108 protein-coding genes and 3 tRNA genes (1 of these 111 only partly in view) are annotated in these 115,343 nt (G+C 32.2%); 49 read left to right on the plus strand and 62 right to left on the minus strand.

Translation table 11 applies throughout. From position 1 onward, the window contains the following. From DK441_RS18380 to DK441_RS18390, 3 genes are all read right to left on the minus strand, one after another. Positions 1 to 1,361, minus strand: partial view of an NAD(P)/FAD-dependent oxidoreductase gene (locus DK441_RS18380; protein WP_109851979.1) — the 5' portion only. Its footprint begins 136 nt before the window's first position; 1,361 of the gene's 1,497 nt are visible here — the first part of the coding sequence; its start codon is at positions 1,359 to 1,361; the stop codon falls past the left edge of the window. 19 nt (positions 1,362 to 1,380) lie between these two features. Next, entirely contained in the window at positions 1,381 to 2,277 is an 897-nt protein-coding gene (locus tag DK441_RS18385; RefSeq protein ID WP_109851980.1) for a MerR family transcriptional regulator, read from the minus strand. 215 nt (positions 2,278 to 2,492) lie between these two features. Next, the gene (locus DK441_RS18390) at positions 2,493 to 3,050 is read right to left on the minus strand and encodes an RNA polymerase sigma factor (protein ID WP_109851981.1); all 558 of its coding nucleotides are present in this window, start codon (positions 3,048 to 3,050) and stop codon (positions 2,493 to 2,495) included. A gap of 88 nt (positions 3,051 to 3,138) precedes the next feature. Between DK441_RS18390 and DK441_RS18395 the strand changes: the two genes are divergently transcribed. Both DK441_RS18395 and DK441_RS18400 read left to right on the plus strand, forming a co-directional pair. Then, complete coding sequence (locus DK441_RS18395) at positions 3,139 to 4,305, plus strand: FecR domain-containing protein (RefSeq protein WP_109851982.1); 1,167 nt, start codon at positions 3,139 to 3,141, stop codon at positions 4,303 to 4,305. A gap of 145 nt (positions 4,306 to 4,450) precedes the next feature. Next, entirely contained in the window at positions 4,451 to 7,630 is a 3,180-nt protein-coding gene (locus tag DK441_RS18400; protein WP_160112169.1) for a TonB-dependent receptor, read from the plus strand. 88 nt (positions 7,631 to 7,718) lie between these two features. On the opposite strand, the gene DK441_RS27210 is transcribed toward DK441_RS18400, so the two are convergent. The 5 genes from DK441_RS27210 to DK441_RS18425 all read right to left on the minus strand — a co-directional run bounded on the left by DK441_RS27210 (position 7,719) and on the right by DK441_RS18425 (position 10,776). After that, positions 7,719 to 8,912, minus strand: a complete 1,194-nt coding sequence (locus DK441_RS27210) for a M23/M56 family metallopeptidase (protein WP_370444329.1) — start codon at positions 8,910 to 8,912, stop codon at positions 7,719 to 7,721. Positions 8,913 to 9,057: 145 nt separating this feature from the next. Continuing rightward, a complete protein-coding gene (locus DK441_RS18410; RefSeq protein WP_074408070.1) occupies positions 9,058 to 9,441 on the minus strand; it encodes a BlaI/MecI/CopY family transcriptional regulator in 384 nt (127 codons plus the stop codon). An 865-nt stretch (positions 9,442 to 10,306) separates the two neighbouring features. Continuing rightward, positions 10,307 to 10,390: transfer RNA gene (locus DK441_RS18415), tRNA-Leu, on the minus strand. Positions 10,391 to 10,454: 64 nt separating this feature from the next. Further along, a tRNA-Lys gene (locus DK441_RS18420) sits at positions 10,455 to 10,527 on the minus strand. Between the two features lie 176 nt (positions 10,528 to 10,703). Continuing rightward, positions 10,704 to 10,776, minus strand: a tRNA-Lys gene (locus DK441_RS18425). A 134-nt stretch (positions 10,777 to 10,910) separates the two neighbouring features. Between DK441_RS18425 and DK441_RS18430 the strand changes: the two genes are divergently transcribed. Beyond that, a complete protein-coding gene (locus tag DK441_RS18430) occupies positions 10,911 to 11,432 on the plus strand; it encodes a shikimate kinase (protein ID WP_109851984.1) in 522 nt (173 codons plus the stop codon). Here DK441_RS18430 and DK441_RS18435 read toward each other — a convergent pair. The 3 genes from DK441_RS18435 to DK441_RS18445 all read right to left on the minus strand — a co-directional run bounded on the left by DK441_RS18435 (position 11,424) and on the right by DK441_RS18445 (position 12,983). Beyond that, positions 11,424 to 11,924 carry a phosphoribosyltransferase family protein gene (locus DK441_RS18435; RefSeq protein ID WP_109851985.1) on the minus strand — a complete coding sequence of 167 codons (501 nt, stop codon included), beginning with the start codon at positions 11,922 to 11,924 and terminating at the stop codon, positions 11,424 to 11,426. The genes DK441_RS18430 and DK441_RS18435 overlap by 9 nt on opposite strands. An 88-nt stretch (positions 11,925 to 12,012) precedes the next feature. Then, on the minus strand, positions 12,013 to 12,597 hold the full coding sequence (locus DK441_RS18440) for a methyltransferase domain-containing protein (RefSeq protein ID WP_109851986.1): 585 nt from the start codon (positions 12,595 to 12,597) through the stop codon (positions 12,013 to 12,015). Next, positions 12,594 to 12,983 (minus strand): RNA-binding S4 domain-containing protein, encoded by a 390-nt coding sequence (locus DK441_RS18445; RefSeq protein ID WP_109851987.1) that lies wholly within the window; start codon positions 12,981 to 12,983, stop codon positions 12,594 to 12,596. Before DK441_RS18445 ends, DK441_RS18440 begins: the two co-directional genes overlap by 4 nt. Before the next feature lie 90 nt (positions 12,984 to 13,073). Between DK441_RS18445 and DK441_RS18450 the strand changes: the two genes are divergently transcribed. Further along, the gene (locus tag DK441_RS18450; RefSeq protein WP_109851988.1) at positions 13,074 to 14,036 is read left to right on the plus strand and encodes an FKBP-type peptidyl-prolyl cis-trans isomerase; all 963 of its coding nucleotides are present in this window, start codon (positions 13,074 to 13,076) and stop codon (positions 14,034 to 14,036) included. Between the two features lie 67 nt (positions 14,037 to 14,103). On the opposite strand, the gene DK441_RS18455 is transcribed toward DK441_RS18450, so the two are convergent. From DK441_RS18455 to DK441_RS18470, 4 genes are all read right to left on the minus strand, one after another. Next, positions 14,104 to 14,688 (minus strand): porin family protein, encoded by a 585-nt coding sequence (locus DK441_RS18455; RefSeq protein ID WP_109851989.1) that lies wholly within the window; start codon positions 14,686 to 14,688, stop codon positions 14,104 to 14,106. Between the two features lie 335 nt (positions 14,689 to 15,023). Next, positions 15,024 to 15,977 carry a transketolase family protein gene (locus tag DK441_RS18460; protein WP_109851990.1) on the minus strand — a complete coding sequence of 318 codons (954 nt, stop codon included), beginning with the start codon at positions 15,975 to 15,977 and terminating at the stop codon, positions 15,024 to 15,026. Continuing rightward, the gene (locus tag DK441_RS18465) at positions 15,974 to 16,678 is read right to left on the minus strand and encodes a hypothetical protein (RefSeq protein WP_109851991.1); all 705 of its coding nucleotides are present in this window, start codon (positions 16,676 to 16,678) and stop codon (positions 15,974 to 15,976) included. The genes DK441_RS18460 and DK441_RS18465 overlap by 4 nt, the downstream gene beginning before the upstream one ends. A 10-nt stretch (positions 16,679 to 16,688) precedes the next feature. Beyond that, positions 16,689 to 17,534 carry a transketolase gene (locus tag DK441_RS18470; RefSeq protein WP_109851992.1) on the minus strand — a complete coding sequence of 282 codons (846 nt, stop codon included), beginning with the start codon at positions 17,532 to 17,534 and terminating at the stop codon, positions 16,689 to 16,691. A 176-nt stretch (positions 17,535 to 17,710) separates the two neighbouring features. On the opposite strand from DK441_RS18470, the gene tgt reads away from it, so the two are divergent. From tgt to DK441_RS18515, 9 genes are all read left to right on the plus strand, one after another. Then, positions 17,711 to 18,841, plus strand: coding sequence for a tRNA guanosine(34) transglycosylase Tgt (tgt, locus tag DK441_RS18475; protein WP_109851993.1), 1,131 nt, complete (start codon positions 17,711 to 17,713; stop codon positions 18,839 to 18,841). Position 18,842: 1 nt separating this feature from the next. Then, the gene (locus tag DK441_RS18480) at positions 18,843 to 19,913 is read left to right on the plus strand and encodes an LptF/LptG family permease (RefSeq protein ID WP_074408059.1); all 1,071 of its coding nucleotides are present in this window, start codon (positions 18,843 to 18,845) and stop codon (positions 19,911 to 19,913) included. After that, positions 19,900 to 20,832, plus strand: a complete 933-nt coding sequence (locus DK441_RS18485; protein ID WP_109851994.1) for a DMT family transporter — start codon at positions 19,900 to 19,902, stop codon at positions 20,830 to 20,832. The genes DK441_RS18480 and DK441_RS18485 overlap by 14 nt, the downstream gene beginning before the upstream one ends. Positions 20,833 to 20,883: 51 nt before the next feature. Continuing rightward, the gene (locus tag DK441_RS18490; protein ID WP_074408057.1) at positions 20,884 to 21,837 is read left to right on the plus strand and encodes an acetyl-CoA carboxylase carboxyltransferase subunit alpha; all 954 of its coding nucleotides are present in this window, start codon (positions 20,884 to 20,886) and stop codon (positions 21,835 to 21,837) included. Between the two features lie 169 nt (positions 21,838 to 22,006). Then, the gene (dnaB, locus tag DK441_RS18495) at positions 22,007 to 23,551 is read left to right on the plus strand and encodes a replicative DNA helicase (RefSeq protein WP_109851995.1); all 1,545 of its coding nucleotides are present in this window, start codon (positions 22,007 to 22,009) and stop codon (positions 23,549 to 23,551) included. 115 nt (positions 23,552 to 23,666) lie between these two features. Then, a complete protein-coding gene (locus DK441_RS18500; RefSeq protein WP_109853565.1) occupies positions 23,667 to 24,851 on the plus strand; it encodes an asparagine synthetase B in 1,185 nt (394 codons plus the stop codon). Between the two features lie 104 nt (positions 24,852 to 24,955). Next, the gene (locus DK441_RS18505; protein ID WP_109851996.1) at positions 24,956 to 25,963 is read left to right on the plus strand and encodes a DKNYY domain-containing protein; all 1,008 of its coding nucleotides are present in this window, start codon (positions 24,956 to 24,958) and stop codon (positions 25,961 to 25,963) included. A gap of 72 nt (positions 25,964 to 26,035) precedes the next feature. After that, positions 26,036 to 26,845 carry a DUF6503 family protein gene (locus DK441_RS18510; RefSeq protein ID WP_109851997.1) on the plus strand — a complete coding sequence of 270 codons (810 nt, stop codon included), beginning with the start codon at positions 26,036 to 26,038 and terminating at the stop codon, positions 26,843 to 26,845. A 71-nt stretch (positions 26,846 to 26,916) separates the two neighbouring features. Then, positions 26,917 to 27,735, plus strand: coding sequence for a tetratricopeptide repeat protein (locus tag DK441_RS18515; RefSeq protein ID WP_109851998.1), 819 nt, complete (start codon positions 26,917 to 26,919; stop codon positions 27,733 to 27,735). A gap of 127 nt (positions 27,736 to 27,862) precedes the next feature. On the opposite strand, the gene DK441_RS18520 is transcribed toward DK441_RS18515, so the two are convergent. Then, positions 27,863 to 29,155, minus strand: a complete 1,293-nt coding sequence (locus DK441_RS18520; protein ID WP_109851999.1) for an amidohydrolase family protein — start codon at positions 29,153 to 29,155, stop codon at positions 27,863 to 27,865. Between the two features lie 50 nt (positions 29,156 to 29,205). Further along, on the minus strand, positions 29,206 to 32,190 hold the full coding sequence (locus tag DK441_RS18525) for an amidohydrolase family protein (protein ID WP_109852000.1): 2,985 nt from the start codon (positions 32,188 to 32,190) through the stop codon (positions 29,206 to 29,208). 155 nt (positions 32,191 to 32,345) lie between these two features. Between DK441_RS18525 and DK441_RS18530 the strand changes: the two genes are divergently transcribed. Both DK441_RS18530 and DK441_RS18535 read left to right on the plus strand, forming a co-directional pair. Further along, positions 32,346 to 33,041, plus strand: a complete 696-nt coding sequence (locus tag DK441_RS18530; protein ID WP_109852001.1) for a hypothetical protein — start codon at positions 32,346 to 32,348, stop codon at positions 33,039 to 33,041. Positions 33,042 to 33,288: 247 nt separating this feature from the next. Then, complete coding sequence (locus DK441_RS18535) at positions 33,289 to 33,972, plus strand: hypothetical protein (RefSeq protein ID WP_160112171.1); 684 nt, start codon at positions 33,289 to 33,291, stop codon at positions 33,970 to 33,972. Here the strand turns inward: DK441_RS18535 and DK441_RS18540 are convergent, their stop codons facing one another. Continuing rightward, positions 33,973 to 35,037 carry a DUF3810 domain-containing protein gene (locus DK441_RS18540; protein ID WP_109852003.1) on the minus strand — a complete coding sequence of 355 codons (1,065 nt, stop codon included), beginning with the start codon at positions 35,035 to 35,037 and terminating at the stop codon, positions 33,973 to 33,975. A gap of 179 nt (positions 35,038 to 35,216) precedes the next feature. Between DK441_RS18540 and DK441_RS18545 the strand changes: the two genes are divergently transcribed. From DK441_RS18545 to DK441_RS18570, 6 genes are all read left to right on the plus strand, one after another. After that, the gene (locus tag DK441_RS18545; protein ID WP_109852004.1) at positions 35,217 to 36,677 is read left to right on the plus strand and encodes an aminoacyl-histidine dipeptidase; all 1,461 of its coding nucleotides are present in this window, start codon (positions 35,217 to 35,219) and stop codon (positions 36,675 to 36,677) included. Positions 36,678 to 36,958: 281 nt separating this feature from the next. Further along, positions 36,959 to 37,669, plus strand: coding sequence for a hypothetical protein (locus tag DK441_RS18550; RefSeq protein ID WP_109852005.1), 711 nt, complete (start codon positions 36,959 to 36,961; stop codon positions 37,667 to 37,669). A gap of 99 nt (positions 37,670 to 37,768) precedes the next feature. Further along, positions 37,769 to 38,278 (plus strand): hypothetical protein, encoded by a 510-nt coding sequence (locus DK441_RS18555; protein WP_074408045.1) that lies wholly within the window; start codon positions 37,769 to 37,771, stop codon positions 38,276 to 38,278. A 96-nt stretch (positions 38,279 to 38,374) separates the two neighbouring features. Continuing rightward, on the plus strand, positions 38,375 to 38,815 hold the full coding sequence (locus DK441_RS18560) for an SRPBCC domain-containing protein (protein ID WP_109852006.1): 441 nt from the start codon (positions 38,375 to 38,377) through the stop codon (positions 38,813 to 38,815). A 70-nt stretch (positions 38,816 to 38,885) separates the two neighbouring features. Then, positions 38,886 to 39,401: a GNAT family N-acetyltransferase gene (locus tag DK441_RS18565; protein WP_109852007.1), complete on the plus strand. Its 516-nt coding sequence runs from the start codon at positions 38,886 to 38,888 to the stop codon at positions 39,399 to 39,401. Between the two features lie 55 nt (positions 39,402 to 39,456). After that, complete coding sequence (locus tag DK441_RS18570) at positions 39,457 to 40,023, plus strand: DUF2867 domain-containing protein (protein WP_109852008.1); 567 nt, start codon at positions 39,457 to 39,459, stop codon at positions 40,021 to 40,023. Between the two features lie 8 nt (positions 40,024 to 40,031). On the opposite strand, the gene DK441_RS18575 is transcribed toward DK441_RS18570, so the two are convergent. Then, positions 40,032 to 41,240 (minus strand): multidrug effflux MFS transporter, encoded by a 1,209-nt coding sequence (locus DK441_RS18575; RefSeq protein ID WP_109852009.1) that lies wholly within the window; start codon positions 41,238 to 41,240, stop codon positions 40,032 to 40,034. A 69-nt stretch (positions 41,241 to 41,309) separates the two neighbouring features. Beyond that, positions 41,310 to 42,164 (minus strand): AraC family transcriptional regulator, encoded by an 855-nt coding sequence (locus tag DK441_RS18580; RefSeq protein ID WP_109852010.1) that lies wholly within the window; start codon positions 42,162 to 42,164, stop codon positions 41,310 to 41,312. 328 nt (positions 42,165 to 42,492) lie between these two features. Here DK441_RS18580 and DK441_RS18585 point away from each other — a divergent pair, with 328 nt between their 5' ends. The 13 genes from DK441_RS18585 to DK441_RS18645 all read left to right on the plus strand — a co-directional run bounded on the left by DK441_RS18585 (position 42,493) and on the right by DK441_RS18645 (position 52,701). Further along, a complete protein-coding gene (locus DK441_RS18585; RefSeq protein ID WP_109852011.1) occupies positions 42,493 to 43,341 on the plus strand; it encodes an ATP-binding cassette domain-containing protein in 849 nt (282 codons plus the stop codon). After that, positions 43,325 to 44,077, plus strand: coding sequence for a hypothetical protein (locus tag DK441_RS18590; RefSeq protein WP_160112172.1), 753 nt, complete (start codon positions 43,325 to 43,327; stop codon positions 44,075 to 44,077). The genes DK441_RS18585 and DK441_RS18590 overlap by 17 nt, the downstream gene beginning before the upstream one ends. A gap of 2 nt (positions 44,078 to 44,079) precedes the next feature. Further along, positions 44,080 to 44,460: a GntR family transcriptional regulator gene (locus DK441_RS18595; RefSeq protein ID WP_025666259.1), complete on the plus strand. Its 381-nt coding sequence runs from the start codon at positions 44,080 to 44,082 to the stop codon at positions 44,458 to 44,460. Beyond that, positions 44,447 to 45,004: a GIN domain-containing protein gene (locus tag DK441_RS18600; protein ID WP_109852013.1), complete on the plus strand. Its 558-nt coding sequence runs from the start codon at positions 44,447 to 44,449 to the stop codon at positions 45,002 to 45,004. Before DK441_RS18595 ends, DK441_RS18600 begins: the two co-directional genes overlap by 14 nt. A 48-nt stretch (positions 45,005 to 45,052) precedes the next feature. Next, a complete protein-coding gene (locus tag DK441_RS18605; protein WP_109852014.1) occupies positions 45,053 to 45,763 on the plus strand; it encodes a DUF4386 domain-containing protein in 711 nt (236 codons plus the stop codon). Between the two features lie 111 nt (positions 45,764 to 45,874). After that, entirely contained in the window at positions 45,875 to 46,561 is a 687-nt protein-coding gene (locus DK441_RS18610) for a DUF4386 domain-containing protein (RefSeq protein WP_109852015.1), read from the plus strand. A 97-nt stretch (positions 46,562 to 46,658) separates the two neighbouring features. Further along, positions 46,659 to 47,111, plus strand: a complete 453-nt coding sequence (locus DK441_RS18615; protein ID WP_109852016.1) for a hypothetical protein — start codon at positions 46,659 to 46,661, stop codon at positions 47,109 to 47,111. 117 nt (positions 47,112 to 47,228) lie between these two features. After that, complete coding sequence (locus DK441_RS18620; protein WP_109852017.1) at positions 47,229 to 48,059, plus strand: DUF2306 domain-containing protein; 831 nt, start codon at positions 47,229 to 47,231, stop codon at positions 48,057 to 48,059. A 33-nt stretch (positions 48,060 to 48,092) separates the two neighbouring features. Then, positions 48,093 to 49,253 (plus strand): hypothetical protein, encoded by a 1,161-nt coding sequence (locus tag DK441_RS18625; protein WP_160112173.1) that lies wholly within the window; start codon positions 48,093 to 48,095, stop codon positions 49,251 to 49,253. 101 nt (positions 49,254 to 49,354) lie between these two features. After that, complete coding sequence (locus tag DK441_RS18630; protein ID WP_109852019.1) at positions 49,355 to 49,951, plus strand: RNA polymerase sigma factor; 597 nt, start codon at positions 49,355 to 49,357, stop codon at positions 49,949 to 49,951. Continuing rightward, positions 49,948 to 50,391 carry a hypothetical protein gene (locus DK441_RS18635; protein WP_109852020.1) on the plus strand — a complete coding sequence of 148 codons (444 nt, stop codon included), beginning with the start codon at positions 49,948 to 49,950 and terminating at the stop codon, positions 50,389 to 50,391. Before DK441_RS18630 ends, DK441_RS18635 begins: the two co-directional genes overlap by 4 nt. A gap of 68 nt (positions 50,392 to 50,459) precedes the next feature. Continuing rightward, the gene (locus DK441_RS18640; RefSeq protein WP_109852021.1) at positions 50,460 to 50,834 is read left to right on the plus strand and encodes a DUF6249 domain-containing protein; all 375 of its coding nucleotides are present in this window, start codon (positions 50,460 to 50,462) and stop codon (positions 50,832 to 50,834) included. A 109-nt stretch (positions 50,835 to 50,943) separates the two neighbouring features. Next, positions 50,944 to 52,701, plus strand: a complete 1,758-nt coding sequence (locus DK441_RS18645) for a serine hydrolase (RefSeq protein ID WP_160112174.1) — start codon at positions 50,944 to 50,946, stop codon at positions 52,699 to 52,701. A 76-nt stretch (positions 52,702 to 52,777) separates the two neighbouring features. On the opposite strand, the gene DK441_RS18650 is transcribed toward DK441_RS18645, so the two are convergent. From DK441_RS18650 to DK441_RS18660, 3 genes are read right to left on the minus strand one after another with little or no spacing between them, the layout of a single operon-like run. Further along, positions 52,778 to 53,920 (minus strand): peptidylprolyl isomerase, encoded by a 1,143-nt coding sequence (locus DK441_RS18650; RefSeq protein ID WP_109852022.1) that lies wholly within the window; start codon positions 53,918 to 53,920, stop codon positions 52,778 to 52,780. Between the two features lie 12 nt (positions 53,921 to 53,932). Further along, positions 53,933 to 54,484 (minus strand): gliding motility-associated peptidyl-prolyl isomerase GldI, encoded by a 552-nt coding sequence (gene gldI, locus DK441_RS18655; RefSeq protein ID WP_109852023.1) that lies wholly within the window; start codon positions 54,482 to 54,484, stop codon positions 53,933 to 53,935. Next, positions 54,481 to 55,497 carry a bifunctional oligoribonuclease/PAP phosphatase NrnA gene (locus DK441_RS18660; RefSeq protein ID WP_109852024.1) on the minus strand — a complete coding sequence of 339 codons (1,017 nt, stop codon included), beginning with the start codon at positions 55,495 to 55,497 and terminating at the stop codon, positions 54,481 to 54,483. Before DK441_RS18660 ends, gldI begins: the two co-directional genes overlap by 4 nt. 79 nt (positions 55,498 to 55,576) lie before the next feature. On the opposite strand from DK441_RS18660, the gene DK441_RS18665 reads away from it, so the two are divergent. Beyond that, positions 55,577 to 56,605 carry an alkaline phosphatase D family protein gene (locus DK441_RS18665; RefSeq protein WP_109852025.1) on the plus strand — a complete coding sequence of 343 codons (1,029 nt, stop codon included), beginning with the start codon at positions 55,577 to 55,579 and terminating at the stop codon, positions 56,603 to 56,605. Between the two features lie 303 nt (positions 56,606 to 56,908). On the opposite strand, the gene DK441_RS18670 is transcribed toward DK441_RS18665, so the two are convergent. Next, a complete protein-coding gene (locus DK441_RS18670; RefSeq protein WP_109852026.1) occupies positions 56,909 to 57,460 on the minus strand; it encodes a hypothetical protein in 552 nt (183 codons plus the stop codon). Between the two features lie 517 nt (positions 57,461 to 57,977). Between DK441_RS18670 and DK441_RS18675 the strand changes: the two genes are divergently transcribed. Beyond that, complete coding sequence (locus DK441_RS18675) at positions 57,978 to 58,397, plus strand: nucleoside-diphosphate kinase (protein ID WP_025666274.1); 420 nt, start codon at positions 57,978 to 57,980, stop codon at positions 58,395 to 58,397. A gap of 67 nt (positions 58,398 to 58,464) precedes the next feature. Here DK441_RS18675 and DK441_RS18680 read toward each other — a convergent pair whose 3' ends face one another. The 4 genes from DK441_RS18680 to DK441_RS18695 form a co-directional block, all read right to left on the minus strand. Continuing rightward, the gene (locus DK441_RS18680; protein ID WP_109852027.1) at positions 58,465 to 59,574 is read right to left on the minus strand and encodes a C1 family peptidase; all 1,110 of its coding nucleotides are present in this window, start codon (positions 59,572 to 59,574) and stop codon (positions 58,465 to 58,467) included. An 83-nt stretch (positions 59,575 to 59,657) separates the two neighbouring features. Next, a complete protein-coding gene (locus DK441_RS18685; RefSeq protein WP_109852028.1) occupies positions 59,658 to 62,210 on the minus strand; it encodes a TonB-dependent receptor plug domain-containing protein in 2,553 nt (850 codons plus the stop codon). Between the two features lie 4 nt (positions 62,211 to 62,214). Then, a complete protein-coding gene (locus DK441_RS18690; RefSeq protein WP_109852029.1) occupies positions 62,215 to 63,129 on the minus strand; it encodes a FecR family protein in 915 nt (304 codons plus the stop codon). Positions 63,130 to 63,217: 88 nt separating this feature from the next. Continuing rightward, the gene (locus tag DK441_RS18695) at positions 63,218 to 63,667 is read right to left on the minus strand and encodes an RNA polymerase sigma factor (protein ID WP_370444330.1); all 450 of its coding nucleotides are present in this window, start codon (positions 63,665 to 63,667) and stop codon (positions 63,218 to 63,220) included. Between the two features lie 238 nt (positions 63,668 to 63,905). Here DK441_RS18695 and DK441_RS18700 point away from each other — a divergent pair, with 238 nt between their 5' ends. Further along, complete coding sequence (locus DK441_RS18700; RefSeq protein WP_109852031.1) at positions 63,906 to 65,066, plus strand: hypothetical protein; 1,161 nt, start codon at positions 63,906 to 63,908, stop codon at positions 65,064 to 65,066. Between the two features lie 491 nt (positions 65,067 to 65,557). Here the strand turns inward: DK441_RS18700 and DK441_RS18705 are convergent, their stop codons facing one another. Further along, positions 65,558 to 67,012, minus strand: coding sequence for a SusD/RagB family nutrient-binding outer membrane lipoprotein (locus DK441_RS18705; RefSeq protein WP_109852032.1), 1,455 nt, complete (start codon positions 67,010 to 67,012; stop codon positions 65,558 to 65,560). A 10-nt stretch (positions 67,013 to 67,022) separates the two neighbouring features. Continuing rightward, entirely contained in the window at positions 67,023 to 70,271 is a 3,249-nt protein-coding gene (locus tag DK441_RS18710) for a SusC/RagA family TonB-linked outer membrane protein (RefSeq protein WP_109852033.1), read from the minus strand. A 411-nt stretch (positions 70,272 to 70,682) separates the two neighbouring features. On the opposite strand from DK441_RS18710, the gene DK441_RS18715 reads away from it, so the two are divergent. Then, on the plus strand, positions 70,683 to 71,855 hold the full coding sequence (locus DK441_RS18715) for a hypothetical protein (protein WP_160112175.1): 1,173 nt from the start codon (positions 70,683 to 70,685) through the stop codon (positions 71,853 to 71,855). Between the two features lie 124 nt (positions 71,856 to 71,979). Beyond that, positions 71,980 to 72,372 (plus strand): acyl-CoA thioesterase, encoded by a 393-nt coding sequence (locus DK441_RS18720; protein ID WP_109852035.1) that lies wholly within the window; start codon positions 71,980 to 71,982, stop codon positions 72,370 to 72,372. On the opposite strand, the gene DK441_RS18725 is transcribed toward DK441_RS18720, so the two are convergent. The 3 genes from DK441_RS18725 to DK441_RS18735 are packed head-to-tail and all read right to left on the minus strand — an operon-like array spanning position 72,358 to position 74,223. Beyond that, positions 72,358 to 72,654: a DUF721 domain-containing protein gene (locus tag DK441_RS18725; protein WP_074408016.1), complete on the minus strand. Its 297-nt coding sequence runs from the start codon at positions 72,652 to 72,654 to the stop codon at positions 72,358 to 72,360. The two genes, DK441_RS18720 and DK441_RS18725, sit on opposite strands and share 15 nt — an antisense overlap. Beyond that, the gene (locus tag DK441_RS18730; protein ID WP_109852036.1) at positions 72,654 to 73,067 is read right to left on the minus strand and encodes a hypothetical protein; all 414 of its coding nucleotides are present in this window, start codon (positions 73,065 to 73,067) and stop codon (positions 72,654 to 72,656) included. Before DK441_RS18730 ends, DK441_RS18725 begins: the two co-directional genes overlap by 1 nt. Positions 73,068 to 73,122: 55 nt before the next feature. Beyond that, positions 73,123 to 74,223, minus strand: a complete 1,101-nt coding sequence (locus DK441_RS18735; RefSeq protein ID WP_109852037.1) for a DNA replication/repair protein RecF — start codon at positions 74,221 to 74,223, stop codon at positions 73,123 to 73,125. 136 nt (positions 74,224 to 74,359) lie between these two features. Here DK441_RS18735 and DK441_RS18740 point away from each other — a divergent pair, with 136 nt between their 5' ends. The 7 genes from DK441_RS18740 (at position 74,360) to DK441_RS18770 (ending at position 80,663) form a co-directional block, all read left to right on the plus strand. Continuing rightward, positions 74,360 to 75,130, plus strand: coding sequence for a tetratricopeptide repeat protein (locus DK441_RS18740; protein WP_109852038.1), 771 nt, complete (start codon positions 74,360 to 74,362; stop codon positions 75,128 to 75,130). Between the two features lie 64 nt (positions 75,131 to 75,194). Continuing rightward, the gene (ribH, locus tag DK441_RS18745) at positions 75,195 to 75,698 is read left to right on the plus strand and encodes a 6,7-dimethyl-8-ribityllumazine synthase (protein WP_109852039.1); all 504 of its coding nucleotides are present in this window, start codon (positions 75,195 to 75,197) and stop codon (positions 75,696 to 75,698) included. 126 nt (positions 75,699 to 75,824) lie between these two features. Continuing rightward, on the plus strand, positions 75,825 to 76,121 hold the full coding sequence (locus tag DK441_RS18750) for a hypothetical protein (RefSeq protein ID WP_109853566.1): 297 nt from the start codon (positions 75,825 to 75,827) through the stop codon (positions 76,119 to 76,121). Further along, entirely contained in the window at positions 76,122 to 78,002 is a 1,881-nt protein-coding gene (gene mutL / locus DK441_RS18755; RefSeq protein WP_109852040.1) for a DNA mismatch repair endonuclease MutL, read from the plus strand. Positions 78,003 to 78,009: 7 nt separating this feature from the next. After that, on the plus strand, positions 78,010 to 78,762 hold the full coding sequence (locus DK441_RS18760; protein WP_109852041.1) for a rhomboid family intramembrane serine protease: 753 nt from the start codon (positions 78,010 to 78,012) through the stop codon (positions 78,760 to 78,762). A gap of 3 nt (positions 78,763 to 78,765) precedes the next feature. Continuing rightward, entirely contained in the window at positions 78,766 to 79,644 is an 879-nt protein-coding gene (locus tag DK441_RS18765; protein WP_109852042.1) for a rhomboid family intramembrane serine protease, read from the plus strand. 2 nt (positions 79,645 to 79,646) lie between these two features. Further along, a complete protein-coding gene (locus DK441_RS18770; protein WP_109852043.1) occupies positions 79,647 to 80,663 on the plus strand; it encodes an endonuclease/exonuclease/phosphatase family protein in 1,017 nt (338 codons plus the stop codon). A 24-nt stretch (positions 80,664 to 80,687) separates the two neighbouring features. Here DK441_RS18770 and DK441_RS18775 read toward each other — a convergent pair whose 3' ends face one another. From DK441_RS18775 to DK441_RS18800, 6 genes are all read right to left on the minus strand, one after another. After that, positions 80,688 to 81,464 carry a M949_RS01915 family surface polysaccharide biosynthesis protein gene (locus tag DK441_RS18775; RefSeq protein ID WP_109852044.1) on the minus strand — a complete coding sequence of 259 codons (777 nt, stop codon included), beginning with the start codon at positions 81,462 to 81,464 and terminating at the stop codon, positions 80,688 to 80,690. A 90-nt stretch (positions 81,465 to 81,554) separates the two neighbouring features. Beyond that, complete coding sequence (locus DK441_RS18780; protein ID WP_109852045.1) at positions 81,555 to 81,863, minus strand: DUF6122 family protein; 309 nt, start codon at positions 81,861 to 81,863, stop codon at positions 81,555 to 81,557. A gap of 83 nt (positions 81,864 to 81,946) precedes the next feature. Continuing rightward, positions 81,947 to 82,900, minus strand: coding sequence for a hypothetical protein (locus tag DK441_RS18785; protein ID WP_109852046.1), 954 nt, complete (start codon positions 82,898 to 82,900; stop codon positions 81,947 to 81,949). Positions 82,901 to 82,910: 10 nt separating this feature from the next. Further along, on the minus strand, positions 82,911 to 84,296 hold the full coding sequence (locus DK441_RS18790; protein ID WP_109852047.1) for an MBOAT family O-acyltransferase: 1,386 nt from the start codon (positions 84,294 to 84,296) through the stop codon (positions 82,911 to 82,913). Between the two features lie 78 nt (positions 84,297 to 84,374). Continuing rightward, positions 84,375 to 85,568: a cytochrome P450 gene (locus DK441_RS18795; protein ID WP_109852048.1), complete on the minus strand. Its 1,194-nt coding sequence runs from the start codon at positions 85,566 to 85,568 to the stop codon at positions 84,375 to 84,377. After that, positions 85,547 to 85,777: an acyl carrier protein gene (locus tag DK441_RS18800; RefSeq protein WP_109852049.1), complete on the minus strand. Its 231-nt coding sequence runs from the start codon at positions 85,775 to 85,777 to the stop codon at positions 85,547 to 85,549. The genes DK441_RS18795 and DK441_RS18800 overlap by 22 nt, the downstream gene beginning before the upstream one ends. Positions 85,778 to 86,409: 632 nt before the next feature. Here DK441_RS18800 and DK441_RS18805 point away from each other — a divergent pair. Further along, positions 86,410 to 87,324 carry a hypothetical protein gene (locus tag DK441_RS18805; protein WP_160112176.1) on the plus strand — a complete coding sequence of 305 codons (915 nt, stop codon included), beginning with the start codon at positions 86,410 to 86,412 and terminating at the stop codon, positions 87,322 to 87,324. 216 nt (positions 87,325 to 87,540) lie between these two features. On the opposite strand, the gene DK441_RS18810 is transcribed toward DK441_RS18805, so the two are convergent. From DK441_RS18810 to DK441_RS18840, 7 genes are all read right to left on the minus strand, one after another. Continuing rightward, the gene (locus DK441_RS18810; RefSeq protein ID WP_109852051.1) at positions 87,541 to 88,170 is read right to left on the minus strand and encodes a WbqC family protein; all 630 of its coding nucleotides are present in this window, start codon (positions 88,168 to 88,170) and stop codon (positions 87,541 to 87,543) included. A gap of 17 nt (positions 88,171 to 88,187) precedes the next feature. After that, the gene (lepB, locus tag DK441_RS18815; RefSeq protein WP_109852052.1) at positions 88,188 to 89,753 is read right to left on the minus strand and encodes a signal peptidase I; all 1,566 of its coding nucleotides are present in this window, start codon (positions 89,751 to 89,753) and stop codon (positions 88,188 to 88,190) included. A 54-nt stretch (positions 89,754 to 89,807) separates the two neighbouring features. Beyond that, a complete protein-coding gene (dapB, locus tag DK441_RS18820) occupies positions 89,808 to 90,506 on the minus strand; it encodes a 4-hydroxy-tetrahydrodipicolinate reductase (protein ID WP_109852053.1) in 699 nt (232 codons plus the stop codon). A 46-nt stretch (positions 90,507 to 90,552) separates the two neighbouring features. Next, positions 90,553 to 91,137, minus strand: a complete 585-nt coding sequence (locus DK441_RS18825) for a DUF5683 domain-containing protein (RefSeq protein ID WP_235015789.1) — start codon at positions 91,135 to 91,137, stop codon at positions 90,553 to 90,555. Continuing rightward, on the minus strand, positions 91,127 to 92,041 hold the full coding sequence (locus tag DK441_RS18830; protein ID WP_109852054.1) for a ParB/RepB/Spo0J family partition protein: 915 nt from the start codon (positions 92,039 to 92,041) through the stop codon (positions 91,127 to 91,129). The genes DK441_RS18825 and DK441_RS18830 overlap by 11 nt, the downstream gene beginning before the upstream one ends. A 6-nt stretch (positions 92,042 to 92,047) precedes the next feature. After that, positions 92,048 to 92,812 (minus strand): ParA family protein, encoded by a 765-nt coding sequence (locus DK441_RS18835; protein WP_109852055.1) that lies wholly within the window; start codon positions 92,810 to 92,812, stop codon positions 92,048 to 92,050. 140 nt (positions 92,813 to 92,952) lie between these two features. Continuing rightward, positions 92,953 to 93,834, minus strand: a complete 882-nt coding sequence (locus tag DK441_RS18840) for an SDR family oxidoreductase (RefSeq protein WP_025666302.1) — start codon at positions 93,832 to 93,834, stop codon at positions 92,953 to 92,955. Positions 93,835 to 94,045: 211 nt separating this feature from the next. Between DK441_RS18840 and DK441_RS18845 the strand changes: the two genes are divergently transcribed. Further along, entirely contained in the window at positions 94,046 to 95,767 is a 1,722-nt protein-coding gene (locus DK441_RS18845) for a carboxypeptidase-like regulatory domain-containing protein (RefSeq protein ID WP_109852056.1), read from the plus strand. Positions 95,768 to 95,936: 169 nt separating this feature from the next. On the opposite strand, the gene scpA is transcribed toward DK441_RS18845, so the two are convergent. The 12 genes from scpA to DK441_RS18905 all read right to left on the minus strand — a co-directional run bounded on the left by scpA (position 95,937) and on the right by DK441_RS18905 (position 108,667). Beyond that, complete coding sequence (gene scpA / locus DK441_RS18850) at positions 95,937 to 98,066, minus strand: methylmalonyl-CoA mutase (protein WP_109852057.1); 2,130 nt, start codon at positions 98,064 to 98,066, stop codon at positions 95,937 to 95,939. 121 nt (positions 98,067 to 98,187) lie between these two features. Further along, complete coding sequence (locus DK441_RS18855; RefSeq protein ID WP_035096365.1) at positions 98,188 to 98,814, minus strand: hypothetical protein; 627 nt, start codon at positions 98,812 to 98,814, stop codon at positions 98,188 to 98,190. Between the two features lie 214 nt (positions 98,815 to 99,028). After that, entirely contained in the window at positions 99,029 to 99,646 is a 618-nt protein-coding gene (locus DK441_RS18860) for a hypothetical protein (protein ID WP_160112177.1), read from the minus strand. An 86-nt stretch (positions 99,647 to 99,732) separates the two neighbouring features. Next, positions 99,733 to 101,100, minus strand: coding sequence for a methylmalonyl-CoA mutase subunit beta (locus tag DK441_RS18865; RefSeq protein ID WP_109853568.1), 1,368 nt, complete (start codon positions 101,098 to 101,100; stop codon positions 99,733 to 99,735). Then, positions 101,093 to 101,452, minus strand: coding sequence for a septum formation initiator family protein (locus DK441_RS18870; protein ID WP_024768655.1), 360 nt, complete (start codon positions 101,450 to 101,452; stop codon positions 101,093 to 101,095). The genes DK441_RS18865 and DK441_RS18870 overlap by 8 nt, the downstream gene beginning before the upstream one ends. Before the next feature lie 38 nt (positions 101,453 to 101,490). Beyond that, on the minus strand, positions 101,491 to 102,099 hold the full coding sequence (gene udk / locus DK441_RS18875) for a uridine kinase (protein ID WP_109852059.1): 609 nt from the start codon (positions 102,097 to 102,099) through the stop codon (positions 101,491 to 101,493). Positions 102,100 to 102,216: 117 nt separating this feature from the next. Further along, positions 102,217 to 103,302: an anhydro-N-acetylmuramic acid kinase gene (locus DK441_RS18880; RefSeq protein WP_109852060.1), complete on the minus strand. Its 1,086-nt coding sequence runs from the start codon at positions 103,300 to 103,302 to the stop codon at positions 102,217 to 102,219. Between the two features lie 6 nt (positions 103,303 to 103,308). Beyond that, positions 103,309 to 104,874: a glycoside hydrolase family 3 protein gene (locus tag DK441_RS18885; protein ID WP_109852061.1), complete on the minus strand. Its 1,566-nt coding sequence runs from the start codon at positions 104,872 to 104,874 to the stop codon at positions 103,309 to 103,311. Positions 104,875 to 104,887: 13 nt separating this feature from the next. Further along, positions 104,888 to 106,159: an MFS transporter gene (locus DK441_RS18890; RefSeq protein WP_109852062.1), complete on the minus strand. Its 1,272-nt coding sequence runs from the start codon at positions 106,157 to 106,159 to the stop codon at positions 104,888 to 104,890. A gap of 52 nt (positions 106,160 to 106,211) precedes the next feature. Further along, a complete protein-coding gene (locus DK441_RS18895; protein ID WP_160112178.1) occupies positions 106,212 to 106,961 on the minus strand; it encodes a hypothetical protein in 750 nt (249 codons plus the stop codon). A 106-nt stretch (positions 106,962 to 107,067) separates the two neighbouring features. Further along, positions 107,068 to 107,532 carry a cytochrome c gene (locus DK441_RS18900; protein WP_109852064.1) on the minus strand — a complete coding sequence of 155 codons (465 nt, stop codon included), beginning with the start codon at positions 107,530 to 107,532 and terminating at the stop codon, positions 107,068 to 107,070. 19 nt (positions 107,533 to 107,551) lie between these two features. Next, a complete protein-coding gene (locus DK441_RS18905) occupies positions 107,552 to 108,667 on the minus strand; it encodes a PQQ-dependent sugar dehydrogenase (RefSeq protein ID WP_109852065.1) in 1,116 nt (371 codons plus the stop codon). Positions 108,668 to 109,085: 418 nt separating this feature from the next. On the opposite strand from DK441_RS18905, the gene DK441_RS18910 reads away from it, so the two are divergent. Further along, positions 109,086 to 110,549: a CARDB domain-containing protein gene (locus tag DK441_RS18910; protein WP_109852066.1), complete on the plus strand. Its 1,464-nt coding sequence runs from the start codon at positions 109,086 to 109,088 to the stop codon at positions 110,547 to 110,549. Between the two features lie 94 nt (positions 110,550 to 110,643). Here the strand turns inward: DK441_RS18910 and DK441_RS18915 are convergent, their stop codons facing one another. The 4 genes from DK441_RS18915 to DK441_RS18930 form a co-directional block, all read right to left on the minus strand. Next, entirely contained in the window at positions 110,644 to 112,950 is a 2,307-nt protein-coding gene (locus DK441_RS18915) for a TonB-dependent receptor domain-containing protein (protein WP_235015790.1), read from the minus strand. Between the two features lie 647 nt (positions 112,951 to 113,597). Continuing rightward, positions 113,598 to 114,413: a mechanosensitive ion channel gene (locus tag DK441_RS18920; RefSeq protein WP_109852067.1), complete on the minus strand. Its 816-nt coding sequence runs from the start codon at positions 114,411 to 114,413 to the stop codon at positions 113,598 to 113,600. A 21-nt stretch (positions 114,414 to 114,434) separates the two neighbouring features. Continuing rightward, positions 114,435 to 114,617: a hypothetical protein gene (locus tag DK441_RS18925; RefSeq protein WP_034243360.1), complete on the minus strand. Its 183-nt coding sequence runs from the start codon at positions 114,615 to 114,617 to the stop codon at positions 114,435 to 114,437. Positions 114,618 to 114,646: 29 nt separating this feature from the next. After that, positions 114,647 to 115,216, minus strand: coding sequence for an RNA polymerase sigma factor (locus tag DK441_RS18930; RefSeq protein WP_109852068.1), 570 nt, complete (start codon positions 115,214 to 115,216; stop codon positions 114,647 to 114,649). Positions 115,217 to 115,343 lie beyond the last annotated feature (127 nt).

The raw sequence follows: 115,343 nt of genomic DNA on the forward strand, positions 1-115,343 counted from the left end.
TTCTGTACTTTTTTACTTTTTAATTTAGGTCTAAGGAAAGCAGTTTGTAAAAGTGTATTGGCCATCCCGTATGCATTTCCTTTGTAGGAATTATACTTCTTTATAAAATCTTTAATACAAAAGGACTCTTTAAAGATAATGTTATTCCTAACATTTTGATTTGTAAGTGCTTCAAAACGAGTTATAATTTTATCAAAATAACGTTCTCTTAATTCATTGGTATCTTCTATTCCTGGAGCCAATGGGATAAGGAAAAATCCATTCTCTTTACCTTCAGGAGCAGATTTTGGATCTGTTAAAGAAGTAAAATTGGCATAAAACAAAGGGTCTTCAGTCCATTTGGGAGTGTCATAAATATCTTTGGTATGTTGCTCAAAATCGGTATCAAAAAATAAATTATGATGGTTAATATTTTGTAGTTTTTTATCAAACCCTACATAAAAGAGTAGAGAAGAAGGAGCAAAAGTTTTACGCTCCCAATATTTTTCAGAATATTGTCGATATTTTGGTGCTAATAATGTTTCTCCGTGATGATAATCTGCTCCGCATAATACAATATCAGCACCTATTTTTTCGGCATTTACAATAATACCTTTAGCACAATTGTTTTCGGTTACTATTTTTTCGACAGATGCATTGGTCCGAATGGTCACACCGAGCGATCTGGCTAATTCTTCCATCCCTGCTATTACACTATACATTCCTCCTCTGGGATGCCAGGTTCCCAATCCAAAATCAGCATAGTTCATAAAACTATAAAAAGCTGGAGTATCACTGGGTTTGGCACCTAAGAACAATACAGGGAACTCAAGAATTTGGATTAACTTTTTACTCTTAAAATCTTTACGAATCTCTTTAGAAATAGTACTAAAAAATTGACCTACCTTTAAAAGTGTTTCTTTTGTAACAAGTTCTAATAAAGAGACTCCTGGCCGATACACCAAATCTTTAATTGCAATCTCATAATTATTCTGTGCAGTTTTTATGAATTTTTGTAGTTTAACCGAACTTCCTTTTTCTTCAGTTTCAAAGGTTTCGTATATTTTTTCTAAAGAATCACCAATCGCAATGCTTTCATTATTCTCAAAAAAAACTTTGTAGGCAGGATGTAATTTATCCAACGTATAATAATCAGATGCAGATTTATCAAAATCCCTAAAAAAACGTTCAAATACATCAGGCATCCAATACCAGGAGGGGCCAGTATCGAATGTAAACCCTTCTTTTTTTAATTGCCCGGCTCTACCACCGATCGTTGCATTTTTTTCAAAAACAGTAACATCATATCCTGATTTAGCTAGATAGCACGATGCAGAAAGCGATGAAAACCCAGAACCGATGATTACTATCTTTTTAGACATAACTGAAATAATTATAAAATTAAAGCTCAGAAATTAATGAGCTAATCGATTCAAAATAGCGATGGTTGTGCCCCGTATGGTTAGAAATATGCATGATTTGTTTGCCTAACATCCATAGCTCATTGACTCTATTGGCGCATACAATTGTATTAAAATCTTCAAGGTATTTTTTGATATTGTCTTTTTCTGGTCTAATAGTAAAATAGGATATAAATACAACATCAGCATGAAGAGAAAGCATATTTGGTAAACTATCTAAAGGAATGCTCGGACCCAGGTAGATAGCCTTATACCCATGTAACAGTATTTCGTAATTAATATATAATAAGCCTAATTCATGTATTTCATTTTCTGGAAGAAACAAAATAAAAGCCCTATCGGTTCTGGTAGGTTTAGAATATTGAAGCTTTTCAATGTTTAGTAATAGTTTTTGTTTTATTAAATTAGAAACAAAATGCTCATGTGCAGGACTAATGGTATTTGTCTGCCATAATAATCCTATTTCTTTTAATAAAGGAATAAAAATATCAACAAAAATTTCTTTAAAATTTCTTTTGCTTTCTAGTTGAGAATATGTCTCTAAAAATAACCCGAGATCATAATTCAACATTGCAATTTTAAAGGAGTTTATAGCTTGATTTTTAATGCTATTGTCAGATACAATACTTCTTACATATTCATTAATTTCTTCTGTATCTAATTTAGAAATTCTGGATATTTTGTACCCACTGTTTACCAAATAAGTAACATTAAGTAATTTTTGTAGGTTTTTTAAATTGTATGTCCTTATGTTGGTATCAGTACGATCAGGAGAAAGTAGATTATACCTTTTTTCCCATATTCTTATAGTGTGTGCTTTTACACCACATAGATTTTCTAAATCTTTAATACTGAATGTTTGTTTAATATTGTTCACTTTTTTATTAAAATTGTTAAACAAAACTAAGCAAAAGAAAATACTTTTTTTTTCAAAATTTGTTAAAATAGTATCTTTAATTGTTAAAAAACTAACGATTTTTAGTAATGTGTTAATAATAACTAAGAACTAATAGTATAGTATTACCATAGTTTTGTGGTATTTAATTCATTGTAAATCTTACATATACTACTTCTATTCTACGATAAGAAGGTTTAAAAGAAAAAAATAGAAACATTAGTTTTTAAGAAACGTAAAGCCTTGCTAATATGAATTTCGACAGTTTTAGTAGAGATACCTAGAATATCAGCTATTTCCTTGTGTTTTTTTTGCTCTAAACGGCTGAGTTTAAATACTTCTCTACATTTTTTAGGAAGTTGTTCGATAGCTTTTTCGAGTTTTAACCAATCAGAATCTAATTGATTTTCTTCTTCACTGTTATACATCTCAAATATAGCTTCCCATCTTAGAGAATCTAAAGCATCGTATTCTTTTTTTTGTTGCCGTAAATGCATTAGAAATTCATTATGACAAGCTCTGAAAAGATAATTCTTTAAGGATGAAGTAATTCGTAAAGTTGATTTTTTTTCCCAAAGTCTAAGTAAAACATTTTGTACCAGATCCTCGGATAACGACGAATTATTAGAAAGTTTATAAACGTAATTATACAACCAGGAATAATATTGATCAAATATTATTTTGTAGCTGTCTTGATTTCCGTCTGTAAGCCCCTGAATCAGTAATTTTTCTATGTTTTGACTATCTTTTTTCATTATAAAAATCACGGACTAAATTAAAAAAAATAAAATAAAGTAGGGGATTTATAGTTTTTCTGCATCTTTTAAATAGAAAAAATGAAGAATGGATAATTATTTAACAGTAATTAAGAAATACCTGGAAGGAGATATTTCGTCATCAGATAGACAGGCATTACAACAATGGTTGGCCGAAGATCCTGATCATGAAATCCTTTTTAAGCAAGAAATAAAGAATTGGTATGCGACAAACGAAGAGCTGCCGGCAGATCCAAGTTTTGCATATAATCGTTTCTTACATGCTATTGATAAAAAAGAAGCTAAAGTAATTAAACCAAAATCATGGTTTAGGATAGTAAAATATGCAGCAGTTTTAGGAGGAGTACTTCTTGGAGGGTATTATTATACTACACAGAATGTTTCTACCGTTACAACAAGCCTCGATGTTGTCGAAGCTAATTCTTTACCTGTAGATAAAATTAAAATTGTTCAGGCAGATGGTACAGTCACGTATACTGATTTTGATGATAAAGCAGATATTATAAATGCAAATGGTAATTTGATTGGTAAAAAAGATCAGGATCAATTTATTGTCCAGCCAGAGAGCGAGATAACCGAAACCAGATATATAGAAATCTCTATCCCCAAAGGAAAATTGTTTCAACTCACATTATCCGACGGAACCAAAGTATGGTTAAATGCGGCTAGTAGTCTAAAATTTCCACAACATTTTACATCTACAAAAGAAAACAGAATGGTATATCTAAAAGGAGAAGCTTTTTTTGATGTTACCAAAAATAAAGCACAACCGTTTATCGTAAAAACAGAAACTATAGATGTAGAAGTTTTAGGAACCCAGTTTAATGTATCGTCTTATGCCGAAGATACCACCGTAAAAACAACTTTGGTAGAAGGTGCTGTAGTTGTTAATGATCAAAATGAGAATACAAACTCATTACAGCTAGTACCTAAAGATCAGGCAATTTTTAGCAAGGATAAAATGGTTATGCATAAACAAAAGGTAAATACATCATTATATACTTCCTGGATGGATAAAAAGATTATACTGCAAAACGAACCTTTTATAGATGCATTTAAAAGGATAGAACGCAGCTATGATGTTTCGATAACAAGCCATAACAACAAATTAAACAATACACGTTTTACAGGAGAATTTGATGTAGAGAATATCGAAGAAATCCTGAAAACATTTTCAGAAACTTTAAAATTTACATATGAAATAAAAGGTAAGGACATTATAATCAATCCGTAAAAAAAAGGAAGTGCTGCTACACTTCCCTTACTGATTCGATTATTATTTAACTGAGTACTTAACAATCAAACTTTTCAAAAATATGAAAAAAATGGGTAACCGTGCGCTATTTTCACACCTAGCGTGCCAATCAATTGTATTAAAAATGAAACTTACACTAGTTCTGTTTAGTTTTTCCATCTTTCAGATGATGGCAACTTCTGGCTTTTCACAAGGCAAAATAGAACTTGATTTCGAGGAAACACCATTATTAGAGGTTCTCGAAGAAATTAAAAGTCAAACATCATATAAGTTTTTTTACATTAATGATGAGGTAAATTTAAATCAAAGGGCTACAATTCAGGTTAATAAAGAAACTCTGGATAAAGTTCTTGAACTTTTGTTTGACAATACAGATATCTCATATTCTATTATCGGAAAACAAGTAATACTGAAAAAAACTCATCTACTCAATGAGCAGATAAAGCTACAACGTGAAATTAAGGGAAATGTCAAAGATTCTAATGGCAATCCATTACCAGGAGCAAATGTATTGGTAAAAGGAACCACGATCGGGGCCCAAACAGATTTTGACGGTAATTTTGCAATTAATGTATCAGGAGAAAACAATACTTTGATTGTTTCTTATATTGGTTTTGAAACTACAGAAGTAGATGTAACAGCTAAAGATTTTATAGAGATCGTATTAAAAGATGCAGCGGCACAATTAGATGATGTAATTCTTGTAGGGTCTAGGAATCCTAGTCGTACCGCTACAGAGACTGCCGTGCCAATTGATGTTATTGATATCACTCAGATGGCTACTCAGGGACCACAAACAACGATCAATGAAATTTTAAATTATGCAGCCCCTTCGTTTACATCACAAACCCAAACCGTTTCTGATGGGACAGATCATATCGATCCGGCTTCTTTACGTGGTTTAGGACCTGATCAGGTTTTGGTATTAATTAACGGAAAAAGAAGACATAATACTTCATTGGTTAATGTAAATGGTACAGTAGGAGCAGGTAGTGTAGGTACAGATATGAACGCAATTCCTACTGCTGCTATTCAAAGAATTGAAGTCTTACGAGATGGGGCTGCAGCTCAATATGGTTCTGATGCGATTGCTGGCGTGATTAATATTGTACTGAAAAAAGCAACCGGAAAATTAGATGTAACCCTTACCACCGGAGCTAATTTTAGTGAAAACTCTAATCAGTTTGATGGAGGCAGTGATGGCGAGAAAGTAAAACTGGAAGCAAATTACGGATTGGCATTAGGAGAAAATGGAGGATTTATCAATTTTACAGGATCACTCTCTACCAGAGAACCGGCATTACGTAATCGTGACTATCAAGGAGATATTTTTAAAGGATTTCATGGCGCAGAACGTGTTTTTGCTGCAGGAGGAGGAAATGTAGCAGAAATGACACTGGCAGATTATCAAACTGCTGCTCAAGGAATCACATACCTGGATCAGAGTGTTAAGGATCAGATTGCTGCTTTAGATGTAAATAATCCTGCAGATGTAGATACCTTCAGAGGATTATTGGATATCGATGTTGATGAGGCAGAATTGACAGCTCGTGGATTAACACGTTCAGATTTTAGATTTAAAGTAGGTACAGCTAAATTAAGAGAAGGAAAATTCTTTGCCAATATGTCTATCCCTCTAAGTGATGATGCCGAAATTTATAGTTTTGGTGGGATTAGCTACCGACAAGGGTTGGCATCTGGATTTTACAGAAGACCAGCACAAGGAGATGGTAGAGCTAATACACCAGCATTTCCCAATGGATTCTTACCTAATATAGGAACAGATATTGTTGATAAATCTATCGCCTTGGGAATTAAAGGTAAAATTAAAGATTGGAGTGTAGATTTCTCGAATACATATGGGATCAATACTTTTGACATCACTGTTGGTAATTCTAGTAATGGAACTTTGGGCGTTGCAACACCCAGAACCTTTGATGCAGGAGCATTAAGTTTTATGCAGAATACGACTAATCTGGATATTAGTAAGTTTCATGAAGATGTTTTTGAAGGATTTAATGTGGCAATGGGAGCAGAGTACAAAGTAGAAAACTACTCGATTACAGCAGGAGAAGAAGCTTCATATACCAGCTATGATATTAACGGAAACCCCGTAACCAGTACTACTCCCGATAATCAATTAGTTCGAAATAATTTTACGGGAGCTGTACTTGGTGGAGGTTCACAAGTATTTAGAGGATATGACCCGAATAACGAAACCGATAAATATAGAAATAGTATTGCCGGTTATATTGATCTCGAAGTTGATTTTACAAAGCAATGGTTAGTTAGTTTAGCAGGAAGATATGAGAATTACTCTGATTTTGGAGATACGTTTAACTATAAGCTAGCCACCCGATACAAGATATCGAATAATTTTTCGGTTCGAGGAGCCAATAGTACAGGATTTAGAGCACCATCATTACATCAGCAATTTTTTAGTAGAACCAGTACAGTATTTGTAGATAATCAACCTTTCGAACAAGGTACGTTTACCAATGATAGTAGAGCAGCAACTTTAATTGGGATTGCAAAATTAAAAGAAGAAACCTCTGATAGCTATAGTATTGGACTTACGGCAAAAATCCAGAATTTTACCATTACTGCAGATGCCTATCTAATTAATATAGACGATAGGATTGTATATAGCGGTAGTTTCGGGAATGGAGGAGATGCAGAGCTTACCCAGATATTTGAAGATGCAGGAGCTACCAGCGCACGTTTTTTTGTGAATGCAATTGATACCAAATCTCAAGGTATAGATGTTGTGGTTTCTCACAAAGCTAATTTTGGCGAAAATGCAACGCTAAAAAATGATTTGTCAGCAACCTTTGCCGAAACCGAAGTAGAGGAGATTAGAGTCCCTGCTAGAATCGCTAATGCGGGTCAGGGAGGAAACTTCTTTGATGCACAGGAAGAAGCTTTTTTAACGTTGGCGCAACCCAGAGCAAAGGTAAGTCTTACCAATGCATTATCTATCGGAAGATATAATGTGTTATTAAGGAACGTATTCTTTGGAGAAGTAACCGACCCAGATGATTTTAACGGAGACCCAAGAGTTGAAGGAACTGTGGTTAGTGATGATGCTGTTTATGGAGGAAAAATCGTAACCGATCTTTCCGTTTCTGCAAAGATTTTTGAAAATCTTAATGTCACCATAGGAGCCAATAATTTATTAGATATATATCCAGATGAAAATAGAGCAGGAGGAACTGCAGGGGATCAGTTTGTGTATTCCCGAAGAACATCACAATTTGGATATTCAGGAAGATTCTTATTTGCAAGAATTAATTTTAGCCTATAGTTGAGTTTGTATTATTAGTTTAATACAATAATAGACAGGGATACATGTATCCCTGTCTATCTTTTAAACAATCTAGTATAGTAGTATCTTATTTTTTAAAGTAATCCATAGGGTTTACTCTTTCTTTGTTTAATCGTACTTCGTAATGAAGATGAAATCCTGTTGATTTACCGGTACTTCCTACATACCCAATAACCTGACCTTTTTTAACTCTTTCACCATTTTTAATGTTGAAACCTTGTAAGTGCGCATACCAGGTTTCGTAACCATTTGCATGAGATATTACTATTAAATTGCCCCAGTCATCTTCTGAAGAAGTATTTGCAATCATACCGTCTGCTGTTGCTAAAACATGAACACCTTCTTTTGCTCTAATGTCAATACCTCCGTGAACTATTTTTTTCTTCTCAATAGGATGTGGAAAACTTTTGCCAAAAGATGCTGTGATATCATTAGTAGAACCATTTTTTACAGGAAAAATGGAAGGAGGATCTTTTTTGTGTATTTCAGTATTTATAGACGGTATACTAGTATAATCAAATTTAGCTTCTGGTTCATGTGCAGGTTTTGTAAAAGCCATTAGAAGAAAAAGAAGAACAGGAATTAGTACTGCATATCGTATAATGTTTGTTTTGGTAGAATGGTTTTTTGTGATCATGTCTATTCGTTTTTTGATAATTGATTGATTGAAATAACTATATAATTTGATAGATTGCTTTGCTGTTATGTTTTTAAATAAGAGTTCTAGATAATATGATTTTTTAATTTGTGTATTGATTACAGCCTGATCTGCCTGAAATTCGTGGACAGCTATAATTGATTTTTTGAAAAAATATACAAAAGGATTAAACCAGTGTAAAGCGATATAAATTTCAGTGAGAATTAAATCTATAGTATGTAGAGATTTACTATGAACTTTTTCATGATCAATGATGGGTTGTTCGTAATCATTTATTTTACTCTCCGGAATAAAAATCCAATTAAAAAAAGAAAATATTGCGGGTACATCTGCAATGATAAAATGGTAACCTTCTTTGATATAGGTTCTAGACTTTCTCTTTATAGCATATAATTGTATTATAGGTACCAACAATCGAATTATATATATTACAAAACCAATACAGTAAAATATCGATATATAATCAATGATATTCATGTTGCTCCCGGGAGCTATGATTTTGTCTTTATGATTCGTTGCCGTAAGATGATCAATTGATATGAATTCATCAAATCCAGAAATATTAATAGGATCTTTTTTAAACGGTAGCTCTACTTCACTCAAAACTGGAAGAATTAATGAAAGAGGTATTAAAATTAATAGTATAACCCTATTAACTTTATGAAAAGTTAGTTTTCGTAAAAACAAATAAAATACAATGTATAAAACCGAAAAACAGAAGCTTACTTCTAGTAAGTGTATTAAGTAATTATTCATTTTCTTTTTTTAGTTTGTCTATTTTTTCTTCAATTAATGACTTCATTTTTTCTAGTTCAGATAAGTTTAAATCTTCATCATTAGCAAAATGAAGTGCAAATTTGCTTATAGAGCCACTAAAAAAGTTACCAACTACGTGCTTAAAATGATTCTTAAAATATACCTCTTTCGACACCAAAGGGAAATATTCACGAACTCTGCCATATGAATTAAAGTTTATAAATTTTTTTGTGACCAAAGTTCTTATAACAGTTGATATCGTTGTATAGGCTGGTTTAGGTTCAGGAAACTCCTCAACTATATCTTTTAGGAATGCTTTTTCCAGTTTCCAGAGGTATTGCATTATTTGCTCTTCTGCTTTTGTTAAATCTCTCATATAGCAAATGTAACTATAATTTTAGTAATATTACTAAAATTATAGTTTTATTACTATTTTTATAGTAATAAAGTCCTGAAAACTACATGTAACAAGGGAAAAACTAGGAGTTATAAGATGTTTAGAATACTTATTACACTAATATTAAGATAGAAATTCGTAATTACCAGAAATTAATTGGCGTGTTTCAGAAGAACATCACAATTTGAATGTACCATAAGATTCTTACTTTACAAGGATCGATTTTAGCGTATAGTTGAGTTTGTATTATGATCTAATTTAAAATTGATAAAAATCTATTTATCCTTGCCTGTTTTTTTTAAATCATCATTATAACTGCAATAAGTGAGGCTGCACTAAATAATAAACAGAGTTTTGCGAAAAAATAATCATTGATCTTTATATTAGTTCTCATGGTTGGTCGGTTTTAAGGGTTGTACAAATGAAATGTGGAAAAACTATTTTTTTATAAGTGTAGCACATCTTTATCTATGAATGGCGTGACTACAGGCTCCGGGAAGACTTGATAAAAAATTAAGAACTACTCTAATGTTAAATCTGATTTTGGTTTTAAAAGGATTCATAATATATTTTTTTAGTGTTGAATATTTAATTGGTTATTGTTATGAGTTTAAATCATAACTTTATGATTCAAAGGTAATTAGAGTTATTATCTTTCCAAATACGTGGAAATACGTAATTTTTTATTGAAGTGTGTAAACTAAAAAGAAAGATTTTCTTGGGATTGGATATTTTGATCAGTTGAAAAAAAGAGTATGGGTAATTTTGAAGAATGTGATTTTCTAAGAAAGGAAGAATATCGTGTGTGTGCCATCTTTACAGACACACGTTATACAATTAATTGTGCCCAGAGCGGGAGTCGAACCCGCACGCCCTAATGGACACATGGCCCTCAACCATGCCTGTCTACCAGTTCCAGCACCTGGGCAGTATGAATACTACAATATAACATAAAACTAAAAAAGTATCGTAAAAATTACGATACTTTTTAGTGACCGGGCTGGGGCTCGAACCCAGGACCCTCTCCTTAAAAGGGAGATGCTCTACCAACTGAGCTACCAGGTCATTGATAATTTTATTATCAAATATTTTTAAGAACTGAATAAATAATAATTTACTATTTATTTACTGTGACCGGGCTGGGGCTTCCTTCGACTAGGCTCAGGATATACTTCTCGCCAACATCACTTCTAATTTTTTAAATAAACAATAGCTATTCTATAATTACTATTTATTTATTGTGACCGGGCTGGGGCTCGAACCCAGGACCCTCTCCTTAAAAGGGAGATGCTCTACCAACTGAGCTACCAGGTCATACATTCTTTTTTCCTTGAATGCGGGTGCAAATATACTATCATTAATTTATTTTTCAAGAAGAAATTCATATAAATTTGCGTTTTATTTAAAATGATGTTTTTTTTGAGCAATATCTATTTAATTTTTACGGTATGAATATAGTTTTAATAGGATATATGGGAAGCGGAAAATCCCTGGTAGGCAGAGATTTGGCGGCTAAAATGAAATTGAATTATCTGGATTTGGATGACTTTATAGAAAATCAAGAAAAAAAATCAATTAGAAAGATTTTTGACGATCAGGGGGAAATATATTTTAGAAAAAAAGAATCTTTATACCTTAAAGAGGTGTTAGAGACTTATAAAAACACCATTATTTCTCTTGGAGGAGGTACGCCTTGTTTTGCAGGTAATCTGGAAACTATAGCAAATAATGAAAATACAAAAAGTATATATCTACAAACTTCATTAGATGAATTAACAAAAAGGTTATTTGCAGAACGAGACAAACGACCATTGATTTCTCATATTACTTCATCAAACGAACTTAAAGATTTTGTTCGTAAACATTTGTTTGAGCGATCGTTTTACTATAATCAAGCTGATTACAAAGTAATCACTGATCAAAAAAGTGAGAATCAAATAAGTAAAGAAATTAAAACTTTTTTATTTTAGAATAGCGAGATCCTCATCCCCAAATTTAACAATGATATGCTCATGTAAAGAGGTAGATAAAGAGATTCCTTTAAAATCAGCCTTAATTGGGTATTTCTTATGATTTCGATTAACCAAAACTGCAGTCTTAAATCTGGTAAGAGGAACATCAAGAAAATGTTTTACACCATAAATAAGAGCAGTACCCGAATTAAGTACATCATCTGCAAGAATTATAGGCTTGTTTTGATACTCAGTCGCTTCTATCGAAGTTTTAACGGTATTGTGAGGGGATTTTTTATTCATGGTAACCTCACATAACGTCACTTTTAGGTTAGAGATGCTTTCTAATATAACTTTTAACCGTTGGGCAAATATATATCCGTTTTCTGCTATTCCTGCAATTACAATCTCTTTTTCATCAACATTAGATTCATAAATCTGATAAGCAATACGTTTTATTTTGTGTTGTATTTGTTCGTGAGTAAGAATTATATTGTTGTCGGTTTGCATACTTCAGAATTGTTGATTGCTATTTATAATGGTATAAATAAACTATTACTAATGATTTTCTTAATTATAAATAGAGTTTTATAAAAATTTATAATGGGTTTTCAAATATAAAAAAGAGTTCGTTACCCATACGTGGTTCTATAGAATTATAACAGTTTTCTAATGTTTTTATAGTAAAAGATTGAGAAAATAAGAGTTCATACTCTTTTTTATTCCCTCCGAAGGGAGGTCCATCATGTTCAAATTCTTTATCAAATAGGAGTCCTACAAGTTTTCCTTTTTTAGAAAGAAGGCTTGAGACCTTATTAATATAGTCCTGGCGTCGTTTAGGTGGTAATGCGCAAAAAAAAGTTTGTTCTATAATCAAATCAAATTTGTCCTGATAACTGAAAAAATCGCCACATATTAATTTTTCTGAAGGAAACTTGGGTAGTCGTCGTTTAAAACTTTGTAGTACATCTTCAACAAGATCTAATATATAAATATTCTTAAACCCTTGATTAAATAAGTATTCTGCTTCGTAGGCATTGCCACAACCTGGAATAAGTATTTTAAGATCACGATCGGTTAACTGATCAAAATAATTGATGATAGGAGGAGATGCAAAACCAATATCCCATCCTGTTTGTTTATTTTGATAGCGATATTTCCAATATTCTTTATCCGAGATCATTCTTCACTATCATTTACTTCACCATCAGAATACCAATTATCGATATCTCTTCGATCTTTTTTGGTAGGTCTTCCGGCACCTTTTTTTCGGTAATAATCTTTAGAATATTTTAAAAGATCTAATTTTTGCAACGATTCCTTTGGAGTGGTGTCTTTACGATAGATATCGACGAGTTTGGCTCCAATTCGATTATCTGGTGTATCGAGTACCACAAGTTCATAATTAATTTGATTTTTACGAACAGTTATTTTATCCATAGGATAGACATCTCTAGAAGGTTTGATGATATCTCCGTTAACACGAATTTTACCATCTTTGCACGCTTTTGTAGCAATACTTCGAGTTTTAAAGTATCGAATACACCATAAATATTTGTCAACTCGCATAAAAAATAATTAAAATGCGTTTTTATATTAAATAATTGTGAAACAAAAGTACAAGAAAATCGTATCTTGCGCCTTCAAAAAAGTAAATACATGAATGTAATAAAATATAGTTGTGCCATTGTGCTGGCTTTGGTGGTTTTATATGCTTGTAAAAAAGACGATGATGATAATGGTGGCACTGTCACTCCTCCTAAGGATAGAGGGGAGCAACAAATAATAGATGATGCTGCGCTTCAGGATTATTTAAGAACACATTTTTATACTATGGAGGATGTGCTTATAAATGATGATACTACTGTCGAGTATCAAGTAGTAAACTTTGATACCATAGCTACACCTAATGAGAATGAACAATCAATTTTGGATTCTCCTCTTTTAGCAACTAAAAAAATTACGAGAAACGATGTTGAATATACATTGTATATTTTAAACTTTAACAAAGGAGAGGGTACACATCAGCCAACTTTTGCAGATTCTACTCTGGTAACCTATAGAGTGAAATTATTAGATACCGATGATAAAGTATTTGATAGTGCACTAAATCCTGTATGGTTTGATTTAGTGTCTGTTGTAGAGGGTTTTAGAGAATCATTGGTGGATTATAAAGGAGCCTCGAGTTTTGTTGAGAATAGTGATGGTACAGTTACGTATACAGGTTATGGAGACCTGGTTGTGTTCATGCCCTCTGGTTTAGCTTATTTTAATGAAAAAAGGGGTGATATTCCTGCATATTCTCCATTAATTTTTAATATTCAATTGTATAAGGTAAATCAAGCTGATCATGATAGAGATGGTTTGCCATCTTATTTAGAAGATATAGATGGTGATCGCTTGGTATTAGATGCAGATGATAATACAGATGGAAATAATGCACCAAATTATGTAGATAATGATGATGATGGAGACGGTACATTAACTAAAGATGAGATAACTGTTAATGATAGTAATAATGATGGGTTTATTACCTTGGATGAAATTACATTTTATGATGATGATGGTGATGGCATAAAAAATCATTTGGATGCCGATGATAGGGATTTAAAAAACGAATAAAAAAAACTCCGATTTTTCAATCGGAGTTTTTTTATAACAAAGTTCTACCGCATATCTGGGTTTAAATCTATAAGTCCAGAGAAAGACCTATAATGAGCTGATTCGGTCTAGAATCTACTCGTATACTCTTATCTATAGATTCTGCAGTGTTTTTACTAAGCCCACGTTCATAGCGTATATCTGCTGTAAGTCTGCCAAATTGTATGCCTGCTCCAAATTGTATCCCAACAGTAAACTCATTTTTAACATCACCAAGTCGTACATCCTCTAGGTCTGTTTCTACAATGTACTGCAATGCCGGGCCTCCAAAAACATGTATTGGTCCCAAAACAGAAATCCCCAAAAGAATAGGTAAATCTAATTTTTTTATCGTGTAATCAAGCTCTGTATTTGTAAGCTTGTAGGAACTGTTGTTCACGGTGTATTGTAATTCTGGTTTGAGATAAATATTATCAGTTAGTTTTCCTCTTAAAAACACCCCTAGATGATACCCAACCCGATCATCTGCTGTTGTTCTTGTAACATCGGTAATTTCAATTTTGCCATTATCTCCATAATTAAGCCCTCCTTTTACTCCAAAAGTTACTCTTTTTTCCTGGGCAAGTATGGCACAAGAAGTAAATAGCATAAAAAAAATAAACACATTTTTCATTATAAAATAATTTTTGCTTCAATCAGGATATTTAATAGAGTTTCATTACCAAGGTTCAAAATGCAATACAACCTGATGTTTTTATAGTTTTTGCAAGGTACTCACTACGTTTACACTAAAAAACATAGCATAATGTCATCAGGATTTAAAGCTACTTCAAACTGTAATAGATGATCTATTATATAATCCAGATTTAAAGATTAATAAATAATTTGAGTGATTTTGGTATAAAGGCTAGTCTATAAAGAACGAATGTCTTTATGTTTTATTTTTTGTAGAAACAAAAAACCTTCTGAAATAAATCAGAAGGTTTTCTTAATATTTAAAAAATACTATTATTTTCTTTTTATGACTTTTAACACGGCTTTGTTTATAGCTTCTGCATTTAAGCCATATTTTTCCATTAACTGATCTGGTGTTCCACTTTCTCCAAAAGTATCATTTGTTGCAATAAATTCTTGAGGAACAGGATTGTGTTGTGTTAAAACTCTTGAAACGCTTTCTCCTAAACCACCTAAAAAATTATGTTCTTCAGCAGTAACAAGACACCCTGTTTTCTTTACCGAATTTAGGATTGCTTCGTCATCAAGAGGTTTTATCGTATGTATATTAATGACTTCTGCGCTGATTCCTTGTTGGTGTAGTGATTCTGCTGCTTGTAAAGCTTCCCATACCAAATGGCCGGTAGCAACTATGGTAACATCAGTTCCTTCTTGTAGTAACACTGCTTTTCCGATTTCGAAGTTTTGATCTTCTGGGGTGAAATTGGCAACTTTTGGTCTTCCAAATCTTAAATAAACAGGGCCTTGGTAATCTGCAATTGCTATGGTAGCAGCTTTAGTTTGATTGTAATCACATGTATTGATTACTGTCATTCCTGGTAGCATTTTCATAAGACCAATATCTTCCAGAATTTGGTGTGTTGCTCCATCTTCTCCTAGTGTTAAACCAGCATGTGAAGCACAAATTTTCACATTTTTATCACTATACGCTATAGATTGACGAATTTGATCATAAACACGTCCTGTAGAGAAATTCGCAAACGTTCCTGTAAAAGGGATTTTACCGCCGATAGTTAATCCTGCAGCGATTCCCATCATATTTGCTTCAGCAATACCAATCTGGAAAAAACGCTCTGGATGATTCGCAATAAAAGCATCCATTTTTAAAGAACCGATCAAATCAGCACATAATGCCACTACATTTTCATTAGTCTTACCTAATTCTTCTAAACCGGCTCCAAAACCAGAACGAGTATCTTTTTTTCCTGTGTCTATATATTTTTTCATTCTGTTATTTTATAACTAAAGTTAATATCTAAAGTTTTGGGATTATTATCTGTTTTTACTGCCTTAATCAAAGTTTTATTTTTATTGGCAAGATATAATATAACCCCATTTATTTTTGGTGTTTTAATATCTTCTGATATGTTAGAACCCGACATCATTTTGTAAATTGAATTCAAAAGTATAGAATTGTTAAATTTCATATCTTTTGAACAGACAATTTTAATTTTTTCCTCTGGTTCATTATCAGGATACAATTGGTGAATATTGTAATCTTTATTTTCAATTTGAATGTAATCTTCTGTTTTTTCAAAAATAAATTGTGTTGTACCATCAAATGGAGATTTATCTTTTACAGAAGGGATAAAATCATTAACATTCATTTTCATAAAGAATTCATTTTTATCAAAAGTCATTAGAAAATAGACAAACTGTTTTTGGGTATCAAAAACAATATGCATTTCAGAATTTTTAATATCGGTATTTCGATTTCTAAATACTGACCTTTGAAAACTTTCTACCAGAGCATCAGAGTCGGTGTACAAATAATCACCATTTTTACTAAATCCTATAGTAATAGTATCTTTCTTATTTTTAGTTTCAATTTCATAATCAACAAAATAATCGATTACTATTTTTTGGCTAAAAGAAGAAACAGATGTTGATACAAAGAATACAAAGAATGCTAGTTTAACTATTTTCATTTTATGATCTTTAATAATCTCCCAGAGTCTCAGGATTTTGTGCTAATCCAATTTCTAGTTGTTCATCGTTAGGAGCTTTACCGTGCCATGCATGTGTATGCATCATAAAATCGACTCCATTACCCATTACAGTATGCATTAGTATACATACGGGTTTTCCTTTACCTGTTCTGCTTTTTGCTTCTTTTAAGCCTTCAATAACTGCAGAAATATTGTTGCCGTCCTTAATTTCCATAACATCCCAGCCAAAAGCTTCAAATTTTGCTTTTAGGTCTCCTAGTGGAAGAACATCATCTGTAGCACCATCTATTTGTTTACCATTATAATCGATGGTAGCAATAAGATTATCTACTTTTTTTCCGGAAGCATACATAGCTGCTTCCCAAATTTGTCCTTCCTGAAGCTCTCCATCACCATGAAGACTGTATACCAGGTGAGAATCATTATTTAACTTTTTTGCTTGTGCAGCACCCAAGGCTACAGACATCCCTTGTCCCAATGATCCAGAAGCAATACGAATACCAGGAAGCCCTTCATGAGTTGTTGGGTGTCCTTGCAATCTACTGTTAATTAGCCTAAAGGTGTTTAGCTCTTCTACAGGGAAATACCCACTTCGCGCTAATACACTATAATAGACTGGCGAAATATGACCATTAGATAAGAAGAAGATATCTTCATCGATACCATCCATATCAAAATCATCTTTTCGATCTAAAACTTCTTGAAACAGGGCAACAAAAAATTCTGTACAGCCCAAAGATCCTCCTGGATGACCAGAATTTACTTTGTGTACTTGTCGTAAAATATCTCTACGTACTTGTGTTGCAAAATCCTCTAATTGTTTTGTTTTTGGCATTATATTGCTGATTTCTTGATAATAAAGCTTCAAAAGTACTGGTTTTGTATGCGGTGACAAAATGTATAGACTGCTTTTAATTAAGAAACTAATGTTAATAACAAAAAGTTTTAGAAAACCTAAATTGATCAATGTGATTTTAGTTAGCTATCTTTGCGCTCCACCAAACAGGAATTATGCAATTTGACCTTTTGTCCAAAGACTCTCTAAGTAAAGCGAGAGCAGGTAAAATAAGTACAGATCACGGTGTTATAAAAACTCCGATTTTTATGCCGGTAGGAACAGTTGCTACCGTAAAAGGAGTACACCAAAGAGAATTAAAAAATGATATTAATCCCGATATTATTTTAGGAAATACATACCATTTATATCTAAGGCCTCAGACTCCTATTTTAGAAAAAGCAGGAGGGTTACATAAATTTATGAACTGGGACCGAAATATCCTTACCGATAGTGGAGGTTACCAGGTGTATTCTTTATCTGCTAATCGTAAAATAAAAGAAGAAGGCGTAAAGTTTAAATCTCATATCGATGGATCATATCATGTGTTTACCCCAGAGAATGTGATGGAGATCCAACGAACCATTGGAGCCGATATCATAATGGCATTTGATGAGTGTACACCTTATCCTTGTGATTATCGATATGCAAAAAGAAGTATGCATATGACTCACAGATGGTTAGATCGTTGTATGCAACATTTAGAAAAAATTCCGGTTAAATATGGATATGATCAGGCTTTTTTTCCAATAGTACAAGGAAGTACCTATAAGGATCTTAGAAAACAATCGGCAGAATATATTGCGAATGCTGGAGCTGTTGGTAATGCAATTGGAGGATTGTCTGTAGGAGAACCGGCAGAAGAAATGTATGCGATGACAGAAGTAGTAACAGATATTTTGCCAGAAGATAAACCAAGATATTTAATGGGAGTAGGAACACCTATTAATATTTTAGAAAATATTGCCCTTGGTGTAGATATGTTTGATTGTGTAATGCCTACACGTAATGCACGTAATGGGATGTTGTTTACAGCACATGGAACTATTAATATAAAAAATAAGAAATGGGAAGATGATTTTTCACCAATAGATGAAATGGCTATCACTTTTGTAGATACCGAGTATTCTAAGGCGTATTTAAGACATCTTTTTTCGGTAAATGAATTATTAGGAAAACAAATAGCAACAATACATAATTTAGGTTTTTATTTGTGGTTGGTTCGCGAAGCTAGAAAACATATCTTAGCCGGTGATTTTAATTCCTGGAAAAATATAATGGTTAAACAAATGGATAAAAGATTATAGATTGAAAATACTAGACTGGTACATACTTAAAAGATATCTGGGGACATTTTTTACAATGATTCTGCTTTTTATCCCTATAGGAATAATAGTAGATCTTTCAGAAAAAATTGATAATATGCTAGAACATCAGGTTCCTCTTGATGCTGTTGTTGGATATTACCTCGACTTTACTGTTTATTTTGCCAATTTACTATTTCCTCTTTTTGTATTCTTATCTGTGATTTGGTTTACCTCTAAGCTTGCTAATAAAACAGAAATTATAGCTTTTTTAAGCTCTGGGGTTTCATTCTGGAGATTTCTTAGACCCTATATGATAGGTGCGGTTATCATTTGTTTCGGTGCATTAGCTATGGGATTGTTTTTGGCTCCAAAAGCTAGTCAAGGATTTAATGAATTTAAATACTCTTACCTTAAAAAAGGTAAAAAAGTACAAGAAACTAAAAACGTATACCGACAACTTAATGATAGTATGTTTTTGTACGCAAATAACTTTAAACCTTTAGAGAAATCTGCTACTAATTTTACAATAGAATATTTTGACGGTAATAGATTAAAGATAAAAATATCTGCAAGAAGAATTGTATTTAAAGATAGTATTTATGAATTGAGAGATTATGTAAAACGAACTGTATTAGAAAATAAAGATATCATTGAAAAAGCTACAACTAAGGATACTGTCTTGCCTTTTAATATAGATGAATTTACCCCGGTTACGTATGTGGCAGAAACTCTTAACTATACAGAGTTAAGTAAGTTTATCAAAAAAGAAAGTAAAAGAGGGTCATCTGATATCAATAGATATAAAGTTGTAGCGTATAAAAGGTGGAGTATACCAGTATCTGCATTTATTCTTACCATTATTGGCGTAGCCGTTTCTTCTATGAAAAGAAGAGGAGGGATGGGGGTTAATCTGGCTGTTGGTATTTCATTAGCATTTGTTTTTATCTTTTTTGATAAAGTATTAGGTACATTGGCCAATCAATCTGATTTTCCACCAATTGTTGCTGTATGGTTTCCTAATATATCTTTTGGAATCTTAGCCATTTATCTTTTATATAATGCCAAACGCTAAACTTTTTAATTACCTTCATTTACATTTTATAGTATTTATATGGGGGTTTACAGCTATTCTTGGAGAATTGATATCTATCGAAGCACTACCACTGGTTTGGTATAGGATGCTTCTGGCTTCGGTGTTTATTTATGTTTACATTTATTTCAAAAAATTACCATTAACGGTTTCCAGAAAATTATTTTTTACACTTTTTTTAGCGGGAATTGTCATAGCATTACACTGGATTACTTTTTTTGCAGCAATCAAAGTTTCTAACGTATCTATAACACTATCCATGATGTCTACAGGAGCTTTTTTTACTTCAATTTTAGAGCCTATTTTTTATAAAAGAAAGGTAATATGGTATGAAATTCTTTTCGGACTTTTAGTCATTACAGGATTGTATATTATTTTTAAAGTTGAAGGAGATTACTTTATAGGTATTGTTTATGCATTGTGTTCTGCTTTTTTATCTTCGGTTTTTTCTCTAATAAATGGAAAAGTAGCACAGCAATACAACCCATCGGTAATTTCTTTTTATGAACTATTAAGTGGTGTGGGGGTTGTAACTGTATATTTATTAGGAATAACAATATTTGGTGCAACAACCGAAGGATTTACAGTTTCGTTTTTTCAATTATCAACCTCGGATTGGATGTTTATGTTGTTATTAGCGTCGGTGTGTACAGCTTATGCTTTTATAGGCTCTGTACAGGTAATGAAATATTTAACTCCGTATACAGTAATGTTAACAACAAACTTAGAACCTGTATATGGGATACTATTAGCGTTCTTAATTTTTGGAGAAGCAGAAAAGATGAATCCCCAATTCTACTACGGTGCGGCGATTATTCTGGGTACAGTTGTTTTAAATGGAATATTTAAAAATGCTAAAAAAAGAAAAAGAGAGGGAACTTTGCATAACATTACGAAGTAAAGTTTTTATATTTGTCGGCTAACCCTAGTTAATATAAAATATATTCTTGATATGGAATATTTAGAATTTGAACTCCCCATTAAGGAACTCGAAGAACAATTTGAGAAGGCTTGCGCCATCGGTGAAGAGAGCGAAGTTGATGTTACTGATACGTGTAAGCAAATTGAAAAAAAACTAAAAGAAACTAAAAAAGAAATATATAAAAACCTTACGCCGTGGCAACGAGTTCAGCTGTCAAGGCACCCTTCTAGGCCATATACATTAGATTATATAGATGCCATCTGTGGTGAATCCTTTTTAGAACTACATGGTGATCGAAATGTAAAGGATGATAAAGCCATGATTGGTGGTTTAGGAAAAATTGGAGACCAGAGTTTTATGTTTGTTGGTCAACAAAAAGGATACAATACCAAGACCCGACAATACCGTAATTTTGGAATGGCAAATCCAGAAGGGTATCGTAAAGCACTACGTTTAATGAAAAGTGCAGAAAAATTTAATATTCCGGTGGTTACTTTTATTGATACTCCTGGTGCTTATCCTGGATTAGAAGCAGAAGAACGTGGCCAAGGAGAGGCAATTGCTCGTAATATACTAGAAATGACTCGTCTTAAAGTACCAGTTATTGTAGTGATTATAGGAGAAGGAGCCAGTGGAGGAGCATTAGGAATAGGAGTAGGAAATAAAGTGTTGATGCTCGAAAACGCATGGTATTCTGTAATTTCTCCAGAAAATTGCTCTTCTATTTTATGGAGAAGCTGGGATCAGAAAGAACAAGCTGCAGAAGCTTTAAAGCTTACAGCCAAAGATAGTGTTAAACTTAAGGTGGTTGATGAAATCATTAAAGAACCACTTGGTGGTGCACATAGTGATCGAGAAACAACCTTTAAAACAGTACGGGATAAAATATTAGCATCTTTTGAAGAATTAAAAAACTTATCACCAGAAGAATTGGTTGAAAAGCGAATGGAAAAATATGCAAATATGGGAGTCTTCAAAGACTAATCCCTAAAGGAATCACTTACTACCTGAATCTGAAGTTGTAAGCTTCAGATTTTTTTATGCTTATTAACAATAAATTTAAGTTATTAACAGTTCATTTGTTGAAGACTAGTGGACATTCGTATCTTTGTATTTAGGTACATCTTTTTACAATTTTTTTACATTCGTAGTCATGGAAAAAGTACAGCAAGCTAAGCAAATAAATTACGATCGGGGGAACGTAATTTCGCTTGAAAAAGGAAAAATACCTCCTCAAGCACTTGATTTAGAGGAAGTTGTTCTTGGGGCAATGATGATTGATAAGAAAGGGGTCGACGAAATTATAGATATACTAAATCCCGATGTTTTTTATAAAGAAGCACATCAATACATCTTTGAAGCAATATACAAGCTATTCGAAAACTCTGAGCCAATAGACTTATTAACGGTTTCTAGCCAATTAAAGAAGGATTCGAAATTAGAATTAGCCGGAGGGGATTATTATTTGGTACAATTAACCCAAAAAGTAGCCTCCTCTGCACATATTGAGTTTCACGCCAGAATAATTCTTCAGAAATATATACAGCGAAGTTTGATTAAAATTTCGAATGAAATTATTGAAGAATCTTACGATGAGACTACAGACGTTTTTGACCTTCTCGATATGGCAGAATCCAGATTGTATGAGGTAACACAAGGAAATATAAAACGTTCTACAGAGACCGCACAAAATCTGGTTATACAGGCAAAGAAAAAAATACAGGAAATTTCAAACAAAGAAGGATTAAGTGGAATCCCGTCTGGCTTTGATAAGCTAGATAAATTAACTTCGGGTTGGCAGCCAAGTGATTTAATCATTGTGGCTGCCCGTCCGGGTATGGGAAAAACAGCATTAACCCTTTCTATGGCCAGAAATATGGCTGTAGGACAGAATATTCCCGTAGCATTCTTCTCATTAGAGATGTCTTCGGTACAGCTCATTACACGTTTAATATCTTCTGAAACTGGTCTCTCTTCAGAAAAATTACGTACCGGTAAGTTAGAAAAACACGAATGGGAACAGCTTAATGTAAAAGTAAAAGATCTTGAAAAAGCACCATTGTTTATCGATGATACTCCATCTCTTTCAATTTTTGACCTTAGGGCAAAAGCACGTCGTCTTTCATCTCAGCATGGTATAAAAATGATCGTTATTGATTATTTGCAGCTAATGACCGCAGGAGGTACCGGGAAAAACGGAAATAGGGAACAAGAAATTTCTACAATTTCTCGTAACCTGAAAGCTCTGGCAAAAGAATTAAGTGTACCAGTAATTGCATTATCGCAGTTATCAAGGGCGGTAGAAACTCGTGGAGGAAGTAAAAGACCACTGCTTAGTGACCTTCGTGAATCTGGAGCAATAGAGCAGGATGCAGATATTGTATCTTTTATCTACAGACCAGAATATTATAAGATTGATGAGTGGGATGATGAAGAAAGATCACCTACTCAAGGACAAGGAGAATTCATAGTTGCAAAGCACCGTAATGGTGGTTTAGAAAATATTAGGTTAAAATTTATTGGTCACTTAGGTAAATTTGATAACTTAGATGATTTTAGCACTCCTTTTGAATTTCATTCTAAAATGAATGATGGTAGTGAAGATGAACCGCTTAGTACAAGTCATCTTCCTAGTGCAGATGAAGCCTTTGGGAGTAGCATAAATGACTCTAGCGATGATGATGAAGTACCTTTCTAAAATAATACAGATATTGAAATCTTTCTTACTACATCAAAGATGGTTTCGATCTGGTATAGTTATGTTGGTTTTTTTATTTGCATTTCAATCTTATGCATCTTATGTGTTAATTCCGATGGATGCAGATGGCCAGCAAAATCACCTGAAAGCCTATGGGATTACATACTGGACATTAAGTAAAGATCTAAAAGTAAAATGGCTGTTAAACTACAGAGGAGGATCTTTTTTATTACCAGATACAGAATATATTAGAAAAGAATGCACCATTAGAGGGGTTTCGTACGAGGTACTTAGCGATGCAGAAACTAATGAGATTTTAGAAGAAATTAGTAGTCCTTCACAGAATATGGAAGCCGTAGTGTTAGAAAAAGCACCAAAAATAGCAGTATATTCTCCTAAAGGGAATCAACCTTGGGATGATGCGGTTACAATGGTATTAACATTTGCAGAAATTCCTTATAAAACCATTTATGATAAAGAAGTTCTTGAAGATAACCTGATCTTATATGATTGGCTGCATTTGCATCACGAAGATTTTACAGGACAATATGGTAAATTTTATGCTTCGTATAGAGCTGCTCCATGGTATATTAGAGAAAAAGCCGCTGCAGAAAAACTAGCTAATGAACTTGGGTACTCAAAAGTTTCACAAGAGAAACTGGCGGTGGCCTTAAAAATTAGAGACTATGTTGTTGGTGGAGGATTTATGTTTGCTATGTGCAGTGCTACTGATAGTTTTGAGATTGCCATAGCAGCAGAAGGAGTTGATATTTGCGAACCTATGTTTGATGGAGACCCTAGTGAACCAGGATACCAGTCCAAAATAGACTATAATAAAACTTTTGCGTTTAAAAACTTTACATTAGAACGTAGCCCAAATGTATATGAGTTTTCTTCAATCGATATGACCAGAAAGCGTCGTATCCCTAAAACAACAGATTATTTTACCCTGATGGATTTCTCTGCAAAATGGGATCCTATCCCAACTATGCTTTGTCAAAATCATACAGCTTTGGTTAAAGGATTTATGGGACAAACTACAGCATATAATCCTAATGAAATTAAGTCTAATGTATTAGTGTTGGGTGAAAATAAAACCAATTCAGAAGCTCGTTATATACATGGGATTAAAGGAAAAGGATTCTTTACATTTTACGGAGGGCACGATCCCGAAGATTATACACATAGGGTGGGTGACCCAAAGACAGAGCTAGAACTACATCCTAACTCACCAGGATATCGACTAATTCTAAACAACGTACTCTTTCCGGCTGCAAAAAAGAAAAAGCAGAAAACTTAATAGCAATATTGTACTCCTAATCACGGTTTACAGGGATAAATTTACATATTACTTTTTATAATTTTGTTTTTGATTCATGATAAGATGAAGCAGACATAAATAAAATGATAAAAAAAGTATTAATGATATTAGCCGCGATTATTCTATTACTAATTACACTGGGTATTTATGGAGTGTATCGTTTTTTAAATCCATTTGGGGAATTAGTAAATAAAGAGAAATCAGAATCTTACTTTTATACACGAGATGGTGATAAAATTATACACAGTCCCATGGGAAATTGGTTTTCATTAGGTAAGACCGAAATGAATGTCGATTTTGATACTTTTCAAGTTTTAGGAAGAGCATATGCAAAAGATCAAAACTATGCATATTATGAAGCAAAACCCCTTGATTTTGATATCGATATTCCTTCTTTTACTGTTAAGTTTGATTACAATATTCCAATGGATAAAAACCATGTATACATTTTGTATGATCGATATGATTTAGAAGATGGAGGAGGTTTTAAAATTTTAGAAGATGCAGACCCGGCTACGTATGTACAGTTAAATTTTAGTTTTGCAAAAGACAAGAATTACATATTTAGGGATAATGAAAAGCTAACAGAAGTAGACTATTCATCTTTTGAAATACTTAATGAAGAGTTTTGTAAGGATAACAAAGGGGTGTACTATTACTTATATCATGAACCCTTGCGCAAAATTGAAACGAATCTATCAGAAGTAACTGTATTAAATCAATATTGTATTCGTGATGATAAATATGTATACCTTCATACCAGTAGAAGAAATGGAGAAAGCGTTGATGAGGTAGTTAGTATTCCTTTTGAGAATGCTGAAAGAATAACGTTTTTCAACAATAATAAAATAATCAAAATAGATAATACGATCTATTATGAAACAACACCCTTAAAAGAAGCAGATGCCGATACTTTTGAAGAAGTCGAATATGGATACACAAAAGATATCAATCATGTTTTTTTTCTTGGAGAAATTGTTAAAGGTGCAGATCCTAAAACTTTTAGATATAATAGTAGAAACTATACTTTTTCAGACAAAAATCATATTTATGAATCGGGAGAAATTTTAAAAAAATCAAAAAGCTGGTGATACAGTAGTGTAAGGTAATTTAAGTACAACGACTACATTGTCTAGAATTAACTTATTTAACAAATTGAACTCATGAAAAATCTTATCCTAGTATCACTTTTGATTACAACTATTATTTCCTGTAAACAAGAAGTAAAACCAGAAAAAGAAATCAAGGTTCGCGAAGAACAAAAAGAAGAGATTATACCAGATAGATCAGGAGATTTCCCCGAAGATATTACTACTGTTTTTAAAGCTCATGGAGGTATTAACACGTTTGATCAAATGAATAGTATGACTTTTGAGATAGCTAAACCTGAAGGAAATGAGAAACATACTATAGATCTAAAAACTCGACATGCACGAGTAGAAACAGACAAATTTGTTTTGGGGTTTGATGGTAAAGAAGCCTGGTTAGAACAAGATTCTACTTATTTTAAAGGAAATCCTCGTTTCTACCATAATTTGATGTTCTATTTTTATGCAATGCCTTTTGTTTTGGGTGATGACGGAATTTCATATCAAAAGGTAGATGATCTTAACGTAGATGACGTTTCGTACGCTGGTTATAAAATATCTTACGGAGATGGTGTAGGAGATTCACCTAAAGACAATTATTTCCTTTATTATGATAAAGTATCTGGAAAGATGAAATTCCTGGGGTATACGGTTACATTTTTTAGTAAAGAATCCAGCGAAAAAATAAGTCTGATAGAATATACTACCTGGAATGATGTAAATGGAATATTACTTCCTGCAACTCTTAAATGGAGAGCGTATAAAGATGGTGTAGTAGGAGAGGTTAAAAGCGAAATAAATTTTGTAAATGCTAAAATAAATAAGAAAAAAGTTTCTGGTTCATTATTCAAAAAAACTGTTATTGAAGAAAGTAAGACTTTGTAGATAATGTATGTTGTAATGCCAGAAAACTTAATTGAAAATAAGTTTTAAAAATCAAATAAGATTAAGAGAATATGACATTACATTTCAGGTTCATTACTATAATTTTAGTTTTAACTTTTGGTACAAATAATTTTGTTCAGGCACAGGAAATACCAAATACGGCCAAATTACCTGATACTTCATCTTGGGAATCTGTGAGGAGGCAAATTAAAATGGAGACCCGTTTTATCAAGAGATGGCCTGATGCCGAGCATTATTATAAAAGAGGTAAATATAAAGCAGTAATGCATGAGTGGAAATCAGCATTATCAGATTTGGATAAATCAATTGAGTTTAACCCTAATGTAATGATTTCATATTATATTAGAGGGGGTGTGAAAGAAAGATTAGATGATTTAGAAGGATCGAGAGATGATTTTTCAAAAGTTATCGAACTAAGACCAGATTTTAAAATGGCTTGGTTAGATAGAGCCCAGATTTATACAAAACTTAAAAATTTTGATGCTGCAAAAGAAGATTTGGATATGGCTCTAAAATTGTACCCAAATTGGAGTCTCGCTTTCTTTCGATTTGGTAATTTATATAGTGATAAAAAAGACTACGATAAGGCAATAATATATTACGAAAAATGTATAGAAATTAACAAAGGTTCATATATGGCATATAATAATTTGGGAGATATATATTATAAGAAAAGGAACTATGACAAAGCAATTTTTTATACTTCTGAAGCAATAATGCTTTTTCCTGACTATGTAAAAGCTTTAAAAACAAGAGTAGGAGCAAAAATGGCTAAAGGAGATACAGATTTCTGTGAAGACATTAAAAAGTTGGTAAAATTAGGGGATATAGAATCGATAGCAATTATTGATAAATATTGCCCAAATTGATTTATAAAGTAATATTACCTTAATGACAATTGTATTTTTAGCCTATATAGGGTGCAGGTTTTTTTAAAGAAGTAACGCCTTTTTAACTAAAAAGGCGTTACTTCTTTAAAAGGATTATTTAAAACTATTATTTAGTGTATTTTTCACTATACCGTTTCCATAACTTAGTCTGATGGCTTTCTAAGCTAATATCGCGCCCTTGGATAAAAGCTTTCTCTAATTGATTTGTGCGCATATCCAGGGCATCGCCTATACTTATAAATAAAGTAGCATCTTTACCAACTTCAAGAGTTCCGGTGTTATTATCTATACCTAAAATTTTAGCACTATTACCAGTAATGAGCTGTAAAGCCTTTTCTTTATCTAACCCATGTGCAGCAACAGTCCCTGCCTGAAATGGTAAATTACGGGCATTAGCGCGCTCCATTTGCCCGCTATTCTGTAATGCAACCAGCACTCCAGCATCCATCAATAATTTTGCATTTTTATAGGGTAAATCATAATCTTCATCTTCTTGTCTGGGAGTAGAGTGTGTTCTTGTAGTTAATACAGGGATATTGTTTTGTTTTAGCTGTGCTGCAACTTTATAAGCTTCATAGGCACCTACTAAAACTATTTTCTTGATATTATTTTCTTTAGAAAAATTAAGTACATCCAAAATTTCTTTTTCGGTATTTACATGTATAAACAAAGTCTTTGATCCGTCAAAAATGCCTTTCATTGCAAGATGAGGAAGGTTTCCTGTTGTTGTATTTGATTTAATAGAAGCTTTGGATTGATGAATAAAATCTACCAATTCTGTTATTTGTTCTACATATTTTTTATTGGGTTTATACCCTGGTTCTTCACCAAGCCACCAACGACCTCTTGTAAAGGAACTTGGCCAATTAATATGGATGCCATCATCTACTTTTATAGTTGCATCTTCCCAGTTCCAGGCATCTAATTGTACAATTGATGATGTTCCCGAAATTCTACCACCACGAGGGGTGATCTGGGCTATTAAAACACCATTAGGGCGCATGCTTTCAACAATTTTACTTTCTGCGTTGTAGGCAATAATACTCCGAATATGTGGGTTGTAATTTCCAATTTCACTATCGTCATCTGTAGCACGAACAGCACCTATTTCTACTAATCCTAATGTAGAATTTGGAGCTATAAAACCAGGATAGATATGTTTACCAGAAGCATCGATTACGGTTCCTTTCGCAGAAGCACTTTCATTAGTACCTATTGCTGTTATCTTTCCTTTTTCAAAAATGATAATGCTGTTTTCAATAACTTCTCCATTACCAATATGTGCCGTAGCACCTGTAATCGTTATTGCTTTGCTTTGAGCTTTTGCTGGGGTTTGCTGCGCTGTTACTTTTCCAAAGGAAATAATACACAGTGCTATTATGAATACTATTTTTTTCATATTCTTTATGATTTTAGACTTCGACAAGCTTAGTCTGATCTATATTTTGTTTAATTAATAGTTTCTAAAGTTTCGCACTCGAAATGTTGCTTTTCCTTCTTCTTGGCAGGCTGTGTTTTAAGACCGCTGTTTTTTGCCTTTAAAAGCATAGTAGAAAGTTTATTTCTTTCTGCTGCAATAGATTTTCTCATAGCCTTATCTTTTTCAAGATCAAAATACACGGCTCCTTCGATTATAGTTTTTTCTGCTTTAGCATATATAGATAATGGATGATCTGTCCACAGTACCAAATCTGCATCTTTACCTATTTTAATACTTCCTATCTTGTCATCGATATGTAAAAGTTTAGCAGGATTAAGAGTTACAAATTTCAAAGCGTCTTCTTCGCTTACACCACCGTACTTAACAGATTTTGCAGCTTCCTGATTAAGACGGCGAGACATTTCTCCGTCATCACTATTAATTGCAGTAACTACCCCTTGTTTATGCATAATTGCAGCATTGTATGGGATCGCATCATTAACTTCGTATTTGTACGCCCACCAATCAGAAAAGGTAGACCCTCCAACACCATGTGCTACCATTTTATCTGCTAATTTATATCCTTCTAGGATATGAGTAAAAGTGTTAATTCTAAAATTAAATTTTTCGGCAACCTTCATTAGCATATTGATCTCACTTTGAACATAAGAATGACAGCTGATATAACGTTGACCGTTTATGATCTCTGCCAGGGTTTCCATTTCGGTATCCTTGCGATAGGGTTTACCACTGGTCTTACGTTTATGATATTCTTTTGCACGAGAAAAGTAATCTATATACAATTGTTCGACTCCCATTCTTGATTGTGGGAAACGGCTAAAACTTTGCCAGTTACTTTGTTTTACATTCTCGCCTAATGCGAATTTGATAAATTTGGGTGAATTTGGATAGATAAGATTATGAGCACTCTCTCCCCATTTTAATTTTATGATTGCAGAACGTCCTCCGATTGGATTAGCAGAACCGTGAAGTATCTGAATTGAGGTTACACCACCGGCCAGATTTCTATAAATATCGATATCATCTGGAGAAACAACATCTTCGATAGTTACTTCGGCAGAAGAATTATGTCCAGCTTCATTAATTGCTGCCGCAGCGATATGAGAATGCTCGTCAACAATACCAGAAGTAAGATGTTTTCCTGTAGCATCTATTATTTTGGCGCTACTATCATTAAGGTTTTTACCAATAGCAGTGATTTTACCATTTTTGACTAATACATCGGTCTCTGTTAAAATTCCGTCGGTTTCATTAGTCCAAACTGTTGCATTTTTAAATAGTAACGACTCTGACTTTGGTAATTGAGAGTTTCCATATGCTATATTAGGGTACACCACAGGAAGAACTTCGGGTTTTTCTTTTTTGTCGGTTGATTTTTTATCCTTTTTTTCTGAAGACTCTTCAGGTTTCTTTTTTACAGAAAAAGAAGTTTGTGCTCCATTAGGAAGAATAGCTTTACCGCTCCAAAAATTAGGAGCACCAGCAATACTGGATACAATCCTTGTATATTGCGTCTTAGTAGTGTCGGTATCAGTAAAAGTGATAGTTACCCAATCATTTTTATAGTTTATTTTGGATCCTAATTTTGTTTCTCCAAGTTTTATTTCGGTTTTAGGTTTTGTAGGTTTTCCAGAAATAGACATATCATAGGTCTTTCCGGCAACGGTTAGCGTATAGTTACCGTTAATATCGGTAACATTCATATCATTCACTATATTTTTACGACCCTGTACCCAGTTTTCATAAATGATATTGTCTTTTGAAAATAATTCGCTTTTAGTGATTAGAAAGTTGGCATAACTTCCTTTTTTTATACTTCCTAAAAGATTACTCTTTCCTAAAATCTGCGCAGGTACTGTTGTTAGAGCAGCAATGGCAGTTTTTGTATCCAGACCATACTCAATAGCTTTTATGATTCTATCTTTAAGATCTGCTATCTTTTTTAGTTTATGTGTAGTCAAAGAAAAGGTAATCCCATTTTTTGATAATACCGAAGGGTTTGTCGGGGCCTGGTTCCAATGTCTCATATCTCCAAGGCTTACCAAATTAGCCATAAAAGGATCTGAAACATCATAGGCTTCAGGAAAATCCAGAGGAATGATATACTTGGCATTAGTAGCTTTTACTTTGTCGATTCTGGCATATTCATCTCCACCGCCAACAAGTATATATTGTGTCTTAAATTGATCCCCAACCTTATCAGCTCTAAACCCGTTTATTCGGCTTTCAGCTTCAAAAATTTGAGGAAGGTTTTTATTTCTGTTTAAGGCTTCTAGTGATAGATCTTTGTTGGTTGCATTACCACCAGCATACCAATCGGCATCGTGATACATTTGTCTTAGAAGTGCCATAGCCCCCATAAGTGATGTAGGGTATATTTGTTTACTTTTATTACTCTTAGAAAAAGATAAGAATTGTGATGAACGATCACTTAATAATCGATCCCCTTCTGTACCTTCATTATTTAGAGCCACCAATAGCCCTGTTCCTCTTACAATGCCGTCGGGCATGTGTGTATTAAGTACTCCGAACCCTTCTTTTACATATTCTGTTGCTTTTTTGGCGTCATATTTAAATGATGTTAAAGCATTCGTTTCGGGACGAATGTGATCGTTCCAGTAGTACCCTTCTCGGGAAGCTTCGTATTGAGGATTACCACTAAAAGGACTTCCTCCTTTTCGTTTAGGTTTTTTGATACCAAAATTGGTAAACAGATCAATAAAAGAAGCATAGATATGCTTCCCCTTTAGGTCAATTATCACACTATTCGCAGGGGCTGCAATGGCATTCCCTACCTGTATAATCTTACCCTTTTGGATAACTAGAGTTCCATTTTTGATCTCGGTATCAGGTGTTGTGTGAATCGTTGCGTTTTTAAATACGGTGTAATTAGAATTGGTAGTGTTAACCCCATCATTTTTTGGAAAATAATCTTGAGAGTAAGAATTTAAAATTCCGAATATCACCGTAAGTGATAATAGAAGTTTTTTCATAAATGTAGTGTAAAAGTAAATTGAATCAGATTTAAAGATAATGGTTGAAATAAAAAGAGGTTGTTAATTAAGATTGTTTTAACATTAGCTATTACCCTATTAAATTTGTATTTTTAGAGTTATAACTATGTTGATTAACAATAGAATGTATAATAATGAAAAGTTTTTTTATTCTTTTTTTATGGATTGGTAATACTTTGATGATTGGTCAAACTAATATAAACAACGACTTTAATTCTAGTAATAACTTGGCATATGATACTACAAAAGTACTTAACGTATATAGTAGCCCTACTGGAAATAGCTATACCGAAAAATCGATAAAGGGACATAAATATTATGATGAGGAGTATAAAATAGCAGAGATTTATGTTGATGATAGGATGATTCATAAATATGCTATTCGTTATGATGCCTATCATGATCAAATTGAGGTTATAGAAAATGATAAAAAATTTGTGCTTTCTAAAGAAAATAAAATCCGGGTGGTTTTGAAAGGCTATGAATATGGGGTATTATTAAATAAAAAAGGAGTAGAAGAGTATTTTATTATTTTTAATAAGAACAAAGAAACTTCATTAGTATTAAAAGCAAGAAAAAAAATTGAGGATGCCAAAAAACCTCAATCAGGTTTTGAGAAATATAAACCACCGGCTTTTTATAGAGATTATTCTTATTTTATAAAAAACAATTCAGGTGATTTAAAGAAAGTAAGACTAAAAAAGAATAACATTCTTACTGCTTTGAAAGATAAAAAAGAAGCAGTTGAAAAATTTGCCTCTTCAAAGAAATTGAAGTTTAAAAAAGAATCAGATGTAATTAAGATTATAGATTACTACAATACATTGTAGTGCTATTTTAGAGTCTTGTCTTGCACTAATTTTAAGATAAAAATATAATTTCTACTATCCTTTCTATTTTAACTTCCAATAGAAACAGAATAAATACATTCAGAAACCTCAATTTAATAGAGGTATCATTTGCAAAGCAACAATTGATATAGCAAAGGTTGTTAATTAAGGTTTATTTAACAGGTAAGTTTTTTTTCTTGTAGACTTAATATTTACTTTATCTAATTGAATTAAAATTATGTTTCTTATGAAAAAAAATGTTGTTGTTCTTGGTTTATTTTTTCATCTTTTTCTTTTTAGTCAAGAAGTTCAGGTTAATACTGAATTAAATTCTGATGGTACTTCTACCGTCTTAAGTGCATATGCGAAACCTATTGTAACAAATTATTCTGAAGAATCTATTACGGGAAGTAAATACCACGAAGAAGAGTATATGATTGCTGAAGTATATCTTGATAATAAAAAAATTCATAAATGTGCTGTTAGGTATGACGCATATTCTGATGAAATAGAGGTTGCAGCAAACGATAAAAAATATGTATTGTCAAAAGGAGAAGGTATTAAGACTATTTTAAAGGACTATGAATATCAGAGGTTAGATCAAAAAGGGAATACTGGTTATTTTATAATTTTCAATAAAAATAAAGAAACTTCTCTGGTCCTAAAGGCAAAAAAGAAAATCAAAGAAGCGGTTGAACCTAAATCAGGTTTTGGAAATTATGTTCCTCCAAGTTTTATTAAAGATTATAAGTATTTTATAAAAAATAGAGCAGGGGATTTAACAAGGATAAAACTTAAAAAGAAAGATGTTTTAGGTATCTTAAAAGATAAAAAAGAAGAACTTGAAAAGTTTGCTGCTTCAAAGAAATTGAAATTTAAAAAAGAAGCAGATTTAGTTAAAATTATAAATTACTATAATACATTGTTATAATTACAACTTTGTCTTATAATAATTAACTAATAAAGCTACAACATAACTATAGGTCTCCATACCATCAGGTTGGTTATTAGCTTTTAAATAACTATCGTAAGTACTTTTAAAAATGGGTTCCAGGGGATTTTCAAAAGATTCCCAGAACTCATTTACTTCGATATAATTTCTTCTAATACCAGGTCTTAACTTTTCGATAAGACAGATTGCTTTTTCTTCATTACGAAGATAAAGATCGTTTAGGCAAAATTTTAAGGCAAAGGTAGCCCCACTATAATTAAAATATACATCATCATAATTCATTGTAGTCAATGCCGCTATAAAATTGGCTTCATTTTCTTTGGCAAACCCTAATTGATGTGCTTCTTCGTGACAACTAGTAGTAGGTGCCTTGTAATTGAGTATTAGTCCATTTACCTGCGCTTCATTGGTAATAGGATTTAAATACCCGCTAAAACCCATATAGGTAAGAGGAAGACTTAATATAGACGTTTTAATACTTTTAGGGTGATATTGTAATATAGGAAATATTTGATGTAACTGATCGTATGCAGGAACTGTTTTTTGAAATATTTCTTCTTTAGAATAGGGGATGTGTATCGGTAGAGAATCGTTAGATTCTAGTTGCAAATGCAAAGAATTGGCTTGAATTATTAATTTTTCTGAAACGGTAATTAGTTCTTCTTCAGTATATTCGTCATCTAATTCTAATATCTCATGTAGGGGTAATCTATAGTAATTCATTCCCCAAAGAATATGAAAACAAGCATACACAATAGATAAAGTAGCACCAATATCCAATACTACTTCTTTCCACAACAAACGCTTCTTAAATACTTTTTTAAATAAAAAACGTATTAGCATAATAATCAAAACACAATATAAAATGTCACCAAAAGAAAATGGAAGCCATCCAAATACATATCGCAAAGCCTTAGAGATATAAACAAACAAGCCGTTACTATAAAATCGTTCTATAACTTCGGGGAAAAAAGAAAGAATTTGAATCAGAATGATTTGAACGGGAAGTAATATGGTGAGATAAAGTTTTGTCTTAGATTGCATGGGATAAAGATATTTACAATTCTCAATTTAGAATGAAGAATTAAGAGTTTTTTAGTATCTATTCGTTTGATTCTAGAAACTTTGAGACTTTGATAGCACTATGCTTTGATACTTGATTTAAAATTTAGAATTTTGCTGCATATCTATAATATAAAGCTGTCAATATTTAAACATCAATTATGAATTCAGAAATAAGAAGCCTTGAGCCTAAAGTGATATGGAATAAATTTGCAGATCTTAATGCAGTCCCCAGACCTTCAAAAAAAGAAGAACGTGTCATTGCGTTTATGAAAAATTTTGGAGAATCATTAGGGTTAACTACCGAAATAGATAAGGTTGGTAATGTTCTAATAAGAAAACCAGCTACTCCGGGAATGGAAGATCGAAAAGTAGTGGTGATGCAGTCCCATCTGGATATGGTACATCAAAAAAATGCAGATACCGATTTTGATTTTGATACCCAAGGTATAGAAATGTATATCGATGAAGATTGGGTTAGAGCCAAAGGAACAACTCTTGGTGCCGATAATGGATTAGGAGTAGCTACTATTATGGCAGTTCTAGAATCTACAGATATAGCACATCCTGCTATCGAGGCATTACTTACCATAGATGAAGAAACTGGGATGACAGGTGCTATGGGATTAGAAGGAGGATGGTTACAAGGAGATATATTACTAAACCTGGATACCGAAGAAGATGATGAAATAGGAGTTGGTTGTGCCGGCGGAATTGATGTTACAGCAAAAAGAAATTACAAAGAAGAACCAGTTGCAGAGGGTAAAGTAGGATATACAATTGCTATTACAGGACTTAGTGGTGGGCATTCTGGCATGGATATTCATAAAGGATTAGGGAATGCTAATAAAATAATGAATAGACTATTGTTTGATGGTTTTGAGAATTTTGGTTTACAAATTAGTGAAGTAAAAGGAGGAAGCCTACGCAACGCAATCCCGAGAGAGAGCTTTGCGATAGTTGTAGTAGATGCAGTACAGGCAAAAGCTTTTGAATTCGAAATAGGTGAGTTGTCAAAAACAATCCAGAATGAGCTTTCTATTGCTGATCCTGATCTTACCATAGAAATTAATACTACTGATTTACCAGCGCAGGTAATGGAGTTAGGTGTTCAGGAAGGGGTAATAAAGGCGTTATATGCTGCACATAACGGAGTGTATACCATGAGTGCTTCAATCCCTGATCTGGTAGAAACTTCTAATAATATTGCTAAAATAACAATAGGACAAGGAGATATCACTATCGAATGTCTAACCCGTAGTAGTGTAGAATCTTCTAAGCTAGATCTTGCAAACAAGTTAAGAGCTACTTTTGAGTTAATAGGATGTGAAGTAATTACTAGTGGTGATTATCCTGGTTGGGCGCCTAATATGAATTCTCCAATTTTAAAAGTAATGGACGAATTGTATCAAAACCTTAATGGTGAAAAAGCACATGTAGCTGCCTGTCATGCAGGATTAGAGTGTGGTATCCTGGGGCAGAATTATCCAGATATGGATATGATATCATTTGGCCCAACAATCTTAGGAGCACATTCACCAGATGAAAGAACAAGCATCTCATCGGTACAGAAATATTGGAAATTCGTAAAAGAAATCTTAAAAGAAACTCCAAAGAAATAGTAGTCACCTTTTGACTATAACTGTTAATTAAAAAATTGATAGTATATAGACCTATCTTACTTATACCAGAATATGATATCTCGTATAAGTAAGGTAGGTCTTTCGGTTTATAGAAGTATACATTAAAAGCATTCTATAATAACCCTTTAATTCATTGTTGTAGAATTTTCTTATCATATTCACTTGAATTAATTACTTTTAAACTACAGTAGAAATCGACTCTAGTCTTTTTTTAATTATATAATTAGCATAAAATAGCTGTGCGTTACCTTAAAATAATAATGATAAAAAAAATAGTAGTAGTTCTAATTATAATGAGTATGTCGGGGTGTGGTAACTCACAAACCAATAAAAAAGCACATTCGGTTCTTGTAGATACAACAAAAATAATAGCTATAAATAACTCATATCCTAATAAAAAAGTAAACCTTTCTAATGATAAGCGACATAACATCGATGAAAGGAAAACTGAAATTAGTATTAAAAATAAGTCTGATTATTCAGAAAATTTCATTGAAGGACTCAAAAAATTAGGAGAGAAGAAAATTACACTTTCAGATAATCTGTTGATTTTAAATGATACAGATACAATTTATTTTCCAGAAACTCCAAAAATAAATCGTCGAATAACATTAACAGGTAAAAAGGGTAATCTTACTATTGCGGTTACAATTAAACGATTTAATTATACTACAGTCGATTATAGAATTGAGATAACAGAATTTGGTAAATCAAATCATAGCCAAAAAGGAAAAGCCGACATAGCTTCGAGTTTCTATTTTGGTGACGAATCTGATGAAAGTGAGAAAACCGGAGTTAGTTATTTTGTAACAGAATTTTCTGAGCTAAGAGAAAGTGATTGTTATACGTATATTCGACTTGGATACGAAAAAGAAACCGGCCCTTATTTACTTGGAAAAATAATAAAGAATTGTAATGGTAAACTATCGGATATAGATCTTGATAATTTTTCAACATTAATAGAAAAGTAGGATGTTTAAAAATGATAACAACCTGTCATAGGTACGTATTTATGAAGACAAGAAAATCATAAAAACTACAAATCATAATGCACTAGACGAAAAGATAGTATGAAAAAAAATAAAAAAATAAGTAGTGGCGTAAAAGTAGGACTTATAGCTATTACTATTAATATTATTACAGTTGCAGTTTATATCTACCAAACAAATCTAATGCAAAAAGAACAACATGCTTCGGTATGGCCTTATTTAGAATGGAGAATTATTTATAACCAGGATGATGGGGTAGTGTTAAAAGTTCGTAATAATGGCGTTGGTCCTGCAATAATTAACAAAGCAGCTATAAAATTGAATAATAAATCTGTTCCAGTGTTAGATTCCTTATTTTCTAAACTTCTCGGAACCACTCAATTTCCGCATCTGACAGCAGAAGTTCAAAATCGAGTCTTACCTGCAGGAGAATCAATAAATATGATAAAAGTTGTTGACCCAATATGGGCAGAACTTCTTTATGCAAAAGTAAACAAAAGTAATTTTGAAATGAAAATATGTTACGAATCGATCTATGAGGATCAATGGGTATGTACCGGGACTACAGTTAAAGAATCTAGATGTAATTAACCTTTTAATAGGTATGCTTTATTTTATTAGAAAATGAAACGAAAAATAAAAACTCCTCGATAGAAAATAAAAAACACAATCAAAATATTTTGTCATATGAAAGATACAGACGCACCAATTGTAGTAGAAGAAACTTATATGACGACCCTAGAAAATGTTTGGAAAGCCATAACAGAATTAGACCAAATGAAAAAATGGTTTTTTGAACAAATTGAATCGTTCGAAGCTAAAGAAGGATTTGAAACACAATTTGTTGTCGAGGTCGAAAACCGAAAATTTACTCACCTCTGGAAGATAACAGAAGTTATACCAAATCAAAAGATAAAATACAATTGGAGATATAAAGAATATAACGGAGATTCATGTGTAACATTCGAATTGTTTGAAAACAAGAGTCATGTTAAACTTAAGTTGACCACCGAAATAATACACAGTTTTCCATCAAACATTCCAGAATTTACAAGAGAGAGTTGTGTAGGGGGTTGGGAGTACTTTATCAAAAGTAGTTTAAAAGAATACTTGATGCCGAAAAAATAGATGTACAACAAAACCCTATTCCCAGAGATAACCAAGTCATTACTTAGGTTTATTAATATCTTAATGAATTATGGATAACAAAGAAATTAAAATAAGGCAGCTTGTAGAATCAGATAAATCACAATTAGCAAAACTTGCCAACAATAATAATATATCAAACAACTTAAGAGATTATTTTCCAAATCCTTATAACGAAGAGGATGCTAAATCCTTTATTAAGATGACAATGCAACAGGACCCTACAGTAAGCTTTGGGATAGAATATAGAGGAGAACTTTGTGGAGTTATATCACTGATACTACAAGATGATATGTATAGAAAATCGGCAGAAATTGGGTATTGGTTAGGAGAACCCTATTGGGGTAAAGGGATTACTACAAAGGCAGTAGACCAGATAACCAAATATGGATTTGAAAAATTAAACCTGATCAGAATATACGCAGGAGTTATTGAATATAATACAGCTTCGATGAATGTCCTCGAAAAAAGCGGATTTAAAAAAGAAGGAATATTCCAAAAAGCAATTGTTAAGAATGGTAAAATTTGGAATGAACATAGATATTATATCTTAAATAAAAAGATATAGTAGAAATTATTGCAATACGCAATGGATAAAAAAGTGTGATTTTAGATTTTGAAAAATGAAAATAACAGAGATTGAACTCAATAAAGAATACCTGATTACTAAACAAAGTAAGGATATAAGTTACTCTGATGTTTTTCAATTAAGAACAACATCGCTAAAAGAAGTGCCCAAACCAAAAGATTGTATGATAGCATTCTTTAAAGCATTCTCTCCGTTCTTTACAAAACTATTACTCTCTAGAGAGAAAATAGCCAAAAAATTAGGGCTGAAAACGGCAACTAAACTAACTCAAGTAGAAAGAGAAACATATTTGAACGAGTTTGAAGGCAATATAGGGGATAGTATTGCAATATTTGATGTGCTGGACAAGAATGATATAGAATTATTAACAGGACAGACAGATAAACATCTGGATTTTAAACTATCTTTTATTAGTTATGAAGAAGGGGATGACAAGATAATGGAACTAGCTACCATAGTAAAAATTCATAATACCTTAGGGAAAATATATTTCTTTTTGGTAAAACCGTTTCATCGATATTTTATGAAAAAGATATTTATGAAAATGGAAAAAGAATTGTTGTTCTTAGAAAAGAGAAATGAAGGTAAACAGGTGTCATAAATCTTTTTTTAACTGTTTGTCAGTGTGTCTTTTTTCTTCTCTACCCAGTATATTATTCCTAACGAGAGTGAACTAAGAATAAAAAAACCTATGATTAGTGGGATAGCCGAACCGTCGTAACTAAAACCAATTAGGATTCCAAAAGGAACAGAGATAAGTGTTGATAATGAGCCAACTATAGAGCTTCCAATGCCAGCAACAGCTCCCAAAGGTTCCATAGCTAGTGCGCTCAGGTTGCCAAACAAAATACCAATAGCGAATAAAGAAATTATAAAAAATATCATGATACTCAAAAAATTCAAGGAATGATATATACTTGATAATAAGAAGATAATCGAAGTCAAGCAAAGAATCACTAATGCTAATCGTACCATATGTTGCGCACCATAGCGTAGTACTACTTTTGCGTTTACTATAGAGGCACTTCCTATAAAAAGAGCAAGAATAGCAAAACAACCAACAAATAGATGATCATAATTATACGATTTAAAAATTTGTTGAACTGAACTTAAAAAACCTAGAAAAATACCAGAAACCAACCCAGCCATTATTGTATATCCTAAAGAAACTCTGTTGGTACAAATTTTAGAAATAATTGTAACAACTCTAATTACCGAAAATGGCTTTCGTTGCCCAATGGGTAGCGTCTCAGGTTGCCTAACCATAAACCATAATAGAACCACCAATGCAACTATGGTTAGCATTAGAAAAATATACCTCCAGTTCGCAAATAGTAAAATCCCTTGGCCTAATGCTGGAGCAATAGCTGGAACAATTATAAATATAGACATTACAAAAGACATAATTCTGGCCATGGCTGGACCTTCGTATTGATCACGAATTAGTGCTATACTGATTATTTTTGGACCAGATAACCCTATTCCCTGAAATAATCTACCAAAAAGCATATACTCTAAGTTTGTAGAAAAAAAAGAAACTAAACATCCAATAATGAAAATCAAAATTCCAAGGCATATTGAAGGTTTTCGACCAATAAAATCGGATAACGTTCCAAAAATTAGTTGGCCAATAGCAAGGCCAAGAAAGAGGATCGAAATAATTAATTGAGTATTGTTAGTGCTCTTTGTAGTTAAAGTATTTGCAATCTCATCTAAAGCTGGTAGTAATGCATCTATAGCTAAAGCTACTAAGGCCATCATGGTAGCCATAAGAGAAACAAATTCAATAATTGATAAAGAATACGTTTTGTTATTCATAAGATTATATTTTATAGTATGACAATGATACCACGAAATGAAATCTGAAGAGTTAGCTATATCACTCTATTATTTATGAATCTCAACCAGTTTCTTTTTTAATTCAGATGGAGTCAGTTTTGTATAGTTATTTATAAAACGATTATATGAATTTTGACTATCAAAGTTTAGCTGATAAGATATCTCTTTATGAGACAGTTCATTTACAGCCAAAAGACGTTTTATTTCTAATAGTAGATATTCCTGAATAATTTCTTTAGGAGATTTCCCAAGGCAATTTCCAATTTCCTTAGTGAGTTTATTAGTAGAAATATTCATTAATACAGCATATTCTTTTACCATTCTTTTATTTCTAAAATGCTTTTGCACAAGAGATGTAAACTGTAATACAATGTTGTTCTGGTGATTTACATCGTCTTGGTATTCTTGATTAATAAACTCATGTGTCTCAATTAATATCAAACTAACATAATTGAGAACTTTCTGAAAAGATAATTCATTTCCACTTTCGAAAACAACAAGCAATTTTTGAGTCAATACAAACAGTTCTTCATATTTTGAATTTGTGAGAATTAATTCTGTATAATTTTGAAGTAAATTCATCCATTCTAAATGAATAGATGAAAAATTTAATAATAAAAATTCTTTTGAAAACTGAATTGAAATCCCATTTTCATCTGGATTTCTTTTTAATAAATGTATCTGCCCGGGTGCTATAGTATACATTGTCTTCCCCTTGATTCTATAATCTTTGAAATCTATTTTTTGCTCCCCACCATTTGCATTAAAAAAGAAAAGAATTTCATAATAATTATGCCTGTGAATTTGATTAGCATCATAAGGGTTATCATGAGAAAGCATATCAACAACGATTCCTTTATTATATTTTCTGTTAATATCAAGTTGATGAGTTTTGAATTTCATAAAAAAAGGTGTGACATATTTACACTTAAAAACAGCAATAATATTACAAGTATATGATAATTTATTTGAACATATTTAAGAGCTTAATATCATGAATTCTAATGATACTATATGCTGTTTGGATAAAATAAAGAATAGTAGTCAATTTCAAAAAAACAATGTGTGTTCTATCCAAATAGTAGTATTTATGCTCCTGTGTAAAGTGCTTATATATAGAGGTGTAAGTATGGATGATGTTTTTTAAATACTTCAAAAAAAACATGAAAAATTTGTTTTAAAGAATAATTTAAGTACATTTACAGTGTACTAGATAACTAATACACTAACCATGATTCAAATTAAAGACTTACGGTTCTATTATCCAAAAAGCAAAATAATCCTTGATAATATCACTTTAGATTTTGCTCCGGGAAACATTTATGGACTTTTTGGTAAGAATGGTGAAGGAAAGAGTACATTAATGAAGATAATGGCCGGATTGTTATTTCCAAAAGCAGGTTATTATAGGGTTTTGGGTAAAGATATTTCAGGAAGAAATGTAAAATGTCTTCAGGAGATTTTTATGGTACCAGAAGATTTTGAGTTACCGAGACTTAAGATTTCTACCTATGAACAAGTAAATTCTCCTTTTTATCCCAAGTTTTCCCGAGATCAATTTTATAAACTAATAGAAGAGTTTAAGCTTTCTGCCGATGAAAATATATCAACTCTTTCTTTTGGTAATAAAAAGAAAGTACTTATTGCCTTTGGAATAGCAACAAATACGAAACTCTTACTTATGGATGAACCTACAAATGGGTTAGATATTCCATCAAAAAGTCAGTTTAGAAAGATTATGGCTCTGGCAGTCGATGAAGGAAAATGTATTATTATTTCTACTCATCAGGTTAGGGATTTACATAGTTTGATAAATCATGTAGTGATACTGGATCAATCGAAAGTAGCATTTAATCAGCCGCTTTCTAATATTTCTGAATATTTATGGTTTGGAAAACCTATGCGGGATGAAAAGGAGTCTATTATTTATTCTGAAACATCTTTTGGAGGAAAAGCTATGCTTTTTAGAGAAGATAGAGATGAGACAGAAGTAGATCTCGAATTATTATTTAATGCTGTTTTAAGCGAATCTAATAAAATTAATAATGCCTTAAATACATTTCATGATGGAACAATTTAATGTTAAGAGAATAGGCAGTTTTATATATAGAGATGTCATACTTCTTAAGGGAGCAATACTTACTACTTTATCTGTTGTAAGTGCTATTTTTTTTATTGTCTTTTTGTTTAGTTTACGAGGGGATCATCAGATTACGAGTGGTGAGTTTATGAGCATATTCGGTAAGTTTTACGTAGCATTAGGAGTACTATTTATTTTCTCGGTTTTTAAAGAAGCACATAACCAAAAATCGAATCATTTGTATTTTTCATTACCGGTTTCATCTTATGAAAGAATTGCAGCGGCCTGGCTTAGTACTTTTGTGATATATACTCTTGTGTTTTCAATTCTTGGTTTTTTAGTAGGACAAATAACAATTATACTAGGTAGTATGTTTTCTGAAACAAATTTCCATTTGTTGCCAATATTTTCAGAAAGCTACTGGCAGTTGGTTAAGGTGTATTTTGTTATACAGCCGGTATTTCTCTATGGCGCTATTGCATTTAATAAAAATAGAGTGGGGAAAACATTGCTTGTTGTTGTGTTATTTGTTATTGGGTTGATATTACTGAATATGATGCTTTTCGGGATGCTCAATTACGATTATGATGTGTTTTCTGGAGAAAGACTGGCTTCAGACGCATTTGATAAAACCGGGCAAGATTTCTCTGGAATAGGAAAAGGATTTTTTATGGGCATTTTTGCCCCATTAATGCTATTGGCAAGTTATTTTAAGATAGTAGAAAAGGAAGTTTAAGAATGGATTTTGATAACAGCAAACCTATTTATTTACAAATCGTAGATGTTTTCTACGAGAATATACTTGTAAAAAAATGGCAGGAGGGCGAAAGAATACCTTCTGTAAGAGAGATTGCTGTTATGGTAGAGGTAAACCCTAACACCGCGATAAGAGCTTTTACCTATTTGCAAGAACAAGAAGTAATCTATAATAAAAGAGGGATAGGGTATTTTGTTTCAGAAAATGGGTATAACAAGGTCCTCGATATTAAAAGAAAAGAATTTATGGAAGATCTTCTTCCTGATATATTTAAAAAAATGAGATTACTGGATATAAAATTTGAAGAAGTAAAAGACTCATTTAACCAATATCTAAATAATATAGATCATGAAAACAAGTAATTGGATTGTAATAGGTGCATTAGGAGTTGTTATTCTTTTTTTTCTGGCTTTTCAGTTTTCTATGCATGATAAAGTTAGGGAAGGAGAGTTACGAGAAAATGCAATTCAATATACAGGGAATATGATATCCGAAACAAGAAATGTTTCTGCATTTAACAAGATATCAGTTACTCATGGTATTGAAGTCTTTTTTAAACAAGATAGCGTAGCAGAAGTAAAAGTAGAGGCCTCAGAAAATTTGATGACCTATATCAAAACCGAAGTGAAGCATAATAAATTAATCATCGAAAAAACAAAAAGGGAAGAAAAAGGGGATACCGTGAGAATATTTGTTTCTAATCACCAGTTGGATTCACTACAAGTAGCCTCAGAATCATACTTTGAAACAAAAGGCACAGTTTCTGGAAAAGATTTAGTATTAAAATTTACAGATGACAGTAATGGGAATCTCGAATTGTCATATGAGTCGGTTAAATGCTCTGCCACTCCTGGATCTAATGTGAAATTAAAAGGAAATACAAATCAAATCGATTTCTCTAACTAATCAATAGAGAAGAAAATTAAATTACCATCAATCAAAAAACGAACAATTATGAATTTAATCAAAAACGAAGATTACCAGGTACAAAATAGGACCGCAAGAATAGCAGGACTAATTTATTTATGTGTTGTACTAACTGGAATCTTTAATCTAGTGTATGTACCCTCAAAACTTATAGTATGGGATGATGCCTCGATTACATTTAACAATATATCGACATCAGAAATGTTATTTCGAATGGGGATTTTAAGTGGATTGATTAGCTATGTATGCTATATAATGTTGCCTATTGTTTTATACAAATTGCTTAAACCAGTTCATAAAAATTCTGCAATATTAATGGTAGTATTTGCTATCATTAGTGTTCCTATTTCTTATCTCAATATACAAAACAAAGTCGATGTTCTTTCATTAATTGGTCATGCCGAATATCTTAAAGTGTATACCGCAGAACAGTTACAAGCACAGGTAATGTTGCTTTTGGAGTCGTATCATAATGGAATTCTTATTGTTGAGGTATTTTGGGGACTTTGGCTCTTTCCTTTTGGATATCTGGTTTTTAAATCAGGCTTTCTTCCTAAAGCGTTGGGTATTTTGTTAATGATTGGTTGTTTTAGCTATTTGATAACTGTATGTGCAGGACTACTTTTTCCTCATTACAAAGTCCCCTCTTTTGTTATGCTTCCTGCCAGTATAGGAGAAATAGGTTCTTGCCTGTGGTTACTAATCATGGGCACAAAAAGAATAAATCAACATACATAACTAATAGTTAGAATACATATATCTGTATAAAATATCTAGAAAAAATGTTTAAAACCTAAGCATTTTAAGTTAAAAAAAATCATCATCATCATCAATCAAAAAACGAACATTATGGATTCAATCAAAAAGACTGGTCAAATCGTTGGAATATTATTTTTAGTACTATTTGTAACTGGCGCTATAGGTAACCACCTAAGAGGATTATCAACTTCTCTTATAGAGTCTCAAAATTTCTTAAACGAGGTTTTTGAAAATTCAATACAAATGAAAATAGCTATGCTTTTAGATTTGGTTGCAAATGCAATAGGAGTTGGGATAGCAATTGTATTGTTTCCGATTCTAAAACAATACAATAAAAGTATTGGCTATTGGTATTTTGGCTTATGGATTACTGGATTTATACTTACAATTGTAAGTAATATTTCTCATTTGTCTCTAGTATCATTAAGTCAGGAATTTATAAAAGTAGGAGCGCCAGATGTAGGCTATTTTGAGACTTTAGGGATTTTAAAGGTAGAAGAATATTATTGGACTCATTTTTTGATTCTAATTATTTTTAGTTCAGGAGCGTTATTGTTTTACTATACTCTGTTTAAAACAAGACTAATTCCTCGATTCTTATCTGTTTGGAGTTTTCTGGCAGTTTCAATAGTTTTTATAGTATCATGGTTACAGATTTTTGACTATAGTGTGAATTTTATTTTTTATGGTCAAAATGGCATACATCTGCTATTTCTTTCATGCTGGTTAACGATCAAAGGATTTAATTCATCTACAACGTTTTCTAAATCTGTATAATCAGGATATATAAATCGAAGACAACATTAAAGCAATTGTAAAAGAGAGTTGCTTATAGTATCATCAATCATCATCATCAATCAAAAAACGAACAATTATGAAATCAAAAAACGATATCACAGACACGTTAGAAAACGATTCTGTGAGCACTAAAAAAGTACCAAAGTTCTATTTGTATACCATGCGGGCTATTTACCTCCTTACTTTTTTGAGTTTAGGATATAGCACGTGGTCAGAAATTATAAATCCCAGTGAGGTTTGGGGGCCTTATGATGGGGTTACCTATAGTTTTTGGGCTGCATATGCTACTTTGATGGGGTTAGGAATACGATATCCTTTAAAAATGTTGCCTTTACTATTACTACAATTATTTTATAAGTCGGTCTGGGCGGTAGGTATTGCATATCCTTTATGGTCTTCGGGGCAATTAGATTCGACCTCAGAAGAATTTCTTAAACCATTTCTTACAGCAATCCCTATTGATCTGATTGTTATTCCCTGGGGATATGTGTTTAAAAACTACATAAAAGAACTTTTTAGATTTAGATAATCTAAATCCCACCTTTTTTTAATATACCTCTATTGGTGTTAGTTTCTAACTTCTTTTTATAAGAAGTTAGAAACCTGACGCTTATCATCAACCATCATCAATCAAAAAACAAATACAATGAAATCAGAAAATAATAGTGTAAATATTGCACAACCTAAAACTGTGAGAGCAGATAAAGCTTTGAGTGCCACGGTGGCATTTTGGTTCCTAATAGCTGTTATTGGTCAATGGATATTTGTGTATTATGTAACTTTCTTTTACGGTAGTGCTGCAGTAAAAGGAGATTTTGAAAAATGGAATGAAGTTCTTCCTCATGGATATATTCCTGGTGAAACCATGGGTAATTTGGCGGTTGCTCTACATATTGTATTGGCAATTATTATCATGGTAGGTGGTCCACTTCAGTTTATCCCTCAGATTCGTACCTATGCCCGCGCTTTTCATCGATGGAATGGCCGTATATATATCTTCACTGCACTATTGATTGGTGTTGATGGACTTTATATGATTTGGACCCGCGGTAATATAGGAGGGCTTGTTGGTCAAATTAGTATTAGTATTAATGCCTTTTTGATTATGTTTTTTGCTGTCATGTCCTGGCGCACAGCAGTTGCTCGTGATTTTAATAAACACAGGCGATGGGCACTTAGATTGTTTTTGGCATCTAATGGCGTTTGGTTTTTTCGTATTGGATTAATGTTTTGGCTTTTTGTTAATGGCGGCCCAGTTGGTTTTGATCCAGAGACATTTCGGGGACCATTTCTTGTATTCCTGGATTTTGGTCAATTTCTAGTACCATTAGCCATTCTTGAACTCTACCTGAGAGTACAGGATCGAAGCGGCACTTCGGGTAAAATAGCGATGACAACTTTTCTTTTTTTTCTAACTATTATAACTGGCATTGGGATTTTTGCTGCAACGATGAGCATGTGGCTTCCTCGCATTTAAAGTACATCTGTAATTACTAATGAATATTTAGAAATGAAGAATCGGAACATGATAATAGATAATCAAGAAGTCAATAAAAAAACCGAACTGGAAAAAGTATGTGATAAACTCTATGAAGTTGAGAAGACCAAAAACTATAAAGAATTCTATGCGTTTATAAAAACAACAAGACTACTCTTTATTCCTTGTCATGAGAAAAATACAGAAACAGTTTATCAAGAATGTTTCAGAATTTTGCATAAGATTGGTGAAATATCAATTCCCGTGTCTGTTGCGTTGTCAATGCATTATTACATTTTGGCATCATTATCTTCTTTTCCTTTTTCAAAAAAAAGCATACAATATTGGAAAAGAGAAGCTTTGCAAAAAAAAATAGAAAAAGAACAAATATTGATTGCCAATACCGGATCGGTACGCACTTTTAAAGAGGCTTCTGGTAACAAAGGAATAGTGGCACAAAAAGAAAGAGGTTTTTATATAATAAATGGCCGGGCGCCATACATGTCATTATCTGGTGTGGCAGATTATTTGGTATTCACAGCAACATTAACCAAAGGTACTAAAGCAGTTTTTTTTCTACCTGCAAATGATAATAAAATCGAATTCGAGGATGCAGCATTTGGGGATACTATGAAAGGATCGTTTACAAAATCAGTTATTTTCAAAAAATTAATAGTGAGTAGCGCCAATGTTATTAAACTGGATAGCACAGATGAAGAGAGGTGTGAACTTTTAGTTTATCAGAGATCATGGTTTCAAGCATTGGTGCCAGGTCCTTATCTTGGAGCGGCATTCTGTGTAATTTTGCACTTAAAAGCTTTTAGTCAAAAAAAAATCAAGAATGATAAAAAATTATGCGAGTCAGATAATTTTCTTGATAACCTTGGAGAGTTAATGATAAAATATAAAACGGGATATATGCTATGTGAGAATGCAGGAACTACTATAGCAAATTTTGAAAAAGGAAATAAGACATCATTAGAAAAAATATTTGAAACATCTGTAGCAGCAAAGTATTTCTCGACACATTTTTCTGAAGAAATTGTTAACGAAGTACGATATATTATGGGATCAAAATTTTTATCTCCCAATTCTTTAACCAATAAAATTTATAAAGAAATAGTATATGGAGTTTTACAGCCCATGACCGATATAGACATAAAAGAGCATTTTGGCAAGTCATTAATGAAGTAATAATGACTATAACTTCTTATAATATTTGAAGCATCGTAAAAAACACATGATAATGTGCAACCTTTTTTTACATAGACTGTCTAATCTTGATATTGGACTATATGAAACAAAAAGGGACAATAGATAGAGGCTTGATTAAAAAGGTGTTAGATGGTGATTCTAGTGCTTTTGAAGCTATTATTTCCAATACTAAAGGATTGGTTATCCAGATCATTTATAAAATGGTTAGGAACCATGAGGACAGAAAAGATCTGGCACAAGAAGTATATTTAAAAGTTTATGATAAGTTAGACGGGTTTAAATTTAATTCTAAGTTATCTACCTGGATTGCAACCATAACATATAATACTTGCTTAAATTATCTGAAAAAGAAAAAAATACCAATTCTGGATATAGACAGAAATGAGGAAAAAGAACTTTGGGAAAAGATAAGCATTAATACGTTCTGTTATTCTGATAATCAAACAGAAGCATACATTTTTAAAAAAGAACGTTCTCAAATATTGACCTTAGCAATAGAGAAACTACCTCCTTTATACAAAACCCTGATTACGCTTTATCATAATGAAGAATTAAGTTATTCAGAAATTACAGATATTACAGGTTTACCAGAAGGAACCGTAAAGAATTATTTGTATAGAGCTAGAAAAAAACTAAAAGAAAATCTATCACTTAACTATAAAAAAGAAGAGCTATGAAAACACAACACCCGTGTGATAAAGATATTCAGGAATATATTTTTGATACATCAAATTGCAGTAGTGATATTATTGAACATATTAACTCATGTGAAGTATGTAAAAAAGTTTCTGAAAGTTATTTGTTATTGTCTAAAGAGCTTAAATCTCAACCAGAACCTGTATTAGAATTTGATTTATCAGAATTGATCTTAGATCAATTAACCTTCTCTAAAAAAGAGTCAATCTATAACTACATGCTCTCTTTTATAATCATAATGAGTATAGGAATTACTTTTTTCACCATTTATATTTTTAGAGATGTATTCAGTAATATGTTTAGTGCCAATATTACGATTTCAAACTATTTTATCGTTAGTATAACGACCATTATTTCATTGTTTCTTGGCTTTGATATGTACAGATCATACTATAAAAAAATAAATATGTTGAAGTATTAACAAAAGGATTGCAACATTTAAGAAGGGTAGTTGTCTAATTCCATATAAACATAAAAAAGATACAGATTATGAACTCAATATTTATTACTCCTACTCAATATATAGATCCGGATTTTATTAAAATGGGTGTATTTATTTTTATCATTGTTTTGGTAATGCTGTTTGCGTTATTAATTATAAGAAAAATACTAGAGCATAAACTAAAAAATAAAATTATAGATAAAGGAATATCTGAAAATATTGTCTCTTCTATTCTACAAAAAAAATCAGATGATCATCATATCAATATTAAATGGTTTGCCATTTTAATGAGTGTAGGAATTGGACTATTCATTGTTAATTATACACTGCCTTTAGGGATACATTCTTTTGCTATCATGGCGATCTGCATTTCGATAAGCTTTTTACTCTACTTCTGGTATTTAAAGCGATTTGATAAGTAATACTTTTTAGAAACTAAAATCAAAAAAATGGCAAGTTTATATGTAGCCCTCAAAAAGGGGCTTGGATAAATACGTCCTAATAGTAACCATAGAAAAAAATAATACAATTATGAAAAGAGCATTTTTAACCCTAATCAGTCTCATTATATTATCTGGAGGAACGACTTCATGTGCACAAAAAACAGAGAAAGATGAATTTATCATTAAAAAAATAGATAACTATTTAAATGAAAATATTTCAAATGGGTTTTCGGGAGCAGTTTTGATAGCAAAACAAGGAAAAATTATTCTTAATAAAGGGTATGGTTTGGCAAATAGAGAAGATGATATTTTGTATTCACCTAATACAGTTGCTACAATAGGGTCTACAACAAAACAATTTACAGCAACTGCTATATTAAAATTGGTAGAGTCTAATAAAGTAAAGGTAACCGATCCTCTTAGTATGTTTTTTACTGAGCTGCCAAATGATAAAAAAAACATTACGATTCATCAACTATTAACACATACTTCGGGACTAATCGATGTAATTGGTGAGGGGGATTTTGATTATATACCTAGAGAACGGTTTTTTAAGACATTATTTGAAACAGAACTAATTCAGAAACCTGGTTTAAAATACAGGTATTCTAATGCAGGTTATAGTATACTGGCACGAATTATCGAATTGGTTTCGGGACAGGAGTATGAGCGTTTTTTAAATGAGTATTTGTTTAAACCTGCAGGGATGAAACAAACAGGGTATTTTATCCCTGACTGGGACAAAAAGATGATTGCAAGTGGTTATATGAATACTATTATACCTGTAGGAACAATGGTTGAACGGTTTCATAAAGCAGGTAATAAAGTATCATGGACTCTAAAAGGAAATGGAGGAATACACTCTACCCCCGAAGATATGTATAAATGGTATTTGGCTCTAAAATCGAATACGATTTTATCAAAATCACTAACAAAAATATTAACTACACCGTATACTCCAGAGCAGGAAAGCAGATCAAGTCATTATGCTTATGGATGGGCAATTTTTAATTCAGATAGAAATACAAAAATTGTAAGCCATAATGGGGGAAATCGTATATTTTTCCATGATTTTATATGGCTTCCCAAAGAAGATGTGGTAATTATATTTTTTACAAATGCAACCAGTAGAGAAGTAGAACTAGCATGGCCTATAGAAAAAATGATTTTTGATGCAGATTATCAGCCAAAACCAATTAAAAAGAACCTTAGCTTTTTTATATTCGATTTCATTAAGAAAAATGAAATAAACCAGTCAAATGTTTTAACAGCAATGATCAAGAAAGAGTATAGCTCTGATTTAAGAAATGGAGATGCTCTTAATGATATGGGGTATGTGATATTAAGACAAGAGGAGAATCCTGATTGGGCCATAGAGTTATTTAGGTTAAATGTTCAATTATTTTCGAATAATGGTAATCTTTGGGACTCTCTTGGTGATGGATATAAGAAAAAAGGAGATAAAGAAGAAGCAATTAAGGCATATCAAAAAGCATATGAACTTGATCCTTCACTTACTGCATCAATTAAATCATTAGCGGAACTTGGTATCAAGGTTGAAGTGAAAGCAAAAAAAGAAGTTGTTGTTGATCATTCGATTCTAAAAAGTTATGTAGGAAAATATGAGCTTAAGCCAGGGTTTGTACTAACAATAACTTATAAAAACGGTAAGTTAATTGTTCGGCCAACCGGTCGAGATATGATGCCAATGTTTGCAGAATCAAATGAGAAATTCTTTCTAGAAAAAATAAATGCCAATATTAGATTTAATAAAAATGATGATGGAAAAGTAGAAAGTTTAACTCTTATAGAGAGTGGAGAAGAAATGCTTGCGAACCGATTATAGAGTATACAAAAACAAAAAAGACATCCCGAATTAGTCGGGATGTCTTTTTTGTTTTAACTATTGTGGTGCTATAGAATTATTTTTTTTCTTCTGTCTGGCCTTGTATATTAGCTAATTCTACCTCGAAAATAAGATCGGTATTTGGTGGAATTCCTCGATTACCTCTTTCTCCATAAGCAAGATGAGAAGGAATAAAAAGTATAGCTTTGGAACCAACATTTTTTAGTTGTAGTATACCTTCTCTAAAACCAGCAATCATTTTTGCTTCTGCAGAATATGGCATTGGAGCAGGGGCATATCCTCTTGGATCTTCAGCTCTACGCTCATTAAAAACCCCAAGTTCTTTTGCCTTTTCTAAAATATTAGTATCAAAAACTCTTCCATCTGTAAAATACCCTGCATAATTTACCCCTACCATTTCTCCTGGCTTAGGTTGTTGTCCGTCCCCTTGCTTTGTATGTATAATTTCAAGACCGCTTTCTAGTTTTGTTGCTGTACTTTTTAGTTCAGTAAACTTTGCAGCAATAGCTTCATTACGTTCTTTTTCTAATCGTTCTTTTTCGGCTTTTTCTTCTTCAAGAACTTTTATCTTGTCTGTAAACGCAGTTTCTGTATTAAAAGCTTTAGCATCCGAACCTTTACGAATGATGTTTACTTCCATCATTTTTACTTCCGCTTCTGGCTTATCTCCAGCACCTGTTTTTACAACACCAATACTATCAATAATGTCTTGTCCTAAAACAATTTCTCCAAAAACAGTATGTTTTCCATTTAACCATGGAGTTTCTTTTAGTGTAATAAAAAACTGACTACCATTGGTATTTGGGCCAGAATTAGCCATTGATAAGATTCCTTTTGATTTATGAGAAAGTGAATCTACAATCTCATCAGGAAATTTATATCCTGGATCTCCTGTACCTGTTCCTAAAGGATCTCCGGTTTGAATCATGAAATCTTTGATTACTCGGTGAAATATAATTCCATTATAATATTTTTTGCCTTTATAAGTACTATCGACCATAGTATTGGTGCCTTCTGCCAGAGAAATAAAGTTAGCAACCGTCATTGGAGTAAGGTCATAATGTAATTTTGCTACCGCAGTACCTTTGTTTGTAACGATTTCGGCATAAACACCTTCTTGTAAATCTGGATATTTTTCATTACAACTGTTAAACGCTAATGCAATAATAGCTAAGAATAATAAATTTAATTTTTTCATTTTTGTTGGTAATTAATTTTCTGTTGTTGATTCTTTTGTAATTGTGTTAAGTGTTACTTCTGCTATTAACGGAATATTTGTGCCAATCTTATTATCATCCCCATAATATCCATATGCTTGATAAGAAGGAAATAGAAATGTGACCATTTCACCTTGCTTCATAAGCTTTAATCCTTCTCTAAGACCTAAAAAAAGTTCTTCTTTATCAATGCGATATGTAATTGTATTTAATTCTTGCTGTGAATAAATTACTGTACCCCTTAAATCTTTTACATTATAATCGAAGGTTACAATATCTCCAAATTTTGGTGTGATAGTAGACACCGTATCTTTTTTAGTATAGAAATACCAGAATCCTGTTTCTGAGGTTATATAAGAATGAGTAGAATCTTCATTAATAATTTTTTGAATTCTGGCTTCTTCTCTTGCTGCAAGTTCCTTATTTCGATTAATAGATTCATTTATAAAAGAACCAGATTTAATACTTACTGGTCTCCGGGCTTCAGGTGTTTTACAAGAAGAAAATAAAAAAAGAAGACAAAGCGTGTGAAGGGCTAATCTCATTGATTTAGGACTTTTTTATAAGTTGGTAAGATACTAATAAATTTTTCAACAGTATTAGATAATGAGAGATTACTTCTTCCGCCAGCAGCATTATTATGCCCTCCTCCTTCAAAATGATTTCTAGAGAATTCGTTTACCGAGAAATCACCCTTAGAACGTAGAGAGATCTTAATAATTTCTTCTCCTTTATTCTCTATAAAGATAGCGGCAAATTTAATTCCTTTTATAGAAAGTCCGAAATTAACAAAACCCTCGGTATCTCCTTTTTTGAAATTATGTTGATCCAATTCTTTTTGAGATAAAGTAATGTATGCTGTTTTATATTCTGGGAGTACTCTTAGATTATTTAGAGCAACACCTTTTAATTGAATTTTGGATAGTGTATTGGTATCATAGATATTTTCGTGTATTTGTGTATTATCTGCTCCTCGATCGATTAAATCTGCTATTACTTTATGAGTAGTACTCGTTGTAGATCTATATCTAAAAGATCCAGTATCTGTCATTATTCCAACATAAATACAGGTAGCAGCTTCTGAGGTAATTTTATCCAGATCATTTAATTTTTCTATAAAATGATATATCATCTGGCAGGTAGAACTCATACCAGGGTCACTGTAAGTAAATTCTGCGTAATCGGCAGGTTGTTGATGATGATCAATCATAACGAAACTAGTTTTGGCTTTTGCCAAAACGTTTTCCATGTCACCACTTCTAGAAAAGTGATTAAAATCTAAAGTAAAAATAAGATCTGCGTTTTCGATTTTTGATAAAGCAGTTTGGGTATCACTATCATACTTAAGAATCGTATTTTCACCAGGCATCCACTTTAAAAAAAGAGGGTAATCATTTGGTGTAATAACCGTAGCCTTATGCCCTAAAGAAATAAGATAGTGATATAATGCTAAACTAGAACCTATGGCATCACCATCTGGATTTTTATGGGTTACAATTACAATGTTTTTTGAAGAAGAAAGAAGTCCTCTTATCTTGTTTATTTCAATAGTATTCATAGGTCAGCGAAGATACAATAAATAATATTTTAGTAATATTAGAACAATTAATTTTGTTGAGTCACTAAATTTGATAGCCATGAGATATATCGCTAGTTTTCTAATTATGTTTTTTTGTGTACTTCAATTATCATTTGCACAAGATAAGACATCATCATCTTCAGATTTTGTTATAGCTTTCGGAAGCTGTAATAAGCAGAACAGTCCTCAGCCATTTTGGAATGAAATTTTGAAGAATACCCCTGATTTATTTATCTGGGGAGGAGACAATATCTATGCCGATTCTGACGATATGTCTAAAATAGAAAGTGATTATGCACTGCAAAACAGTAATCCCGATTATCAAAAACTAAAAAAAGTGGTCCCTGTAATGGCTACCTGGGATGATCATGATTATGGTAAAAATGACGCTGGAGTAGAGTGGAATAAAAAAGTAGAGAGTCAACAGTTATTTTTGGATTTTTTAGAAGTTTCAAATGAAGACCCTCTAAGAGATCAGGATGGGATATATACATCTAGGGTTTTTGAAATTGAAAAGGGAAGTGTTAAAGTGATTGTTTTAGATACCCGATATTTTAGATCTGCTTTAAGAAAAAGTTCAGAAGAAGGAAGACGTTATGAACCATATGAAAATAATGAAGGTACTGTATTAGGAGAGGCGCAATGGAAATGGTTTGAAAAAGAGCTGGCATCAAATTATTCTGATTTTGTTCTTATTGTGAGTAGTATTCAATTTTTGTCGTCAGAACATGGTTTCGAAACTTGGGGTAATTTTCCTCATGAGGTAAAACGATTAAATGATATGCTAATACGTAATGGAGTAAGAAATGCTATAATACTTAGTGGAGATCGACATATTTCTGAGTTTTCGATGATCCGTGTAAAGGGACTTAAGTATCCATTAATTGATTTTACATCTAGTGGTTTAACACATTCATATGCCGAATATAAAGGAGAATCTAATAAGTACAGAATCGGTCGGGTAATCTCGACTCCAAGTTTTGGAATGCTAAAATTTGATCTTGATTCTTATGCTGTAACGATGCAGATTAGAGGTAAAAATAATATCGTATTACAAGAGTTTAAACGACAATATCCTAAAAAATAGATCTTCATTTTTTCGCCATTATTTTTTATTAAATGGATTTTGATAACATTCTGTAATTTCTTAAAAAATCAGTCAAATTGAGTACATGCATTTTCTATTAGATAGAAATTAATTTGTTTACTGTGCATTTCAATTGTTGTAATCAAGTTATACTCCAAAAAATACTTGAATATATTGTGCTAAATCTTGGGGTGATAAATTTTGTACAGATAAGTTCGAATAGAATATAATTAAGTTTACAAAATTTGTATGAATTAAGAGAGTTTAGGGTAAAATCCCCTTTTTATTAAACTTATTACATATTTATTTTTTTGTCAACTTCTGATATATATTTTCATAACCTAATTCAATTTCAGGAGAAATTTCTTTTAAAAAATCTAAAACAGCATTCCTATCATTAGGAGTTGCCTCAAAAAGTGAAGGAAAAACATTAATATCTACTTTAAAAAAACTAGATAATTTTGATTCTCCTTCTTCAAATGCGTAAGCATAATTTTTCATAAAATATCTCGTATTTTTTTTTACAATATAAAACCTCTTAATTTTTGATAAATCAAACTCTTCAGTTCGATTAAATATTTTCCCTTTCCCAGTTATATTATAGAACTTAATTGTATTTCCATCTGATTCTAAAATAAGTTTAACTTCTCCATAAGTAAAATACTCTATTACTCTTTTTAAAAGGATTATATATACTATAAGCATTGCTCCTCCAAATATAGCTGCAAACCAAGAAGGTTCTTCTATAATCCCAGGAGTAATAACTGATAAAATGAGGGTCAAAAAAAGTCCAACAATCAGATGAAGAATGAATTTAACCTTACGCTTTTTTAATATAATATTGAATTGCTTCATGTTTTTATTGAGATTATCTAGTTAATTATTAGTATATCAGGAGAAATTTTATTGGCAAATTTGTTTCAGTATTCTTACCATAAAAGGATTAAAATTAGTACTTATTCTATATATGAAAAACCTTTTTGTTTTGATTTAGATGTCAATTTCAATTGCTTTAATTGAATTATATTTCAAAAACACTTGATTGTAATATGAGTTCGAATTTGAAATTCAATTAAAACATTGATTTTTAACACATTTTTATTTTTAAAACTCGTAATGTTAGGAAAAGATATTTTTTCGGATATATTAGTTTTTTGTAATTGTAAATTGTTAGAAATCAATATTTTGTAGTTTTAGAAACTATATTCTTTATAAAGTTTCGGATTCTAACGTGATTTCATATAATAATTCTTGTTTTTGATGCTTTTATATATATTTTTGCACAAAAATTTTAAAAATCGGGTTTTATATACCTAAGTAATAATTTGAAATACTTCTGATTATAAGAGGTATTAGATAACAAAAACATACAATGGCAACAAACAGAACTTTTACAATGCTTAAACCGGATGCGGTAAGAAAAGGATACATTGGAGGAATTATTGAGCAAATTACTGCTTCAGGATTTAGAATTGTAGCAATGAAATTAACTCAGCTTACTACAGATGATGCTGCAGCATTTTATGCAGTTCATAAAGAGCGTCCTTTTTATGGAGAATTAGTAGAGTATATGACAAGTGGTCCGATTGTAGCGGCTATTTTAGAAAAGGAAAATGCTGTAGAAGATTTCAGAACTTTAATAGGTGCAACAAATCCAGAAGAGGCTGCAGAAGGTACTATTCGTAAAAAGTATGCTACTTCTATTAGTGAAAACGCTGTACACGGTAGTGATAGTGATGAAAATGCTGCTATTGAAGGAGCTTTTCATTTTGCAGGAAGAGAGCAATTCTAAAAAGATATATTTCTTATTATAAAAAAAGCTGTCTGTATATACAGACAGCTTTTTTGTGTTTTATAGATTATACTTTTTCTTTTATTTTTTTAGGAATACCATCTTTATGAAGTAAAACCCCTACGGTTTTCATTCTAAAATATGCTTCAGACATATAAAGATACCCATGTTGAGCTCCTTTAATTCCCCATGAATTTTTGATCTTATAATACGTTTTTCCTTTTTTATCAACGCCTTTGCCTACTAAATGCATTAAGTGATCATCTGTAGTATTGTAATTTTCGAATTCTTTTTGTCGAGATTCGGGAGTTACTTTTTCTTCTTCGATATATTCTTTAAATGCATCTTTACGTTCTTTCTTATGAGTTAGAATTGCCAAGCCACTTTTTTGAGAAAACCCTATTTCACTTACATCTCCGTCCCAAGCTACAGTGTACCCTTCTTTTAAAGCGTGATCAACAACTTGTTGTAACTCATCAAGCGATATATTATGATATATCCCATTAGAGAAATTATCTGGGATTTCCAGAATAAAATCACTATTCATGGGATGATGGGTAAAAGAGGTTAGTGTGATGTAGTTATTTGCATCAATCCCAAGTTCCTTGGCAAACTCAATAGGAGTATAGGTTTTGTTATTATATGTAAAAGTATCAGGTCTTTCTCCAAGATAGATATCTAACATAGCTTCATAACTTTTCCACCAGTTTTTTGAAAGAATTTTGTGTTTCACTGCGTTATCAACCATATTGGTTAATAATTTTATTAATTCACTGTGATCGTGACGGTCTGCAATACTTCCAGCAAAACCTGTATACATTTGATTAGGGATAATTCCGTGTTTACGAATAGATTTTATAACATCATGAGCAAGTGCTCCTTCACTAAATTGAGCTTTACCTTGTCTTAGTATATAATTTCTGGCTTTATCGGTGTATGTATTTCTAACCTGAAATAATTCTGATAAATCGTGAACTCCGTGTCCTAGTCGAGCAATCTCTGACTCGATATAAGAGGTGGTAGAAAAACTCCAGCATGTACCTGTTTTTCCTTGACTAATAACAGGGTTACATTGAAGAGATATTTGATCTGTGATACTATAATCGGGATGTGTTTCTTGCGCATATCCTATAGATAAAAATAGAAACATGCAATTAATAAAAAAGAGTTTTTTCATTTTAGTTATATGATTTGTAGGCGATGAAGGTACAAGAAAATAGATAAAAAAGGAAAACTCAACTTAAAAAAATAAAGCAGTTATTACCAAAAAATTCTAAAACTAATATTGGGAGTAATCCCTAGTGATAATATGTCAGAAGTGATAAATTGGTTGCTAAGAGAATTTGTTGTTCTAAACTCTCGGTTTAGTAAATTCTTTTTGTTGTATATGTTTAGAACAGAGAGCCCAATACGATATTTTATATTGGGGTTGTAACCTATTTTAAAATTATAAATAGCAGAGAAATCTAACCTGTGATATTCTGGAAGATTAGTACTGTTAATCTCATCAAATTCTAAGATTACGATTTCACCACTTTCATCTACTCCAGATACATTAGTATAGGCTTTACCTGTATGCCAAATCCATCCTAGGGAGAACTGAAAATTATTAATTTTATAAAATTGAGACCATTTTACGGTATGTTCAATATTCCAATTACCAGGAAAAGATTCATTGTTATTAATGTCTTCAAATGTATTACGGGTATTGATATAAGAATAACTAACCCAGGTTTTGTAGTTTTTAAACCTTTTTTTTAGAAAAAGATCGACCCCGAAAATTCTACTTTCTCCTACATGGTGAACATTGTCTATGGGGTTAATAAAACCTGCGGTTAATGTAGTAATATCTTCGATTTGTTTATAATACCCATCGATATCCAGGTACCATTTGTTTTTTCTAAAACTGCTTCCCAATGTAAACTGATAACTGCTAATCACGGGAAATTGCTCATTGTTTGCCAATGTCCAGACTTGATTTTCAAGAGATAAATCACTCACGACAGATTCTTGTATCTGGCTGGTTGATTGACTTCTGTATTCTAGACTAGTATTGATTTCCCAGTTTTCGGTAATATATTTTTGAGCAAACACCCGAGGTTCGATATACGTTTTGTCGAGCTCTGCATAAAAATTGAAACGTAATCCAGCAGAAACATAAAAGTTTTTTGGATTATCGAATGTGTATTCTGCATATGCTGCATGTGTGTTTAAAAAACGATCATCTTCATCCAGAATTAACTCATAACTCGGAGTTGCAGTAACAAAGGCATATCTAATCGTATTGTTGGATAATTGATAACCACCAGAAATGTTTTGATATTTTGATAGTTTATAATTTAACCCAAGTTCTGCCCCATAATCTCCCACAGTGTTTTTTTTACTTTCGATTTCGGTGATTGCTCCAAGATTTCTGGTAATGAATTGATAATTTAAAAGGTATTTGGTGTAATACCCACTTACTTTGGTGTTAAAAGTTTTACTGTATGTGTGACTCCATTTAAAATTATACCCTTCATTTTCTGTAGTAAGGTCATCATTAAAGGACTCGCTAGCATCACTTCTTCTAAAATCTAAGTCATTTTTACTATAAATCGTGTTAATTTCAATTTTGTCACTATCTGAAGGCTGTAGAATTAAATTTGCATTATAATCTATATAGAAAAAATCATTGCTCTCATTATTAAGGGCAACAGTCTCGGCAATTTTAGTATTCTGAAAAACACGATCAGAGAGTTGTTTATAGGTAAATGTTTCTAAAACATCGGTATATGATCTTCTTCCTGATACCTGAAGAGATACTTTATCTCGTATGATAGGGATATGTGCAACCATATCTGCGTTGATCATATTAAAACCAGCTCCACCAGAAAAACGTTCTGCAATTTGGTTTTCGGACTTAATATCGATTACACCTGCAATTCGATCCCCATATTTGGCGCTGACTCCACTTTTAGAAAAATTCACTTCTTTGGCGACATATGGATTAAATGCTGATAGCATACCAAATAAGTGTCCTTGGTGGTACGTTTTTATACCATTCCACAGTACCAGGTTTTGATTGGGAGCGCTTCCTCTTACAAATAACCCAGAAGCAGTCTCGAATGGGTTGTTAACACCTGGTGTAAGTTGTATGGTTTGTAAAATATCTGGTTCTGTACGTCCAGGAAGAATTTCTACATTATTTAAATCAATATGAATTACTTCTTTGTTTTGGGTAATTCCTTTGGCTAAATACTCCTGAATAAAAACTTCGTCCAAAATTTCTTCATGTGCATTGGTAAGATATATTTTAATACACTCGTCGGTTAAAAACGATTTAGAATTCAAAACCCTTTGGCGAAATCCCGGAGCGCTAATTAAAATAACCGAGTTGTATGGTACCTGATTACTTTCAAAATAACCCTTATTATCGGTAGTTACATTAGTGCGATTGGCTTTAAAAAAAACTCCTATATCTTTAAGAGGCTTTTGATCTTCGTCTAAAATATATCCACAAACAGAAATAGTGTCTCTTTTATTTAAGACACTAATGGTAACGAAGTTTTCTCCGGTGATTTTAAACTGTAGTTTCGTTTGTTGTTGTAGTTTTTTTATTAAATCTTCTAGAGAGAGTTGAGGATTTAGCGTTATAGAAATATTTTTATCCTTTATAAAAGTATCGATGTAAGAAAACTTAAGACTATAAAATGCTTCAATTATAGGGATTACTTCGGGGAGTGGTTTATTATTGATAGTAACAGCTTTTGCTTCTTCCTGGGAAGAAACAGATATGCTACATAAGAAAATACATACACATAGAAGTCTTATCATTCTACTATTTTTCTAATACCACAGTCTTGCTATCTTTCGATACGCTATACTTCATGCCTAAGGTACTAAAAACTGTTCTAAGAGCAACTTCCTTATTGTTATTAGGGAAAGTTCCTGTATATATAGTTTCGAGATTTATCTCTGTTGTTTTAATTTTTAAATCATATTGCTCTTCAAGCTCCTTAAATACGTATTTGATAGGTGTACTTCTAAACGAGCTTGTATTACTAAGCCAAGAAGGCTCTTTGATATCAAAAACCCAGCTTTCTGGCTCGGTATTTTCAAGATTTCTATATCCTTTTCCTACTGTTAGAATTTTTTTATTTTCTTTATTAGTAACACTAACTTTACCTTCATAACAAGTAACTTCAAAAAAAGAATTTTGGGATTGTACATTAAATTGGGTTCCTAACACAGAAACTTCTCCGTTTTTGGTAGTAACAGTGAATTTACTTCCTTTTTTTACTTTAAAAAAGGCTTCTCCTTCTAAGGTTACCATTCTGTTTTCTTTCCAGTTTTCTTTATCAAAACTCGCTAAAGATTTAGCGTTAAGGATCATTTCTGATCCATCTGGTAATGTTACAGATAATTGTTCTCCAAAATTAGTGCTGAACGACTCATTGGGATTAAATAAAAAGACCCCCAGAATAATTGCAATCGAAGCGGCAGCCGCAATATAAGGCCATAATTTTATAACCGAATTAGATTTTTCTTTTGCTGTATAACTCGATTTTGATTTTAAAGCAGAAAGTTGTTTTTCTACATCATAATCTTTTAGATTCAAAGCATCAGCGCCAGCCATTATTTTTACATAATACTCATACTCAGGGTGGGATTTAAACTCACGAAGTTCCTCTTCAGAAAGCTCTCCGCTAATCCACCTGGATAAGAATATATCATCTTTTTTATCGTCTAACATAACTTCGGCATATAATATGTGAACGTTTTATTTTTAAATTACCCTACCTCTTTGTATTAAAAAGTTTTTTAGGTTAACTAGATTTCCTTTAAATATTTCCTATTTTTCCTCTTAATGTTAATAATGCTTTATGCATCAATTTTTCTATAGCTTTTACAGAAACATTCGATAGCTCTGCAATTTCTTTATATGTTTTTTTATCTATTCGACTTAGCAAGAACACTTCTCTTTGGCGTTCTGGTAAATCGGCAATTGCACTTTTTAATTTTTCCATATACTCTTTCTCAAGAGCGATAAATTCTGGCGACTCGTGGTTGACATCTGTTTTACGTTGTGTAATATAATCTCTGTATTTGAACTTTACTTTTTGATGTCGTGTAATGCTAATACCAAGATTGGTCGCGATAGTATAAACATAACTTTTGGCCTTATCTATCGATACTTTAGAACAATTATTCCAGAGTTTAATAAATGCATCCTGAACAATATCTTCTGCCTGTTCGAGATCTCCAAATTTGTAATAAATATAATTCCTCAAAAGTTTAGAATTACTCTTGAAAAACTTGTCAAAGACTTGCTCGTTACATGTAGAATTATTGTTGTCAGACATTTAGGGGAATAAAAATATATTTTCAAATCTAGATTTTTTTTTCAAGCTATCAAAGAATAAAAAATGAAAGTATGGGGGTAGGGTAATTTTTTTTTAAGCCGTTTCACTTTAAGAGAGGTTTAAAAAGCTTCTGAAGAAAATTTAGTAACCCCTAAAATTATTTACGATGAAAAAACTTGGTATTTGGTATACGTTAATACTTACACTTGTATTAGGATTTACCTCTTGTGAAACTGAAGATTTTAATAGTGATCCAGAGGTCGAGATTGTTATTGATAACAAAGAAGGAAGTGCGGTTTATAGTTTTGAAGCTAAGACAAGCGGGATTGACAATGGTGCACAGACGATTTGGTCTGTAGATGGAAATGATATTGAAGGAGAAGATGAAGAAAATATTATTAATCAGATCTTAGATTACCTGTTTGAGCCTGGTAAACATACTATTTGTGTTAGAATTATAACCGAACAAAGAACAATAGAAGCCTGCACTGATATAGAGGTTGAGGTAGACGAAAATAATCCTTGTCCCGATTTGTTTTTTAGAAGTAAGCATTATCAAGGACGATCTACTTATAAGTTTTATGCAAATTTTAGAGGAATTAATGAAGTGTCTTACGGATGGTATATTAATGATAGATTGGTAGAAGATTCTTCACCCGATGAAGATAATTATTTGATATGGAATTTTGAGGAGCCGGGAAGATATGAGGTGTGTATCAAAACAGAAACGCCAAATTGCCCAGAAGGAGTTTCTTATTGTAAAGTTATAGAAGTAGAAGAATCAAATTTGGTTTGCCCAGAAGTTTCTTTTACAAAAGAAATAGAACCGGGAACGGTGGGGACGTATACTTTTGGAGCTAAGATAGAAGGTGTAGATGAGGTAAGTCAAATACTATGGTATGTAGACGGAAAGGTTGTTGAATCACCAAAAAATGACCCACAAGTAGGTAGTAGAACTCTTGTATATCAATTTAATTCTGGGGTTCATGAAGTGTGCCTAAAAGTGATTACACCAGATTGCCCAGAGGGAGTAAAATATTGTAAAGAGATAAGAGTAGGGGATTGTCCGGATCTGTTCTTTGAACCAGAGCGAGATGGCGATAAAGCTGCATATTATTTTTATCCTCGTGCATTCGAAGGAATCGATGACGTTACTCTAGAGTGGTCTGTTGACGGAAAATATGTGGGTAAATCACCAGAATTCCCCCATAACAACCCATTTTATCATGAATTTGATGGGCCAGGGAGATATGAAGTGTGCTTAATGATAGAAACTCCAGAATGCCCCGGCGGAACATCATTCTGTAAGGTTATAGAATTTGAATAATTGCTTGATTTTCTATTCGCTTCTAATAAAAAGAATAGAATACAAAATATGATAAGTTAGTTAGGTTAGATTAATTAGGTTGATTCCCCGGGAGCGAGGCCATGCTTTCGGGGAATCTTTATTTATAGGATTAAGATGTAGTATGACTCTTAGTTTCTGAAAATAACTAATTGATCACAATGCTTAACATGAGAATTAGGAAGAACAACATATTAAGTAGAGTAGTTTTTATATTGTCTTCTAAATCATCCCATTTTGAGCGAAGTCACTCGTTTTTGATATATCTTCTTTTATCCAGAGAAAACTCCTTTAGATTTATATTTAATGTTCTAAAAAGACCTAATTTGATCGAAGAATAGAAAGCCACAGAATGTAAAATGAGGGAATATCGTTGTAGACAATTTAGCAATTGTAATATAGATGTAAAAAAATAGGGATGAGATTTTTATCTCATCCCTATCCATTATGTTAATAATTACCTGAAATATTGACTAGTTCAAATCCCAGAAAAGTTTTGTTTCTGCAAGATCACCACCTATTGCAGTAGAGGCAGCTTGCCAGTTTGTACCATTTAAGGTTTGTTCTATAATTGGATATGTATATCTATTAGGGAAACCAGAAACAGGTTCAGCTGGTGTCGCTAATGTTGGGAAATCTAAAAGCCTGATCGAAGTCCATGCTTCAATACCTCTATTAAATAAAGCTATCCATTTTTGATTACCAATTACTTCTTTCCAGGGAGTAGTAGCAGTACTGGCTGCCAAAGCAGTATCATAGTCTACTGTTGGTTGAGCAAGATATGTCATTGCATCGGCATTTGATCCTCCCCAACTTTCTATTGATTCTACTACAGCAATATCGTAATGACTTTTTGCTGTTCCACCCACCGCAAAAGTTCTTGCAGCAGCTTCTGCTAATAAAAACTCAACTTCTGCATAATCTAAAATTACACCAGGAGTTGCAGCAGCCTCTACATAATCAGATACATGAGAATGCGAAGAGAAACTTGATGTGCTACCGATATCTCCTCCAATATACATTCCCGTGCCAGGTACTTCTTCAAAATACAAGGACCTTCTGGGATCATTTAATGTATTCATCATATCTACGATTGTAACTGCAGCTACAAAATCGGCTCTTCCACTTAATACTAAGTTTGCATGAACAGGATTTGTGTTTGGTGCAGCAGATAAATATGTGAAATTAGCATTGTCAGCTCTACTGGTAAATACACCACTTGTAACTGCTGCTTCTACAGTAGTTTTAGCAAAAGCATTATCTACATCAGATAATAGGATACCCATTCTAAGCTTTAAGGAAGCAGCAAACTTTTTCCAGAGCGATACATCTCCGCCATAAATATTATCGGCAGCTCCAAAACTTCCTTTACTAGTGTCTAAAGCATCGATAGCAGCTGTAAGTCTACCAACCAAGGCTTTGTAAACTGTTTCACCATCATCATATGCAGGCAATAGATCATCAATATCCAAAGCTTCAGTATAAGGAACATTTCCAAAAGTTTCTACTAATACGCTATAGGCATAGATTGTTAATATTTCTATTACCTGAAGTTTATTAGCTTTAGTCTCAATATCCTCAGGAAGTGAATATTTGGTATCTGTTATGATTTTAGAAGCTTCGTCTAAATCTTTTAAAACATCTTTATAAAGAACGCTCCAGTGTGTAGCAGGAATGGTTCTTGTTACCTGGTCATAATTACTTTCGTCTGTATAGGTCGTCTCTTGTAAATATTGGGCCCAAAGTTTTGTGTTATTATTATTCACATTTAGGTCAACCATTTGATCAACCAAATTTTTCTGCGCACCGGTAAATAAAGTTTCACCTGGAACAGAAGATGGATCTTTAATATTCTCGTTCAAACTCTCGAGGTTATCCGAACAAGATGCTATAATTACTGCTGTAATTAGAATTAATATTTTTTTCATCTTTATTTTTTTAGAATTGTAATTTTAAGTTGAAACCTATGTCTCTGGTAGTAGGTAAAGAACCTACCGAATACCCTTGTAAGTTACCAGAACTCAATCCACTTTCTGGATCAGCATGTGGAAGGTTTTTGTCGATAATCCAAAGGTTAGAACCAATTACACTAAAAGAAACATCATTTAAGAATGTTTTTTGAATTAATTTTTTAGGGAAACTATAGGTTATAGCAACTTCTCTTAGTTTTACGAAACTTGCATCATATACAAAAGCGGCATCAGGTAATCCTCTTCTATATCCAAAGGCACCAAATCGATCTGCTCTAATTCTTGTAGTATTGGTAGCTCCATTAGGATTAACTCCAGGATTGATAAAACCACCGCCATTTGCTAAGGTGTTTCTTACAGGATTTCCTAGGTCATTAATAAAGGCAGTTTCTTCATATAGACCTGTTGCTTGCCCATAGTATTGATCCAGAGACCAAATGCTTCCTCCTTGTTGAATATCAATTAAGAAACTAAGCGCAATATTTTTATAATTAAACTTATTAGAAATACCCATTAGCCAATCTGGATTAGTATCACCAATATTATTGTTTGATGTAGTAGTCTTTATATATTGACCATTAGAATCATCAACAACTCTTTGACCATTTAGGTAAGTGTAATCTGTTCCTTGAATTATTCCGTAAGGTTGCCCTACAGTAGCATTAATTGTTATACCACCTTGAAAAGAACCTAATTGTAAATTTTCTATCCCATCTTCTAATGAAACCACTTTGTTTTCATTTTTAGACCAGTTTACATTCACATCCCAGGTAAAGTTTTGTGTTTCTACTGGGGTTCCGTATATAGATAATTCAACACCTTTATTTTCAATTTCTCCGGCATTTAATATTTTAGAAGTATATCCGGTTCCGCGACTAACAGGAACTCCAAAAATCTGATCGATAGAATTGTTTTTGTAGTATGCAATATCAAATCCAAGTCTGTTTTGTAAAAGTTTCATCTCCAGTCCAAGCTCAATACTTGTTGTTGTTTCTGGTTTTAGATTTGGATTCTTTTTTATGTTCCCTACAGAAGTACTTGCACTTCCTATTGGAGTGTTTACATTATAACTATCATATAAAAAGTCAAAAGGAGCACTGTTACCCACTTCTGCGTAATTGGCTCTTAATTTACCGAATGAAATAAATTCGGCGTCGATAAGATTAGAAAAGACAAAACTACCTGCAATAGAAGGATAATAGAAAGTACTGTTTCCTTTTGGTAATGAAGAAGAATGATCTCTTCGCAATGTTCCGTCAAGGAAATAGGTTTGTTTGTATCCTAATGATGCACTCACATAGATACCATCTACACCAATTTTTTCATCTCTTTCTACAGGTAATGGAAGCGGTCCAGAACTGTTCTGTAATGAATATAATCTAGGAACACTAAGTCCACCACTTGTAGACGCATGAACCGATTGAAAATGATTTCTTCTAATATTGGTACCTAATATCCCCTTGATGTTTAATTCTTCAGTTAAATCTTTATGAAAATTAAGCATTAGATCGTAATTCGTTTCTGTATTTCGGATATCCTTTCTTCCATATCCAGAACTTACAGTTCCTCTGTCTACCCCAAAACGAGTGGGTACACTACCATTTGCTCTTCTTTCTTCTTGTAATTCAGAGTATGTGTCGGTAGCAACTCTACCCGTAATATCAAACCAATCGGTTACTTTATAATTTAAAGAAACATTACCTAAGAAACGATTTCTCATATCGTTTTGGTAGTTTTCATATCTTGTCCAATATGGGTTATCCCAATAGATAGGAAGAGACCCTGCATCTCTGCTAGCTGGGTTCCAGGTAACATTTCTTCCTGTAGAAAAATAAATAGCTTCTTGTTGTCTTATGTCAACATTGGTTTGCCACCATTGTTTAAAATTACCAATAATGTTATCATTATACCCTGTTGAGTTACGACCAAGACCATCTGTTTTGATATAATTGGCATATCCTGTAGTTGTTAATCGCTCACTAAGCTTATAACTTCCACTCATAGAAAAATTATGTCTCTTTATAGAACTGTTTGGTAATAAGCCAGTTTGGTCAAACTGAGTGTAGTTTAATCTAAAAGTACCGGCATCAAATCCTTTATCGAAGGATACAGAATTTGTAATGGTAACCGGAGTTTCAAAAAAGGTAATAGGACCATTCTTAGCATTTACCCAAGGAGTAGGTGTTCTGTAATTCGGAGAATCAGGGTCAAAAGCATCCCATTGATACACTAAAATGTTAGAATCAAAGGCAGCTCCATAAGATGCATCTTCTGTTAAAGGAGTTACAAAATCTAAGTTACCATCACCATCAATATCTACTAAATCTAAATAGCTGTCTTCTCCTGGTCCATAATAAGGTCCGTAACCACCACCATATTGATCTTGATATTTGGCAAATGTACTTTTGTCAATAGATCCGAATGTTAATCCAGAACTAATTGTAATTCCCATACCTTTGGATTTACCTCCTTTTTTGGTAGTAATCATAATCACACCATTTGCAGCTCTGGATCCATAAAGGGCAGATGCAGCAGCACCTTTTAGAACATTTATAGATTCTATATCATCTGGATTAATATCTGATGCAGCATTACCATAATCATAATACCCTCCTTGAGCTTGTCCCTGACCAGCAGAGTTGGTATTAGTGTTGTTGATAGGAATACCATCAATAACGAATAAAGCCTGGTTACTTCCAGTTAAAGAAGCATTACCTCTAATAACAACGTTGGTAGATCCTCCTAAATTATTATTTCTTTTAATTTGAAGACCAGAAGCTTTACCAGAAAGAGAGTTTACAAAGTTTACAGTCTTCACTTTGTTTAAATCGTCTCCATCAACTTCTTGTGTAGAATATCCTAAAGATTTTTTATCTCTAGAAATACCAAGAGCCGTAACTACTATTTCTTCTAATTGAGAAGCGGTGACTTCTAATTGTACATTAATAGTTTTTTGGGCACCTACAATTACCTCTTGATCTGCAAAACCAAGATAACTGAAAAGAAGAATACTACCTTCAGAAGCTTGTAACGAATACATTCCGTCAAAATCTGTTTGAGTTCCACTGTTGCTACCCTTTACTATAATGTTTACACCAGGTAATGGCATGCCGCCATCGTCTGTGACCTTACCTGTAATAGGGGTTTCTTGCGCAACAGAAAATTGCGTCACTAATACCGTTAGAAGTATTAGCATGTTTTTAGTTAATAATTTCATTATTGCATGTTAATTTTTGTTAGTAAGCAAGGTTATTAAGAAAAATTAGAGGATAATAAGGATAATGTTTTTTTAACAGAAAATTAACGGGAAAACTGTAAGGGTAATTTAAAAAAACGACTAATTATAGTTTTTTTTATTTATGAAGAAATTTTAAACCGTTTTAAACTTTATAACTTTATAGAACGATGAATATCGAATATTGTGATTTAAGACCCAATGTTTTTTTATAATAATACAGGTAAATTAAAATTTATCGAGTTGTTTTATTATTTTTAAATATGTTAGATGTATTTAGATAGTCTTTTGATTCTAATTTTATTTTATATACATTCATCCATATTAAATAGAGAAATGGGGTAGGGTAAATAAGTTTGTAAACGTTATAAATATATCTAGAACAGTTTAATATTGAATAAATTAAGTACATATTGCAAAGGTTTTATACTCGCATTGGTAATGTTTACATACTCTTGTGTAAATGATGACTCTTTTTTTCCTGATAGTATAGATGCTAAGATTACATCTACAACAACAATAGTATCTATCCTTAATGATATAAAAACAAGAAATTCGATAGTAAACGAAGAAGATCTGTGTTTTACTTTTAAATACCCATTAATATTTGGATATAATACAGATTCGACCATACGAGTTGATGACTATCAAGGGTTACTTGGAGTAATTTCTGGACAAAGTGCGAATTTTAATATAACCGGGCTACAATTTCCTATTCAGATCATGTTTAAGGGAGCCAATAGTACGGTTCTTATAGAGAATGAAGATGCTTTGATTAATGTGCTTAGAGAATGTGAGATAAAAACTTTCAGAGACGTTTTTAATCATTTATATAGGCAATGTTATAAGTTTGAATATCCTATTATTTTAAATGATAAAGACAATAAAGAAGTCGATATTGATAGTGAAGAAAGTTTTAGTCGTTTTCTTGTAGATCAAGGAGCTAATTATCAACCAGATTTTAAGTTTCCAATATCAATATTAGTTGCTCCTGACCTTAAACCGATACGGATATCAACATATTATGAATTTTATGAAATCATAAATAATTGCATTGGATGTCCTGCAATACGATTTGAAATCCAGCCTTTACAAGAGAATGAGTATAGGTTTATTCCAGATATTGAGATTATGGAAGGATATCAATTGTTTTTTAAAATCAATGGGGAGATAATTGCTGACCAGGTTGTTGATGGAAACCCATTTACAAGACAATTTACTCCGGGAACATATGAAACTTGTATAAAAGTGATTACTACTAACTGTCTTAGTGGGACGATTGCTTGCAAAGAAATTGTAGTAGAGCCTATTTGCCCCGCTGTTACATTTACTAATGAACGGGTTACAGGTACAAATACATATAAATTTAATCCCTCTGTTATAGGGGTGAGTAATGATGTTACTATAGGTTGGTCTGTAAATGAAATTTTTATCGAAAACTCATTGTTAAGTGCCGGGATAGTAGAATTAGATTTGGATCAAGGTGTAAATAATGTATGTGCAAAAGTGATAACTCCAAATTGTCCTGATGGTCAACAGTTTTGTGATGAGGTGGTTGTTCCTTAACTACCTTTTATAATGTTAATGACAGAGCGTTAAATGGTGATATGTCTTAGCTTTAAAATCCTTTTCTTTTATCGAGTATAGAACACGATATTTTTGATAATTTTGCGATAAACAAAATGAAGTTATGAAATATCACACCAGAAAAATTGTAAAACCAGGTGATTTAAATTCTAATGAGACATTATTTGGAGGTAGATTATTAGAGTGGATAGATGAAGAAGCAGCGTTGTATGCAATTATACAATTACAAAACAGACGAGTAGTGACCAAGTTTATGTCTGAAATCAATTTTGTAAGCTCTGCGGTACAAGGTGATATTATTGAAATAGGAATGGATGTCGTGAAATTTGGAAATACTTCTCTAATTCTTAAATGTGAAGTGAGGAATAAATTAACACGCAAAACAATTATTAAGGTAGAAAATATAACTGTGGTTAATCTTGATGTCAATGGAAAACCAGTGCCGCACGGTAAAACTAAGGTTGTACACGAAAAAAAAGAGCTACCTCAGAACTAGTTTTTTGACTAATACTTTGCCTAACTCATCATTGAGGTTATCTATTATTTTTTGTCTGCCATAACTAAGTTCTTCTCTTAATACAGATGATGTAAGTTCTACATACACAGTTTCTCTTTCAAGTTTAATATTTCGAGTATACTTTGTTATTGCAGGGCCCATTATTTTTTCCCAAACATCACGTACAGCAACCTTATCTAACCCTTTTTGTAAATTATTGTCAGAAACAAAGCTTTTTAAAACTTCTTCCATACTCTGATGTTCTTGATGACGTTTTGCCATTATAATTGTAGCTTTTGATATCGTTGATAAAAGTAAACATTTCCTGTTTCATTCTTGAAAATTATCTCGTTTTCTTTTGCAGAAATAATGGTTTCTTTCCATGTTGCTAACGAGTTTTTATATTGTAGCCTTACACTATCATTTTCAATAGTTATAGAAAAAATTTCCTGGTTATCGGTAACTATAAAACTCCCATCTAGTTTAGGGCGTACTTTTTTGCGTATTCCTATCGAGTCTTTAACTTCAAAAAAGTCAATATCCTGATTGAACGTATATTCTTTTTCGTTTCCATCAGATAATATTACCTTTTTAATTTCCCAATACCCATTTAGATATTGAATATATTCTTTTGGATCTGTGGTTGTACAAGAAGTAATATATAGAAGTAGTGTATAAAGTAAAACTCGTCGCATATTTTATCTGAGTGTTTTTATCTTTTTTATTAATCAGAAGATATGAGTATTGATTTTAGTTCTCTGATTCGTTACTTTTTAATTTAATGATTTTATATGATTGCGATATTTTTTTCACCACACTTTCTGTTCGATCTGCATGGGTATCACTAATAAATAATTGCCCAAAATTTTGATCATCTACCAATTTTATAATATGTTCTACGCGTTTTTCGTCGAGTTTATCAAAAATATCATCGAGTAGAAGTATAGGATTCACTTTACTTTGTTTTTTTATAAAATCGAATTGAGCCAGTTTTAAAGCAATAAGATACGATTTTTGTTGTCCCTGGCTTCCAAATTTTTTAATAGGATAGCCTTCAATTTCAAAAGACAAATCATCTTTGTGAACTCCCACACTAGTATATTGTAGCATTCTGTCTTTAGAAAGATTCTGTTCTAAAAGAGTTAGTAAATTAGTTTCAGATAGCTTACTTTGATAAGAAAGAGTAACACTTTCCTTACCAGAGCTAATGGCTTGGTACCTATTTTCGAAAATAGGAATAAAAACCTCTAAAAATGCTGCTCTTTTTTCATAGATAATACTACCGTATTCGTGCATTTGCTGGTTGTACACCTCTAATGTGGTAGGATCAAAAGTGTTGTTAGCGGTAAAGTACTTTAGTAGAGAATTACGCTGTGATACAATTTTAGAATATTTTAATAATGTTTTTAGATAAGATTGATCACTCTGAGAAATCACACCATCTATAAATTTACGGCGAGTGTCACTCCCTTCTGTAATCAAATCTCTATCTGCCGGAGAAATAATTACCAAAGGTAAAAAACCAATATGCTCGCTAAAAGTATCGTAAATTTTTGCGTTGCGTTTGATTACTTTTTTTTGCCCTCTTTTTGCACTTATAATAACTTTTTCATCACGATCTTCTTTTGTGTAAAGACCATCGATGACAAAAAAATCGGTATTATGTTTAATGTTTTGACTGGTAATTGGATTAAAATAGCTTTTACCAAATGACAAATGATAAATAGCATCCAGAATATTTGTTTTTCCGACTCCATTATTTCCGACAAGGCAGTTTATCTTATCATCAAATTCAAAATTGATGGACTCAAAATTTTTATAATTAAGTAAAGAAAGAGATTTTAAAATCATAAAATAGTGATCATCAAGGAATATCGACTTTAATAGAATTCTTAGTTAATCGATGCAAATTATTGAAAAATAATAAATAGTTGTGCTTTTAATTGTGAATAAATATTTTATTTTTGCCGTTCATTAAAGCAAACTTATGGCAACTTACAAGAAACGTGGACACAAACCAAAAAACAAAGCTGAAGAGGTTGAGCAAATAGAAGATAATTCAACAACTGCTGAGGTATTTAATACCTTAGACGAAGGAGCTTCTAAAACTGAAGAATGGGTTGCAGCTAATCAAAAATACATACTAGGTGCTGTTGGAATGATAGCCGTTGTGATATTAGGATATCTTGGATTTCAGAAATTTATCCAGGAACCAAAAGAAGAAGAAGCGGCTAATGAAATGTTTACAGCACAACAGTATTTTGATAATGCTGTTAATGGTAACTCTAAACTTAGCGATTCATTATATACTTTAGCTCTTAACGGAGGAGAAGGGAAATATGGTTTTTTAGGAATTATAGAAAACTATGGTAGTACTGATGCAGCTAATCTATCTAATTACTACGCTGGATTTTCTTACCTAAATATGAATAAATATCAGGAAGCTATCAATTACCTTGACAGTTTTAAGAGCGATGACGATATATTAGGTCCTTTGGCTCTTGGTGGTATAGGAGATGCATTTTCTCAGCTTGATCAAACAGAAGAAGCACTAGGGTATTATGAAAAAGCTGTTAAAGCAAAGACTAATGACTTTACCACTCCAAAGTTTTTATTAAAAGCAGCAATTACTGCTATATCTCTTAATAAACCAGAAGTTGCAATTCCATATTTAAAACGAATTAAAGAAGAATTTCCTAAGAGTGTAGAAGCTAATCAAGCAGACGTTCACCTAGGTAAAGCTCAGGCAATGAAGTAATAGTTTTGTGGTTCCGGTTTTTAGTTTTTTTACTGAAACCTGAAACCCGAGACGCAAAATCAATATGGCTACAGAAAATAAAAATTTATCACAATACGATAAAACAACTATCCCAAATGCGAAAAATTTTCGGTTTGGGATTGTTGTTTCAGAATGGAATGAAGAAATTACCGAAGGGCTGTTTCAAGGTGCATTTGATGCATTTATAGATTGTGGAGCAGTAAAGGAAAATATTGTACGGTGGAATGTACCTGGGAGTTTCGAATTGATATACGGATGTAAGAAAATGCAGGAATCCTTTGATATGCTCGATGCAGTTATTGCTATAGGGTCTGTTATACAAGGAGAAACCAAGCATTTTGACTTTGTTTGTGATGGTGTTACGCAAGGAATCAAGGATTTAAATATCGCTAGTGATATCCCTGTAATCTTTTGTGTACTTACAGATAATACACTACAACAATCTATTGATCGCTCTGGAGGTAAGCACGGTAATAAAGGAACAGAAGCAGCAATAGCAGCTATCAAGATGGCGCAATTACGTAAAGATGCAACCTTTTATAAATAAGAATTCTCTGGCTAAAATCTAAGCGGCATAATCTTTGTTATTTATATTTTGATGTTATTGTAATGCTAAAAGCTTTACATTATAATGCTTTTTAAGTATATTTGGATAATCAAAAAGATAGAGCAGATTGTGAAGTTAAGTATCCCAAAAAGAAGAAAAAACCGTAGATTCAATTACACACCAAGGTACTATGAAGGTAAAAGTGGGGGTAATATCTATAATTTTGAGAACAAAATTACCAAATACAGGGATGCTACAAATGATATAGATTTTGGTTCACACTGGGCAGAAGCCCGTAAATCGAGCCGTAATCGAGGTAATCGCGAAATTAATAGAAAGGTTATTTATATTGCAATAATCCTGATCTTCATCTTTTTGTATATAATTGATTTTGATTTATCCATATTTACTGCACGACGATAGATGTCTGATATCATTCAACTATTACCAGATCACGTAGCTAATCAAATTGCTGCCGGAGAAGTGGTTCAACGACCGGCTTCAGTAGTGAAAGAGCTGTTAGAGAACGCAATTGATGCTCAGGCTACACATATAAAATTAATCATAAAAGAAGCTGGTAAAACTCTTATTCAGGTTATCGATAATGGATCAGGAATGAGCGTTACCGATGCCAGACTGAGTTTTGAGCGTCATGCTACTTCAAAAATAAAAGCTGCAGAAGATCTTTTTGAGTTAAACACCAAAGGTTTTAGAGGAGAAGCTCTGGCTTCTATTGCTGCAATTGCTCATGTAGAATTAAAAACGAAACAAGAAGAAGATGAGGTGGGTACAGAGATTAATATCGAAGGTAGCGAAGTAATTTCTCAAGAAGTATGCGTGACACCCAAAGGAACCTCTATAAGTGTCAAAAATTTATTCTATAATATTCCCGCACGGCGAAATTTTTTAAAATCAAATGCAGTAGAACTACGTCATATTATTGATGAATTTCACCGGGTAACGATGGCGCATCATTCTATTAAATTTGATATGTATCATAATGGTAGTGAAATTTTTAATTTACCTATTTCAAATTGTCGCCAGCGAATTGTAAATATTTTTGGAGGAAAAACCAATGAAAAACTTGTCCCTGTTAAAGAAGAAACAGACTTGGTGACTATTAATGGATTTATAGGAAAACCAGAATATGCCAAACGTACCCGTGGTGAGCAATTTTTCTTTGTTAATAATAGATATATTAAGAGTGGTTATTTAAACCATGCCGTTAATGCCGCATTCGAAGGGTTACTAAAAGATAAAGCACATCCTAGCTATTTTGTTTACCTTACGGTAGATCCCAAATCGATAGATATTAATATTCATCCTACTAAGACCGAAATTAAATTCGAGGATGAGCATGCATTGTATGCTATGCTAAGAGCTTCGATAAAACATAGTCTGGGACAATTTAACGTAGCACCCGTGTTAGATTTTAACAGAGACGCTTCGATGGATACACCATATGAGTATAAAAGTAAAACTGCTCAGACACCTACAATAGAGGTAGATCGTAATTTTAATCCATTTAAAGAAGAAAAAGTATCTGGTTCTGGTGGTGGTTCATTTTCAGGCAAAAGCCATACATCGTTTAAAAAAGAATCTGCCGGAGACTGGGAAAACCTGTATGTGGGTTTAGAATCTGAAATGACAACTACCAAGCCCACAGAAAATGATTTTTCTTCTGTAGAATTCGAAAGTGCAGAAGTTACAGGGTCGTTGTTTGAGTCTGATGAAAAAAAAGTTGGGCATCATACAACCTATCAACTCAGAAAAAAATATATTGTTACTACTATTAAAAGCGGAATGGTGATTGTGAATCAACACCGGGCACACCAAAGAATATTGTATGAAGAGTTATTACGCAATATTACTATGGCAAGTGCTGTAAGCCAACAACTGTTATTTCCGCTTACACTTTCTTTTACCAAAAAAGAGATCGAACTTCTTACAACTGTAAAAGAACAGCTCGAAAATACAGGGTTTGTTTTTGGAGAGTTATCCCCCGGAGAAGTTGAAATTACAGGAATACCATCGGTAACTTCAGAAAAAGAAGTTGCTCAACTTTTAGAGCAACTTATCAGTGATCTCGAAGAAGAGGTGCCAGATAGTGGTTTTTCTCAAACCGATCTGCTTGCAAGATCCATTTCAAAAAGTATTGCAGTTCGAGCAGGAGTAGAATTGGCTTCAGAACAACAGCAGTATATGGTAAATAGCCTATTTGCATGTACCGAGCCAACAATAACACCAAATAATAAGCAGACTTTCATCACGTTAACAGTAGATGAAATCGATAAGAAATTTTAATATATAAATGGGGAGAATTACAGATACAGTAAAAGGGTTATTAATTATTAATGTCATTTTTTTTGTAGGGTCTTTATCTCTGGGAAATAATGCTTTTGAATGGTTTGCACTCTGGTTTCCTAAAAATGATAATTTTCAGATATGGCAAATTGTTTCCCATATGTTTATGCATGCAGATGCAGGACATATCTTTTTTAATATGTTCGCTTTGTACATGTTCGGAAGCCATCTTGAAAATTCTATTGGCCAGAAAAAATTTCTTTTTATCTACTTTTTTTCAGGTCTTGGTGCGGTAGGTTTTCAAATTTTATTTTCATATTTTCAGTTTACCCCAGGATATCAGGCATATTTAGATGCAGGTTTTACTCCTGTAGAAGTTGGTAAATTTATACAAGATACTGTTGCGTCTGGTCAATATAAAGTGTACCCTAATATACCACAAGAAGTTACTGAGAGGATGATTGGAGCTTATGTGACGCCTATGGTAGGAGCTTCGGGTGCTATTTTTGGAATATTAGCAGCATTTGCAGTACTATATCCTAATTTACCATTATACATAATTTTTATTCCCATTCCTATTAAAGCAAAATATTTGATAGGAGGCTATTTTTTATTAGATCTTTATGGTGGAATAACAGGGCAAGCAATTTTAGGCCCTTCTAATGTAGCGCATTGGGCACATATAGGTGGTGCTGTAATTGGGTTTGTTACCATGTGGTATTGGAAAAAGAATTCGTTCAATGATAAACGGTGGTATTAATCGATGACAACTAATAATCTATCATATCAGTTTAAAACAGCTAATGTAATCATTAAGCTTATTGTGATTAATGTAGCCTTATTTTTATTCGCTACACTAGGATCCTGGATTTTTAAAACCAGCCCAGGTGCTTTGATGGAGTGGTTTGTTTTACCTGTTGATCCTGGATCGTTGATCATACAACCCTGGAGTATGCTCACGTATAGTTTTTTGCATTTTGATTTTTGGCATATTTTCTGGAATATGCTGGTGCTATACTGGTTTGGGCAATATGTTTTAAACTTATTTACCGAAAAAAGATTTCTCACGATTTACGTACTAGGTGCTATCTGCGGAGGATTATTATTTGTGCTGGCATATAACCTGTTTCCGGTTTTAAATAACACATTAGCATATCTAATCGGTGCCTCGGCAGCAGTTCGTGCTATTATGATTTTTATTGCAGCATATACACCAAATTCTGAAGTACGAATCTTTGTTTTTAATGTTAAGTTATGGCAGATAGGAGTGTTTGTAGTACTTTCTGATCTAATTCAAATCCCTACCTCTGGTAACGCAGGTGGATTGATCGCTCATTTAGGTGGTGCTTTATTCGGGTATATGTATGCAATTCAACTTAAAAAAGGAAATGATATCGGCGCCTGGTTCGAAAAACTAATGGATGGATTAAGTGCTATGTTTACTCCTAAAAAGAAAAGCCCGTTAAAGACAGTTCATAAATCAAAAACTCATAAAAGAGCTCCTAAAAAAACAGTGACTTCTGCAACCAAAACCCCTAATCAGAAACAAATCGATGCTATTTTGGATAAAATTAGTAAAAGTGGATATGATAGCTTAACCAAAGAAGAGAAAGATTTTTTGTTTAAAGCAGGGAAGGAGTAATTATGAGGAAAGTAATTAGCAAGATCGTCTTTTTGATGAACGCTATGGCAGCTTTTGCCTTATTACTATCTTATTTATTGCCTTATGTTTCTCCAAAAATGTTTCCGCTATTATCGGTTCTAAGTTTGGCAGTACCCATACTAATTGTGATTAATGTATTGTTTCTGTTATTTTGGGCAGTACAACTCAATAAAAAAGGAATACTTTCTCTTGTTGCGCTAATTCTTGGTATTTCTCATGTGTCTTCATTATATAAATTAAGAGGAAAATCGGCTGATGAGATCGAGGATGGTATTTCATTAATGAGTTATAATGTGCATAGCTTTAATCGTTTTTTTTGGATAACTTCAGAAACAATCCCTCAGGATATTTCAAAACTGGTGAAAGACCAAAATCCAGATGTGTTTTGCGCTCAGGAGTATTATAATAATCCAGATATCGATTTTAGTCAATATTCAAATAAGTATGAGTATTTTAATCACAATAGTCGGGAGTTGGCATTGGTGATCTTTTCAAAATATCCATTTATTAATAAAGGGTCTTTAAATTTTGAGAATACGGCCAACAATGTGATTTTTGCAGATGTGGCATTTCCTAAGGATACGATTAGGATATATAATATTCATTTACAATCCCATAGAATTAGTTCTAAAACAGACGATCTGGCTAAAGCAGATTCTCAAAAATTATTAAAACGCATTGGAGTATCTTTTAAAAGGCAACAAACTCAGACAGAACAACTCATCGAGCATATGAAATCTTCTCCGTATAGAAATATTGTGATGGGTGATTTTAATAATACTGCATATTCATATGTGTACGATAAAATTAGATCAGAAAACCTTCAGGATACTTTTAAGAAAGCAGGAAAAGGATTTGGTAAAACTTTTAAGTTCGAATTATTTCCAGCCAGAATTGATTTTATTTTAGTGCCCGAAGAGTTTGAAGTACAGGGATTTCAAAGTTTTGATCTAGAACTTTCAGATCATTATCCAATACTATCAAAAATAAAGTTTTAGCATAGAAAACGTAAGTGTCTGATGCTATAACCCATCAATACTAGTCGAGTAATTCTTCATTTCTGCTTCCCAATCTTTATAGAAAACTGCATGTTTGTTGTTCATCATTAACCTCATTTTTTCTTGTACGGCTTGTTGTATTGGTTGCGGCAATCCATAGAATTTTTGACTGATTTTGGTTAATCTTCCATCATAATCACTATTCTGATGTCTAATGGTTACTCTTCTTTTGTTATGATAGATAATAATCTTTACTCTGCCATCTGTATATCCATCTTGACCCATAGTGCCATAAACCAATATAAGATCTGCTAGGCCATCCTTGTCTATGTCAGATATTTCTGAGTATGTATTCCAAAACCCAATCGATGATTCCCAGTCTTTGTCTATGTCATCTTTTAGGGCAGACCTTTTTTTAAACTTATTACTTTTATAAGAGAGGTTAAGTACTTTTATCTGATTATACAAGGAGTCATTTTTTTCATCTGTTTCTTTGAAACGTTCTGATAATAACAGATAGTTTTCTCCTGAATCATCTTTATATGAATATGCCTGATGAATAGGATATTCAATGTCTAACTGTCTTCTTACTCTTTTGGTAAAAGTAGATGTGATTTCCTTGTTGGAAAGCTTACGGGCAATTTGGGGATCATATGAAATAGAATCAGATCTTTTAAGCTCTACTTTGATGGTAGAATCTTCTTTTGTTGCTTGTTGCTCAGTATTATTATTGGAGTCTTTTGTTTGTTTTCCACAAGAAAATAAGCTAACAATTACGATAAAAAATAGAAATTTGTTCATAGAAAAAAATAGATTAAAAGCAGTTTATTAGCACCAGTTCTATACTAAATGTAATCAATATTTTCTAAAATGGAATGTATAAGCTATTTTTTACATCATCCAGCAATCAAGCAGATCTGTAAGAATATGCCATAGTAGAGCTAATCCGATAATTCTCGTTTTAGAAAAAAATAACATAATTCCATATGCCGTAATAGCATAATAACTATGTAAAGGATGGAATCCAATACTACACCGATTAGGGTCAAAAATTTGATCGGCTAAAATATGATCGATATCGATTAGCATAGCTGCTATAAACAGAAAATAAACCTTCTTCCACTGTTTGGGAAAGAAGAGTAATGCGATTAGTAAAGGGAGTATGAGATGAAAGCCGTAATGTATTATAGGTCGAATCATATTAGTCAATTTAACTTATTTAGAGAGAAGTAAATCCATAAATTAATAAAAGTACTTTTAATGAGGTATTACTTATAAATAGGTTATTGTTTTTTTAGAAAAAAAGAACTTTCTATCAGATGAGAAAGTAAGTTCGTATATTTTTTTGCTCCTAAACTATTTAAATGATTCTCATCTGATAAATATTTGGAGTTAACCATACTATCTAAAAAAGACTTAGAATATTTTATTTTCAAGCTGTCTGGCAGTGAATGGTATAATGGAATTACAATGTTTTTTTCCTTTTCGTTTCTATATGTAATGGGTAAAAAGAAAATTATTTTAGAATTATTCTCACTACTTAGTTCTAATAAATAATTAATATAATTTTGGTAAGAGGTTAAATTCTTGTTTTTTGTTGAAGGAGAATTAATTTCTTCATAAGAGATAAAAGGAGATGTTGAATTAAAGTTACTTTCATTTAAAGAAATAAACCCCATTTCTTTTATATTCCCTTTATCATCATCATTTTGACTAAGCATCCTTCTTACATCTTCTTTCACTGAAATTTTTTTAAAAAAGAGGTAATTTAATATATTAAGTTTAAGTAATAATCTTTTTCGAAAACTTTCATTTTTAGCCAATTTATCAATGGTTTTTAGGATATTAATATTTGCTTCCTTAGAAAATTTAATAAAACCACTAGGTAATTCTTGCTTTAATGGTGATAATTCAATAAATAATACTTTTGAAGTTTTTTCTTTCATCAAGAAATCAGCTAGGATGCAATTGCTTAAAAAAGTTGAACCATTAATTCCTAAATTGTTTATATTTCTATTACCAAAATGTTCTTTAAGTATTTTTGGGTTAATGCTTTGTTGTACTCTGCTAGAGCCAATAAAATGATATGAAATTCCCTTGATATTGGATATTTCATTTGCAATACTGGCAAAATAGTTAGTATCACTATAAAAGGTGTCTTTTTTTAACAATAGTATTGTAGACAATACTATTGTTCCTAAAGCAATTAGTTTTATAATGGTTTTTTTAGTTTTCATACTATGTATATCAAAAAAGGGTATAATAATTATCTACTCCTGCATTTAAGCTAAAAACTAAAATTATCAGGGTAAGTTTGATATAAATAAACCAGCGATTAAATAAAGATTTACTTTGTAAATACTCATCAAACCTCTTGTTTCCTGCTTTGCTATAATGATAATCCATGATGATGAAAGCAAAGATTATTATTGCTATATTGTTTGTTTGCCGGTAAATGATTTCTTTTGGAACGGATGCAGAATTTATAAAAATTGTCTTAATTAGATACATCAAATCTGGAGAAATAAATATTAATGCGAGAATGCATGAAAATAATAGGTGGTAAATATATCCGGTGACTTTTCTTACTTTGGGATATGGTAATCTTTGCAAGTTTACTTTTTTTTCAAGTATAATCCATAATCCATTGCAAATCCCCCATATTAATAAGGTAAGAGTAAATTCGTGCCATAAAGCAATTAGTATGAAAGTGATTAGTAGTAATAGATACGTGTATTTTCTTTTTTTATCATATTTTGCTAGTATAAAGAAAAAATAATCTCTAAACCATTCATTTAGCGTGATGTGCCACCCTCTCCAGAATTGCTGTCTTGAAGAAGAAAAATATACACGATTACGAAAATTATCTTTAAGTTGAATACCAAAAATTTGAGAGATACCTTGAAAAAAATCAATAAATGAACTAAAATTACAATAGAGATAGAAAAAGAAAAGTAATCCTAAAATTAAATAGTAAGGACCACTAATTTCTGAGTTCGATAATACATTTATTAAAATAAATATTCTTTGAGCAATAACCATATTTTTAAACAAACCCCAGAGTATTAATCGCATTCCTTTTGAAATAGAGGTATCCGAAATAGAAATGTTTTTAAATTGCGGAATTAGATATTTAGCCCTATGTAATGGCCCTGAAAATATGGTTGGGAAATAGATTAAGTATAACAGGACTAAAAAAAAGTTTTTTTCTGGTTTGATGTATTTTCTTTTGATGTCTATCAAATAACTTATTCCATTAAAAGTGAAATAAGAAAGACCAATTATTTGAAATAAGGATGACCATCTAAGTACTTCTAAAATTTGAAAATCTTTAGAAGTATAATTTTCAAAATGAAAACCTGTACCAGTTGTTTTGTATATAATTAAGGGGATTAATATACAAAGCACTCCTAATCTGATTTTTGAAAGATTACGTTGTATTACAAAACCTAATCTAAATATAATATAGGCAAGCAATATTAAAAACAATATTTTATAACCAACTAATATGTAGTAAAAAACTAAACTTGTTATCAAAAGAGCTTTCCATTTATTTTCTTTTTTGAATAAAGCTAGAAGAACTATAGAACAGGCAATGTATAAAATGATTAGTAGTAAATTAAACTCTACCATTTAGTGTGTTTTCTAAAAATATTAGGATATATTTTGATGTTTACGTTTTGCATATGTACAAGAATATTATAGTTTATCTTATTTCAATTTTATTGATAAAGAACTTGCAGTTCGCATAAAAATTTGCCTTGCCCACTTTGTTGATTGAGTATTGTCTATTGTAAAATCTTTCAAAAAACTAATCATAGGTTTTAGACAATATCTCATTTCTTGTCGTGATATCTGCGCTCCCAAACAAAAGTGATTTCCACCACCAAAAGCCAAATGTTCATTTGGAGTTCTATTGGGGGTTACCTTATCTGGGTCTGTGAAATTTTCTGGATCACGATTTGCACTAGCTAAGCACAGGTATAATTTTGATTTAGCGGGGATAACGATATCATTGTATTCTATAACTTCATTGTTTACTCTTACGGTGTATTGTAGAGGAGAGGAAAATCTGAATAATTCTTCAATCAAAAGATTTAACTCTTTAGTGTCATTATGTAATACATAATTTATTAATTTTTGATCCCTTATTATTTCAAATAAAGCCATAGTAAGGTTGTCTTTTGAGGTTTCAAAAGCAGCCATTACAGAAATAGACATAATTGAATAGATATCTTCGTCTGTATATTCTATATCTAATTTATTAGCAAAAAACCTAATATTCTCTTTGTATTTTGAGTCATGAAAAATGTCTTTACCCCATAAAAACCACGAATTAATTTCTTTATATATTTGTTTCGGAATAAATAAATCCTGACTTCTAGCAAGCATATTTGAGTATTTTTTAATGTTCTCAAAACTTTCAAAATCTTTAATGCCAAAAAGTTTTTCGGTAATTAAAAAAATAAAATACGCACAATACTTTACCAAATCAATAGTAATTGAATTTTTGTAATGATCATTTAAGATAGCAAGAGACTCTTTTATAACTTGATTTAACTCAAATTCTTTTAATGATTTACCCATTACAGCTCTTAAGTTTTTATGTTCATCACCATTTAAATACATAGGCCATTTTTGAGTTCCTTTTGACAAATATGGACATGTACTTGTGTTTTTAAATATGTATGGCTCTTTCGTTTGTAGATATGAACTAAGCTCAGATACACTAAAATCATTTGAACGAAGAATTTTGCTAACATCTCTATACTTGAAAAATATAAATTCGTTATGCACTCCTTTATGAATTGGGTTTTCTTCTCTACATTGCTTTAGGTGGGGGTATGGATTATCAAAATATCCCTTAGTGTATGGATTCCAAATTATTTTTGATTCTCGACCCATGTAACAAGTTTGTTAATTGTATTGTATTCAGAAAAAAGGGTTGGGTCAATTTCTCCTATATTCAGTTTTGATTCTAAATCAAAAGCCAAGGTTAAAATAGATAGAGAATCCATATTGAAGTTAACAAATTCTAGGTCACAAGATATTTCGTTGATAGGTAATTCAGTCTCTTCAGCGATTTTTTCCTGAAGCCATAATTTTATATTCATATTGTAGTTTGATGTTTTTTGGTCGGCAAATATAGATTAAGAAATTCTAGATATTAAAATAACCAAATATAATTTGTCTTGTAGAAAAAAACTGTAATTATATTCTAAAATATAATAGTAAATACAATAGCTTTAAGAGTAGTCTTTTTTTAGAGTCGCATATTAAATAGCTTTTTAAATGTATTTAAAAAAAACGTTTATGTGGTACATTTTGCCTCCTGTCATCTCGAGCATTTCAACTTTGCTTAATACAGGCTCTATCGAGACGTTATTACATCAAAATACTATCATTGATGTATTGTTTAATGTGTTAATCATAAGTAAAATTTGATATAAAATGCGTAGTAGTCTCAAGTGAAATTTGAAAAAACGTGTGTTTTATTCGGAAATTAACACAAAAATAACGTTTGTCAGAATCTTCTTCGGAATATGATAAAATTTGAAATAGAAGCATAATTGTGAAATATAATATTTTATATGTTTGGCTGTGTTGTTTACGATTATTTAACATTTTAATGATGTAAATAACATGTTGTAATCGAATTGATTAAATAATTACATTTTTAACACTATGATTTAATTGACTATTTGCTAAGACATTTATTTCGATTAAATTAAAAACTCAGCTTATCATGAAAACTATTTTAAAATCAATAATTTTTTGCGCCATCATGGGCTTAACTTTTATCTCTTGCGAAGAGAAAGAAGATCAAACTACTACTAATGAAGATCAAAATATAATTGCTTTTGAACTTGAAGATGAAAATCTTATCGGAGCCGCTGCTGTAACACCATTTAATACAGGGTATTATGGGGCATACAATACTTACAAAATGCCACAAGGGCAAGAATTTATCGAATGGTCGGTAACAAATCTAAAATGGTTTTTTGGTGTAAATCCAACCGTTTATAATTGGCGAGGAGCAAACACTAACAATATGTATGCATATTCTAATCCAATGCGAGTATTTATAGGAGAAACCTGGTGGAACAGTATGCTTAATAACTACGATGCTTATACTGCAAAATCAATAATTGCACATGAGTTTGGTCATATTTTGCAATTCAGTAATAATTGGTACTGGGCAAGCGGTAAGAATAAAGAAATAGGAGCAGATTTTTTTGCAGGATACTGGCTAGCTAGTGATGTAGGGCAGGCAATTACCTGGTCGCAAGCTTCTAATGCATTTACAAATTTTTATAATATAGGTAGCCCTGCAGGCGGTTCTCATGGATCAAAAACAGAAAGACAAGCTGCCGCGAAATTAGGATTCTATACAGGATATTATGCTAATTCTAAAGGATTTTTAGGATGGGATAAAGTGTATAATCTTTTATCAAGATATTGGTATCTTATAGGGCAAGGAAATTATTATTATGATATTAGCGGGTACAAGACTCAACATCCAGAATTATATGAGGGATTATCAAAACAAGAAGAAGATTTTATGAATCATCTAATGTCTCATTTTAATGAAATCCAAAAGATTGCTAAAGGAGAGGGAACTAGCAAAGAATATAAAAAGTTCGTAGAAACAACTAAATAATATTGATAAACCTTACATGTCGTCTTAGAGGCCTGTGAGGTTTTATATGAAATTACTAAAAGTTACTTCTGATTAAAATCCTTGCATTACATATGCAAGGATTATTCATTTTATACCATGTAAAAACGTAATTATCCTTATCATGTATAGAATCCCTTACGTTTTACGAATCTATCTGACACTATAAATACAAAACAGGATATAGGATATCGCGTATTATTGATTAAAAATAGATTGATGCTCCAGGTAGGTTAGGGCATTGGTACCTTCGTTAAATATCAAATCCAAAATAGAAAGGTTAGGAATAAAACCATGTTTATCTTCAAAAACCTGAATGTATGGCTGAAGAGCGTCTGATTTTTCTTTTTTTGCATTCACCAGACCTCGCAAATCAGTAGTTTCTTTGGGGGTTTTATCATATGTTGTGGTTTTAGAAAAAGAAATATCTAATTGGAGGCAATCTAATACAACCTGTATACACTCATAATTAAAATCCAGAAGAAATTCTCTGGGTTTTTCAAATAAATGAACAAATTCATCTTCATAATACTCGAAAAACGGTGAAGTTCTGTAAGCGGTTTCAAGAGATTTCCAATGTAGTGTTTGCCACTGAAAATCGTTCTCTATGCGAACATCTCTATATAATTTCCTTTCTTGCTTTTGACTATGTTTAATAGGAATAGATAATAAAAGCTTACCATTTGCTCCATAGACATAAGTACGATTACGATAGGTTTGTTTTTGATAATTATCTTCATTTTCAAAAACAACAGTATCAGATTGGGCTATAGCTACATATTGTAATATAGATCCAAAATACGTAGGATGGAGTAGAGATGCTTTCAATTTTATACTACTGAGTGTTAAGCTCCTTTTTTCCTCTTGCGGTATTGGTTATAGATAATCCAGCCAGCTAAAACAATAAGGAAATATTTAAAATAGGACACTGGTTTTCCACTTCCTCCAACAGTAGTGAACATACGTTCCCATCGTATTTTATTAAAAAGTCCTTTAGCATTAGAATCCCAGCTAAACCATACAAAAACAGGCTTTCCTACAACATGATTGGCAGGAACATAGCCCCATACACGGCTATCCTCACTATTATGACGATTGTCTCCCATCATCCAGTAATAATCTTGTTTAAAAGTATAGCTATCTATAGGTTGTCCATTAAGGAGTACTTGCGTACCATTTACAGATAGTTTATTGTCAATTCCCATTTCAGAACCTTCATAGACTTCTATAATTCTTCTGTAAAGAGAAAAACTTTTGAGATCCATTTTCACAGTTTTACCAGCTTCAGGAATATAAATTGCGCCAAAATTATCCGAATTCCAGTTCACCTTACCATTATTAGGAAAGATTTTAGGATCTTTTATAGTAGACACATTTCGCTGTATACTTGCTACGTTTTGATGATTTTTAAATCGAGAAGCAGCTTCCTCGGTCATTCCTGCAGCACTAAATTGTGAATTGTTATATCCAAACTCGTTCTGCTTTATTTTATAGCGGTTGTATAAATTTTGAAGGTTGAAACTACTACCTTTTGTAGTTCCAGAATATGAAAACTGTAATTGTGCTCGTTCTGGTAATTTAGTTTGTTTTCCGTTAATATGAACAAAACCATCTACTACAGCCAAAGAATCTCCGGGAATACCTACACAACGTTTTACATAATTAGATTTTTTATCTATAGGCTTATAATGATATTTTCCATCGCTATATTGCTGAAAAGCATTTACAGTATCTATTGGCCAGCTAAACACTACAATATCATTACGTTTGATTTTTTGAAAACCAGGTAGTCTAAAATATGGGTATTGCGGTTTGTTAGTATATGATTTGGTTCGTACCAAAGGGATTGTATCATGAACCATAGGAAAAGATACTGCTGTCATAGGAGTACGAGCGCCATAATGAAACTTACTTACAAATAAGAAATCTCCTACCAATAATGTTCTTTCTAAAGAACCAGTAGGAATGGTATAGGGTTGCATAAAATAAGTATGTACTATAGTTGCGGCAACAATAGCAAATAGAATCGAACTAACCCATTCTCCTGTAGCAGTTCTTGGTTTTAGATCCCGATCTTCAATATAGGTTACATCGAGCATGTAGTTTACATAAAAGATATAAAATCCAAGAGTAACGATAACCAGGATAGTATCTGTTGTAGAGTTTTTACCAAAACTTCGTATCGTTTCTACCCAAATAACAGGTAGCATAATAACATTAATTACAGGGATAAATAATAGTATCACCCACCACCATGGGCGATTTATAATTTTCATTAAAATTACAGCATTATATACGGGGATGAGAGCTTCCCATGCTTTTCTACCCGCTTTAACATATAATTTCCAGGTTCCCAGAAAATGAATAACCTGTAGTATCAGAAAAAAAATAAACCACTCTGTAAGTATCATCTTTAAATATATTTTTAATATAAGTACCTTTTCTTAGTAAAGCGTTACACTTTTTTATAAGCCTAACACATCTTTCATACCATAAACTCCGGTTTTGTCTTTTAACCATTCGGCTGCTACAACTGCACCCAACGCAAAACCATTACGATTATGTGCTGTATGTTTAATTTCTATATCATCAACAAGAGAAGAGTATGTTATAGTATGGGTACCAGGAACCTTATCAATTCTTTTTGCAACAATTGGGATGGTGTTTTCATCACCTTGATCCAGTTGCCATGCTTTTTTATCAGTATTTTGAATAACTCCTTCAGCGAGTGTTATCGCAGTACCACTTGGAGCGTCCAGTTTTTCGGTATGATGAATCTCTTCCATAGCTATAGTATATCCTTCTAAAGGATTCATCATCTTGGCAAGTTTTTTATTAAGCTCAAAAAATAAATTTACGCCCAAACTATAATTCGAAGCATAAATAAAACTTCCCTTTTTTTCGTTACATAACTTAAGAATATTATCATAATGATCTAACCACCCTGTTGTTCCGGAGACTACAGGAACATTTGCATTAAAACAATTGGTAATATTATTTACTGCTGCGCCAGGAATACTAAAATCTATAGCAACATCTGCTTCAGAAAGATCATATGTGGTATCATCTTTATCTACTTTAAGTACTATGGTATGGCCTCTTTCTATTGCAATCTTTTCTATGGTTTTACCCATTTTCCCATATCCTAGTAGTGCGATTTTCATGTTTTGGTTGATATTAATTCACTAAGCTCTTAAGGATTAGTACTTCTTAAAAACTATAGTTGAGTGATACACCATAATTTGGTCTGGTATCAAACTCGTTAAAATTTATTTTAGGTTTAAACGAGAGATCTTCGGTTACATTATATTGTAGTAAGTGAGCCGTAACATTTGCATCTACAATATTTAGAAGATAAACTCCTACCGTTATTAATAGTGATAGCTCTTTATCCCGACGAAAGCGTTCTTGTAATGATATTAATTGATCATTTGTGATATTTGGAAACTCATCATCTGTAAAACCTGCCAATCTACGTTTGTATATATCTCGAAAACGATTATACTTATTGTTATTATCTATATAAAAATAAATACCTGTCCCTAAGGCTGCATATACGATAGGGATTTTCCAATATTTTTTGGTGTATGCCTGCCCCAATCCTGGTAGAACTGCAGAATAAAATGCCGCCCTGGCTGGAGCCAGAGGCTCATAAGGACGTACTTTCCTTTCCTTTTTTTTCTTTTTTACAGGAACTTCTTCTGTAATAACTTTTAATTCTTCATTTTCTTGAGAAAGAATATTTTGAATAGAAAGTAGTACAAAAAAAATAATATAAAAGAATTTAACCTTCACTATCTATAAGTTTCTTTAAGCGTTTAAAATCTTCTTCAGAAGAAAATGGTATAATAAGTTTTCCACTTCCTTTACCAGAAACTTTTATATCAATTTTTGCGCCAAAATAATCTGAGAATTCTTTAAGTCCTTTGGCGATGTGTTTTGGTAATTGATTATTAGTAGAAGAAGCCTTGGTATTTGGAGTATCTCCTGTTTTATCATTAAGAGATCTAACTATTTTTTCGGTATCACGAACAGATAATGATTTTCCTATAATAGTTTCATATATATCCAGTTGTTGTTGCTGATCTTCAATATTTATCAAAGCACGACCATGTCCCATAGATATAAAACCATCACGCATACCTGTTTGTACAATAGGATCTAGTTTTAGTAATCTTAGATAATTAGCAATAGTAGATCTTTTTTTTCCTACTCTGTCACTTAATTGCTCTTGCGTTAAACTAATCTCATCGATAAGACGCTGATAGGATAAGGCAATTTCAATAGGGTCTAAATCCTGTCGTTGAATATTCTCTACCAATGCCATTGTTAATGACTCCTGGTCATTGGCAATACGAATATATGCAGGTATTTTCTTTAATCCAGCTAATTTTGAAGCTCGAAAACGACGTTCTCCACTTACTAACTGATAATTGTCAAAATCTAATTTACGAACTGTGATTGGCTGTATAACGCCAACTTCTTTTATCGAGGTTGCAAGTTCTCGTAATGTTTCATCATTAAAACTAGTACGAGGCTGAAATGGATTTACATCTATACTATCCAGATCCAATTCTATAATATTACCAACTACTTTATCGGCATTTTTGTCCTCTACTGATTGTATATCATTATCAGGATCTTTTAATAGTGCCGATAATCCTCTTCCTAATGCCTGTTTTTTGGTTGCCTTCGCCATGAATCCTTAACTATTTTTCTTAATAATTTCGTGTGCCAAACTTAAGTAATTACTGGCACCTTTACTAGAAGCATCATAATTAATTATGCTTTCACCGTAACTTGGCGCCTCACTTAAACGGATATTTCTCTGAATGATAGTTTTAAACACCATTTCATTAAAGTGTTTTTGAACTTCTTCTACCACTTGATTAGATAATCTTAATCTAGAATCATACATCGTTAACAATAACCCTTCGATATCCAAATTTTTATTATGGATTTTTTGTACGCTTTTTACTGTATTTAAAAGTTTTCCGAGCCCTTCTAATGCAAAATACTCACATTGAATAGGAATCATTACCGAATCAGCAGCAGTTAACGCATTTAGAGTTAACAAGCCGAGAGAAGGTGCACAATCAATAAGGATATAGTCATATTTTGACTTTAACCCTTCAATTGCTTTTTTCATCATATACTCACGTTGATCTTTATCAACAAGCTCTATTTCTATTGCAACCAAGTCGATATGTGCTGGGATAATATGCACATTAGGAGAATTGGTTTCTAAAATAGCATCTTCAGGATTTATAGTATGCTCCAGAATTTGATACGTCCCTTTTTCAATACTTTCAACATCTAGTCCTAGTCCAGAAGTCGCATTGGCCTGTGGATCTGCATCGATCAGGAGTACTTTTTTCTCTAAAACACCTAGAGAAGCCGCTAAGTTTACAGAGGTGGTTGTTTTACCTACACCACCTTTTTGATTTGCAATTGCTATTATTTTACCCATAAGGGGAGATTTGGATTTATAGCGATAAAAATACAATTTATTATATATTATAAAAATGAAAAATGTTAACAGTAGGAAATAAAAAAGACCATCCCCCTTTAAGGATGGTCTAACGTACTTCTATTATTGTTAATAAATACTTATTTATTTTTTTTTGCTCTAATCATTGCTTCTAGTTGATCCCACATTTCTTCAGGGATTTGTTCAAGAAGATTAAATTGCCCAGCTCCTTTTAGCCATTCACCACCATCTAGTGTAACGACTTCACCATTAACATAGGCAGAAAAGTCTGATACCAGATAAGCTGCAAGATTGGCAAGTTCCTGGTGATCTCCTACACGAGCCAAAGGTACCTGTTTTGCCATATCAATTTTGTCTTTTAAATCTCCTGGTAAAAGGCGATCCCATGCTCCTTTTGTAGGAAAAGGACCCGGAGCGATCGCATTAAAACGCATCCCGTATTTTGCCCATTCTACAGCTAATGATCTGGTCATTGCTAAAACTCCTGCTTTTGCCGTAGCACTAGGTACCACATATGCAGAACCTGTCCAGGCATATGTCGTTACGATATTTAAAACAACGGTATTTTTGTACTTGTTTTCAATCCAGTGTTTTCCGAAAGCAAGTGTACAGTTTTTAGTCCCTTTTAATACAATATCAATAATGATATCAAAAGCACGATGTGATAAACGCTCTGTAGGAGAAATAAAATTCCCAGCAGCATTATTAAGTAACACATCTACCGAACCAAAAGCTTCAAGAACCTGATCTCTCATTGCCTCTACTTGATCGTATTCTCTAACATCACATTGCACCGGTAGACAGGTACCACCTGTTTCTGATTCTAATTCTTTGGCTGTGTTTTGCAATTTTTCTAAATTACGTGAAGTAATGGCTACATTGGCTCCAAGTTCTAGGAAATATCTCGTCATAGATTTCCCTAATCCACTACCTCCGCCGGTAACAACAATATTTTTTCCTTTTAGCGCTCCATCACGAAGCATTTTATCTTTATAATTCATAATATGTATCAGTATTCTGCTAAGATAACAAGTTATAGTTATAAACTATGCATGCATAGTTTATTTTTGTTTTCTTTTTAATGTTTAGCTAAAATACTATTAATTATGATCTTAAACTATTGTTAATTGCTTGTTATAAATATTGATGTGGTATTGTTTTTGAAGTTTTTTTGACACACTATGAACACTAATTTGTTAAAACATTCAACAAATGCGGTCAAAAAATACTAGTATTAGATTAACAGTTTTACTTTTTTTAGTTGCCGGAAATTTTATTTTTGGTCAATCTTCATCTTTAAGGAAGATTTCTGGTTATGTAACACATAATAAAATTCCTTTGCAAAATGTTCATGTTTCTGTGAAAGATGGGAGTCGAAAATCTGTTACGGATGAAAAAGGGTATTATTTCATTGAAGCTTCCAAAAGAGAGATTATTCAGTTTTCATTTGTGGGAATGATACAAATAGAAATAGTAGTAGAAGATGTTACTAAGTTTCTAAATGTTAAGATGGTTAAAGAGGTTAATTCACTCAGTGAGGTTTTGGTTAAGGGGAATAAAAAAGAAAAGCCTTCTGAAAAAGAAAAGCCTTCGAAAGTATCAAAAATTTCAACTGTTAATGGAGATATTGATGTAAGGAACACACCTTATAATATTAATATTATAAAAGGGGAAGATCTCTGGTTTGGTGCTACAGATCTTATTGAGGCAATGCGTGGTAGAGTGATTTTTTATGGTGAGGGATGGGATGGGATAGAAATGAATAAGAGAGTTAGGTTAAGACCTAGAACTATAAATAGCCAAAATTATGCAATATGGGATATCGATGGTTTTGTTACAGAAGATCTTATTTATGTTGATGTTGCCGATGTGGATTATATAGCTGTAATAAAGTCATCAGCTGCTACTGTTAAGTATGGAATGAGGGGTTCAGGAGGTGTGATTGTTGTAAGGACAAAAAGTACAACGAGAAAAAAAAGATGGAAAAAAGAATTAAAGGAGGCGAAGAAATCTTTATATGAATATGATGCAATGGCTTATAAACGTAGATTCTTCGATACAGAATATATGAAAAAGCTAGATGTTGTACCGGACAATGAGTTGTACGATCTCTACAAAGGTTTATTATCGAAACATAAAAATTCACCAGATTTTTATCTTGATGTTTCTGATTTTTTCAGAATTAAAAAAGGAAAAAAGAAACTTTCTTTAAAAGTTTTGGACGACATGGAGAAGGTCTTTGATAAAAATCCAGAGACTCTTAAAGCTTTGGCATATACCTATCAGGAATTGGGAGAAAAATCAAAAGCAGTAAATATTTATGACAAAATTATTCATCTAAGACCATCTTATACACAGTCTTTCAGAGATCTTGCCAACGCTTATGTAGAAAATAAACAGTATAGAAAGGGATGGGATATGTATATTAGATATTTGAAAAGAGGTCATAAACTTGAAAATAAAGGTATAGAACAAATTGTTTACAGTGAAATGCACTCTTTATATTCGAAGAAAAAAGAAATTGCTGAAATAAAAGAAGCATTTATCCCAAAAGATAATGAAGATACATCTGAAAGTGACCTTCGTATTGTTCTTGAATGGAACACTTCTGAGGCCGAATTCAATTTAGAATTTGTGGATCCAAGATTAATGACTTCTGTTTATGAAAATTCTTTAGAAAAAAATAGTAGCCGTATTACAGATCAAAAGTCAAAAGGATATTCATCTGAAGAATTTTTTGTTTATGATACGAGTGGAGGCGACTGGCTTATTAATATTACTTATTTAGGGAATAAAAAATATACTCCTACATATTTAAAAGCTACAGTATACAGAAATTGGGGTCGAAAAAATCAAACCAAAGAAATTAGAGTATTTAAACTTACCCAACTCAACTATAAAATACAACTTTTTAATTTTAAACCGAATTTATGACCACTATTTTTGTGATTAAAATTGATGAGTAGTTTGATTACATATTAATAATATTTTTAATCAATAAATATTGTATAAAGATTAAAGAGCCGAGATAAAAGAATCTTGGTTTTGCAGCAAAGCGGTCTTATTTCTGATACCTCGATGGCTCTGAGGTAGTTCATTTTTTCTAAAAAGTAGATATCAAAATCTCTAAGATGGTGATTGCTGCATCACTTATTTTTGTTCCGGGTCCAAAGATGGCAACTGCTCCAGCTTCAAAGAGAACATCATAATCATCGGGTGGTATTACACCACCAACAATAACCATTATATCTTCTCTTCCATATTTTTTAAGCTCTTCTACGATTTGAGGAACCAGAGTTTTGTGCCCTCCTGCAAGTGAAGATACTCCTACAATATGTACATCATTTTCTACAGCTTGTTTTGCGGCTTCAATCGGGGTTTGAAATAGCGGACCAATATCAACATCAAAACCTACATCAGCATAACTGGTTGCAACTACTTTTGCGCCACGATCATGCCCATCTTGCCCCATTTTGGCAATCATAATCCTTGGTCTTCTACCTTCTAATTTTGCATATTGATTTGCTAATTCTCTTGCTTTATTAAAAGAAGCATCATCTTTTATTTCTTTTGCATACACTCCTGTAAATGATTTGATTTCTGCTTTGTATCTTCCGAATTCTTTTTCTAAGGCATCACTGATTTCTCCTAAAGTAGCTCTCAGTCTTGCTGCTTCTATGGCTAAAGCTAACAAATTTTGATGCTCATTAGTTGCTGCTACGGTTAAATTTTTTAGCGCATCTTGTACAGCCTGCTCATCTCTCGAAGCTTTTACTTTGTTAAGCCCTTCTATTTGCTGGGTTCTCACAGCTTGATTATCTACTTTTAAAGTACTAATAGCCTCTTCTTCTTCTAATTTAAATTTATTAACTCCTATGATTACATCTTGCTCACTATCGATTCTGGCTTGTTTACGTGCGGCAGCTTCTTCTATTCTCATCTTAGGAATTCCTGCTTCAATAGCCTTGGTCATTCCTCCCAGTTCTTCTACTTCTTCAATAAGTTTCCAAGCTTTTTCAGCAATATCATTGGTTAGAGATTCTACATAATAACTTCCTGCCCATGGATCTACAGTGCGGGTGATTTGAGTTTCTTCTTGTAGGTATATTTGTGTATTTCTAGCAATTCTCGCAGAAAAGTCTGTAGGTAATGCAATGGCTTCATCGAGCGCATTGGTGTGTAAACTTTGTGTTCCACCAAAGGCAGCAGCACTTGCTTCTATGCATGTACGAGCCACATTATTAAATGGATCTTGAGCGGTAAGACTCCATCCACTGGTTTGACAATGCGTACGGAGCATTAAAGATTTTGGATTTTTTGGATTAAACTGTTGGATCAATTTGGCCCATAGCATGCGTGCAGCACGCATTTTAGCAATTTCCATAAAATGATTCATGCCAATTGCCCAAAAGAAAGAAAGACGCGGTGCAAATGAATCGACATCCATACCAGCTTCGATTCCTTTTCTAATATACTCTAATCCATCTGCTAATGTGTAAGCCAATTCTATATCACAGGTAGCACCTGCTTCCTGCATGTGGTATCCAGAGATACTTATAGGATTAAATTTTGGCATATTCTTAGAACAGTATTTAAAAATATCACCAATAATTCGCATAGATGGAGTAGGAGGGTATACATAAGTATTACGTACCATGAACTCTTTTAAGATATCATTTTGGATGGTCCCTGAGAGTAAATTTTTATCAACACCTTGTTCTTCTGCAGCTACAATATAAAATGCCATAATAGGCAAAACAGCTCCATTCATAGTCATAGAAACAGACATTTTATCGAGTGGAATTTGATCAAATAAAACTTTCATGTCTTCTACTGTATCGATTGCTACTCCTGCCATACCTACATCACCAAAAACACGTTCATGATCACTGTCATATCCACGGTGTGTAGCCAGATCAAAAGCTACAGATAGTCCTTTTTGCCCTGCTGCAAGGTTTCTGCGATAAAAAGCATTACTTTCTTCTGCCGTAGAAAACCCTGCATATTGTCGTATTGTCCAAGGCCTACGAACATACATTGTTGAGTATGGGCCCCTTAAATAGGGAGGAATCCCGGCAGAAAAATCAAGATGATCCAGATCTTTAATATCTTCTTTTTCGTAAAAAGATTTTATATCAACTCCTTCTGAAGTAGTAAATGTAGAAATTTGCTGCTGTCTATTAGGGATAGCTTCTTTTGGTAATTGGATATGCTGTACGTCTTTTCTATTCATTACTCAAAGCCTCATTTTTAAAAATGATAAATTAACAAGGCTATAAAATTAAGGTTTTAAAAACGATTTTTATTAAAAAAAAACGGTTTCAAGTTTAAGTTTTTTGAGAATAGTGTAAAAATTACTTAAATGCCTTTTCGATAACCATTAAGATAGAGTAGTATACATCAAAGGCTATAAAGTTTTTTATTTCTATTGCACAAAACTCTTTATCAGGAATATAATAGATTCTTTGCGAGATTAATGATGTGCTTACATTACCATCCTCCTCGAGGGTAGAGACAATATCTTTAAAGTCATCACTGTCACTTGTGTTTTTAAGACATTGAATAAACCCACCTCTATAATTGAAAATTAAGATTTCTTCTCCGTTTTTTTTAGTTGTGGTAGGTGTAGATTTTTTTATAGCTTCTTGATTTTCGTATTCGCTTAATTTGATCCAAAGAGAGTTTTTGTTATTGGCAATTTTTTTGAATTCTCGAGCGAGTTTAATAGAGTTATCAGAGGGAAGTTTTCTTAAGTCAAGAGATAAACTAGCAACTTCGGCTAAGAAAGTTCTGTAAGTTTTTATAGAGTCTGTACCAAATTTATAATGTGTAAATAGGTCATTCTCAAAAGAGTCATATGCTTTTTTTATGATACCGGTTTCATCTACACTAAGGCAGTCATAACCAGACTGAGAATAAGTCACCTTTATGCATACCAATAAAGTTATGACTATAATTCTAGATCTAATCTTAAGGGGCATTGATTTAGATTTAGTAATGTTAATGTATAGGCTTAATTTTATAATTCAGTCGGGAAGTTAACAATAAGTTAGCAAATATTAACGTTTTATTGTATTTTTTTCTTAAATCCGAAATTATTGTTATTGTTTTTTATGAAATCAATGAAGCTGTAAAATAGAGTATAACACTCTAAAAACACTTATATGTATGTGGTGTTATATTTCCTTTAGGTAATTAACCAAATGCTTTCTCTATTACTAACAAAATAGAATAATAGATATCAAAAGCGATGAAACTTTTTACCTCACGGGTGTTAAATTCTTCTCTTGGTAAATCATGCAATCTTTGTGCGATTAGAGAAGGACTTACATTACCATCAAGCTCTAAAGTATTTACAATATCCTTAAACCCTTCGCTATTACTATTGTTTTTTAAGCATTGGATAAATCCACCACGATAATTAAATGTCAAAACTTCTTCTTCTTGACTCGTCTTTGGGGTAAAAGTATTTTTTGAAGCGACCATTTCTTCATCATATTGACTTAATAAAACCCAAAGAGAGTTTCTATCGGTAGCTTTTTTCTTATATATGCGTGCTAATTGTATAGAGTTCTTAGAAGGGAGTTCTCTTAGATTTATAGATAGATTGTATACTTCATTAAGAAACGTTTGATACGTTCTTATGGTGTCGTTGTTAAATTTATAGTGATGAAATAAATCTTTTTCGAAAGAATTAAAAGATTGTTTTAGCAGTCCTTGATTGTCAATATTGAGGCAGTCAAAATTTTGTTCAGTGGTTTGAGTATTACCTGTAGTACATATAAATAGAACTAAAAAAAATAATAAAACCATATATTTAATCTTTAGGGGCATGAGATTAATATTTAGTTATAATAAGTGTTTCTTACTTGTAAAGTACGAAAAATTAACGATTTATGCTATGGGTTTATGGTTTTTCTTTCTATTTCTAGAGACAATCTTTTTGTTATTATAGGGGATAAAAGTGTTTTTCGAACTCTTTTTTCTGGAAATACTGATTTCTGAAATTCAGGAATATGTTCTTCGGGGTTTTGATATTTATTGGTTCCTGTTAGTATAATTTTTTGATTATCGAATAGCTCTTGCTCTTTTTCGGCACTTTCTTTTATTTTTTTCTGAATAATTCCAGATTTTAATTGCTTCAAGAAACCACCGTTTTCTTCTATATTTTTAAATAGTGATAATGCCTTATCTGCTATTTGTTGTGTTAAACTCTCAATATAATAAGATCCCGAAGCGGGATTAGTAACCAAATCAAAGTAGCTTTCGTTTTTTAGCACCAAAAGTTGATTTAAAGAAATTCTTGTTCCAAAATCATTTTCAAGATGATAAATATCATCATAAGGTAGATTTTGAATGGTATCAGCACCGCCTAATACTGCACTCATACATTCTGTAGTAGTACGTAGCATGTTTACGTTATAATCCAGGATGGTTTTGTTTCTGTATGATGGATATGCTAAAATATGACACTCTGTTGTAGCGTTATATGTTGGTGCCAATGTGCTCCATAATAATCTAAGTGCTCTTAGTTTAGCAATTTCAAAAAAGTAATTACCACCTACTGCAACTTTAAAAACTACAGGCGCTTTTTCTAAACATGTACTTGATGCATTTTCAAAATGATTTAAATATTCATTAGCATGAGCTAACCCATACGCTAATTGTTGTACCATTGTAGCGCCAGCATTTTGATATAACCCTACATCGATACTAATATTATTTTTAAGATGATCATTTTTAATGATTTGTTCTAATGCTATATGATCTTCTTGTAGCGTTTTATACCAGTTTCCGGTACTCGCCAGGTTATTAATAATATCGGTTAAAATATAGATGTTTAGACTAACTTCTTTAGCAATATGATTTAGTTGCTGAATATAAGAAGGAGAAAGAAATTTAGTTTCTATAAAAACAGAAGTAGTAGCAGTAATATGTTGTAAAAGGCTTTTTGGATCAATATCTTCTTCTGAGATTACAAAATGAATACTTTCGGCACCTTTTTTAATAGCCTCAAGTGCTTTTTGATTACCAATAATTGCTGAATTGACTACTATTTTCACACAATTCTTCCAAGTAGAAGGATGCGATATAGAACTGTTTTCTATAGTATCTTCCTGGTTGTAAAAAGGCTTTATGTCAATACCTTCTAAAGATTTATAAATCAATGCTTCATTATAATCTGCACCTTTGAGATCAAATTGAATTTTTTGTTTCCATTGTTTTGCAGAAACTGTTTCAAAACTATCGAATAGGGATTTAGTCATCTTTTTTGTTTTTAGGTACACTATCTTCATACTCGATAATGTATATTTCTTCATTATCTCGCTTCATGAAATATTCTTCTCTTGCGAATTTTTCAAGCTCGCTACTGTCTTTTAATACTTTAATATCTTTCTGATCTTTTACAATCTCCTTCATATAGTATTCTTTATTATCTTCAAGCTCCTGGATCTCTTCATCTAACTCTCTGTGAATCAACCAGGAATTAGTATCGAAAAACAGCATCCAAACTATAAATAACAGAATAATGAGTACATATTTATTTAAAAATATGGCAAATATCGGGATCAACGCCGGTTTATTTTTTAGTTTTTGAAAATATTGTTTTAGCTTCAATCTAATTGAGAATAATATTTGTTGTAAAGGTACAAAAGTTAATTCAAGCGTTCTTTGATAATGGTACGTACAATATCAATAGCTACATTATTATAGTTGTTGTTGGGTATAATAAGATCGGCAAATTCTTTGGTTGGATCAATGAATTGTTGATGCATAGGTTTTAAAGTGTTTTGGTATCGATCCAAAACTTCATCCATGTCACGTCCGCGTTCTGCGATATCTCTTTTTAACCTTCGTATTAAGCGTTCATCACTATCAGTTTGTACATATATTTTGATATCAAACATCTCCCGTATTTTAGGGTTGGTAAGTATCAAAATTCCTTCAACAATGATTACTTTACTTGGTGCCGTACTAACAGTTTCACTCGTACGATTATGCTCTACAAAAGAGTATACGGGTTGTGCTATTGTTTCTCCTTTTCTAAGTGCGGTTAGATGTTGACCTAATAGCTCAAAATCTATAGATTGTGGATGATCAAAATTTATTTTAACTCGTTCTTCGTAAGTGAGATGACTTGTATCCTTATAATATGAGTCTTGTGATATGACACATACTTCATTCTCTGGTAATTCATTTACAATTTGATTGACAACAGTAGTTTTACCACACCCTGTTCCTCCGGCGATACCGATAATTAGCATTTCTGATTTTTTTGACAAATTTAAAGATTGTTTTTGAGTAATTGCATATCAAAACTTTTATAGTCGTAAAAGTTATAATATACCTTTTGTTAGATCATATCAATATACGAGAGATTTTTACCACGGGTGGTAAGAAACCCCTGCAGAAGAATTTTTCCTTGCCCCGGTAACAGATTGCAGGCAATTCACCTCATTTCTTTCTCTAAGTACTCCCATAAATGCAAAGATCAGTGCTTCTTTAAAATCAATAATTTCTTCTGAAGGAATAACTACTGTCGCAAAACCGTCTAATTTTTGTTGCAATAGTTCGATAAGAAAATCATTTTTTGCACCACCACCAGTTACCAGTATAGAACTGTTTTTATGCTTAGTTTTTTTAATTGCATCCGCTATTTGAGTTGTAATATGATGAACCGCAGTATGTAAAAGATTTTCTGCAGAATCCTGATTATGAACTATAATAGGAATCATTTCTTCGACAAACCATTCGTATCCCAAAGATTTTGGAAACGGAAGCATATAGTACGACAGATTATTTAAAGTATCTAGTAAAGTTGGATTTAAAATACCCGTTTTTGCGATTTCTCCACCTTTATCATATACTTTATCTATAGTCGAACAGATAAAATTAAGTAACATATTGGCAGGCGAAATATCATAAGCAATTCTTTTTTTATCATTATTAAAAGAGATATTACTAATCCCACCAAGATTAAGACAAAAATCATATTGACCAAACAACAATTGATCGCCTATAGGAACTAGAGGAGCTCCCTGACCACCCAGAGCAACATCGTTGATTCTAAAATCACAGATTACTTTTTGCCCACATGCATTGGCCAGATGTTGTCCAGATCCTATTTGATATGTCAACCCAATCTCGGGTTGATGAAAAACGGTGTGACCATGACTGGCAACAAAATCTATATAAATATTATTTTTAATTATAAATTTTTTAACCTGATTGCCTAGCCAGCTTCCATATTCGTTATGAAAAGCTAATAAAGCTGTAGGTTCGAGATGTACTGTATTTTTTAATTGTTCTTTAAACGTAATATCATAATCAATGCTATCGGTATTAGTAATAGAGAATGTCCAGGTATCATTTTTCTTTTTAAATGTACAACAGGCAATATCCAATCCATCTAGAGAGGTTCCAGACATTAAACCGATCACGGTGTATTCATTTTTAATCGAATTCATATCTTTTTATATTGAAAGTTGTACAGGAGATAAACCAATTGCTTTATGTTGCCTAAGGAAGTGTTTGGCTGCAATCTCCTGAAAAGTTTTAAAATCTTGATATATAAGTATTATGTTACTTATATCCTTAGTTGGTAATACTCTCAAAACATATGGGTTACCAAACAAATATAAAGTTACATTTTTTGTCTTACTTAGTTTTTCTATAGTTTGCTGCGTTTCTGGATCTATACCAAACTCATGCATGGGTTTTATTGAGGGAGGAAATAATGCTATAAGAATGTTATTGCTAGAAATGGTAGTAGAGAAAGGCAGAGTATACCTCATTTTGGTAAACTGTTTTGATCTACTAATTTCTTCAAAAAAAGTACAATCTTCACTATTTCCTATAACTACAGCTTCAAAATCTTCGATATTAAATTTTTCAAAACTTTCTTTATCCGATTTATAGTGGGTAAGGGATGCTTTGGCGATGCTATTATTTAAAGAAGTAGTTTTTTTAGAATCAAAAGTAGGATTCGAGATATTTTTTTTAAATGCATCTTTTTTTAATTTTTGAACTCTTGTAAAACTTTCTTCAATTTGCTGGTCAGTTGCATTTTTTTCTATGGTACGAATACCTTCTGCTACATGTTCTGCAAAACATAGAATATCATTACCAGCATCAAATGCTTTCCACTCTAACATTCCTTTTTCGGGATATAACTTAGAAACACTATGCATATTAAGGGCGTCAGAAATAACAGCACCTTCAAAACCTAATTCATTTCTTAATACTCCTTTAATAATATCTTTTGACAAAGTAGCTGATATATCTTTTCCGTTCGTTAAAGAAGGTACGGCCAGATGCCCGATCAAAATACTATTAATTCCCGATGCTATTGCTTTTATAAATGGATACAGTTCTTCATCAAATAATTCTTGTCGAGATTTGGAGATTACCGGAAGTCCGAGATGCGAATCTACAGCAGTATCCCCATGTCCCGGAAAATGCTTAAAACAACCTAGTACTCCTGAAGCTTTAAGCCCTTTGTATAGTGCTAAAGATTTAAGAGTAACCTGTTCTTTTTTTTCACCAAAAGAGCGATAACCAATTACAGGATTATTAGGATTGACATTAATATCGGCTACTGGAGCCAAATTAAGATGAATTCCTATACTTTTAAGATCATTTCCTATATATTTCCCTATTTCAGTAATCAAATTTGATTGATCATCGGGGATTGCTCCTAATGTTATAGCATAAGGATATTGAGGAGTATTCTCTACCCGCATAGCTAAACCCCATTCTGCATCAATACTAATGAGTAGTGGAGTAGGAGCTATGTTTTGATAATGTGTTATAAGTTCTGCAAGTCGCTTAGCACTGTTTTCATTTCGAATAACTTTTTTCTTACCTTCAAAATTGGTAGCAGCACTAGCTCTACTATGAAAAAAGGTAAGGCCTCCTACTTTGTAGTCTAGTATTAATTTTTCAACTTCTTTTATTTCCTGATCCGTATCATTAATAAATGCAGCAGGAAAGAAAAACTGACCAATTTTTTCGGTTTTCGAAAGGCTGGATAGATTCATTACTCGTATTAATTTAATTTTTGTCTTTCTTTCCGTAGGTAGCGGGATATTGGATGTATCGGGTAAGGATAATACCAGGAATTGCAGCAATGGCTACCCATATAAAGAATCCGGTATACCCAAGAACCTCCTGGATGAAACCACTAATCATGCCGGGTAACATCATACCTAGTGCCATAAATCCTGTTGCGATTGCATAATGAGAAGTTTTAGAAACACCTTCTGCTACATAAATCAAAAACATGAGATAAGCAGCAAAGCCAAATCCGTATCCGAATTGCTCTATAATAACAACCAATGTAGCAAATACCACAGAAGATGGTTGCCAGAAAGCTAATAGAACATACAATATATTGGGTAGGTTTAAAGCCAAAATCATAGGAAGCATCCATTTTTTTAATCCATATACAGAAATAGCAATACCTCCCAAAATTCCTCCTATAGTTAAGGCGATGATTCCGAACGTACCATAAATAGTACCTACCTCGGTAGTAGATAGTGCTAATCCACCAGCATCATTCTGATCTAATAAAAAGGGAGAAGCCATTTTTACCAATTGGGATTCTCCTAATCTGTAAAGAAGGATAAAGGCAAGAACAATACCGATTTGTTTTTTTTGAAAGAAGGTTTTAAAAACATCAAAGAAACGTATTGGTTTTTCTTTAGAAGCTCCAGTTTCATTTTCTACTTTTGGAGTTGCAAAAAGATTAATTACTGTTAATATGATCATGAAAATAGCAGTGATAATCATGGTATAGGACCATGCTTTTTGATTATTACCATAATGCTCTTCTAAAAAACCAGCAAGTACTACAATTAACCCTTGACCGGTTACCATAGCCAAACGATAAAATGTACTACGTACTCCTAAAAAAAAAGATTGTTTTTTTTGTGAAAGGCTAATAAGGTAAAAACCATCAGAGGCAATATCGTTTGTGGCTGATGCAAATGCAGCGATCCAGAAACACGAAAGACTAAGGATAAAGAAGTTATTGGTAGGAATCGTTAAACCTACTCCCAAAAATGCTATGGCAATACCGAGTTGCATACCTAAAAACCAATTGCGTTTAGTACTTTTAATATCTACAAAGGGGCTCCATAGTGGTTTTATAACCCAGGGGAGGTAAAGCCAACTGGTATACAAGCCAATATCGGCATTGCTAATTCCTAGTTTCTTATACATGATTACAGAAAACGTGATGATAATCACATATGGCAACCCTTCTGTAAAATATAGTGAAGGCACCCAGGCCCAGGCATTTTTGTCTTTGTTAGATTCGATCATGAATTGTTATTAAGAAAAGTAAGATACTTATAAATTATTAGTAATACCCAGTTTATATTTTATCGATATAATCTAACTTTAGGGCATCCAGATTTATCTCTGGTAGTGATTTTTTATAAAAAAAATCAATGATTTGATCCACAAGATACGAATTGATTTTTTCAATTTTATTTTCTTCAATCATCGTAAAAACATTCATAGCTTCGACCTTTTTAAACTCTTTGATCAATTCATCTGGTTTTTTAACAGCATCCATACCGATATACTTTTCCATTTTTTTCTTCATCCACCTGTGGCTTGCTAGTTTTATTTGACTATCACGAACATCTTTCTTTAAGAGATCTATTCGTTCTATATTATTTTTTGCTTCTTTCTGCGTACGATTTAGTTGTATTTTGGCTTGTGTAAATTGCCTTTCGAATTTAAAATCAAGACGACGCATATCATGTTTCAGGTGTTGGATCACCTCATAGAGTGCATTATCATATATTGTTAAGAAATCTTCATAGGCATACAGTGTATTAAGAAATACAATTGCATCCTTTCTATATAATCTTGGTATGGGTTGATTTTTTACTTTTCTGAACAAACTTGTAAGTTCTACTTGTTTTTCTTCGGGGATATTTATAAACCATGAATTATTCTTTAACGCTCTTAATTTTGTAGTTATCTCATACCTGGTACCTTTATATAGCTCTGATTTATAACTAAATCTATATGTGTTGGGATTAGCGTCTCTTTTTTTTTGAGCACTACCATGATACATGATTAGAAATACAGAAATAAATGCTAAGAATTTCATATGTCATGTTTGGTTAGTTAGTTATTTTTATTAACGTGATACATAACCTGATTGTTATATCATGTTAAATGAATTCTTCATTGCTAGAATAAACTTTTAAGAAATATTATTTTTTAATCCCAGTAACTTCTTCTACAGTCACCATTTTTTTCTGGGTATTTCCCCAACTATTCATAATATAATTCATTACATCAGCAATTTCTTCGTCTTCAAGGCCTAACGAAGTCATTGCACTATTATAAGTCTTTCCATTAACTTTGATAGGACCATTTAACCCATATTTGATAGAATAGATGCTTTCTTTTCGTTTATTGATCAACCAATCTGATCCTGCCAAAGGTGGAAATACATTAGGAGACCCTTTTCCGTCAGGAAGATGACATTGCATACAAAAATCAGTATAAATCTCGTTTCCGCGAGCTATACTTTCTAATAATTTTGCATCCTGAGTTTTTGATACCGTATAGAGAACATATTCGGTGTCTGATTTTTCTTGTTGCGCAACAAGTGAAATGCTTAGGATTAATATGGTGATTTCTATAATGAAGAAACGTTTTAAATATTTTTTCATGCGTTTACATGTTTTTACTTTAATTAGGGATTATTTTTACAATACCTTTATTTTCTACAGCTACATAGATAAAACCATCAGGTCCTTGCCTTACATTACGCACACGTCCTATACCATCCAGTAATTTTTTTCGCCCTGTAACTTTAGTATCGGTTAATTCTACTAGTTCAAGATATTGAAATATTAAAGAACCTACTAATAGGTTGTTTTTCCATTGGGGGTAGATATCACTTGTAATAAAATCCATTCCGCTGGGAGCGATAGAAGGTACCCAATAGTATAAAGGCTGTTTCATTCCTTCTTTTTTTGTGATATCTGTAATAGATGTACCACTATAATTAATACCATAAGTGATTACAGGCCACCCATAGTTTGTACCTTTTATGATTGGATTAATTTCATCACCACCTCTAGGGCCATGCTCATGAACCCAGATTGTACCATTGGGATGTATTGCCATTCCTTGCGGATTGCGATGACCATAAGAAAAGACAGCTTTTTTTGCCCCATTTTTGGTAACAAATGGATTGTCTTTAGGAATAGAACCATCATCATTAAGGCGGTATATTTTTCCTCCGTCCCGGGTAATATCTTGAGGATTTACATCTCTATTGCCACGATCTCCAATAGAAAAGTAAAGGTATCCTTCATTGTCAAATTCTATTCGCGATCCAAAATGGTGTCCTTTTGTAGTATTGGGCGTTCCTTTATATAGCTTTTCTATATTGGTTAGTTTATTGTTGTTTAGTTTGGCTCTAATCAAGGCTGTATTACCACCTTTTTCTGTACCTTCTTTAGAAGAATAAGTGATGTATAACCACCCGTTTTCTTTATATTTAGGATGTAGCTCTATATCCAACAATCCACCCTGGTTGCGGTTATATACTTCTGGTACATTACCAATAGAGGTTTTGTTACCATTCTTAAAATGGATTAATTCTCCACTTTTTTCTGTAATAAGCATACTACCATCAGGCAACCAAACCATTCCCCAAGGGATTTGCAAATCAGGAACAACAATTTTTGTTGTGTAGTTTTTAGGATCATTTTCTAGAGTAATATCATTTTTCTTTTCTTGAGCGCAGGACAAAATTGCGATAAAAGGAAAAATTAAAAGGAAAATAAAATTTTTCATAAGCATACAATTTACTTTTAAAAAGTAAGAAGGAATGAATATAAACAAAATTAATTGCGAAAATAGAATGGTAACTGTCTAAGTTTTGTTAAAAAAATGACAAATCAAAAGATTTAAGCTCTATAATGGTATATCTGTTATTTTTTAAAACATTACTTTATTATAAAATGATGTTTTGATGATTGTTATATAAATAAATCAATAGAATAAATTAGGTGATTTTTTATGAATTATACTCTTTGTTTTGTAAGTATTTGATAAGTAGTGTTTTGTGTGTTTTACTGGGCGTTAGATTTTGATTGTTTATATAAAATTTAATTAATATTCTAGTAATGATTTTGGAGTTTAAAGTGAGGTTATTTGCTATATCGAGAAGACAATAACCAATTTATTTTACACTAAAAAAATCACCAAAATCATGAAAAAACAATTTGCTTTAGTCGTAGGATTTCTTTTTTCTACAACGTTTTTTTTCGCTCAGCAGGTCGATGTTACCATTTCGACCTCTAATGTAGACCCTATCATTAAACCTGGAGAATACACACTAGTAAAATGGTCTGTAAAAAGCAGGAATAATGTAGCAGTACCAGAAAATAAGATTAAATTCTTTCTTTCTAAGGATAAGCAATTTACCAAAGATGATATATTTTTAGGAAGCTCTTTGGTACCCGAATTAACAGAAGGGATAGAAGGAAAAATAAATTATACCTGGGTACGAATTCCTTCTGATACCAATTTAGGAAATCATACTGTTTTTTTTCATGTTGATGCAGATAATGAAATTGAAGAGGTGAGTGAAACAGATAATGTAAAGGCAGAAGTTGTAAAGGTAGTAGCTAATCTGAAATCTGATTTGATAGTAGAATCTACAGATTTACCATTATTTGCCACAGAAGGTAATCAACTAAAAGTTGGATGGGCTACAAAAAATCAAGGAAAAGCAGTATCTCCTCCTACAAAACTTACGATTTATCTATCTAAAGTGCCTAAAATCACAAATGAATCTATAAAAATATTAGATTTCGATTCTCGATCCGTTCGTATCGGAGAACGCATTATAGATGAAGCAATACTAACAATTCCTAATGATAATGAAGTTGATGGAGGGGTAATAGGAGAACGTTATCTTGTATTTGAAACGGATAGTAATTTTATGGAAAAAGAATCTAATGAGTACAATAATGTGGATTTCAAAAGAATAAAAATCGGAAGCGCTTGCGATTTAGTTGGTACCGATGTAGAGGCCTTGGCGCGTATTGGTTATTATGCTCCTCATGCAAAAGGAGTACTATATGATGTACATTTTAAAGTTAAAAACCAAGGGAGAAATACTACTGAAAAACCGGCTATGGTTAGCTGTTACCTTTCTCAAGACATTAACTTGGATAGAGATGATCGGTTAATCTATTTAAATACTAATGTACCTGTGTCAGGCAGTGGAGACGTTTTCGAAGTTAATTTTTCTAATCATTGGGTGGGGCAAGCTCCAGATGGACCCGATGGACCATCTTTGGAAGAAACCCTTAGAGAGTTATTAAATTACCATGTTATTGTTGTAGTAGATCCTGAAGACATAATTTCTGAATCTGATGAAGATAATAATATAACAGTTAAAGATATGGAGTTGTCTACAGAAAGAATCAAAGGTTTTGAAAAAAAGGCGACAACTGTAGTATATCCTGTTCCTGTAAAAGATGTTTTGAATATAGTTGTAACAGATCATACAGAAATAACGATATATAGTGTAGCTACAGGTTCTATAGTGTTAAACAAAACTTTTACTCAATCAGGAAAATATGAAGTGAATGTAGCATCTTTAAAAAGAGGTAATTATATTTTGGATGATCATAAAGGAAAAAAAATAAACATGATTAAAAGATAAACAACCTTTTTATTTTAATTGAATAATAAACAGAAAGCTACGCTTTAATATAAAGGCGTAGCTTTTTAATTAATTATATAACCATCTCATTTATTTAACGAGATGACACTAAACTATAGCTTATGTTAATCCCTCCATATACATTAAATGGCAAACCAGGATAGAAATACCTTGGTGCATTGCCTCCAAATCCTCGGGCATTGATTTGTAATTGAGATGCATACTTGGTATCTAAAATATTATTTGCGCCAAAAAATAAGTCATACCTGAAGTGAGATCCAATGTTATTTTTAAAACCTACTTTGCCATGTAGCAATTCATAGTTTTTACTAAATGATGTATTCGCATCATTTGCTGGTATTTTACCTACAGTCTGAAAGCTTAGGTTACCATAAAATCCTTTTTGAGCTATAAATTCGATCCCAGAATTGGTGACTTGAGAAGGTACACCGGTAAGATCGTTATTCGAAAAATCATTATCCAAATCTGTAAAATCATCAAATTTATGATCATATATTGATGCATTGAAAAAGAATTTTAATACTCCGGAGTTTACTTTTATAATATCGAAATTCAATTCTAATTCGGCGCCATTATGTGTAGTTTTTCCAGCATTAATAGCAAAGAAATTATCGTCGATGGTTCTTCTTGAAACCAAGAGATCTTTAACTCTAAACCGATATAGTGATACAGAACCGTAGAGTTTATCATGTAATAAACTATATCGAGTACCGATTTCATAATTCCACCCTATTTCAGGTTTTATATTGGGATTAAAAAGGCCGTCGGGTAATAGCGTTTCTGAAGTAGTAGGAGTAGAGAAACCATGAGCAATGTTTCCGTAAAAGGTAAATAGAGGGTTTAGAGTATAGTTTATTCCTATTTTTGGAGAGATTATGGGATCATAATCAAATTTACCAGAGCTATCTTCTCCATCAGATAAGAATTGATCATCGATATCAAAAAAAGTCTGATTGAGATTTACACCTAAGTTTACTTTAAATTTCTTACTAATCTTATAATTTGCTTCGGCAAAAATGTTGTAATAATATCGTTTTTCATCGAGATCAGAAAGTTGATTACCTTGTACACTACCTGTGCCAGAAGGAAAATCCTGGTATAAGTTTTCAAAGGTCTTACCGGTATAATAATCCAAGAATAACTCTCCGCCCAAAGTCCAATTTAATTCTTGATTAGCAATTAAGTGAGTACCTAAAACTCGATTTCTTAAACCAAAACTAGTAGCATTTTCTTTCAATATATTAAAAGGTCTAGATTCGTCATTATTTCTAAAAGAACTAAAAATACTGGTGTTATGTGATATTTTTGGATTGTAATTATGTTTCCACGTTACTCCTAATATTCCATAATCTACATCTTCATTGCCCTGCGCACGTCCCCAGGTAAATGCAGCTTGTCTAGGATTGTTTTCAAAATTTTCCTGATCTAATGAGCTGGGGATACCCGCATTAAGATTAACATAACTACCTATTACCGAAAAATTGTTTTTCTTTCCAATATCAAAACCAGATGCCAGTGTTATTGTATTTCGATCGTATTCATTGTTATCACGATAGCCGTCGGTATGATTATTACTATAGAGTACTGCAATATTAGATTTTTCTTTGGATATAGCGGCTTTTGCCAAAATTCTTCTTAATCCATAACTCCCAAATGATGTAGTGAATTCACTCTCAGAAGTATTTGTATTTGCAAATTGAGGTTGAAATAAGATAGTTCCTCCTAATCCTACACCATAACTGCTTGAAGAAGGGCCTTTATGTATTTCTATACTAGATAAAGCACCAAGTTCTAAATCCTCTATTGAAGATTCTCCATTTCCATCGGTTAATGGAATATCTCCAAAATAGGCTCTTATATTAGCTGTACCAAATAAGTTTCTGGCTCCGATTCCTCTAATTGTAATTCTATTGGTGTTTAAAGTGCCATTTTGCATAAAAACACCAGCAACTCTATTGAGAATAGGATGTAGTTCTATTGGGTTTCCACGATTAATATCACTAGTCGTGATAGAAGAGATAGCTTCTGTTGCATACCTATGTTTTTGTGGATGAGAATAATCTTCTATTACCACCTCTACCAAATTTGTAATAGGAGTTAACGCTATTACAATGTATCCGTCCTTAGTACGATTATGTTTGTTAATGTCTATAGTAACTTCTGTATAACCATCTTTAGAAATGGCTATTTTTTCTAAAGATTTTATAGAGAACTTACCATCAGCATCGGTAAAAACTTTAATGTTGCTGCCTATATCAAGAACGCTTACATTGGCTATCGGAAGTTTATTCGAATTATTTATGACAATTCCTTTAATGTCAAATTGTGAGTATATAGAAAAATGACAAGCGAGTACTAAAAATAAAAATATTCTTTTCAAGATTTGTTTTTTTCCAAATATCGGAAACTAGAGGCAATTGGTTTTAAAAAACATGATTGTGTTAATGAATATTAGGATATTTTAACGATCAAAATGTAGTAATCCTTACATCGAAGAAAATATACAACTGTACTGCGAGGTAAAAAATGCTCCATTCTTTATAGAGGCCAGTCGATTTTTATGGTCCCCTTATCAACTGACCTGCTATAAAAAACGTAATCATCCAAAAAAACATACATGATGTAATTTTTGGACCCCCTAAATTTTTCCTTTTTCTTTATTAATTTTATGTAGTTGTCTCTTATCCTTCGTGTATTCAAACCAATTACGAACTATTAGTATAATTAGAACTATTAGTATTAAGATCTGAATAGTAATCAATACAATCATCTCTCTCTTTTTATAAGAAGTATGAAACTTCTATTTTATCTGTTATATAGTTTTGACACATAAGAATATAAAAAGTCACTTTGTAAGTCTCTTTATTTTATGATTTAGGGTATAATTTTCACGAATACTTTTTATAAACAGGATATGATAAATATTTTGATGTTGAAATTTTTTGTGTACTACTCTTGTAAACGTTTATTGTTTATACTACATAACAATGTATCTGTTCCTGATAACTGACATGTTTGATGAAGTGTTTAACTAATAATTTCGACTTTTTTATTTGCTATAAGCTTAATAGGGTAGACTATTCTGTTATTGTCATTTCTTTCTACTGTTATGCAAATATTGTCGATAGAAATAATAACTCCTTCATCATCTTCGATTTTAATTTTTTGCCCTACTTCAAAATTCTTTTTAGAGTAAAAACCTAGTAATAATCTATATACAATATCTCTGGAACCCAAACCTAAAGCAAGTACAAAAGTGGCTAAAAAGGCCCCAAGAATAAGAGAAAGGTTATTTGTTATAATACTAGTATCGATACCTGCTTGATTTAAAGCAGTAATAGCCACAATGGCTACGATACTAAAAAAGAGTATAGAACTTATTAGTTTGGATCCATTAAGATCCAGAGATTTTAGCAAGGCATAAACAGATTTTCTTACTAAAGATGCCAGGTATAATCCTAATCCTAAAATTACAATCGAACTGAATATTTTGGGTAAATAATCGATTAATCTTCCTGCACCATTTGAAACCATATTTAAACCAAACATATCAGCACCAACAATGACCAATACAAGAATTAGAAACCATTTAACAAAAGCTAGAATTATTTTAGTAGGTTCGATTTTGGTTGTAGAGTTAAAAAGAGTCCCATTATCACTAATCTTTGATACCAAAGTATCAATTTTGGTTAGTTTCAAGGATTTTTTTATGATAAAAAGAATGAGTTTTACAATTAGCCATCCGACTAAAATGAACAAAATTGCACCAATTATATTAGGTATAATTTCATACAGTTCATTAAATATATTTTCAATTAATTTAAAATTTAGAAATTTTTCCATACGATTTTTAGAGGTTAAACCTTAATTTTTGTTAGAACGACTTACTATTTTAAAAAGTTCTTCAAGAGAATTTGGATATTTTATAGCAAATAAATCAGCCAGATCTAGTGATAATTTTACTATTTCAACATCATCAAGTACCTTCTTCTTAAGAGAAGCAGGCAATTCTTCATTTTGAATAATTTTTTTAAATGGATTTTTCATTTTTTCTGGGGTATTAGGTTTAAAAGATGTTATAAAGTTTTATACTCGCTCACTAATCTAGATTTAGCTCGGCTTAGTCTCATTTTTACAGCACTACTGCCAATATTTAGAGCTTTTTCAATGTCTTTTATAGATAGATCATCCTGATATTTCATCATTAAAATGATTTTATCATCGGGTTCAATTTTTTTTAGTGCCATTGCTAGCTTTTTGGATTTTAGTTTCATCATATCCTCATCGTCTATCTCTTCAGATGGGTACTCAACGATAATATCATCAATAGATACGATTTTTTCTTTTTTCTTTTTTTGAACCCTTTGTACATAATTCACACAGAAATTATAGGTGAATGAATACAACCAGGTAGAAAACTTAGAATTTCCTTTAAATGTTTTTAGCTTAGCGAATAAAAGAACAAAAATATCGTGTGTTAAATCTTGTGCCTCTTCATTAGATTTTACAAAACTCAAGCATTTGTTATATATAGTTTTTGCATATCTGTCATAAAGAATTGCATATAGCTTAGTATCCTTACTTTTGGCTATTTTGTAAACAAGCTCTTTATCCTCCAAATTTTCATCCAGTTCTGTCTTCTTCAACCTGTATTTTTATTACATATAATCCCTCTAAATAGTTTAGACACAGTATGTCTAAAAAAGTCACTTTTAATTTTATTTCTTTATTTCAAAGTGATTGCTGTACTCCTGTTATGATTTGTTTTAAAGT

The sequence above is a fragment of the Aquimarina sp. AU58 genome (assembly GCF_900312745.1).
Taxonomy (GTDB): domain Bacteria; phylum Bacteroidota; class Bacteroidia; order Flavobacteriales; family Flavobacteriaceae; genus Aquimarina; species Aquimarina spinulae.

Bases quoted from the DNA above. Each gene is read 5' to 3' on its own strand.
- DK441_RS18615 (WP_109852016.1), top strand. From the start codon at position 46,659: ATGAAATCAAAAAACGATATCACAGACACGTTAGAAAACGATTCTGTG.
- DK441_RS18700 (WP_109852031.1), top strand. From the start codon at position 63,906: ATGAAAAAACTTGGTATTTGGTATACGTTAATACTTACACTTGTATTA.
- DK441_RS18440 (WP_109851986.1), bottom strand. From the start codon at position 12,597: ATGATCTCGGATAAAGAATATTGGAAATATCGCTATCAAAATAAACAA.
- tgt (WP_109851993.1), top strand. From the start codon at position 17,711: ATGCAATTTGACCTTTTGTCCAAAGACTCTCTAAGTAAAGCGAGAGCA.
- DK441_RS18725 (WP_074408016.1), bottom strand. From the start codon at position 72,654: ATGGCAAAACGTCATCAAGAACATCAGAGTATGGAAGAAGTTTTAAAA.
- DK441_RS18445 (WP_109851987.1), bottom strand. From the start codon at position 12,983: ATGCGAGTTGACAAATATTTATGGTGTATTCGATACTTTAAAACTCGA.
- DK441_RS18835 (WP_109852055.1), bottom strand. From the start codon at position 92,812: ATGGGTAAAATAATAGCAATTGCAAATCAAAAAGGTGGTGTAGGTAAA.
- DK441_RS18565 (WP_109852007.1), top strand. From the start codon at position 38,886: ATGGATAACAAAGAAATTAAAATAAGGCAGCTTGTAGAATCAGATAAA.
- DK441_RS18535 (WP_160112171.1), top strand. From the start codon at position 33,289: ATGAAAAAAAATGTTGTTGTTCTTGGTTTATTTTTTCATCTTTTTCTT.
- DK441_RS18690 (WP_109852029.1), bottom strand. From the start codon at position 63,129: ATGTTAGACGATAAAAAAGATGATATATTCTTATCCAGGTGGATTAGC.
- DK441_RS18590 (WP_160112172.1), top strand. From the start codon at position 43,325: ATGATGGAACAATTTAATGTTAAGAGAATAGGCAGTTTTATATATAGA.
- DK441_RS18455 (WP_109851989.1), bottom strand. From the start codon at position 14,688: ATGAAAAATGTGTTTATTTTTTTTATGCTATTTACTTCTTGTGCCATA.
- DK441_RS18640 (WP_109852021.1), top strand. From the start codon at position 50,460: ATGAACTCAATATTTATTACTCCTACTCAATATATAGATCCGGATTTT.
- DK441_RS18710 (WP_109852033.1), bottom strand. From the start codon at position 70,271: ATGAAATTATTAACTAAAAACATGCTAATACTTCTAACGGTATTAGTG.
- mutL (WP_109852040.1), top strand. From the start codon at position 76,122: ATGTCTGATATCATTCAACTATTACCAGATCACGTAGCTAATCAAATT.
- DK441_RS18630 (WP_109852019.1), top strand. From the start codon at position 49,355: ATGAAACAAAAAGGGACAATAGATAGAGGCTTGATTAAAAAGGTGTTA.
- DK441_RS18900 (WP_109852064.1), bottom strand. From the start codon at position 107,532: ATGAAAAAATATTTAAAACGTTTCTTCATTATAGAAATCACCATATTA.
- scpA (WP_109852057.1), bottom strand. From the start codon at position 98,066: ATGAATAGAAAAGACGTACAGCATATCCAATTACCAAAAGAAGCTATC.
- DK441_RS18705 (WP_109852032.1), bottom strand. From the start codon at position 67,012: ATGAAAAAAATATTAATTCTAATTACAGCAGTAATTATAGCATCTTGT.
- DK441_RS18665 (WP_109852025.1), top strand. From the start codon at position 55,577: ATGAGATATATCGCTAGTTTTCTAATTATGTTTTTTTGTGTACTTCAA.
- DK441_RS18515 (WP_109851998.1), top strand. From the start codon at position 26,917: ATGACATTACATTTCAGGTTCATTACTATAATTTTAGTTTTAACTTTT.
- DK441_RS18800 (WP_109852049.1), bottom strand. From the start codon at position 85,777: ATGAATATAAAATTATGGCTTCAGGAAAAAATCGCTGAAGAGACTGAA.
- lepB (WP_109852052.1), bottom strand. From the start codon at position 89,753: ATGATACTTACAGAGTGGTTTATTTTTTTTCTGATACTACAGGTTATT.
- DK441_RS18505 (WP_109851996.1), top strand. From the start codon at position 24,956: ATGATAAAAAAAGTATTAATGATATTAGCCGCGATTATTCTATTACTA.
- DK441_RS18450 (WP_109851988.1), top strand. From the start codon at position 13,074: ATGAATGTAATAAAATATAGTTGTGCCATTGTGCTGGCTTTGGTGGTT.
- DK441_RS18650 (WP_109852022.1), bottom strand. From the start codon at position 53,920: ATGAAAAAATTAAATTTATTATTCTTAGCTATTATTGCATTAGCGTTT.
- DK441_RS18780 (WP_109852045.1), bottom strand. From the start codon at position 81,863: ATGATTCGACCTATAATACATTACGGCTTTCATCTCATACTCCCTTTA.
- DK441_RS18740 (WP_109852038.1), top strand. From the start codon at position 74,360: ATGGCAACTTACAAGAAACGTGGACACAAACCAAAAAACAAAGCTGAA.
- DK441_RS18395 (WP_109851982.1), top strand. From the start codon at position 3,139: ATGGATAATTATTTAACAGTAATTAAGAAATACCTGGAAGGAGATATT.
- DK441_RS18830 (WP_109852054.1), bottom strand. From the start codon at position 92,041: ATGGCGAAGGCAACCAAAAAACAGGCATTAGGAAGAGGATTATCGGCA.
- DK441_RS18525 (WP_109852000.1), bottom strand. From the start codon at position 32,190: ATGAAAAAACTTCTATTATCACTTACGGTGATATTCGGAATTTTAAAT.
- DK441_RS18430 (WP_109851984.1), top strand. From the start codon at position 10,911: ATGAATATAGTTTTAATAGGATATATGGGAAGCGGAAAATCCCTGGTA.
- DK441_RS18905 (WP_109852065.1), bottom strand. From the start codon at position 108,667: ATGAAAAATTTTATTTTCCTTTTAATTTTTCCTTTTATCGCAATTTTG.
- DK441_RS18675 (WP_025666274.1), top strand. From the start codon at position 57,978: ATGGCAACAAACAGAACTTTTACAATGCTTAAACCGGATGCGGTAAGA.
- DK441_RS18570 (WP_109852008.1), top strand. From the start codon at position 39,457: ATGAAAATAACAGAGATTGAACTCAATAAAGAATACCTGATTACTAAA.
- DK441_RS18885 (WP_109852061.1), bottom strand. From the start codon at position 104,874: ATGAATCTATCCAGCCTTTCGAAAACCGAAAAAATTGGTCAGTTTTTC.
- DK441_RS18510 (WP_109851997.1), top strand. From the start codon at position 26,036: ATGAAAAATCTTATCCTAGTATCACTTTTGATTACAACTATTATTTCC.
- DK441_RS18410 (WP_074408070.1), bottom strand. From the start codon at position 9,441: ATGAGAGATTTAACAAAAGCAGAAGAGCAAATAATGCAATACCTCTGG.
- DK441_RS18645 (WP_160112174.1), top strand. From the start codon at position 50,944: ATGAAAAGAGCATTTTTAACCCTAATCAGTCTCATTATATTATCTGGA.
- DK441_RS18580 (WP_109852010.1), bottom strand. From the start codon at position 42,164: ATGAAATTCAAAACTCATCAACTTGATATTAACAGAAAATATAATAAA.
- DK441_RS18890 (WP_109852062.1), bottom strand. From the start codon at position 106,159: ATGATCGAATCTAACAAAGACAAAAATGCCTGGGCCTGGGTGCCTTCA.
- DK441_RS18790 (WP_109852047.1), bottom strand. From the start codon at position 84,296: ATGGTAGAGTTTAATTTACTACTAATCATTTTATACATTGCCTGTTCT.
- DK441_RS18795 (WP_109852048.1), bottom strand. From the start codon at position 85,568: ATGGGTCGAGAATCAAAAATAATTTGGAATCCATACACTAAGGGATAT.
- DK441_RS18560 (WP_109852006.1), top strand. From the start codon at position 38,375: ATGAAAGATACAGACGCACCAATTGTAGTAGAAGAAACTTATATGACG.
- DK441_RS18610 (WP_109852015.1), top strand. From the start codon at position 45,875: ATGGATTCAATCAAAAAGACTGGTCAAATCGTTGGAATATTATTTTTA.
- DK441_RS18670 (WP_109852026.1), bottom strand. From the start codon at position 57,460: ATGAAGCAATTCAATATTATATTAAAAAAGCGTAAGGTTAAATTCATT.
- DK441_RS18435 (WP_109851985.1), bottom strand. From the start codon at position 11,924: ATGCAAACCGACAACAATATAATTCTTACTCACGAACAAATACAACAC.
- dnaB (WP_109851995.1), top strand. From the start codon at position 22,007: ATGGAAAAAGTACAGCAAGCTAAGCAAATAAATTACGATCGGGGGAAC.
- DK441_RS18530 (WP_109852001.1), top strand. From the start codon at position 32,346: ATGAAAAGTTTTTTTATTCTTTTTTTATGGATTGGTAATACTTTGATG.
- DK441_RS18680 (WP_109852027.1), bottom strand. From the start codon at position 59,574: ATGAAAAAACTCTTTTTTATTAATTGCATGTTTCTATTTTTATCTATA.
- DK441_RS18490 (WP_074408057.1), top strand. From the start codon at position 20,884: ATGGAATATTTAGAATTTGAACTCCCCATTAAGGAACTCGAAGAACAA.
- DK441_RS18540 (WP_109852003.1), bottom strand. From the start codon at position 35,037: ATGCAATCTAAGACAAAACTTTATCTCACCATATTACTTCCCGTTCAA.
- DK441_RS18805 (WP_160112176.1), top strand. From the start codon at position 86,410: ATGAAAACTATTTTAAAATCAATAATTTTTTGCGCCATCATGGGCTTA.
- DK441_RS18555 (WP_074408045.1), top strand. From the start codon at position 37,769: ATGAAAAAAAATAAAAAAATAAGTAGTGGCGTAAAAGTAGGACTTATA.
- dapB (WP_109852053.1), bottom strand. From the start codon at position 90,506: ATGAAAATCGCACTACTAGGATATGGGAAAATGGGTAAAACCATAGAA.
- DK441_RS18770 (WP_109852043.1), top strand. From the start codon at position 79,647: ATGAGGAAAGTAATTAGCAAGATCGTCTTTTTGATGAACGCTATGGCA.
- DK441_RS18880 (WP_109852060.1), bottom strand. From the start codon at position 103,302: ATGAATTCGATTAAAAATGAATACACCGTGATCGGTTTAATGTCTGGA.
- DK441_RS18600 (WP_109852013.1), top strand. From the start codon at position 44,447: ATGAAAACAAGTAATTGGATTGTAATAGGTGCATTAGGAGTTGTTATT.
- DK441_RS18920 (WP_109852067.1), bottom strand. From the start codon at position 114,413: ATGGAAAAATTTCTAAATTTTAAATTAATTGAAAATATATTTAATGAA.
- DK441_RS18485 (WP_109851994.1), top strand. From the start codon at position 19,900: ATGCCAAACGCTAAACTTTTTAATTACCTTCATTTACATTTTATAGTA.
- DK441_RS18605 (WP_109852014.1), top strand. From the start codon at position 45,053: ATGAATTTAATCAAAAACGAAGATTACCAGGTACAAAATAGGACCGCA.
- DK441_RS18895 (WP_160112178.1), bottom strand. From the start codon at position 106,961: ATGAAATTCTTAGCATTTATTTCTGTATTTCTAATCATGTATCATGGT.
- DK441_RS18760 (WP_109852041.1), top strand. From the start codon at position 78,010: ATGGGGAGAATTACAGATACAGTAAAAGGGTTATTAATTATTAATGTC.
- DK441_RS18635 (WP_109852020.1), top strand. From the start codon at position 49,948: ATGAAAACACAACACCCGTGTGATAAAGATATTCAGGAATATATTTTT.
- DK441_RS18865 (WP_109853568.1), bottom strand. From the start codon at position 101,100: ATGACTAAATCCCTATTCGATAGTTTTGAAACAGTTTCTGCAAAACAA.
- DK441_RS18620 (WP_109852017.1), top strand. From the start codon at position 47,229: ATGAAATCAGAAAATAATAGTGTAAATATTGCACAACCTAAAACTGTG.
- DK441_RS18390 (WP_109851981.1), bottom strand. From the start codon at position 3,050: ATGAAAAAAGATAGTCAAAACATAGAAAAATTACTGATTCAGGGGCTT.
- ribH (WP_109852039.1), top strand. From the start codon at position 75,195: ATGGCTACAGAAAATAAAAATTTATCACAATACGATAAAACAACTATC.
- DK441_RS18625 (WP_160112173.1), top strand. From the start codon at position 48,093: ATGAAGAATCGGAACATGATAATAGATAATCAAGAAGTCAATAAAAAA.
- DK441_RS18785 (WP_109852046.1), bottom strand. From the start codon at position 82,900: ATGAAAACTAAAAAAACCATTATAAAACTAATTGCTTTAGGAACAATA.
- gldI (WP_109852023.1), bottom strand. From the start codon at position 54,484: ATGAGATTAGCCCTTCACACGCTTTGTCTTCTTTTTTTATTTTCTTCT.
- DK441_RS18500 (WP_109853565.1), top strand. From the start codon at position 23,667: ATGGATGCAGATGGCCAGCAAAATCACCTGAAAGCCTATGGGATTACA.
- DK441_RS18775 (WP_109852044.1), bottom strand. From the start codon at position 81,464: ATGAACAAATTTCTATTTTTTATCGTAATTGTTAGCTTATTTTCTTGT.
- DK441_RS18520 (WP_109851999.1), bottom strand. From the start codon at position 29,155: ATGAAAAAAATAGTATTCATAATAGCACTGTGTATTATTTCCTTTGGA.
- DK441_RS18460 (WP_109851990.1), bottom strand. From the start codon at position 15,977: ATGAAAAAATATATAGACACAGGAAAAAAAGATACTCGTTCTGGTTTT.
- DK441_RS18660 (WP_109852024.1), bottom strand. From the start codon at position 55,497: ATGAATACTATTGAAATAAACAAGATAAGAGGACTTCTTTCTTCTTCA.
- DK441_RS18470 (WP_109851992.1), bottom strand. From the start codon at position 17,534: ATGCCAAAAACAAAACAATTAGAGGATTTTGCAACACAAGTACGTAGA.
- DK441_RS18595 (WP_025666259.1), top strand. From the start codon at position 44,080: ATGGATTTTGATAACAGCAAACCTATTTATTTACAAATCGTAGATGTT.
- DK441_RS18860 (WP_160112177.1), bottom strand. From the start codon at position 99,646: ATGGTTTTATTATTTTTTTTAGTTCTATTTATATGTACTACAGGTAAT.
- DK441_RS18585 (WP_109852011.1), top strand. From the start codon at position 42,493: ATGATTCAAATTAAAGACTTACGGTTCTATTATCCAAAAAGCAAAATA.
- DK441_RS18685 (WP_109852028.1), bottom strand. From the start codon at position 62,210: ATGATAAGACTTCTATGTGTATGTATTTTCTTATGTAGCATATCTGTT.
- DK441_RS18925 (WP_034243360.1), bottom strand. From the start codon at position 114,617: ATGAAAAATCCATTTAAAAAAATTATTCAAAATGAAGAATTGCCTGCT.
- DK441_RS18550 (WP_109852005.1), top strand. From the start codon at position 36,959: ATGATAAAAAAAATAGTAGTAGTTCTAATTATAATGAGTATGTCGGGG.
- DK441_RS18765 (WP_109852042.1), top strand. From the start codon at position 78,766: ATGACAACTAATAATCTATCATATCAGTTTAAAACAGCTAATGTAATC.
- udk (WP_109852059.1), bottom strand. From the start codon at position 102,099: ATGCTAATTATCGGTATCGCCGGAGGAACAGGGTGTGGTAAAACTACT.
- DK441_RS18730 (WP_109852036.1), bottom strand. From the start codon at position 73,067: ATGCGACGAGTTTTACTTTATACACTACTTCTATATATTACTTCTTGT.
- DK441_RS18575 (WP_109852009.1), bottom strand. From the start codon at position 41,240: ATGAATAACAAAACGTATTCTTTATCAATTATTGAATTTGTTTCTCTT.
- DK441_RS18910 (WP_109852066.1), top strand. From the start codon at position 109,086: ATGAAAAAACAATTTGCTTTAGTCGTAGGATTTCTTTTTTCTACAACG.
- DK441_RS18735 (WP_109852037.1), bottom strand. From the start codon at position 74,223: ATGATTTTAAAATCTCTTTCTTTACTTAATTATAAAAATTTTGAGTCC.
- DK441_RS18400 (WP_160112169.1), top strand. From the start codon at position 4,451: ATGAAACTTACACTAGTTCTGTTTAGTTTTTCCATCTTTCAGATGATG.
- DK441_RS18465 (WP_109851991.1), bottom strand. From the start codon at position 16,678: ATGAAAATAGTTAAACTAGCATTCTTTGTATTCTTTGTATCAACATCT.
- DK441_RS18720 (WP_109852035.1), top strand. From the start codon at position 71,980: ATGAAATATCACACCAGAAAAATTGTAAAACCAGGTGATTTAAATTCT.
- DK441_RS18855 (WP_035096365.1), bottom strand. From the start codon at position 98,814: ATGCCCCTTAAGATTAGATCTAGAATTATAGTCATAACTTTATTGGTA.
- DK441_RS18545 (WP_109852004.1), top strand. From the start codon at position 35,217: ATGAATTCAGAAATAAGAAGCCTTGAGCCTAAAGTGATATGGAATAAA.
- DK441_RS18845 (WP_109852056.1), top strand. From the start codon at position 94,046: ATGCGGTCAAAAAATACTAGTATTAGATTAACAGTTTTACTTTTTTTA.
- DK441_RS18840 (WP_025666302.1), bottom strand. From the start codon at position 93,834: ATGAATTATAAAGATAAAATGCTTCGTGATGGAGCGCTAAAAGGAAAA.